This is a genomic window from Salipaludibacillus neizhouensis, from assembly GCF_002886185.1.
In the GTDB taxonomy this organism is placed as follows: Bacteria; Bacillota; Bacilli; order Bacillales; family Salisediminibacteriaceae; genus Salipaludibacillus; species Salipaludibacillus neizhouensis.
Window position 1 is genome coordinate 1,015,946 of sequence record NZ_KZ614146.1, and the last position, 85,508, is coordinate 1,101,453.

Here is an 85,508-nt window from a genome sequence, read left to right on the forward strand (position 1 = left end):
AAAGTAACCAAACCAGACGTGAATATTAAAACCGTAAAAACCTAATAAAAGCATTTTTTTGCGATCGATTAAAAAATACAAAGCCACTAATGGCCCTATGAAAAAGAGCAGTAAAATAACCCAAAATTGCCAAGTGGCCAAACCAGAATATAAATGCCAATACTCTGTTTCTAAGCCGGTTAGTTGCTCTTTTAAGGATTTTACTTCGTTATACGATTTAAGTTGCTCTTTATCCAATTAGGCTCACACCTCTCTAGTATTGTTGGTATAGATTCCCCAAATCTTTTAACAATATGTGTTTCGGAAGCTGGAGTCAAACGATGATTTAAAAAAACACAAAATATATGATATTAAATTACCGTATTGAGAGCACACTAATTTTTAAAGGGGTGCTTTCATTGTTTAATCATAAATTTGAAAAAAATCTTTTATCTGCTATTTTCATTATTAATTTAATCCTGTTAATACCGATTATTACGCGTAAGAAACCAATAAAAGTGTGGATACTTCTTTATATTTACAATGCTGCTACTAACGTATTGAAGGACAAGTTTGTTGTAAATCGTAAGATAGTTAAATATCCAGTACGTATATTTCCGAATGTATTTAAGATCCACGTCTTATTTGATTTATTCGTTTATCCAACGATCACGGTACTTTTTAACCAAATGACTATGAAAGATAAACCTCTGGGCATTTTAGTAAAGCTTTTTTCTTTTATTATTCCGATGATTGTCGTTGAATATTGGGCAGTAAGGAAAACCAATTTAATTACTTGGAGTAAAGGTTGGAAGTTATCTCATACTTTTCTTGGATTAACATTAGCCACCCTGCACTCAAGAGTGCTGTTAGGGTTCTTAAAGAGAAAATTATGGAGGAATGAAGAATGGGGATAATGATTTCATTTTGGTAAAAGATTCTACATAGTTTTGGGGTAAGACTTGTACATGTTCAAAAACAAAGTTGCAGTGCCAAGCGAGGTGACAAAGTAATCTATCTTGGAGATATTTTTTGGGTGTTTACGTAAACTAAAATCTTTTTTTGAAAAAAACATGAAGAAGGAATAGGTGGAGAGACTTCACCGGGAAAAAATAGATGAAGTCCTTTACCGAGTAAGCTGAAGAAGTGTCCTCGGAAAATAACCCTGCAGCAAATTCAAGCGCCTCCAAGTTCTAACTAAACAACAATTTTTTAGAAAACAGCCTATTTTTAAAATCTACAAAACGTTAATGATGTCATTTTCAAATGATTTTGGTTTGTCCTTTGGAGCATATCTCTTGATAAGAGAACCTTCTTTATCAACCAGAAACTTCGTAAAGTTCCATTTAATGTTCTTACCAAAAAAACCCTTACTATTTTCTGTTAAGTATCGAAATAATGGTTCCGCATCTTTGCCATTAACTTGGATCAAGTTGTGCATCGGAAAGGTAACACCGTAACTCATCCGGCACGACTGTTCAGCTTCTTCAGAATTATTAACTTCCTGTCCAAATTGGTCCGAGGGGAAGCCAAGAACAATAAATCCCTGGTCTTTATAACTCTTATACAATTCCTCCAGATCATCAAACTGATCTTTTAGACCACATTTCGAGGCAGTATTAACAATTAGCATTGTTTTCCCTTTATATTCATTTAATGAATAGGATTCTCCATTCGATTTTGTGACAGTAATGTCATAAATACTCATGTAAATATCACTCCTTTGCTTTGGTTATCTGTATCACAAGTCCATTGCTCGAAAAAATGAATTTAAACTCTTTAAATTTTTCATTAAAGTTACTGGACTCACATCCATGAAGTTGCAGTTCGTCAGTTTTTCAACAATGGCCTGTTCTATTAACCCGTGATCAGTTTTTGCTGATTCGGTTAATGAGATAACAGAGGCACGTTTGTCTTTTGTGGATTGCTCCTTTGTAAGTCGTCCATTTGCAATCATCCGGTTAATAATCGGATGGAGTGTTCCAATACCTAGACCAAGACGATCCCCAATATCTTTCATTACTAAATGATCTTCTTCCCATAAGACAACTAGCACTAAATATTGAGAAAACGTAAGATTGAAAGGACTAAGCACTCGTGAATACATTTTCGTGAAATTGCTAGAAGCTTTGTAAACTTCAAAGCAAAGTTGCTGATCTAATTTTAACGATTCATACATTTCATCACACCTAGGTTTGTTATATTACAACAATCTCTACGTCGATGGAGTCCTTGACCGCTTTGGAATAAGGGCAATGATGGTGAGCTTTTTCGACATATTGATGTTTTTGATCTTCATCAATTCCGTCGATACTAACTTCTAGTTTTACCACCAATTTTAAACCGCCATTGTCAGTGTCTCTAACGAGAGAAACTGTTGTTCTGACTTCGCTTTTTTCAATTTCAATCTTATCACCTTCCAACAGGGATTCCAATGCACTATTAAAGCATGCACCATATCCAGCAGCAAATAACTGCTCAGGATTGGTAGCGGTCGTAACTTTTCCTCCAAGAGCTTTTGGTTTTGCTACTTCCAATTGAAATTCTTGATCCTCTGAATATACAATACCTTCTCTTCCACCCGTGTTAATAATTGTCGTTTCGTATAAAGTTCTCATTGGTAGTATTCCTCCAGTCATTTATATCTTACACGATCTATGTTACGATATATCGTGAAAGATGTAAATTATAAGGCTCACTAAGAAAAACGGCATAGCCGTCTTTTATTACCTGAAACACCAGGTTAATGTGGCAATGCAGTTTCTTTGACCTATTTGTTTATGTAGTGTTACGCTTCTCAGCGAAAAGCAAAAAGAACAGATCCAAAAAGGAGGAATTTTTATGGAACCATTTACTCAAAAAGAAATTCACTTGGTCAATCGACCCGAAGGCATGCCTTCAAAAGAAGATTTTGAATTTAGAGAAAAAGAACTTTCTTCTCTTCAAGAAAATGAAGTTTTGTTGAAAACACTATACCTATCCGTTGACCCTTACATGCGAGGTCGCATGAAAGATGTAAAATCGTATATAGCTCCGTTCCAGTTAAATGAAGCAATTACAGGTGGGGTTCTTGCTGAAGTTATAGAATCTCGTTCTGCTTCTTTTAAACAAGGAGATATTGTTACTGCCAACCTTAATTGGGCGGAATATAATGTAGCAAATGAACATTCAGTTCGGAAAGTTGATCCCTCAGTTGCACCAATCACAACCACTTTAGGTATACTAGGTCTGACAGGCTTAACCGCTTATTTTGGTTTGCTCGATATTGGTCAACCTCAGCCAGGTGAAACCGTCGTCGTTTCCGGTGCAGCTGGAGCAGTCGGATCCGTGGTAGGTCAAATTGCGAAGATCAAGGGAACTAAAGTAGTCGGAATTGCAGGCTCTGATGAAAAAATAGATTATCTATTAAATGAACTCGGTTTTGATGCTGCAGTCAATTATAAAAAAGATAGCTTTAAGGAAGATTTAGAGAAAGCGTTACCGAACGGCGTCGATGTTTATTTTGACAATGTCGGAGGAGATGTATCTGATGCTGTTATTGAACAACTCAATAATCAAGCGAGAATTTCCTTGTGCGGAAGTATTTCCTCATATAATACAGAAGGGGAAGACATTGGTCCTCGCATGCAATGGAAATTCATCAAAACAAGCTCGATGATGAAAGGTTTTACACTTGGGGATTATGCTCAAGACTTCCCAACAGGTGCTGTACAGCTGGCTAAATGGCTGGCAGAAGGAAAATTGAAATATGAAGAGACAATCGTAGACGGTTTTGAAAATACACCTGAAGCGTTCTTTGGCTTGTTCAAAGGAACGAACATAGGCAAACAATTAGTAAAAGTAGCGGAACCTGAATTCGCAAAACTATAAATTTACGGTATGGATGGATGTGACAAAGGTCTTTTAGCCTTCTGTCGCATCTTTTTTGATGATTTTCTTACATGAGCAACTTGAGTGTTGAAACGCACTAAGTAAGGGAAATATATGAGCGAGAGGACGCATAAATGCGCGGATAGCGAAGAGAAATGCGTAAGTGGAAAAGCATGAACATTTCGTTTTATGAAAAATCTAGTATACTTGGTATACATTCACTTTTCCAAAACTAAACTTAGTATAGAAAAGGGGTAATCGGTATGTATGAGCTAAAAACGAAAGAAAACGATAAAAGTGTATTGGCGTTTATTGAAAAAGTCGACAGTAAAACGAAACAAGAAGATGCTTTCCGGCTGTTGGATATTTTTACGGAAGCAACAGGTTACCAAGCAAAGATGTGGGGAGAAAGTATTATTGGATTTGGAGCCTATCATTATAAATATAAATCGGGGCATGAAGGAGATGCCCCTTTAGTTGGTTTTTCACCTAGAAAAGCTAAAATTAGTTTATATTTTGCAACTGGAGATACACAACGAGAGGATTTATTAAAGGATTTTGGAAAACATACAACTGGGAAGGCGTGTGTTTATATTAATAAGGTTGCAGATATTGATGTTGATGTGTTAAAAGCTCTAATTACTCAATCTGTCACGTTTTTGAATGAAACCTATCCTAAAAATAAAGCTTAGAAAAGAAAGATTACATGTCTCAAGCAACTTGAAAGCCTTTTTTGAGAGTCTAAATCTATATTATTTGAGAGGAGTTTTTACATGAATGCTTTTAATTCAAGACAGGAAGTTCCGGAAAAGGAAAAGTGGAACTTAAACGATATTTATCCTTCACTTGAGGAATGGGAGCAGGACTACGATAAAATAGAAAAACTAACAGAAGAACTACATAAATTTGATGGGAAGATTGATGATGGCAATGATCTCTATGACTATTTGCACAAAGAGGAAATCGTCGAGTCATTGTTTGGGAAAGTATTTGTATTTGCAAAACTTAGCGGTGATATCGACACAAGGGAAACATTAGCGCAATCGTTAACGGAAAAAGCTAGTCAACTTGGTGTGAAAATCAGCGCGGCCACGTCCTTTTTTACTCCGTTCCTTTTAGGATTAGATAAGAGTACACTTGAAAGCTTTCTACGCGAAGATTCGCGCTTAGATTATTTTAAAGATGATTTGTACGATGCTTTTCGTTATAAAGAGCATGTTCTGAGCAAAGAAAAAGAAGAACTTTTATCTCAATTGGGGGAAACATTATCTTCTCCAAGTCGCACGTTCGGAATGATCAACAATGCGGATATTAAGTTTGGCGAAGTGACAGATGAAGATGGCAATAAAAAAGAGCTTACTCGCGGTATGTACTCCAAATTGATGGAGGATGAGGACCGCAGTAAGAGGGAAGAAGCTTACAAAGCTTATTATGTGCCTTATGTACAGCTCAAAAATTCCATCGCATCGACGCTTTCCTCGGCAATTAAAAATAACGTGACTCTGTCAAAAGTTAGAAGCTATCCTTCTGCTTTGGAGAAATCATTATTTGGAAAAAAGATACCGAAAGAAGTATACATGAACCTTATTCAGACAACAAAAGATAATCTGAAATCAATGTATCAGTATACGGAATTACGCAAAGAAACTTTAGGTGTCGAAGAGTTAAAACAATACGATTTAGGGGTACCGTTAGTAACCGGTGTTAAAGAAGACATTCCATACGAGGAAGCATATGAAACTATGTTAGATGCTCTTGCACCACTTGGAAAGGACTATATAGAAGTTTTGAAGGAAATGAAAAATGCCCGTTACATTGATGTCCGGGAAACTCCGGGTAAAAGGTCTGGAGCTTTTAACTTAGGGCTATACGGCATCCATCCATTTATATTATTAAATCACCAGGATGATATAAATAGCTTATTTACGTTAGCACATGAAATGGGTCACGCGATGCATAGTCATTATTCAAACAAACACCAACCTCAAATTACAGCAGGCTATACGATTTTTGTTGCAGAAGTTGCTTCAACAGTAAATGAAGTGCTGTTAATCAATTACTTATTAAAAAACGCAAAAAGTGAAGAGTACCGCAAATATTTATTAAATCACTTTATGGACCAGTTTAAAGGAACGTTTTTCACGCAAGTTATGTTCGCTGAATTTGAAATGAAAACTCACGAACGTGCGGAAAACGGAGAGTCTTTAAATGCGGAGGCATTCAGTGAATTGTATGAAAAACTGTTCCAGGAGTATAACGGTGATGCACTCGTTATGCAGGAGGAATCAAAATATGGCTGGGCAAGAATCCCACATTTTTACCGTCCTTTTTATGTGTATCAGTACGCAACTGGCTTCGCAGCAGCCATATCTATAGCGAATAAGATTCTGAGCGGCGATGAAGAAGTTCTTGAAAACTATCTTGCATTTTTAAAAAGCGGTAGTTCGGATTATCCAATCGAACTGTTGAAGAAAACTGGAGTCGACTTAACAAGTCCTGAACCTATCAAAGACGCACTCAGCCTTTTCGCTGAGTTAGTAGATGAATTTTCAAAATTATAAATGGTTATTGGCACCCTGTAGATTGGACACTTTCTACAGGGTGTTTTTATGTATCTAAGGATTTATCAGGCTAAAAGGTATGAAGTGGTTGAGTGATAGCTATAGAAATCAATAAAAAGGAATGCGAGGGAATTTCCTTCGCATTCCTTTTTACAAGATAAGAAATAATAAGTTGACAGCTATCTTTACGCCACACGCATCAAGGGAAGACGGCCTCCTTTCGAGTAGCACCTACACGCATTACGTAGGTGCTACTCGGGGTGGCTTTAAAGATCACGCTGTATTTAATAAAAGACGCTACGCGTTTTTCTTACATAATTGAAGATATTAGAAATCCGCCAAATGCTCCTGTTAAAACTATAACCCATGGTGGGAGTTTCCAAAACACAAGCATGCTGAATAATATGGCTGCAAAGGCAAAATCTATCGCAGACAAAATGGAACTCGTCCATATTGGTGAATAAAGGGTAGCAATTAATATTCCAACAACCGCTGCGTTCACACCCATTAAAGCAGCTTTGATTTTTGGGTTCTTTCGCAACGAATTCCAAAATGGTAAAGTACCTAAAATTAAGAGAAAAGCAGGTAAGAAAATAGCAATCGTAGCAAGTATGCCGCCTTTCCATCCGTTGATCATCGCACCAATATATGCTGCAAAAGTGAACAATGGCCCTGGCACAGCTTGAGCAACTCCATACCCCGCGAGGAATTCTTCTTCTGTTAGCCATCCGGTTGGAACGAATTCTCGTTCGAGTAGCGGCAAGACGACGTGCCCACCACCGAAAACAAGAGCACCAGAACGGTAAAAGCTATCAAACATCGCTATCCAATTGATGTTCGTCATTTCTCTAAGAATCGGTAATACAATTAGAAAACCAAAGAATAACGTTAAGGAAATGAAAGCGAAACGATGGGATATAGGGAAATGAACGTCATCTTTTTTGTCATCAATGGGCTGATTTTTATACATAAGATACCCTAGTAATCCAGCTAGTAAAATAACACCCACTTGTGTAAAGGCAGTTTGCCACAATAAGGTTACTACGATGGCAAAAAGTGCGATTGTTTTCCGTTTAACGTCCGGTGTTAGGTTTTTCGCCATCCCTAAAATGGCATGTGCAACAACAACGACTGCGACAATTTTTAATCCTTGAATCAATCCTGCATCTGTAAATCCTAAACTGTGAAGTAGAAGAGCAAAAATGATTAGTGCAACGACGGAAGGAAGCGTAAAACCTAGAAATGAGACGATTCCGCCTAACACGCCTGCTCTCATGACTCCTATTCCAATGCCCACTTGACTGCTAGCTGGGCCAGGGAGGAATTGACATAAGGCCACTAAATCTGCGTAACTCTTTTCGTCCATCCATTTTCTTCGACGAACGTATTCTTCATGGAAATAACCTAAATGAGCAATTGGACCACCAAACGATGTGAACCCGAGTCTAGTGGATATCATAAGTATTTCTAATAGTGATTTCAGCTTAATCTCTAGTTTATCTGGCACAGATTCACCTACTTTTGTTTTGCTGTTCTTTTTTTAATAGATAAGATTTATAAAATAATAAAAGACGGCTATGCCGTTTTTTTTATATCATACAAAAGTTTTATTCCTGACTTCAACATAAAATGATATATTCTATAGCAATGTCTTGGAGCAAAATACCAATGGACAGGAATGGTCATTTTAACAGTATCAGAGTCACTGAGTTCAAACAACGATAATTTAAACAATAAATATAAAGTTTCTGTAAAGAGAGGAAAAGGGGTCAGACCCCCCATATATTGGATGATGTGTGGGAGGGTCCAGGATTCTCAAGGTACTAGAATTTAGAATTTGCTTTGACGTAAGGTTGTGGAACAAATATGATAAAAGAAAAAGTACTGGTTGAGAATTGAAACCAAGGTAGGGTGTTAGAATGAAAATTTTATTGGTAGAAGATGACAAAACGATTGCGTCTGGATTAGAATATTCTCTGAAGCAGGACAATTATGAAACGTTGCTTTGTCCGAATGCTACATCTGCGAAAAAAGTAATCAGTGAACAATTGGCAGAGATTGATTTATGTTTATTTGATTTGTCGTTACCAGATGGCAGTGGTTATGACTTGTGTGCGTTAGTCAAAAAGCAGTGTGACATACCGGTCATTTTTTTAACGGCATTCGATGATGAAGTAAATGTGGTGATGGGGCTTGATATGGGAGCGGATGATTACATTACGAAGCCTTTCCGAATAAGAGAGTTACTATCACGGATGAAGTCGGTGTTACGTCGCTACAACAAGCAAATACACGCTCAACCTAAAACAATCATTGATATAGATAATATTCAAATTAACACGCTCGAGGGAAAAGTCTATAAACATGGTGAGGAAGTGTTGATGACAGCATTGGAATATCGACTTTTACTCATTTTTGCGAATCATATTGGACAAGTTCTTACAAGAAACCAACTTTTAGAACGAATTTGGGATGTTGCCGGAGACTTTGTCAACGATAATACACTTACTGTCTATATCAAACGGTTACGGGATAAACTTGAAGATCATCCGCAAACCCCGACCCTTATAAAAACAGTGCGTGGGATGGGTTACAAGGTAGGTGATTAATATGTTACGTAATAGAGAAATTCAACGGCTTATTCTTATCCTGCTAGTGATCAGTTTGCTAGCAACGATTTTAGCAACGATAATTGTATCAATACCAGCAGCTGTTACCGTCTTAATCACGTCTATTCTTCTAATCACCTGCTGCCTTTGTTTCACAAGCTGGCGCTATCGTGAAATAGAGAAACTATCCAGTTATTTACACCGCATTAGTAATGGTGAATACAGCCTGGATATTCGTGATAATCAAGAGGGTGAACTTAGCATTTTAAAAAATGATATATATAAGGTGACATTGAGGCTTTCGGAACTAGGATCGAAATTAGAAGAGGATAAAATAAAGTTAACAAACGCCATCTCCAATATTTCACATCAGCTAAAAACACCACTGACATCGATGATGATGATGGCGGATTTATTAAGTGATCCAAATCTCCAAGAAGCAAAGAGAGAAGAGTTCACACATAACATTCGTCTCCAATTGGAAAGGATAGAATGGCTGGTGTCATCTTTATTGAAGCTGTCAAAAATAGATGCAGGAACTGCTCCATTTAAAAAAGAAAACGTTTCCGTCCAAACGCTGATTGAAAAAGCTATTGAACCTGTGTTAATCCCGATGGATATCAAGCAACAAACATTGGATGTCGATCAAGACGAGACGATTTTCTTCGTTGGAGATCTAAAATGGACGACAGAGGCAGTGATTAATATATTAAAAAATTGTGTCGAGCACAGCCAAGAAGGCGGAACGATTAAACTTTCATTTTCAGAAAATGCACTATTCACAGAAATAATCATTGAAGACAATGGGATTGGTATACCAAAGGAAGATCTTCCTTATATTTTTAAACGGTTTTACAAAGGGAAAAATGCAGGAGATGATAGTGTTGGAATCGGACTTGCGATGGCTTACAGCATTATCACACGTCAACAGGGAGACATTGAAGTTACTAGTGAGAAAGGTAGAGGGACTCGATTTAAAATTAAATTTTATAAACAAATCATTTAATAATTTTCCGCGGAAAATTGGCGCATAGAACAATCGACTCTCTCTTTGAAGTAAAACAACAGCTTTTACAAAGGCCTCTGAAACAAATTGTAGTGTAATTTAGGTTAAGTGACTAAACTGTCACAATCGAGTCACGTGAAAGTCACTTTAGGCAGATAAACTAGCAGTAAGATCTAACTAGGAGGTTTTACAAATGGATATTTTACAAATTAAAAATCTGTCTAAAGTTTATGGTAAAGGTGAAACAGCAGTTAAAGCATTAGATGACGTATCGTTTTCTGTTAAAAAAGGAGAATTTGTTGTAATCATTGGACCATCGGGTTCTGGAAAATCTACCTTATTACACTTACTAGGTGGTGTCGATCGACCTTCTAGTGGAAAGATTCTAGTTGATGACACAGATATTTATGAACTAGATGAAACACAGTTAGCTATTTTCAGACGACGTCAAATCGGGTTAATCTATCAGTTTTATAACCTCATACCTATTTTAACAGTAGAAGAAAATATTACCCTTCCTGTCTTGCTAGATCAACACAAAGTAGACAGCAAGCATCTTCAGAATATCGTTGCACGTTTAGGGTTGGAGAATCGTCTTTCCCATTTACCGAACCAACTATCAGGAGGACAGCAACAACGTGTGTCGATCGGACGTGCGTTAATTAGTAACCCGGCGGTCATGCTGGCGGATGAGCCGACTGGAAATTTGGATAGTAAAAATAGCAGTGAAATCATGGAGCTATTAAAAATGTTCAATAAAACGTATAATCAAACACTTATTGTAATTACCCATGATGAACGAATTGCTACTCAAGCAGACCGCGTGATTTCAATTGAAGATGGAAGGATTGCCAAAAATGAGGTGATCCGTCCGTGAACATCATAAACAAGCTTACAGTAAGACATTTAAAAGAAAATAAACGACGAACGCTCGTAACGATCATTGGCGTTATCATCTCTGTAGCTATGTTAACAGGGGTTACTACACTTGGAGTATCATTCCTGGATTTAATGAAAAAAGAAATGATTGCCACAGATGGCGAATGGCATGTGCAATATAAAAATGTGAATCAAGAGCAATTAAAAGCAATTGAAAATGATGAATCAACCAAAGAACTAATTATTTCCAACGACCGTGGATATGCCCAGTTAGAAGGCTCAGAAAATGGAAGCAAGCCGTATCTCTTTATTAAAGATTACAATCAACAAGGTTTAGAGCAGTTTCCGATTGCATTAAAGGAAGGACGACTTCCTCAAGCAGAAAATGAAGTAGTCATTTCTGAGGCGATTAGGGATAATGCAAACGTAACGTTTGAAATTGGTGATCAGCTCCCATTATCAGTGGGTGACAGATATTTAGAAGGCGAAGAGATGATTCTATCTCAGAAAGATCCATTTCAAACTGGTGAACTTAAGGAATCATTGCAAATTGAGTCCGAAGAAACGTTTACAGTTGTTGGTACAATCGAACGTCCGACATGGGAACCACCCTCGTCACCAGGATATACTGTGATCAGTTATATGAACGAAAGCATGGTAAATTCAACGAACACCGTGGATGTGGTCGTTGTTTTAAACAAAGTGGAGCGATCTCTTTTTAAGCATTCTGAAGAATTAGCGCACCAACACCATATTGAAGTCGTTCGTTATAACGATGATTTACTTCGTTTATATGGAGTAACTGATAATAGTGATTTGTTATGGACGATGTATAAATTAGTAGCTATTATCATGTCTGTCATTATTATTGGATCCGTTTCATTAATATATAACGCCTTTGCAATTAGTGTGTCGGAGCGCTCAAGACACTTGGGGATGTTGTCAAGTGTAGGGGCTACGAAAAAACAGAAACGAAACTCTGTGTTTTTTGAAGGAGCAATTATTGCAGCAATCAGTATTCCAGTTGGCATTATTGCTGGTTTTGCAGGGATAGCGATTACGTTTTCATTTATTAACTCATTTATTGCAGAAGCATTGAATGCAACGAATGACCTTGAAGTAGTTGTTACACCGGGATTGATTTTAGTAGCAAGTGGCGTTTCATTGCTGACAATTTTCATTTCAACATACCTTCCGGCTCGCAAAGCATCAAAGGTTTCAGCTATTGATGCAATACGTCAATCCGAGGACGTGAAATTATCCGGTAAAAAAGTAAAAACTTCCAAGCTGGTTCGCAGTATTTTTGGAATGGAAGCAGAGATAGGCTTGAAAAACTTAAAAAGAAACAAAAGAAGATATCAAATTACTGTCTTTTCGCTTGTTGTGAGTATTGTCCTTTTCTTATCTGTCTCTTTTTTCACTTCGAATTTGGAAAAATCAGTGGAACTTTCCCAAGAAACGACCAATTATGATATTCTAGTTTATGGCGAGAAATCCGACGAAGATGAGTTAGAACCATTAACGATGCTTGACTATGTCACGGAATCTAGTATCGTTCAAGACATTCAAATGAGAACTTGGATCGATCAAACAAATCTTCCTGAAATATTGCAAGAAAATGTAAAAGAAGATGAAAGTATATTAGAAGATGGAAAATATCCTTATAATATCTATTTACATGGGCTTGAGGAAGAAAATTTTCAAACGTATGCTGAATTAGTAGGGTTAGATTTGGAGAAATTAAAAAATCAAGAAAATCTGTCTGCAATCGTAATAAATGAGATCTCCTTTCGTGATCCTGTCTCAGGAAGGTTTGTTGAGACAGATGCGATTAAAGCCGAACAAGGTACGATGATTGATTTATTTTCCTTCGATTACGAAAGTGAGGAAACGGAGTTTATAAATGATATAGAAATTATGACCTTAACCGACCAGACGCCAATGGGTATTCGTGCAACAGGTATAGGTACTTTAGATATTGTTGTTTCTCAAAAAACAATCGATGAATTGCTTAGTAATAACGAAGATTATTCTATGAATAGATATTTGTATATGAATAGCTCAGATCCAATGGCAACGCAGGAAGCATTGGAAGAAGTAATACAGTCAGATATGTATGTGTATAATGTTTTTCAGTCTCAGCAGCGCGGGGAACAGATGATATTGCTGGTATCTGTGTTTACCTATGGTTTCATAGCGTTAATTTCAGCGATATCAGTTGCAAATATATTTAATACAATTTCGACAAGTATTTCCTTAAGAAAGCGTGAATTTGCAATGCTTAAGTCGGTAGGTATGACGCCTAAAGGCTTTAATAAAATGATAAATTATGAAAGCATTTTTTATGGAGTCAAGGCGTTACTTTATGGCTTACCTATTAGTGGTGTTGTGATGTTTTTAATCTATAAATCGCTACAGGCAACATTTGACTATCGTTTTGTTTTCCCATGGATGAGTATTATTATCGTTATAGTAGCGCTCTTTATCATCGTAAGTTCAGCAATGCTGTATTCGATAAGTAAAATTAAGAAAGAAAATATCATAGATGGATTAAAACAAGAGAATATATAAATCTTGGTTTGGAGGATAGAGAGTTTCTATCTTCCATTTATCTATTTTATGGATAATTATGTTAAAATAAAGTGTGAGCACTTTCATTTCAAAGGGGGCCTATACGGCGATGAACAGACTGAAAGACTTTGGATGGATAAAGGGAACGTTTATTATTTTTGGTTCCGTTATAGGATTCATAGGATTAACGATGACACTTATTTTTTTCTTATTACTTTGGATGGATAAATATGATAACCGATACATTGATTCAGAGGAAGCGGAGGTTGAAAAAATAAAACATGAAGAAATTACTCAGCGTTAAAAAATGAGGCTTAGGAGATTTAGTGATGACCAGTTTAAAGGATATAAGATTTGAAATGGTGGAAAGAGGGCAAAGGTCCTTATATCTAGATTACTTATTTTTAGCGGATGAAAGTGAAGTAGCAGTGAACAAATACATAAATGATGGTGAAATGTTTTCCATCTATTATCGTAATGACATCGTGGGTGTCGTATTATATGTTTTTCATGCTCAAGAAGTTGTCGAACTAAAAAATATTGCTTTAACGCCTGAGTATCAGGGCAGTGGCATAGGTAGTTTAGTTCTAACAGATGCGTTTGAACGTTATAAAAGAAACGGTATGATTAAAATAATTGTTGGGACAGCAAACTCAAGCATCGGAAATTTGGCATTATATCAAAAGGCTGGTTTTAGAATTTCGGAAATAAAAAAGGATTTTTTTAAAGAATATCCAACACCTATCTATGAATATGGCATTCGGGCTTTGGATATGGTGATGTTAGAAAAAGAACTCATAGAATGATTCTTAATCTTTGAGATTCTTTGGAATTAGTTAAGAGGAGGGGTATTCGTTTAGTGGACATAATTAATGTTAATAGTGTCGGAATATTACTATTGGGTATGTATATTGGGATTGATTTAATTAAAAATAATACGGAGAATATGTTGAAAAGAATCATTTTTTACAGTTTTATTTTCTATTTGATTGTGATTGGTCAGCTGACAACTGGAGGTATTAACGTTACTCCTAAAAGCACTGCAAATGAGGTGAGCCTTACTCATTTTATACACGTTATCCCTTTTTATTTTAGCTATGATTTGTGGACTTCTCTCCGAAACAATGGGCTAGATTGGTTTTTTATGAATACAATTAAATTTTATTTTTATAATTTGATTATGTTAGTTCCGTTAGGCGTTTATTTGGCATTGTTATTCAGATTAAAATCGCTTAAAAAAGCTGTTATTATTGTATTTCTGACCAGTTTGACCATAGAAACATATCAACTTCTCCTTGGGCTTTTTGGTTTGGTATGGGGAAGAGCATTTAGTGTTGATGATTTAATTTTGAATACATTGGGAGGCGCCGTCGGGTACATTGTGATAATATTCTTAATCGAAAAATTTGAGTACAGTGTTGCAAAAGGCTCTGAAACTTCATTTGGTAAACAGTAAAGTTTCTAAAACTGGCCTGCCTTTATTAAAGGCAAGCCTGTAATTAGTTTTTGACGTCTATTAGTGCAACTATTCTTTCACAAATTTCATGTGTTAGTAACGAATCATCTATCGACGGCTCAGGTGACATTTGATGTTCAACTGAATCAAGAAAAGAATCAATAATTTGATAAAAACCACGCTTTTGTAATGTAGGCTCCCAATCATCGATCTTAGATGTACGGATTTCCTTATGATGAAAGTGCGTTGTTTCTACAAGGTTGTTGACGACGTATTTATGTTGTCCTGTCGAGTATTCAATGATTTCTTCGGTTACTCCTTCATTTCTATTCATGATTCCTATCGCGGTACATCCTTTACCTTTAAGATGCAAAACTAAATGATCCATTTTATGATCATTTATTACGTAATCAACTGTTACCTCCTCAACTTCTGAAGGCATCAGAAACCTAAGTGTATCAACCACGTGGATAAAATCCTCTACAACAAATCTTCTGACATGATCGGGAGAAGCAAATCTGTTTTTTTGAATAAGGATAAAATTTGCTTTGCCATGATTCTTTAACTCTTTAATTTTTGGTATAAACCTTCGATTAAACCCTACCATGGCAATTTTGTTAGATTTTTTTGCGAGTCGTACAATCTTCTCTGTTTCTTTAAAATTCATTGAAATCGGTTTATCTATATAGGTATGTACACCATGTATTAGTAATTTTTCGGCTATTTCAGCATGAGCCTCTGTAGCAGTACTCACAAAAGCTGCATCGATGTTTTTTGCAATAAGCTCATCGACAGTATGAACGATTTCTTGTATTCGATACTTTTTTGACAAATGATAAAGGGTATCTTTATTTCTCGTACAAAGCACTAACTCAATGCCTTCCTTTTCCGAAAGAACAGTAGGCTTTTTTAGCAATATCACCTAATCCAATGACTCCTACTCTCATTCTAATCATCCTTTACTATTTCGAGGTAAATTACATGGTGCAACAAACTGATATTCGGAGCTAGTTCTAGGATACCACGTTAGGAATATATAATTTAAATAAATGCTATTTATCTGTAAGGTATTTTCATCTGCCTGACTGGAGTCCAAACCTTATGCTTCTTCAAGTTCTTTTTACGACAAGGTGATTTCCCTCACAGACTTATATATAAACTACTAAGTTAAGGTGAATAAAAGGTAATTTACTAAAATTTCAGGTGATTGTTCTCATTTACAGTAGAAGACAGGAAGGAGAGTTATACGATGAAAAAGACGGATTTCCCTTTGGTGTATTCATGCTCAGGGTGTTCTTCGGCCGCTCAAACCGCTAATATGATTGCGATTAAAATGGACCGGGAAAAAATTGCTGAAATGTTTTGTATCGCAGGTGTTGGAGGGGATGTCAAACCGTTAGTGAAAACCGCAAAATCAGGTCGTAATATCATTGCAATAGACGGTTGTCCCTTAGCATGTTGTAAAAGTTCACTCGCGAGACATGACGTACAACCAAAACATTACTTTGTACTTTCCGATTTTGATGTACCAAAGAAAATTGGGGAAGACCCTGATCCGACTCTTTTTACGAATGCATATAAACAGGTTATAAATGGAGCGGATCTCATTCATTTGGAATAGTGATTAAACTATGAGGAGTTTAAAGGAAAACCCACCCCGAGTAGCACCTACGCAAGCAATACGTAGGTGCTACTCGGGGTGGCTAAATCTCACGCTGTATGTAATAAAAAACGGCTATACGTTTTTCTTGAAAAAAGAAAGTCGACGTAGATAGATTTTCTAAAAGGTCATTGGTTACTTTTTCATCCCTTTTGTCAGAAACAATAACGGTTATGTAAACTCCCCCTATAAAAATTGTTGTTTTGAAAAATCTGCGAGACTCGCGGATCATCCACGGAAAGCGAGCAGTAATTTTTCAGAACAACCTTCCATGCTAACTAAGCAACAAAATAAATACAAAGACGCTAAGAGTTATTCTTAATTTGAGTTGTCACTCGTCAAGTAGTAAGTAATATTTCACTTGATTAATCGGGTATGTCTCATAAGGCACATATTTGGTATAGTCAATAAGTTTAAGTTTTTCAACGTAAGCGGGAGTCCGTTCCTCGAGCAAAATTTCTATCTTCTGTACCGTGTTATAAACAACTTTTGAATCTAAGTTAAATGCAACGGCAGCTTCTAAAATTGGAGAGTGTACTTGCAAGAGTTGAAAAAAGTCTTGTTCCGTTTGAGCTTGATCAATTAGAATTAGTTCTTTCAATTCTACATAGTTATATAAATTTCGCTCGAAAGAGAGCAACAGACTAATACATTTTTTTCGTGCATATTCATAACGACAATCATTCATTACCATACCTCCACTAATCAAATCGAAATCGTTACGTTTTATAATAAGGTTAACGAAACGAAATGTAAAGAAAAAACGAAGAAAAAGTTTAAATTAAAAGGCGACATGCATTTTGACAATATAAAAAAGATGAGATATGCTTAGGGGGCAAATCGTAACCATTACGTTTTGAAAGTATAAAAAACTCCAGGAGGTAAGTGATGGCTAAAAAATCAATGGTTGCTAGACAAAAGAAACGCGAACGAATCGTCGCTCAATATGCAGAGAAAAGGAAAGAACTAAAAGAAAAAGGTGATTATGTTGCATTAGCAAATCTACCACGAGATTCTTCACCTAGTCGGTTAAATAACAGATGCAAAGTCACCGGAAGACCACGTGGGTATTTGCGTAAATTTGAATTATCCAGAATTAAATTTCGGGAGCTTGCACACAAAGGTCAAATTCCAGGGGTTCGAAAAGCTAGCTGGTAATCATACGAAAATCATCCCTTAAGGTTCACATATTCTTGAAAGTGGAAGAATCAGCAAATAAATCAGAATACTTCCGTTTTAAAAATAGTATAATTAAGGGGCAGGGACGTGAGCTCGAACGGAGGGGAAGAGTTATGACTAAAATTCCAGTATTTATATTAAGCGGGTTCTTAGGAAGTGGGAAAACGACGCTATTAAAAAGTTTTCTAAAGAAATGTGCTCAAAAGCGATTAAAACCGGCAATTTTAATGAATGAAATAGGAAAAGCGGATATGGACGGGGAAATTCTACTCCAACGAAATAAGAACGAGATCGTGGAGAAGCTTTTGGATGGTTGTATGTGTTGCAGTCAAAAGAGCGAAGTGACAGAAACCATGTTGAAATTACTTCATCAACAACCTGATGTTATTTTCATTGAATTGACAGGAGTAGCGAATCCAGAAGAAGTAGTAGACTCATTGACTGATCCAGAATTAATTGATTCTCTCTATTTGGAAAAGGTAGTAACTTTACTAGATGGAGAAAATATACTCGAATATAACAGTATTTTTGAAGCTGATAAAGAATTAGTTCAAACGACGAGACGCCAAATTGAAGTTGCGGACCTGTTAGTTGTAAATAAGCTTGATTTAATTACAAGCTCTTTTAAAGAAAAAATTACAAAGGCAATCCGTAAACGGAACTCAGTATCCCCATTACTTTTTACGACGTATTCGGAAATTGATGTAAACGGTTTGCTTGAAGGAATTACAGAAGTGAATAAAGAGAAATTTTATGCAAATAGGCGAACTCCATACCCTCATATACATGGAAATAGTGTCTCTTTTTCACGCATTAATACACTAACTCTTTCTGTAAACGAACCTATGAAGTCATCAATAGTAGCAAAATTTCTAAAAAGATGGCACCCGAATTTATTACGAGCAAAAGGATATCTATTTGTAAATGAAAATTGTTATTTATTACAGCATGTCATGAAAAGAAGCTACTGGGAGCCGTCTGATTATAGGGGAAGAAACTATCTGGTACTGATTGGTATTGATCTAAATATCGACGAAATTCAAAAAGAGTGGGCTAAACTAAGTTTAAAAGTAGGTTCGTAAAAGTAGATGATTGTTTAGTAGCAGTGATAGAGAAAATAGAATTATTTTTAAGGTCAACAGTACCATTATCTAATAAATAAAAAGAGTAGGACCGCGTTTTTTTCTAATAGAAGGGGTCGAAAGTAGCTACGCATTTTTCTTAATAAGACACTACGCATTCCTATAAATCGTAATTATTTTGATTTATCTGCATGTTACTAATCTTGTCCACATATATTTTCCTGTAAATAGATATATGTGGAGGCATTTATGATGAAACGTGTAAAACAAAATCTTGCGGAAGTAGCCGGAATTCTTGTGCTTGTCTTCGTTTTTTATTTTATGATATTAAATGAACGATTGATGATGGAAAGTCTTTTGTTTCCTACATCACTGCTAGCTTTTAACACTATTTTTCTCAGTATTTTAATTGAAGCCTTGCCTTTTGTATTAGTAGGTGTTTTTATAGCGGGCATCATCCAGTTTTTTGTTTCTGAAGAGCAGTTGAAAAGGTTCATTCCTAGAAATCGAGTGATGGCGATCTTGATGAGTTGTTTGGTAGGGGCATTGTTTCCAGCGTGTGAGTGTGGCATTGTCCCGATTGTTAGAAGATTAGTATCTAAAGGAGTCCCTATTTTTGCAGGTGTCGGATTTCTCCTTACTGGGCCATTAATAAATCCAATTGTCATTTTTTCTACATATGTAGCTTTTGGTCAGGATCTAAAAATGGCTTTACAGCGAATGATTTTAGGGTTTATTATCGCATTATTTATTACAGCAATTGTAAGTCTCATTTTTAAACGAAACCAACTTAAAAAATCTGCAAATTCAAATCAGTTAGGCTATTCTTCATCTTCACTTAACCTCTCCTTGCGATTGAAAGCTATGCTGTTCCACTCGGTCGATGAGTTTTTTGATGTTGCAAAATTTTTAATTATCGGTGCCCTGTTAGCGGCATTCGTTCAGACTTTTATTTCAACGCAAGCAATGGTAGATCTCGGGGAGGGAGTTGTATACTCTACCGCAATCATGATGGGACTTGCCTATTTATTGTCATTATGTTCGGAGGCAGATGCCTTCATTGGTGCTTCATTTCGTCATTTGTTTCCAGAAACATCAATACTTGGATTTTTGATTTATGGACCTATGTTAGATTTGAAAAATACGATTATGATGCTAGCTGTATTTAAGTTTCGTTTTGTTATTGTCCTAATGCTTATCATCACTGTGAGTGTGTTCGGTATATTATTAGGTGTTCATCCTTTTCTATGAGGGGGAATAAAAAGTGATCTTTCATCCACAGCAAGCATTAAAAGCATTGATATTAGCCTTATTTTCAGGATTTATTATTAGATTGCACCACACAGGGGAAATTAATAGTTTTATCAACCCTCAGTATGCAGCTTTTAGTCAAGTAGCCTCGATCATTTTTTTAGTTCTCTTTTTTATCCAAGTTACGAGAATATTTTTAACGGAAGAACAAGCTGTTGACCATCAATACTGTAATATTTTGGGGTGTAGTCACGATATAGAAGATACGAAGCCCCTGAAAAATAGAATTGGATATGTGATGATATGTCTGCCTCTAGTCACGGGATTTTTTCTCCCGTATAGCGAGTTAGGTGCTGCCGAGGCCATGAACCGGGCTATTTGTTATTCGAGTAGCGAGACAAATACAGGACACTCTCACGAAACTTTGGGTACTAAATCAGACGATATCATGAAAGAAATGATCGATCAGCCAATCCTGTCCCTTGATCATTCAAATTTTATTGATTATACGAATGCCATTCAAACATCGCCAGAGCTTTTTGTTGGAAAACGAATTAATATGGAAGGTTTTATATTTAGTGATAAAGCTGTTGCCAATGGTCATCCAATGTTGGCAAGATTTATTGTGACACATTGTGTGGCAGATGCACATGTCACTGGGGTGGTATTGTCGAGTAGTGATAAGAGTTTGGAAAGGGAAAAGGGTTGGATAAGCGTGCGCGGGATAATTGATGTACATCAATTGGAAGGACAATTAGTTCCGTTTATACATGTGCAACAATGGAACAGTATCGATGAGCCAACAGAACCCTATGTATATCCATGATTAATTAAGGATAAATTTTGAAATAATAACACTAATTGTAATCATTTAGAGTTTAACTAGGAGGTCTGTTTTATGTATGAATGGGCAATTATTGGTGGAGGAATTCACGGATGTACAGTTGCTAACTTTTTGCTAGCCAAAGGCTTAACGACAACTAGTAAGTTATCAGTCATAGATCCGCATTCTGAACCATTACACATGTGGAAACGAAATACAGAGTTGATTGGTATGGAATATCTTCGTTCCCCATCTGTTCATCATATTGATTTGGACCCTTTCAGTCTTCAGAAATATCAAGAAAATAATCATGACAGGAAAGAACTTTATGGCAACTACAAGAGACCATCCTTAAATTTATTTAACGACCATGCGGATAAAACATTGGAAAATGTCAATATCCATCGTTCTTGGCACCAAGGAAAAGTTAGTCATGCATCAAGGAAAGGAGACGGATGGAGAATTATTACGGAATTAGGGAGTGAAATTTCCACTAAAAACATAGTGATCGCTATAAGCATCAATCATCAGCTAAAAATACCTGAGTGGGTAGCTTCATTAAAATCTGCAAGAGATAATATCTATCATGTGTATGATAAGAGTTTGACGAGCCTAGAAAATGTTTCAGGACCAGTAACGGTTATTGGTGGAGGAATTACAGCCGCCCACGTAGCAATTAGATTAACGTTTCTTTATCCAGGTCAAGTCACATTATTAAAAAGACATCCCTTTCGTATTCATTCTTTCGATAGTGATCCTGGCTGGTTAGGACCAAAGAACTTGATCTCTTTTCACAGAGAGAGAGACTATAGCAAACGTCGAAGTCTAATAAATGAAGCTAGACATAAAGGTTCTTTGCCTCGAGAACTGTATAACAAACTAGCTAAATTAGAGAAAGAAAAGAAACTTTGTATAAAAAATGGCGAAGTGGTGGTTGGAGAAAGAATCGATGACAAAGAAACAGTATTACACTTGAAAGATGGAAAAATCCTGGAAACGAATTCAGTTATATTAGCAACTGGTTTCACCCCTTCGCTACCAAATGAAGCGTGGCTAACTAATTTAATAAATTCGGAGGGACTGCAATGTGCAAAGTGTGGCTATCCCATCGTTCAATCCTCCCTAGAATGGTGTGAACATTTATATGTTGCAGGACCATTAAGTGAATTGGAATTGGGGCCAACTGCCAGAAATATTTCAGGAGCTAGGAAAGCAGCGGAGCGGATTTTGTTAAGTGCAACTTAAACATATCGAAAAAGGACAGTGAAATACTTTTCTCGTCCTTTTTCGATGTGTTTTGTTAGATTGCCCATCGGTCTACCACAATTGCAACTAAATGCCAATCATTTTCATGCTCTTCAAAAGCAAGAATGAGATTTGCCCAATTCATTCCGATTTCATCATCAGGTGACACAAAATATTCAATAAAGTGTGCCTCTGGATAAGCTTCTTCTACGTTTACAATCGTATTTCCCCGTGATTCAGTCTCATTATAATTCACGAGGCCGATCTCGAGAAATCTCGAATATAAATATACTCTTCATAGTATTCGGCTGGAGTGAGTTCTATGGGGTGACCGCTCCCGTCTTCTGATCCCCAATTATATTCTTCGCTGTCCTCCATAAAATTCCGCAATTCTTCTTTTGTGAATGTTAGATGATCATTTTTATCCACGTAACCGTATGGAGAGAACTGGACACCTTTTTCTGGATGAGCATGAATCGCAACTGTGCCAAAGTCTTCGTTTTCCAAGTCAATGACCACGGAATCGGCTTTCTCCTGGATAACTTCGTAATCGGAGTTGCCATTGGCGGACTCATTGGTATCTTCCTCGGTTCCGCTTTCTAATTGATTACTTTTCTCTTCAATTTCCTCTTCGATATTACTGAGTTCATTTTCTACTTTTTGAAGTTCAGCCACTTTAGTCTTTATTTCTTCTTGAAGATCATTAAGTTCCTCTTCTTTTTCTTCTAGTTGTTCAGAATTATTTTCTTCAATATTGACCGTGTTATTCTGCTCATTACTCTCTGCAGTGTTATCCTCTGAAGATATATTATTCTGAGTATTATTACCTGCTGAACAGCCAACTAATAAGAACAAGATTAAAAGACTGCTTAAAAGTATAGTTTGTTTATTTATAAGATTAATGATCATAAAAACTTCCTTAAACACCTATGAAATTTTTATTATTTCCACTCTTATCATTTATATAGATCTTTTTCTCTATAAACGCTCAGTGAAACTGGGATTTAAAAGAGGCAGGAAGAGACTGTTGTATTAAAACTAGTCTTATTTATAACTACTAGAATAATATATTCATAAGAGGGGGTTATTTTGTGATTACAGTTAATACTGCTTTCATTCCAGGTTTTGAAGTGATGGAGGTATTGGGCATTGCTCAAGGAAATGTTGTGCAATCGAAACATGTTGGTAGAGATATCATGGCTGGCTTAAAAACGATTGTAGGCGGAGAAATTAAAGGGTACACAGAAATGCTGACAGAGGCGAGAGATATTGCCTATAATCGGATGGTCAAACAAGCTGAAGAGATGGGAGCAGACGCCATTTTTAACGTAAGATATACCACATCTCAAGTGATGCAGGGGAGTTCAGAACTCCTAGCCTATGGAACTGCTGTTAAAACGGTGAAAGTTTAAATCATAGTTGATTTGATGCTGTTCAGATCAAAAGAAAGGCAAGGGCTTCTCAGCTCTACTTGCCTTTCTTAATTATATATTTTTTAGTTTAGTTAGTAGGTTTTCAAGTATAATAGCTTTTAGTCATTTCTTCCATCACCCAATTGGTTCGTGAACCTGTTTCACCAGTGCTTGGGCACTCTCCGTCATTGCGTAATTCATTGACAATAGTTTGAATGAGAGGCTGTTGAATATGTGTTGGACGCTCAAATTCCCATTCTTGTTTACCTGAACCCGTAATCAATTGAACCGGTTCGTGACCAAACGTGGAAAATACAAGTTTTCCCTTAGTACCAACGATCTCATTCACATCCTCTTTTTCATAAGCTGAAAAGCACCATGTTCCCACACCATGCACACCAGATTCGAATAAATAAGTTCCTGTGACAATATCCTCTGCTTTATAAGCATTCGTTTGGTTTGATGCGAATCCTTTCGCTTCCTCGATAGATCCTAGCAGAAAGTCAAGAATATCAAGTGTATGGCTAGCTACATCAAAAAACAGTCCGCCTCCAGCAATCTCAGGATTTACGCGCCAAGGTTCTTTGTTATCTTTCATTTCTATTGATTTTTGAAATTGTGTTGTTTTCACAAAACAAGGCTTACCAATAGCGCCTTGGTCGATTAATTCTTTAATTTTTAAAAACTTCGGCAGAGCTCTTCGATAGTAAGCTACAAATAGAGGTGTTTCCGTTTCTTTACATACTTTGACCATTTCAACGCATTCCAGATGATTCATCGCCATTGGCTTTTCTACGTACACGGGCTTTTTGTATTTCGCAGCTAGTAACGTATATTCTTTATGGAATGCTGGAGGAGTAGCGATATAAATCGCATCGACGTCAGAATCAGCAACTAATTGTTCTGCATCGCTGTACCATTTAGGGACACCGTGACGGGATGCATAATCCTTGGCTAATTCACCATTTCTTCTCATTACAGCAGTGAGATTTGAGTGACTAATTTTTTGAAAAGCAGGTCCACTTTTCACTTCGGTCACGTCTCCGCAACCGATAATTCCCCAATGAATGTCTTTTTGCACGTTAATCACCCTTTCTGTTTCTATTCTACCAAAAAGTGAGTATTCCGTCGCTAAACGTTGATATTTATTGGATGTAAATTTCACAAAATAATATAATTAAATTAAAGATTCTTCGTATTTAACAATTGATAGAAAAACGCTTTTGGAAATACATGTTAAAATAAAACAGATTCACTATAGGATGTGATGAAATCACTCGGAATATAATGTTTAAGAACCCATTAATCAAAGGAATATAAGAGATAGTAATTTTGAAAACAAAAGGAGGGTGTTTAGAATGTCGGTATCGATAACGATCGTATTGCTATTTATAGGTTATATTATTTTCGCAATTGATAAAAAGCAAGAGGATTTGCCTGTACCACCAATTCTAGTGATAATAGGTATCGGACTATTTTTCGTTCCCTTTTTCTCGGAAGTCGAAGTAACGAAAGAGATGATTTATCATGTTTTTTTACCAGCATTATTGTTTATTTCAGCGTATCAATTTCCCTTTGCAGATTTGAAAAAGCATGCTGGTATTATTACATTCTTGGCTACAGCAGGGACGTTGCTAATGGTCGTTATATTAGGGGGAATTATTTATGCAGTCAGTTTACCATTTATTTCTCTATCATTTGTCGGTGCGATGTTAATTGCCTCGATTCTGACACCGTCTGATCCAGTCTCCGTTGTGAGTGTGTTGAAAAAATCGGCTAAAGACAATCTTATTGCGGATGTCGTTGAAGGCGAGTCCCTTTTAAATGACGGAACTAGTATTGTCATTTTTACATGTATATTGGGGATATTTATGCAAACCCAAAGCTTGTCACCAGTCGCATTTGTTGGTGATTTTTTATACGTTTCACTAGGCGGAGTAGCAATTGGTCTAGTCTTTGGTTGGTTATTTAGTCAGGCAATTCACTTTACACATCATAAGGAATATCAAGTCATGCTCAGTATTATCTTGGCATATGGTTCCTTTCATATTGCTGAACATTTTGGAGTATCAGGTGTGCTCGCTACCGTATTCGCTGGCATTGTGCTCTCTTTTGAGTTTGGAAATCTAATTAAAGAAAAACATTTTCGGGAAGCGTTGGACGGATTTTGGGGTATCGTTGAAATATCGATTTTATCTATCTTGTTTTTAGTCATTGGTATCGTTTCTGCTGATTATCTTTTCTTCGACTATTGGGGACTTGCCATTATCATTTTCATCGCTTCCCTACTTGTAAGATTTCTTATAATCACAGGTTCAACGCAACTTATTCCTGCTTGGAATAAGAAAGTCAGTCTCAAAGAATCAGTTCTTATTAGCTGGTCTGGCTTAAAAGGTTCCGTCTCGATTTTCTTAATCTTGTCCCTGCAAGTTGGAAGTAGTCAAGAAATAGATGTAATTATTTCGATCACATTTGCCGTTGTGCTTATGTCGTTAATTATTCAAAGTATTGGCGTTCATCCTCTCGCTAAAAAACTGCTTTAATATAAGATTTTATGTCTAGACAAAAAATGATATAAAGGCTTAAAATCGGGCAAATCTATGGCTTTTTCGTCGATTAATGAAATAAGAATTCTATACACTTACCTTTCTATAATATAAAATTACTAGTAACCGTTTGTTTGGAAGAAGGGTGTGTATAAAGATGACTATTTTGTTAAGCGACCTTCAAATATTTTTATTAGAAACTTTAAGCATCATTGTTTTTTATTTTATTGTTAGCAGGTTTATTAAAAGGAATCTTCATCCTTTAATAAATGAAGGTTTAATTACACTAGTAGCAGGTACTTCGATCATTTTATGTATGACATTTTCAGTTAATCTAACGGAAGGGCATATCTTTGATTTGCGTCAAATACCTTTTATTCTTGGAGCTTTGTATGGTGGCCGAAGAGTAGCGGTTGTGTTATTTGTTATTTTGATTTCTTATCGTTTTTTTATCGATGGTTCAGGATTTTATGGAGCCTTTATCGTTAATTTTTTATTACTGTTTTCCTTATGGTTTATCATTCCAAAATTTTATCAGACCTTTAAGATAGAACGTAAAGTCAAACTTGCCACCGTAGCTGCTTTATTAGGTGTGATGTTTATGGCTCTTTTGGTCTCTCTTTTATTTAGTGAATTAATCGATAGGAGATATATCATATTTATAAGTCTCTTTTCAATAGCACAACCTATTGGTGTTATTATGTTTGTCAGTTTTATAGAAAAAGCGAAACAAGATATTATCCTAGCCGGTGAATTAAGGCGGCTTGAAAAACTGCAGGCTGTCAGTGATATTGCTGCCAGCATATCTCATGAAGTACGTAACCCATTAACAGTCACAAAAGGGTTTTTGCAATTATTAAGAGAACCAAATCTAACAGAGGAAAAAAGGAGCACATACATTAAGTATTCTTTGGAAGAGTTGGATCGTGCCGAACAAATTATTACTGATTATTTAACCTTTGCTAAACCATCACTTGAAAATATTGAGGTGTTGGAACTTGATAAAGAATTGGACTATATTTTAAAAGTCGTCAATCCATACGCTACTATGAATAATGTTCTTATTGAAGTGAATATAATAAACAATGGGTATGTTACAGGAGAAGCCGAGAAGCTCCATCAATGTTTATTAAATATTATAAAAAATGCCATTGAATCGATCGAACTGGAAGGACAAATAACTATTACAGTGGATGCACGTGATGGAATGGCAAAAATTTTGATTGATGATACAGGTACAGGAATGAGCGAAGAACAAATTAATAAATTGGGGACACCTTATTTTTCAACAAAGGATAAAGGCACAGGTCTTGGCACCATGGTTGTCTTTAGCATCATTAAAGCAATGAATGGAGAAATAAAGGTAGAAAGTGAAGTGGGAGAGGGTACGCGTTTTATAGTAACGTTACCGACTACGAATCACAACAGTAAATAAAAAGAAAGTGATTACATAGATTATTATGAATAGTATTATAGAAGAAGATATCAGCTATCTTTACGCCACAAGTATCAAGGGGAAACCCACCCTTGATACTTAAGTGATGGTGGCTTTAAAGATCACGCTGTATTTAATAAAAGACGGCTATGCCGTTTTTCTTATAAAACTTATGGTAGACTTGAAAATAAAACAGTGAGGACGTTTTGCGATGTTTGATCCAACAATTTTTGATAATTTGAAAGTGGCATTTGAGAATCATGTGTATGATTTAGATAACTTAAATCGGGAGATTGACATTACGAACAGACAGGACCTTCTTGATCTCTCCTTAATGTCCAGAGAATTTGTCATAGAATTTGAATTAGTGGATCAACAGGAAGTGAAGGCAGAGATTGTCCTAGAAGCAACGTTAAAAGATTTGGCATCTGAAATATTAGAGACATCCGGTGAATCTCCCGGCTGCACACTATCTGTGCGTTTTCATATGGTGGTCGAGGATATCGAGGACGAGTGTGAACTTATTGATGAAATTTTAGAAAACATTTGGAAGCCAGACCATCGTCCCGCCCAAACGTTACGTTTCACCTATGGAAACGCTCATAATGAATATAGGAATACCGTAGAAGTGCCTTTTAATCATAAAATTAATGAGGATCATATGGATCAAATTCCAGAATTCATTGATCACGTAGTACAGACACTCCATGAATTAAATGAGCTATAAAAACGAATTTTGAAAATGATCCAGCGATTTAATAGTTAGTTAAAGGCATAGGGCGTGAATCCTATATTTTTTTATTTGTTATAAAATGTTTTTGATAAGATAGAGTCACTCACTGAGACTATCTTATCTCAAGGGCACTATTCGCTTTCCATATTAACATTGGTAACCTCCGTTAGATCTGAATGGCTCTAAACAACATATTCAGCGACACTCAGGATAGGACTTTTCACCTCAAGGTCTCTAAACCCCATCGAAATAAACTCAAGAATCGTCCAAATACTTCCTTTTATTAAAAGGAGTTTTGTTATGCCGGAACGAAATATATAGACAGTGAATGATTATTACAAAGGAGAGGGTAAAATGAATAATCACGAAATTGATTTTAAGTTGTATGGAGACGACATGCAGTTTGTTGAGGTGGAATTAGATCCTGATGAAACGGTAATCGCCGAGGCTGGAAGCTTAATGATGATGGAAGAAAACATCAAAATGGAAACACTATTTGGTGACGGTTCCTCTGAAAAAGGTGGATTAATGGGCAAGTTGCTTGGTGCAGGTAAACGAGTGATCACAGGAGAAAGTTTGTTCATGACGACATTCACCAACGAAGGACAAGGCAAAAAACACGTCTCCTTTGCTTCTCCATACCCAGGTAAAATCATCCCAATGGATTTGAGTGAACTGGATGGAAAACTGATTTGTCAAAAAGATGCTTTCCTCGCTGCTGCAAAAGGAGTGTCTATTGGAATTGAGTTTCAGAAGAAAATGGGCGTTGGTTTCTTCGGTGGAGAAGGGTTCATTATGCAAAAACTTGAGGGAGATGGAATGACGTTCATTCATGCTGGGGGAACAATGCACAAAAAAGAGCTTGTACCCGGTGAGAAATTGCGTGTTGATACGGGGTGCCTGGTTGCTATGACAGGAAATATTGATTATAACATTGAATATATTGGCGGCATTAAAACAGCCATGTTTGGTGGGGAAGGTCTGTTCTTTGCTACATTAACAGGTCCAGGAACTGTGTGGATTCAATCTCTGCCATTTAGTCGTCTAGCCAGCCGCATTTTTGCTGCTGCACCGGAAAGAGGCGGAAACAAAGGTGAGGGAAGTGTGGCAGGAGGTCTGTTTGATATTTTAGGTGGGGATAGAAAGTAAGTTACTTAATCGCATGGAGTGTGATACTTGATCGGAAGCATCACTTGAATTCCCAGGCCAGGCGGATGCTATCCGTGGGTAACACTTTTGCCACATCTATAAAAAAGCAAAAACAACTAACTATAATAGGTAGTTTGTTGTTTTTACTTTATTTGTTAAAAAGGCATTTTCTAAAAAGATTTTAACGATACGAAATTGGAAACCCTTCAAAACTTACGATTTGGGATACTCGGATATGAACCGCCTTGTCATCGGAAAGATTAAGTTGGATATGATCCACGGCAACCCCAGTCAAAACACCCTCAATTTTTCCTGCAGTTGTAGTTACAATTATTTGTTCATTTTCATGCCTACTCAAATGGTCAACGAAAACAGGATCGAGTGGGGTTACATACTGAGTTGGCTGAGGCACGGATGGAACAGGAAATATAGGTATAGGCAGCAGGCATTTGATTCACATAAGCAGGTTGAACAATTGGATGCAGAGAAACAGGTATATTTTGGGCTTGCACGGATTTTTCAGCTTTGTTTAGCATAGAATTTGAATAATTATTGTCATTCATCAGGAACACTTCCCTCTCCAAAGCCGATTTCACTTATACTTATGATTGAAATCACTTAATATTCTCAAGGGACAAACATATTCCGGAGAGGGCATGCTTTTTAACGAAAGGTTTCTCAAATTCGCTTTTTCAAGCCTTTTATCAGAAATAATAGTAGTTACGTAAACTGATTCTATAAAAAGTGTTGTTTGGAAGAATCCGCGAGACTCCTATGGAAGAATGATCCAAGCGAGACCCCTCAGAGCGTCAGTTTGCTCGAGGAGGCTCTCGGATCATTCACGGAAAGGGAGCGGTAATTCTTCCAAACAAGCTTCCGTGATTATAAAGCAACAAAATAGAAAAAAAGATAAAGACACTTAACTGAACCCTTACGACTTGTAATACTCTGCTAAAGTAGTGTCTAGTTTGACAAGTCCTTCTGAAAGCATCTTAGCAATTTGATCGGCACCATATTCTTGGAAATGTGTATCATCTGTTTTTCCTTCTGGAAACGCAGAGTAAGTCCCCTCATCTACGTGCAAAAACACAGAGCGTGTTCCCTCAGGCCCAAGTTCATCATAATACTCACGACTCGACGTGTTTAAATCTACGAGTAATACATCTAAATCCTTCGAAATTTCTTCCATAGCTTGTTTATATTCAAGAAAACTAGTATTGAATTTTTCTGTTTCTGGATCAAAATCTCGTCGTCCAACAGGAGTAATTAAAATTGGTATTCCCGCTCGTTGGCGAACGCCAGTGACATACGTTTTCATGTACTCTTTAAAATCTGCGACTGGTGTATAACGCTCGGGAACGAAACTAGTTGCATCATTGTGACCGAACTGAATCAGCACAAAATCTCGTGGTTTCAACTCACGTAAAATATTATCTAACCGACCTTCTGTATAGAATGTTCTTGAGCTCCTTCCCCCGATTGCATGATTTGCGATCGTTAATTTTTTATTGAAATAACTAGGAAGCATTTGTCCCCAGCCAGCTTGTGGTTTCAAATCACGCTTGTAAGTTTGTGCAGTAGAGTCACTGGCTACATATACTGTTGGATGTTTAGCAGCTTGTCGATTTGGCAACTTTGTAATGACAATAGCATTAATTTTGGGCTGATCACCAGTTAATTCAATCGATAACTGCCCATCAATTACTGCAATTTCAAAATCCGATTCTGTAATTTGTCCAGCATGAAGAGAGGTGTTTTCTACTTTTTGAATCGACTCCGCCCTTATGCCAAATTCAGTGGGTTCGTGGATGTCACCCGAAACAACAGACACCGTGTAATCGCCATTTGGGAGATCAACGAGAAAGGCGGTGTTAGAGTATGAGATGAAATCTCGTTCTATGCCATGCGCTTCCTCTTGATATATAGCCATTACATTTGCGATGTCAGAAAAACCATAACCTGTTTCTTTACTATAAATACTTTCTTCTGTAACTTTTAGGTAATCTGCTACAACTGAACTGTCAGACGGCCCGAAATCATACCGCTTTTGTAAAGGTACTTCTAAAGAATTAACTCTTGTTGCAGAAATAGTTAAAACGGATGCGGCTGTAACAGAAGCAAGTGCGATTGCTAAGCCTGTTTTGATAAGTCTTTTTCTTCGTGTCATTTTTACACCTTCACTCTCGTAGGTTTATGTATAGATTTATGAAAAGCATTTTACTAGGGGAGGGACAGGGAATTTCAAAAAAGCAAATCTTGGTTAGGAATTGTTAGAAGTATGAGCAACAGTCTAGAATACTAATTTACGTTGAAAACCCTTTCACAATCTTATCATAAACTTTTTTTCATTTGAATATCAAATATGCGGTATATATAATCAAGGTAATGGTAGAGTTTGCATTATATTAAAAAGTTGGTGAATATATATGAGAAATGATTCCGCAGATAAGTTGTGGGAAGACTATTTAAAAACGAACCCAGACACACCAAAGAAATATGAAGCTTGGGCATTCGGTGATTCCAAGGAAATGGCTGATGAATTAGCCAAGCTGGTTTTAGAAGGGACGAAAACAGCGACTGCTTCTAACTACGTGCTATATAAGTTAGATGACGAACCACTACCGCATGTTGGTCTGCATAATATCATTCTTGATGGCGAAGGAAAGGCCGTAGCTATCGTAGAAACGACATCGGTAGAAGTTGTCCCATTCGACGAAGTTACGCCGGAATTTGCCTTTTTGGAAGGAGAAGGTGATCGTACCCTAAAGTATTGGCGAGATGTCCACAAAACTTTTTTTACTAAAGAATTCAAAAATATTAGACAAGAGTTTCAAGAGAACATGCTAGTTGTCTGTGAAAAATTTAGTTTAATATTCAAGAAATAAAATCAAAGGGATTCTTTTTACTGTGGAATCACGCATTTTAAATAGCACTTTATTCAACAGGGTCCACTTGCACAGCAGTCTGTTTCCCACTCGTTTGAACACCTGTCTTTTTTGTTCCTAAATGACTTAACTCTTGTAGTAAACTCTCCAGCATCTCTTTCGACTTTCCACTTTCGTTGCCTTTCACTACTAAATAGACGGAATCACCAGACTGGAGAATTTGTTCAGCCCGTCTTATTTTGGTTTCAAGATCATGCTCCTCAATAACGGGTGTCAGACGAATTTCCTTCACTTTAGGCTTACGTGCTTTTTTGTTGGCCTTTTGTTTTTCTTGTTTGGCCTTCCCAGAAGCGATTAATGTGCATGGGGGAGGATTAGATAGCATGGACGTACATACCAAATCCACCTTGTTTTCTTTTGCTATGGCCAGTGCCTCAGAAGTTTGAACGATGCCTAAATCTTCTCCGTCCAAGCCGGTCAGATGAACTTCCTCGGTCTTAATTTTATTATTTTTGATCATACGATACCCTCCGTTATTTAGATGAATGTAATATAATTATTATACTACGGTATCATAAGTCATCTCGTTATTCTGAATAATATGGAGGAACAATCTTAAAAATGAAATGTAATTTATTCTTATTAAAAGAGCTCACTTAATAGGGAAGGGAATCGCGGCTGCTTCTAAAAACTTTCGTTTTCCTTATTAAGTACCTCAATCTAGCTTAAATTTGCGGGTTATGTTTTGATAGGTATCTTTACTGCAAATAACATATAGCTCTGCGTCATCTGGCAGCGGTTCATTCAGTTTTTTTAATATTTGAAAATCATATTGGTCAGAGATAAAGTTAGCCTCTAATGATTTTAGTTCTTCAAATGCGTCATTATATGTTTTCCAAAGACCCCGATTGAAAAGTTTCCATATATCGACACCACTTTTTCTACTTAGCAGTTTCATCACTATTTTACTAGAACCTTTGTGTACAGCAGACTTAGCCATTAAATCTGAAAGAGCCTCGTCAGCGATAACAAATTCATCGACATTTGCATGTTTAAAATTAGGAATGTGTTTTTCTTTTAATATTTCTACGATGGTATATATATCTATCCCTAAATCCACAGCATATCCCTCAACAGAGGAAACAATAATGAGCGATTTACCATCAGCTGAAACTGGATCAATTTCATTTTCCTCTGTGAAAATTAAAACGGCATGTGCCTCCTGGACGTTAGCTTGTTCTAAAGTCTGCTTGTCGGTTGGATCTCCTTGGATATAAAAAAGGTTAACACTTTCAATGGGGGTACTAGGAAGAGAATCGATTAATACAATTTTTACATCTTCGCCAATTTCAATTATTTCATTCATCGTATGTTTTGCTTTATTTGACCAACCGATGATTACGTAATGACCCTTGCCCCTAAATCGCAATTTACCTTCCTCCTTTAGTGTTTGAAACATCCCATATCCCTCAACAATTTTACCAATGACAATACCAATTAAACCGATTCCAAATATGTATAAAAATAATCCGTATAGTTTACCGATTGTTGTTTCCGGAACGAAATCACCGTAACCGGTTGTCGTAACAGTCGTCATCACATACCAGAATCCAATAAATGGAGTTACAAACATATCTGGTTCTAACCAATGAACAACAAAAGAACTTAATGTGATAAAAACGATGGTTATAACTATAATAGGTAACTTTTTTGTCTTAACTGCTATCTGCATTAATTCAAATATCATTAACATGTCATCATATCCTCCATCATTAAAAGCATTACCACTATTATCCTGAAATATGATGGTAACTCTTAAAAGCTTTTTTTTAGGACGGATTGAAACTAGTGAGAATAGTGATCGTTTTTTTGTACAAAATTCTAGGAGCAAGGAAAGAAAAATAAGTCCTCAAAATAATTCGTTGACATTTTTATTTTAAAGGAGTAAATTACGTTTATAATCATTTAATATCAACCTTTAACCGCTGAATTTGTTTTAGTGCAAAACGGAGGAACCAATTTTTTGATAAATATGAATAGTATTTATCTTGGGGTGAATCTTAGTAGAAGGGATACTCTCAGTCACTAACCCGACAGTTAACTTCGTAAGCGTATAATAAGAGGGAAAGGTCTATGGAAACGACCCTTCTTTAAGAATGGTCTTTTTTTGTGTGTAAAAGGAGATGGAATTGATGGGCAAGCATAAGAAAAAACAGTTTGTTGTCATCGGACTTGGGCGCTTCGGTGGAAGTATATGTGAAGAACTAATCGCGCAAGGAAATGAAGTACTCGCTCTGGATAAAGATGAAAACAAGGTAAGAGAATTCTCAAAGATTGCTACTCACACGCTGGTCGCCGATTCAACGGACGAAGCTACACTTCGGTCATTAGGTGTTCGAAACTTTTAAACAGTATTTGTAGCGATTGGAGATGATATTCAATCAAGTATTTTAACCACTCTTTTACTAAAAAAATTAGGAATAAAAAACATTTGCGTCAAAGCAAAAAATATATATCACCATAAAGTTTTAGAAAAAATCGGTGCAGATAATATTGTTCATCCAGAAAAAGATATGGGAAAAAGAATTGCCCAGCATTATTCTGATGAGAATGTCATTGATTTTATTGAATTATCGGAGGATTACAGCATTGTAGAATTAGTAGCTACATCAAAGCTTGACGGAAACACTCTAGCAGAATTAGATATTAGAGCGAATTATGGTATAACCATTTTAGCCATAAAAAATGAAGGAGACATCAATGTGTCACCTGAACCGGATTACCAACTAACGAAGGGAGAACTACTAATTGTCATAGGTCATAAAAATGAAATAAAAAGATTTGAAGTAAAGGCCATGTAGTTCTACATTGGCAATATAATGACAGCAACGAGAGGGATATTTATGAGGAAACACCAAAAAGCTCAATCAATTAAATTATCATCTGTACAGATGATCGTGATCTTTTATTTTGCTACAGTTTTTCTATCAACGATACTAATAAGCTTACCAATCGCCTTAAAGCCTGGGGTAGAATGGTCGGTTATTGATGCTTTATTTACAGCTATTAGCGCAGTAAGTGTGACTGGTCTGACTGTAGTTTCCACTGCTGAGACCTTTAGTACTCCAGGTGTGTTTATTCTAGCATTTATTCTCCAATTTGGTGGACTCGGTATTATGACTTTAGGTACATTTATTTGGGTGGTTTTCAAAAGGAAAATTGGTTTCAGGGAAAGACAACTTATTATGACAGATCATAATAGGGATACATTCTCGGGTTTAGTTGCACTGATGTTACAAATTTTGAAGTTGTTTTTAATCATAGAAGCAATTGGTACTATTCTCCTTGGGGTTTATTTCTTAAATTATTTCCCAACTTGGCAAGAGGCATTCCTCCAAGGATTTTTCGGATCAGTTAGTGCTGCTACAAATGCAGGGTTTGATATTACAGGGGAATCACTGGTTCCATTTGCAAATGATTATTTTGTTCAAACGGTAAATCTCTTTTTGTTGATTTTTGGAGCCATCGGTTTTCCTGTATTGTTAGAATTGAAAGATATGTTTTATCACAAAAAAGAGAATGGTAAGTTTCGATTTTCATTGTTTGCGAAGATCACAACAGTATCATTCTTTGCATTAGCGATTCTAGGAACGTTATTAATCTATTATTTTGATAAAGATCATTTTTTTGTTGATAAAACGTGGCATGAATCGCTTTTTTATGCCTTGTTTCAATCTGTCACTACGAGAAATGGTGGATTAGCTACGATGGATGTCAGTGAATTTACTGAATCTACACAAATGGTGCAAAGTGCATTAATGTTCATAGGGGCCTCACCGAGCAGTGTGGGGGGAGGAATACGAACAACAACTTTTGCTATCGCTATATTAGGTATATTGTCTTTTGCTAGGGGGAAACAATCGGTGAAGATTTTTCGCAGAGAAATTGACCCTGAGGATATTACAAAATCATTTGTTGTCATTTCGGTTGCGATTATGATTTGCTTTTCCGCTATTATTCTATTAGCAAGTATTGAACCATTTCCACTTATGGCTATTATCTATGAGGTTACTTCTGCCTTTGGAACAACAGGTTTGTCGATGGGGATTACTCCGGAACTTAGCACACCTGGTAAAATAATTATCATGTTTTTGATGTTCGTTGGAAGGATTGGTATTTTTTCTTTCTTATTTTTAATTCGTGGCAAAACAACGTCCGAACCATATCATTACCCGCGAGAGAAAGTAATCATTGGTTAATGGGACGTTTTAATCATAGTATTTGTGAAGACCTATATTCTAGAGCGAGGACTTATTTGATGTCTTCGCTTTTTTTTATGTTCAAATGACTAGATTCATAGGAAAGGAAGCAGAGAACCGTCCCCTTGAACCGTTTGGAATGATTTGTCCCACTTTTGAATAGCATGGAGTAAGGAGTGCTTGGATGTTTTTTATGAGGGGGAAATCTAATGGTAGAAGCAATTTTAGAATTAGTGATGAGTGAGCCGCAAGCGCAAACCATGTTATCAAATCAGCTGATAGAATTGATTTTTATGATGTTATTTATAACATTTGCACTAGCGTTTCTCGTTCATTTCATGATGTATTTCAGGCTAAAGAAAATACGCCATTTTTTAGAAGCTACGGATTCAGTGGATGTAGATCCGTTACGGACATTTAAAGAGGAGTTTGATAAAAAACAACAAGAGGATTCCGTAAAAGTGGAGACATTTGTGCAACAGAAATTCTCCAGTTGGCGGATGTTTCATATTCCCGTAGTGAGTCTTATGAAAATGATTCAAATGACTGTGTCTGTCTTTATTTTAGTTGGTGTATTAGGAACATTTATTGGACTGACGATGTCGCTAGGAAGTATTGATTCCACGGGGGATCAGCTTGTTGAAAATGTGGCAAGCGTACTTGCCGGGATAGATGTCGCATTTTACACGAGTATTGTCGGAATGGGTTTATCCTTAGTGATGACCGTCATCATTCGGGTGGCGAATACGGAATATTTGCTGACAGATATTATGTTGAAAATGGAGTCTCATTTAGAGGGAAATGAACAGAACCCGATAGATCGGCTAATTGAAGTGTCGGAAACGATAAATTCTTCTATTATTGACCTTCGGGAGACAAACCAAGAATCGTTGCAAAACATTGAAAAATCCTTTAAAGGGTTTCAGGAATATACGATTGGACTCCAGAAAGCTGCAGAGGATCTAAGTAAGTTTAACGAGGGACTGTCCAATAACATTCAGGATTTCACCGTTCTTTTCACGAACATGAAAATAGTAACGAGTGGGTTTGATAAAGCAGCAACAAAGCTAAATGATCATTTTAACGACTTGTTTACCTATTTTGATAAAATGGATAAACGAAACGATCGAATGTCACAAGCATTTCAATATACTTCTAAAAAAATCGAGGAACTCACGGCCTCTCAAGTGAAAACGTTACATCAGTTTGAAGATTCCATGGAGGATTGGAAAGAGTATCTCTCTTCGATGGCTGAAAGGCAAGAGTCTTCACATGGCGCTTTTAAGAGAATGAATGCACAGTGCGATGATTTAGTAAAATTAATGAAGGAAAACAACAAGCAGTTTAAAGGGGTTTTTGGGGAAGATGTTAGTTCTAAACTGTCAGGGATACATTCATCTTTAAAGGATATGTCGAGTGATTTTGATAGACTTGGAAGCTCGATTGTTCAATTACCAGAAGCTCTAGAAACCATTTCTAAAACGCAATCAGAATACAAGCATTTGATATCGGATCGATTTGACGATTTAAAAGAATTCAATAAAGAATTTAATCAGCATTTAAAAGCACATTCCGCTGAATCGAATGCCTTTGAAAGGCAATTACGTGATGCATCGAGCTCTTATGAACAAATAAACATCAAAAATAATCAACTGATCAACGAGATAAATCGCACCATGCATGAAATAACGGATTCGTTTTCACAAAGAGAAAAGCAAATTGACTCCAGTGTTGAAGTGCTTAAAGATACGCTATCTCGCTATGTGACCTCGCTAGATGGAACATTGGGCGACAAGCTTGATAAGGTAGGAAGAAATATTGGTGATTACGTTATGGATATGAATGGCGCGATTAAAAAGGAATTCAAACAGATTGGTGAAATCACCGATCAAAATCAACAAAAAAACATTCGTTTATCCCAGCAAATGATTTATGACCTGAATCAAGAATTTCAAGAATTGAATCGTCAGCTTCGTACCGTGAAACCGGAGGAAGTAAGACATTTTAATCGCATAAAGGTTGGAAGCAACCATGATCAATAAATACCAGCGGCTTTTAAAAAATGACCAGGATGATGGACACTTTTGGCCATCATTCACGGATTTATTAACGGCAGTTTTACTTTGTTTTGTGTTGATCTTTATTATTATGATGGTCATAAAATCGTTCCAAATAGAAGAGATGGAGAAAACAATTGACCAAATAATGGGGGTCAGAGTTAATTTAATTGAAGATTTACAAGAGGAGTTTGACGAATCAACGGTAGGGGTGGAGGTTGACGAGGATACAGGTGCGCTCATCTTTAACACCGATATTTTGTATGAATTTGATGAGGCAAATTTAAAACAAGAAGGGTTTGCGTTTTTAGATGAGTTCGTGCCAACGTATTTAGAGGTGTTACTGGAGGGTGGTTATGAAGAATACATTTCAGAAATCATCGTGGAAGGTCATGCTGATCGAGAAGGTGGCTATTTGTACAATTTAGAGCTTTCACAGGAACGGGCATTCAGTGTGGCCGAACACATTCTGAGTGAAAGATTTCCGGAACAAGATGTCCAACAGCCTTTAATAGACAAGTTAACCGTAAATGGAAGGTCGAATACCGATGAGCGAACAGATGAAGCAGGAAATTATAATGCAAAGGATTCGCGGAGAGTAGAATTCAAATTCAGGTTGAAAGATGAAGAGATATTGGAGCAAACAAGAGGACTGCTTGGAGGGAACTGAACTTTAGTTCCTTCTTTTTTGTAGATAATTTATAGTATTATCGGTTTTTTAAAAATTGTTTTTTTCGTTGATCAGAGAGGCGCGAATCCGCTCTAGGCTGACGCTTTCCGCGGGCAATGCTTCAACGTCTTCGTACAAACGTGTCTCTTCCTCTGCCAGAAACTCTCCGAAAAGACATCCATCTAGACAACTTTCAGTATTCCTTTAAGTTCATCATCCCGTGTAGTATTTAGTCCGCCTTCTTCAAAAGCAATGGATTTCTTTGCGATAGAGTAGTATAACCAGGAATAAGATACCTCGATGATGTTTAATGGTGGTTTTGGTTCGTCATCAACGATGGAATTAAATGCATGCTGGATTGATTCTAGTATATTTGGCATGTTTCAACCCTCCTTTTCCATACTAAAATTTGCAATAAAAAGGGAATTTATGAATATGAGGTTAAATTTATGTTTTTGTTACCTTTATTTTTATTAAATCTGATTAAAGCCAATCACGTAATGCTAAAACAACTAAGTGTAACTAAACGGTTATTAACGTTACATTTACGATGAATAGTGCGTTGCGAAGGTAACGATACTTGCTCTTTAGCGAAACTGAGTGGGCGGATTTCTTGTGAAGGTCGATCTTTCACCTCTTTGCAGCTGTAAATACAAAATTAGTGGAATAAATTAATCTATTCCTATGCTACTTATAAAATCTGAATAATCTTCTTTTTTAGGTACAAAAAAAGGGAATTAATGTTAATATTATTTCAACAGATACCAACTCACAATAAAGTGATGATGTGCAATGGTTGGAAGGGTAGTGTGAATGTATGGGATTATTTTTTAAGCGAATGACTGATAAGGAATCAAATAACTGGGATAAAGGATGCATAGTTGGTTTTTATGTGTTTTTGATTCTATTATTTATTGATCACATGTACAGTTATATTTCCAACAACGGAGTCTTTTCTAACGGTGTAATTTTTTGGGCTGGATTGATATCAGCTTTTGCAGTCGGGTTTATATTAGACATGAAAGATAAAAAGATATCCAAAGTTTTGTAAGCAGATTTTAAGGGAGGGTTAGTTTGGATGAAACTCACTAGAGAAACACAATACATAAAAGAAGTTAGTTTAAAAAGGGAGCTTATATCTTCGTACCGAGACTTTCCATTAAATCTGTCAGTAATACGAAACTTTCATACGTTGACTTTACATCCCAATGTGACATATATCATTGGGGAAAACGGTATGGGAAAGTCAACTCTGCTGGAAGGAATTGCGATTGCGTTAGGCTTTAATCCAGAAGGTGGATCGTTAAATTTATTTTTCGAATTATGATTCCCACTCTAACTTAGATGAATTTCTTCGGTTAGTGAAAGGAGTTAATAAAGCGAAGGATAACTTTTTCTTCCGAGCGGAAACGTTTTATAATGTAGCGACAAAAATAGAGGATCTGGATAAAGAACCATGCGGCGGCAGAAAACTCATTGATTCTTATGGGGGAAATCGTTACACGAACAATCGCACGGAGAATCATTTTTTGCATTATTTATGGAGCGTTTTCAAGGAAAAGGATTATATATTTTGGATGAGCCAGAAGCAGCTTTGTCTCCGATAAGACAATTGTCTATGTTGGCAAGAATGAACGAGCTTCTTGAACAGGGCTCTCAATTTATCATATCTACGCATTCACCCCTGATTATGGCACATCCGAATGCAAAAATTATGAAGCTTACGGAATCGGGAATGACAGAAGTAAAGTTGGAAGATACGGATCATTACTCTATTATGAGACAGTTTTTTGAAGATAAAGATCAGTTATTGCATCATCTTTTCCAATAGATGTAAGTACCAGCTTCAAATAGGAGGTACGAATTTGAATGAATATTTAATGATATTTATATTTTTTGCGGTAATGATTTATAAAGTTATGAAAAACAGAAAAATAATGAAAGAACTAAAAATAATTCAAATTTTAGGTATAATAGTTTCCTATACTATTGTAATCCTTGTAGCGAGTGTCATCATAATATATCCTGGAAATTGGATCGCAGGATTTTCTCCAAATAATATTGGCAGAGTTTTTATTCAAGTAATTATAATTTGCATCACACTATATATAAGCAGAAGTCTTCTGAAAATAGCATTACTTCAAATAACTAATGGAGTCGTACCGAAAAACTCGGATTAAATTTGGACAAAAAAGGAGGAACTAACATGAAAGCGATTGGACTTATAGGTGGGATGAGTTGGGAATCATCGGTAGAATATTATCGAATAATAAATGAAGAAGTGAGGAAGCAATTAGGGGGACTTCATTCGGCAAAGTGTCTGTTATATAGCGTTGACTTCGAAGAAATTGAGCGTTATCAAAGGGATGACGAATGGAACAAAGCAGGAGAACTATTAGGAGATCTTGCACGGTCATTAGAAAAAGCAGGTGCTGACTTCATTGTTATTTGCAGTAACACGATGCACAAAGTAGTGGAAGACATTAGCCGTAAAACGAAGGTACCTATTTTACATATTGCAGATGCTACAGCACAGCACATTCAAGAATCTAGAGTTAATAGGGTTGGATTACTCGGAACGAAGTATACAATGGAACAAGATTTTTACACATCACGACTAGAGTCTCATGACATAAAAGTGCTTACGCCCGGAAAACAGGATAGAGACCTTATAAACAAAGTAATCTTTGAAGAACTGTGCGTTGGCAAATTGAGGCCATCATCAAAAGAGTACTTTAAAAAAGTGATAAATAGTTTGGTAGAGGATGGAGCAGAAGCAATTATATTAGGCTGTACGGAGATCGGTTTACTAGTAAAACCAGAAGACGTAGACGTTCAGCTATTTGATACAACCTATATTCATGCTGTTGAAGCAGTCAGGATGGTTTTAGAAAATTAGAGCTATTCTAAAGTACAAGTGTCTGAGTATGACGGCCTATGGAGATGAAAGTGTTTTTAATTGGGAGTCAAAGGTATTTTTGTCAATTATGTTATAATAAAGGTATATAAAAATTGTCTCATTGAAAGAAAAGAAGTAATCATACATGGATTTGAAAGACTTATTTTCAATAAAGAAAGGATTGGTGATATTGTATGTCAACAGGTATGTGGATATTCCTAGGTTTCATTGCACTATTGTCCACTCCAATCTTGATTATGGTCATTCGCGACGTTTTTGGTTTAAACAGTAACAGGTTTTATGGGGTTGAAGCGAATAAGAAAAAAAGAAGTAAGGTAGAAGAAGCTTATGATAACAAATCTACTCACTCAAAACCTATGCCTAAAAGTCATATAGGGAATGGAATGGGTAGTGGTCCGAGTGACCACGGAGTAAATTAATAAGGACTATTAACGGCCAGGAGGTTTAAGCTCTTGGCCTGATTTTTCGTTATTTCACATGTTAATTTATGCTATAATCAAACAATCAGAATCGAAAGAGAGAGGGATTCATTCGTGCGCAAATACATAGGAACGTTAGGTATTTTTTTGGGTGTCATTTTTTTTAGTGGGTATAGCTCGAATGTAAAAGCTGCGAGTGATTTTTTTGACGAGGGTGAGTTTGATTTCGAATTTGAATTGTATGAGAGTGACATTCAAAATGAACGCTGGAATAATATAAATGGACAGAATAGCCTTAATTCGAGTTCTTCAGGACAAACGAATGCTCAGGATCAGAATATCTTTAGTGCAGGAAACGATGTGCCGACTTCTGTTCAGGAATCAGGCCAACTGAATCCAACTGGCGGTATGTTGAATGGTCTTCAAGGAAGTCAGGATGATTTAAGTGGATTAATGTTAGAAGGAGTGTCTTCAGGACTTGGAATCGATTCTCTGATGAGTCAACTGAATCCGCTTAGTGGGCTTGGCTTAGGCGAGCTTCAACAAAATCTGGGTACGATGAATGAAGACGTAAATGAAGTGGATGAGAATGACGAAACAGAAGAATATAAGTATTATAAGGCGAATGATGTCGAGGATCTAATGGGAGTCATGAGTGGTCAGCTACCCGAGCCATTTTCATCACCAGTTTCGATAGAAGAGCTTTTAAGCGGATATTTGGATGAGGCTGTCGATAATACTGAATCCGAGATCGACTTCGCAATGGAAGATAATTTTGAAAAGGCTTTGGAGGAAGAATTTGCTTTAACACCCTTTGAATGGCGGGTAGATTTCACCGGAATACTTATGTCTTACGAGGATATTCTTGAAGCTGGTGATGGTGAAGATCCTTGGAATGGCGTCATTCGTGAAGAAGGACTGGTCGACTTTTGGGCGTTTATAAGGATGTCGAATAAGTTAGGAACCTATAATGAGACAGAAAAGGTTCTTAGTACGTTACGATCACATTATGGAGAGTATCAAGATGATGTGGAAGAGAGAATTGCAGAGCTGGAGGAGAAAGATGTGGCCAGTGGAATTAGCGCAGATTGACAAGTGTCTTGGATAAATTGATATGATACACGATTGAGTTCTCATGCATCTTTTGGAAGCAGAGAACAGTCCCCTGCATTCTAAATCGAGTATTTTTTAGGAGAGTTTATATGATTACTATTAAGGAAATTGCTAAACTAGCTAATGTATCTGGTGCGACAGTTTCACGTGTAATAAATAATTCGGGTTATGTAAGCGATGGAGTAAGGCAAAAAGTGATGAAAATTGTCGACGAAAATAAATACGTTCCGAGTGAACATGCGAAGGCATTAAGGACAAAGCACTCTAAAGTAATCGGAGTAATATTACCTCGGATCAGTACGGAGACTGCTAGTAGAATTGTCAATGGCATAAATGAAGTATTAGCCCCAGAAGGGTACCAAATTATTCTTGCTTCCAGTGACTTAGAATTACGAAATGAAATTAAATATTTAAAATTGTTCAAAAGCCGTCAGGTGGAAGGAATCATTTTGAATGCAACGAATACGAGTAAAGAATTAATGGAAGAAGTGGACGACCTAACCATTCCATTTGTTGCAATCGGCCAAGAATTAAAAGGGGAATCTTATGTTAGTTATAACAATTACGAAGTTGCAAAAGGTCTGACCAATTACTTGATTAAAAAAGGCCATAAAAAAATTGCCTTTATTGGTGTAGATGAAAAAGACACTGCAGTTGGTTATGACAGAAAAAAAGGTTACCTTGATACGATGAAAGATCATTCTCTTTCCATCGATGAAAATTGGATAAAAACGGGCTCATTTGCTATGACATTTGGTGAGGAATCCATGGAATCGATCATGAATAACTCTTTAACGACACCATCTGCAGTTTTCGCGGTAACAGATAGATTAGCTATCGGAGCAATGAAATACTTGAAAAAACATCTGTACAAAATACCAGACGATATAGCTGTTGTTGGGATAGGTGCTTCTGAACTAGCTGAATTTGTTGAACCTGGTTTAACGACTGTGGATTTTAATAATGAAAAGGCAGGACGGGAAGCAGCACAATTAATATTAAACAAAATTCAAGATAAGGAATATAAGAACAAAGAAATAATTTTAAACTATAGACTAATAGAAAGAGATAGTGTAAGATAACACTGTAACCGATTACAGATGAAAATAAAGCTTAAATGCCTTTATTTTTTTAGTTTATGTGTAATCGATTCCACACTAAAAAGGTTGTTTTTAAAGTATTGTTAAATTTATTGTATGTATTCGATTACACAAATGGAAAGGTGGAGTTAAAGTTGTCAGTAAACTCTCAAATCGCTAAGGAACTCATTGAAGCAGTTGGTGGTGAATCTAATATTAGTTCCGTTGCACATTGTGCTACGAGACTAAGAATAATGGTCAATGATAAAGAAAAAATTAATCAGGAACAAGTAGAGAATATTGAAAAAGTGAAAGGTGCGTTTTATAACTCTGGACAATACCAGGTTATTTTCGGTACCGGAACAGTAAATAAAATTTTTGCCGAGGTTGTAGATCAAGGTGTCTCGGAATCATCCAGAGATGAACAAAAAGCAGATGTAAAAAAACAAGGAAACTTGTTTCAAAGGATTATTCGCACGTTTGGAGACGTCTTTGTACCTATCATCCCGGTATTAGTAGCAACCGGTCTATTTATGGGATTAAGAGGTCTGGTTATGCAAGAAACTGTTCTAGCTTTTTTTGGAATGGCTCCGGAGGATATCTCGGATAACTTTCTTTTATTTACCGAAGTTTTAACAGATACAGCATTTGTCTTTTTACCTGCTTTGGTTGCCTGGTCGGCTTTCCGGGTTTTTGGTGGGAGTCCAGTCATCGGACTAGTTTTGGGTTTAATGCTCGTAAGTCCAGCTTTACCTAATGCTTGGGCAGTTGCAGCAGGTGATGCAGAACCGTTAATGTTTTTCGGAGTGCTGCCTGTTCTAGGGTATCAAGGCTCTGTTCTACCTGCTTTTATCGCAGGGCTAGTAGGGGCAAAAATGGAGAAGTGGATTAGAAATAAAGTTCCAGAATCGTTGGATCTAATTGTCACGCCATTTCTAACATTGTTAATCATGATTTCTCTTGCGCTTTTCGTATTAGGTCCCGTTTTGCATTCTGTGGAAGAAATTATTCTATCAGCCACTGTAGCAGTACTTGACTGGCCGTTAGGTATAGCCGGTTTGTTAATAGGGTTTTCTAATCAAATTATTGTTATTACAGGTGTTCACCACGTTTTTAACATGATGGAAATAGGTTTATTGGAATCGTTAGGGTTTAACCCTTACAATGCGATTATTACAGCATCTGTTGCGGCCCAGGGTGGTGCTGCTTTAGCAGTAGGACTAAAAACAAAGTCCAAAAAATTAAAAGCTTTAGCTCTTCCTTCTTCCTTGTCAGCATTCCTAGGTATTACTGAACCGGCGATATTCGGTGTGAACCTTCGTTATGGAAAGCCGTTTATAATGGGGCTAATTGGAGGAGGAGTCGGTGGATTCTTCGCTTCCATCATGAACCTTCAAGGAACTGGTATGTCGATTACAGTTATACCGGGAACTCTACTTTATTTGAATGAACAACTATTTTTGTACATTCTAGTAAACTTGATTGCAATAGGAGTTGCTTTCTCCCTCACATGGGTATTCGGTTATTCAGATTTAGATAAAGTAAAAGAGAACAAATAGAAAAAACAGGTGGAATCAAGCATTGTCAAAGGCTTGATTCCACTTAATAGTTTCAAACGGAAAGGGTTTTAATATGAATATAGATCTTGAAAAACCGATGACACATTTAACTGAAAATAAAGAAGATCGATATAGGCCGAAATATCACATGACTCCGCCTGTAGGACTATTAAATGACCCAAATGGGTTTATTTACTTTAAAGGCAAGTACCATGTTTTTTATCAATGGAATCCCTTTAAGACAGACCATAGTACAAAATATTGGGGACATTTCACATCGGGAAATCTGTATGAATGGCACCATGAAACTTCGGTATTAGCACCTGAAGATTGGTTTGATCACAGTGGTTGCTATTCTGGCAGTGCCATCGAAAACAAGGGGAACTTAATTGCCTTCTACACAGGAAATGTTAAAAATGAAAAGGGCGAACGAGAAACGTATCAATGTATGGCGACATCAAAAGATGGCATGTCATTGGATAAAAAAGGACCGATTCTCCATCTTCCCGATAACTATACTGCGCATTTTAGAGATCCTAAAGTTTGGAAAAAAGGAAGTACTTGGTACATGATCGTCGGTACTCAAACGAAAGAGGAAGAGGGTATGGTTGCTTTCTTTAGTTCGGAAAATCTAACTGACTGGGAACATCATGGACCGATAGCAGGTTCCTACATGAACGGCTTAGATTATTTTGGCTATATGTGGGAATGCCCGGATTTATTTTCACTTAGTGGTCAAGATATTTTAATTGTCTCTCCACAAGGGCTTGAAGCCAAAGGGGATAAATATAACAATTTATTCCAATCTGGTTATTTTATTGGAGAAATGAATTATGAGGATCAAACGTTTAGTCATGGTACGTTTACAGAGTTGGACAGAGGTTTTGACTTCTATGCTCCTCAGACAACTATTGGGTCAAACGGGAAAAGATTATTAGTTGCCTGGATGGGTATGCCTGACGAGGACGAAAAAAACCATCCTACGATAGACAATTGCTGGATACATGGAATGACTATCCCTAGAGAATTGTCGATAATGGAAGATAAACTATATCAAAAACCAGTAGAGGAAATGACGTGTCTAAGAACGAAAGAAGTCAGGCATAATAAAGTATCCATTTCTACTGATTTTCATGAGTTTGATGGTATTTCAGGAAACTCGATCGAAATGGTAATAGATATTTTAAGCAAAGATTACGAAGTGTTTAATATGAGAGTGTCGGATGCTATTCAGGTATCCTATGATTCATCAACAAACATATTTTCGTTAACAAGGAGAAAATACCATTCTGAAATAGATGAGGTTCGTGAATGTATTTTAGAAGACCTTTCTTCTTTAAATATTTTTATAGACGTGTCCACAATAGAAATATTTATTAATGGTGGTCAAGAGGTATTTAGCGCCAGGTATTTTACGGATAACAAGGATAGCTCAGTTTTGTTTAGTTGTGAAGGGGAACTCTCTCTTAAGATAACGAAGTGGGATATGAAAAACAGCATAATATTTTAAAAAATGGTCCCAGTAGATTGTATTCTATTGGGAACTTTTTTCGATTAATATCAGATGGATAGTTGAGAATCTTAATAAATGAATGAGTACTCGGTCTAGGTGTCATAATAATCATTGTTTGGTGACATTGGGAAAAGTGGTTTGGATGTGATTGTCGCTAACTAGTGCCGATAGCGACGGTCAGATGGAGGAACTATATCAGAGTGGCTGTAAATGGTGTGGATAGAGCTATTCACGAAATGTACTCGATGCGATTGTAACAAAAAGACTTGATTCCATAGGTATTTGGTGAATGTGTTGTTCCGTTAATAAGCTTGAGTTGCGTACAGCAAAGTTAGGAAGCAGAGAACCGTCCCTATGAACCCATGAGAGGAGGTGTTGGGATGTTGGCACAGATTTCGATGGTGGTTTTGTTGTTTATGGCTCAGCCGATTGAGCAGCCTGATAGTTTAACGGTTACCCACGAGGGACATACGATAGCCATTGTGAACCGGGAAGATTTTTCGATCCCTTATCTCGGTACACCGTTGATTGATAATGAAAAGTACCTGGAGTTTATCGATAAACTGGATAAGCAAATTTATCGGGCTCCTGTTAATGCAAAGATTAATGAACAGGAAATTATCGTTCCTGAACAGGTGGGTTACCGACTTTATCGAGAGGAGTTTATGGAGCAGTTTTGGACGTATTTTATTGGTGATGGACCTTCGGAAGTCGAAGTGACAGAGATAGAGATATATCCGGAAGTGGACAGCGAGTTACTTGCTGGTATTCGTGTGCAGCAGATTGGGGAGTATGTCACTTATTTTAATGCGAACAATAAAAACCGCTCGCACAATATCTCCCTTTCTTCAGATGCTTTAAATGATTATGTCGTTTTTCCTAATAAGGTGTTTTCGTTTAATGAAGCCGTCGGAGAAAGAACGGTTGAAAAAGGATACAAACGTGCTCCTGTTATCGTTAAGGGAGAATTATTTGAAGGAGTTGGAGGCGGGATTTGTCAGTTGTCCTCAACATTGTTTAATGCGGTGGATGAAGCCGGATTAAAAATCGTGCAACGGTATTCCCATAGTAGGAGTGTGCCTTATGTTCCACCGGGGCGTGATGCTACAGTAAGCTGGTACGGACCAGACTTTCGTTTTGAAAACAATTATAACCAACCTGTATTGATTCGAACGAAACAAAATGGAGGTAGTATCTCTGTTTCTCTTCATTCATCTGATGTGATTAATTATGAACCGCGAAAAGTTCCGGCTGCTTCAGATCATTTACCTAAAGAAATAAATATCCATGACTAATGTGTTAATAAAATAAGAGGCGGTATAAAAGGAGGAATTTATCCTTTTACACCGCCTAAGAGAAGCTTAGAATTTGCTGACAGCACGAGATACTAGATCAATTTCGTCCATATCTTCTTTTGATAAGGAGAATTGTAAAGTGCCGATGTTTTCCTGGGCATGATGGAGCTTAGAAGCACCTGGAATCGCAACAACGGTATCTCCATGGAAATGGATTAACCAGTTCAATGCTATTTGAGTCTGGCTAACACCATGTTTTTCGGCAAACTTTTCAAGTAAATCAATCAAAGGTCTCGTTTTTTCAAGTCCTGATTTTTTAAATAGATTGCTATATTTCCTCGGTCCGCTAATGTTCTTGATCATTTCAGGGTTTTTGTGGAATTTGCCGGAAAGAATTCCTTGTTCTAATGGAGAATAGGCGATAATCGTAATGCCTAATTCCTTTGCCGCATCTAGTACTCCGTTCGTTTCAATTCTGCGATCTAACAAGCTATATTTCACTTGGTTTGATGCAAGGGAATACCCCGCTGATTTAAGAACTTGATCAGCTTCTCTCATTTTAGCTTCATTAAAATTACTGACACCGACATTTTTAATTTTATTATTTTCCAACAGTTCATTCATCGCATCCATCTCTGCTTTGACTCCGGAAAACGAAAACGGTTGATGAATTTGGTATAAGTCTATCGTTTTTCCTTGTAATGCTTTGATTCGTTTATCTATCGTAATCGTTATCGATCCAGCTCCACGTAATAATGGCCACCACTTCGTTGCGATTAACGCTTTTTCTTCTTCGACCTCCAGATTATTTAATGCTTCTGCCAAAGCCGTTTCGGATTCCCCTTTACCATATGCCTCGGCGGTATCAAACCAATTGATCCCACCTTCAAGACTTAGCTTAACGATGGCATCAATGTCTTCCTGTTTCATTTCCGGCCAAAAGCCGCCAACTAAGCCTTTGCCTTTGCTAAATTGCCAACAGCCTAACCCTAAAGCTGAAATCTTTAAATTTGAATGACCTAATTTTCTTAATGGTAGACTTGTATCTGTCATTATTTAATTTCCTCCTCTGATTCTTTTCTGGATATTTATGTTATAGCAAGTATAACGCGGAGGAAGAAACAAGTCTTGTTTCGTGATTTGTGAAACGTATTGCATTTAATAACGTTCAGGTTGCCCTCACAAACAATTGCAGGCCTATGTAGGGTTTACCTTTATAAATTATCCGTCCCATGGGAGTGATAGTAGGAAAATCAGTTTAAGAAATTACATGTTTGTTATTAAAACATTGTAAAGGATGTTCATAGTCCACACTGTGATAATTTTCCATCTTTGAGGTATTTTTTGCATTCATATAGTTTCAACTGCTAAAAGAAAAAGGAAGCAGAGAACCGTCCCTATTGTTTGGCTAATTTTTTTCGGTCTTCTGTCAATGGGGGTTGTTCTATCCATTTATTTTCGATCATTATTTTGAGTCCGTCTGCAGAATATAATCCCATTTCGGATAAGAGTCTGGAGTAATGTATGGACAAATCTCCGCGCTGACATGTCCCAATAGCCGTGCCGTAAAAACCAATAGTCGTTGAACCAAAAAGTAATTTATGAAACATCATTAGCCGGTCAGAAAACGGTGAAGTGATTGAATTGGTAATTTCGGCGTCATCTGATTTCGCTGTGGGAAGATCCTCCATGGCTAAAATTGATTCAAAAATTTCAATATGTTTTTTGTACATTTCTGACCCGCGCCACAAAAACTTCTTCACTTTATCTGCTTGAGCAACTTGAGCAAATGCCATTGAAACCGCTCTGCTTAATTGGATTTTTTTCAAATCCCAAAAAATATGGCTGATTTCAATACAGCTTAATGGTCTTTCCGATCCCAAAAATCCTTTAATGAATGCTTTCTTTTCGATAAACTCAATGGAGGTGGGAGGACTAATGATTGGAGGTCGGGACACAATGCCTTTTTCCAATAGCAAGTCCAAAGATTTATTGAACAGTTCCATCGTTTGATTCTGACATTGAGTATAATAATCTCTAATATCTCTTCGTATATTCGTCGTAATAGCTGCTGCATATCCAGCCAAACCGTTAACACTCATAATGTAAGTGTAGGTTAAGCATATAGTGTCTGAGAATAATCGCGGTGCCGCCAAATTCAAATCTACCTCGTTAAATCCTTGAGGGATCGGGAATTTTTCTTCTTTTAAAAACTTTTCGATGACAGTAATATGTCCTTCAGCTATCTTTATAGCTGACTTCAAAATGATAAGAATAGATTCATCTTCTACAAATTTAATCATGTGTTTGTAAATACAGATTGCCATCGAGTCATTCTGATACTGCGTCCAAAGGTTAGATATTTCAGGCGCAGTAAGCTTTGTATGATGAGGTGTTTCTTTTGGTTCATTTGAAATGTTATCCATCTTTTCACCCTCCAAATATCATGTTTTTTTATTATGTGCGATTTCACAGATTTCTATTATAAGACTGATATTGATAAAGAATGAAATTTTTTAATCAGCCAGCTTTATGGAACACGAGTGAATAATACCAAAACTAACCACTACAGTTTTATGACAAAACATGCAGTTTTACGGAAACTTTACAATCCAAACAAACTGCCTTAATAAATATGATTTATGATGTAAATGTACACCAAGTACAAGTTCCATTTTCTTCATGTAGTGATTACCCCCCCTTATCATTACATAGATTCGATTTCCAGGTCATTAGTGGCCTGGTTTTTTTAAAAGGTAGATATCTAGAAGTAAGGGAACAACTTACCATGCTCGATCATTGTTAAACTAAACAATATAAGGAGGAAAACGACATGAAATTCTTAATATCTTTTTTTCTTATCTCACTCATGATGATCCTTCCAGCTTGTGGGGCAGATAATGTAGAAGAACAAGTGTTAGAAAATTCTGCTTCTGTTAATGAAATAACAGAAGAAAACGAAACTTCGGAAGAAATCGAAACTACAGAGGAAATTAGTGTAAATACAGGAGAACCCGAAGAAATTAGTGGGACTCTTTCTTTTTACACATCCCAACCTGATGCAGACGCGGTAGCCCTTGCTGATGGGTTTAAAGCAAAATACGAAAATGTGGATGTAGAAATCTTCCGCTCCGGCACGGAAGAAGTGATAAGTAAATTGCTTGCTGAGGAAGAGGCAGGAGCAGTTCAAGCAGATGTTCTATTAGTTGCGGATGCGGTAACCTTTGAAGGTTTAAAAGAAAAAGGTCTGCTTCTATCTTATGAATCACCTGAACTGAATGCTATTCCTGATGAATTTGTTGATGTTGACAATATGTACTCAGGAACTAAAATCATGTCAACGATTATGGCTGTAAATACGAACATGGTCGATGAAATGCCAACATCCTGGTCAGCTCTTACTTCGGAAGAGGCTTTAAACGAAGTAATTATGCCAAGTCCACTTTATTCAGGTGCGGCAGCTTATAATGCTGGAGTTTTTAGCAGAACGAAAGACTTTGGTTGGGAATTTTATGAAGACCTTCATGACAATGAAGCGACTGTTGTCCAAGGAAATGGTGCAGTTTTAAAAAGTGTCGCAGGTGGCGAAAAGGCCTATGGAATGGTAGTCGACTTCATTGTTGCGAGTTCAAAATTGGAAGGTGCGCCTGTGGAATTAATTTATCCTGATGAAGGTGTGCCGGTAATCACTGAGCCGGTGGGGATATTGGGAAATACAGATAACGAAGCAGCGGCAAAAGCATTTGTCGATTTTATTCTTTCTGAAGAGGGACAAAAACTAAGTATTGGCGTTGGTTACACACCGATTAGGGAAGGACTTGCCCCACCAGAAGAACTTAAAGGTGTGGATGAGTTAACAGTATTATCGAATGACTTGACAGACCTATTGAAAACACGCGAAGAAGATAAAGAACAATTCCGTAGCATCTTTGGAGATGAGTAAGAGATTGTTATGAATAATTTACAGCTTAAAAGGGAATTTTCTCCCCTTTCTATGGGGAAAAAAACGCGCCAACGCCTAACTACATACATACTTATTGGAGTCATCATCTTTTTCTTTGTAATTCCAATCATTCGCTTGTTTATCCTTAGTTTGATCCAAGATGGGCAAGTCACACTAGCTACCTATGTCGATGTATTAGGTGAAGGGCGTACTTGGTACATGTTAGAAAATACGGTATGGATGGTTCTCGGTTCAACAGCGATTTCTGTGGCTCTCGGTATGATGTTTGCATGGATAATCGCATACAGTGACATTAGAGGAAAGCTCTTGATGCAACTTTTCATACTGATTCCGTTTATCGTTCCATCCTATATTGTGACATTATCATGGACACAATTGATGAGTCGGAACGGTCCAGTTGCTTCGATACTAGACTGGATGCCTTTTCAATTTGAACCGATCAACATGTATTCTATGGGAGGAATGATATTTGTACTTGGGCTTTCTCACTTTCCTCTTGTCTATCTGTTCACGGTTGGAGTTTTGCGAAGAATACCAAGAGACCTCGAGTGGATAGCACGGTCAAGTGGAGCAAAACGCAGGCAGGTTTTCCTGCGAATTACAATGCCGCTTGCTCTTCCGGGGCTTGCTAGTGGAGGTTTGATTGCGTTTATTGCAAATCTGGATAACTTTGGAATTCCCGCTTTTCTTGGTATTCCTGCTAATATACCTGTCCTTAGCACAGCTATCTATCAAGAGGTGGTTGGTTTCGGCCCCTCTGCTTTTTCTAGAGCAGCAACTTTGTCTGTGATATTAGGTCTAATAGCACTAGGCGGGACTTTGATACAATGGCTTTTTGTTCGAAAATCTAAACGATTAGAAACAGTACAAGAAGATCATTCACCCCGCTACTCTTTAGGACGCTTTAAAACAGTGTTGGAAATCAGTTTATGGAGTTTTTTACTGTTTGTCACAATCGTCCCAGTCATTTCAATGATGAGGTCATCGCTGATAAAAACGTATGGTTTACCATTTAAATTAGAGCATTTAACGTTTTCTCATTATTCGTTTGTTCTTTTTGAAAATGATCGCGTACTAGGGGCGATCCTGAATAGTTTTGTACTCGCTACTGTGACCGCCATTGTTTGCATCATTGTCGGTACGACTTTCGCTTATATGAGAACGCGGAAACCAAATAATTTGACACGGATACTAGAAATTTTTATCGGATTGCCGTATGCATTGCCAGGAATGGTTTTAGCCTTAGCGATGATCTTCATGTGGTTACAGCCGATTCCCGGTTGGAATCCAGGAATCTATGGAACAATTTTTATATTATTAATTGCCTACATCACTAGATTCATGATTTTGCAAGTGAGGGGTAGTATCACAGCGATGAGTCAGATCGATCCATCTATGGAAGAGGCAGCTCAAGTTTTTGGGGCAAAGGCTACAAGTAAGTGGAAGCGAATTTTACTTCCACTTATGCTACCAAGCTTATTAAGTGGAGCTTTATTAGTTTTTTTAACCTCTCTGACAGAGCTAACAGTGTCCTCACTTCTATGGTCGAGTGGCTCTGAAACAATTGGGGTGGTTATTTTTAATTTTGAACAGGCTGGGTACACAACTTATTCCACAGCGTTTTCAACAGTGATTGTATTAGGAATACTATTAGGGATGGCGGTATTTTATATCTTTCAACAAATGTGGAAAAAGAGGGTGACGGAACCATGACAACCAAGGTTGAGAACGTGAGAAAAGTCTTCGGGGATTTTGAGGCACTGAAATCTGTTTCTGTGTCAATTGAAGAAGGAGAATTTATTGCTATTCTAGGTCCATCAGGGTGCGGTAAAACGACATTATTACGACTGATTGCGGGGTTCGAAGAACCAACAGCGGGAAGTATTTATATTGATAATAATCTTGTTGGCAATGAGAATCATGTGAAACCACCAGAACTAAGAAATATTGGCATGGTTTTTCAATCCTTTGCACTCTGGCCTCATATGAAGATATATGATCAAGTGGAATTTCCAATTATCCACCATTCATCTACACCAGATAGGATTAAAAGTAATCGTAAAAAGCGCATGGAAACGGTTCTCAAGCTTGTCGGTCTTAGTGATCTTAGTGAACGGAGGCCGAACGAACTTTCTGGTGGACAAAAACAGCGAGTGGCTCTCGCCCGAGCCATTGCTCACGAACCTTCTCTGTTATTAATGGATGAGCCTTTAAGTAGTTTGGATGCGGAACTTAGGGAAGAAATGCGAAAGGAGATTCAAATTTTACATCGAAAAACAAAAAGTACGATTTTATATGTGACTCACGATCAGGGTGAGGCATTAGCCATGGCTGATAGAATGGTGATTATGAAAGATGGAGCTATTGAGCAAATCGGAACGCCGGAGGACATTTATCTAAGACCTAATACGAGTTTTGTCGCAAGTTTTGTTAGCAAGGCAATACTTATACCAGGTAGCTGGGAGGGATCAGTATTTTATCCTGATGCAGCACCAGATAATGAATGGGATGGAAAATGTATAGCATCAGCTTTTAAGGAAAACGGAACGTATCCGGTGCGTCCTGATGAATGGATCATGAGTAAAAAATTTAGTGGCATTCAAGTTGTGATTAATAACGCACTTTATCAAGGAAGAGAAATTCATTATTCGGCTACGGATCAAACCGGTCTGACGGTGAATATGATCACTCCCATATCCGAGCGATATGAAATTGGTGATAAAGTATCTATACAAAAAACAGGAACCAAAGTTGTTTCGGTCACATCAACAACTGCCCGGTAGGTAAAATATGTGAACGATTGGTTAGCTTTGATTTACCTGAAGATTTAACCTTTATAAAGAATAATTCCGCATGGTTTTTCATGTACGACACATGAAGAGTTTGGTGGATTTTTCGATAATTTATATTACTTTAAGCCTCCAGAATCAGAAGACTAACTGACTCTGAGGGGCTTTTTATTAGATTTGCTGGTTTTTGAAGAAGAACTTTTATTCAAAGCCAAAATCAATATCATTCCTATAATGCAAGCTGTGCCTATCCATTGGATGGTTCCAAATGGTTCTCTTAACCAGAAGACTGTAGTTAAAACAGCTGCTAGGGGCTCTAAACTGCCTAAAAGGCTTGTTTCTTTAGGCGAAAGACTTTGTAAACTTTCAATATAAAACCAGAATGCAATCATCGTTCCAAAGACGATAACAAATAGAATGTATAAAGAGGCTTCTACGGTTAGGTTCGTAATGTCCACTTGCCACGGTTGGTGGATAAAACTCAAGGCAAAACCTCCAATGACCATCGCCCAGCCAACGATGACCAGGGAATCATATTGTTTTAGAAGCGGCAAGGCATATAACGTATAAAATGCTAATGCTACTGCAGATAAAATACCCCAAACGATTGCGGGCGCCGGGACAGATAATTGAGATAGCGACCCATTTGTTAACAAGAAAAAACAACCTAATAAAGCTAGAGAAACCGTTACGACATCCAGTCTTGTTAACATAGTTTGTTTGCGTAAAAGTAAATATACAATCAGCATTGCAGGTGCCAAATATTGCAGCAATGTTGCAACGGCAGCATTACCATGATTAATGGAAGCCATATAAGTGTACTGTACTGCGAGCATGCCAAATATCCCGAAAATAACTAATTGCATCGCTACCTTCCAGTTTTTCCAGACACCGAGTACTTGAGAACGGTCTTTTTTAAAAAATTGTATGGTTAAAAGTAACAATCCAGCAATGAGTAATCGTGTTGTCACCAGCCAATTGACATCGATGGCGTATTCCTGAAAAAGTTTTTGTGCAACTGTGCCACCCACTCCCCAAAATGAAGCTCCCGTGATCACGAGAAAAAAGCCAGTTTTTCTATTTGGTATATTCATAGTTATCCGCCCTTTAATATAGCAATAGTCTTATAATAAGTGAAAAATCAATTTATGGAAAGCAGGGGACGGTTCTCTGCTTCCTTTTTTGCTTCTCGGGGTATTTCATCTATAATAGGAATAATTAATGATAAAATGAGAGGAATGTTTTCTTTGAAAAAAATTGGAGTGTTAACGTCTGGTGGAGATTCACAAGGTATGAATAGTGCGATCCGCTCGATTGTCAGAACTGGAATTGCCAGTGGATTTGAAATGGTTGGGATTAGAAGAGGGTACGATGGCCTTATGGAGAAAGACTTTACGATACTGGAATCCAAAGATGTGGGGGATATCCTTTATCGCGGCGGTACGTTTCTCCGTTCTGCTCGTTCGGAGGAATTTAGAACAGAAGAGGGACAAACGAAAGCTGTAAATAATTTAAAAGAAGCGGGTATCGAATACCTTGTCGTAATTGGCGGGGATGGCAGTTATCGTGGTGCAGCTGAGCTTAATAAGCAAGGTATTAAAACATATGGTCTGCCCGGAACCATTGATAATGATATCCCATTAACGGACTATACCATTGGATTCGATACGACATTAAATGTAGTCACAGAGGCCATTGGGAATTTAAGAGATACAATGAGTAGTCATGAACGTGTAAGTGTTATTGAAGTCATGGGAAGAGACTGCGGAGATATCGCTCTTCATGCTGGGATCGCTAGTGGTGTGGATGCGATTTTAGTTCCTGAAATACCAGCTGATATTCAGAAAATATCTGCAAAACTAAAAGATGGCTTTGAACGCGGCAAAACGCATAGTATTGTGATGGTGGCAGAAGGTGTTGGCAAGGCTGAGGATATTGCTCATCAAATAAATGAATATAGTGGATTGGATACAAGGGCTACGGTGTTAGGACACATCCAGAGAGGTGGAACACCATCAGCTTTTGACCGTGTATTTACTAGTCGTATGGGGCATAAAGTGATTGAACTAGTTGAAAAAGACATCTACGGTGTAGCGTTAGGAATAGAAAAAAACGAGATCACCTATCATTCCTTTGAAGAAATCTTTGCAAGTGAAGACGAGTTAAATCAAAATTTGTACAAAGTATTTGAAGACCTGGTTTGATCAAAACATGGGGAAGGTTCTCTGCTTCCTCTTAGGAAGCAGAGAACCTTCCCCTGCTTTAGGAGGAAAATACTTGAATATTAGATTATTAGGTTCAGGAGACGCTGAGGATTATTTGATGTTAAGGGTTGGAGGCTCTGCAACAAAGTCCGGAAGCATTCGGATCTAGTTTTGAAGAGGAGAAAGATCAAACCGCAGCAAAGTATAAAGAGAGATTTGATTCGTCACTAGATGCTGTTACGTTTGGGGCATTTGTAGATTCTCAACTCGTCGGTGTAGTTACGTTAGTTAAGGAAAAATTAGTGAAAATGAGACATCGAGCGAATGTTGTAGCGATGTACGTAACTCCACAAAAACGAGGTAGCGGCATAGGTAAAGCATTGCTCTCAAAAGTTATTGAACAGGCAAAGGAATTACCGGAAATCGAACAAATTTATTTATCGGTTGTTACAACAAATGAATCAGCAATAAAACTATATTCAGTTAAAGGATTTAACGTGTTTGGTACAGAAGAAAGAGCCTTGAAATTTGATAATACATATTTTGATGAACACCATATGGTTCGGTATCTATAGGAAACAGTGGGACGGTTCTCTGCTTCCAGATGAATAGAGTCTATAGAAGAAACTTTTAACAGAAGGGTAATTTATTTTATTGATTTTATTGTCACAGACTCAGGCTCTTTCTTTGGGGAAGGGTCTGTTTTAGTGTCTTTTTTTTAAAGCTCTGCACAGGTAGATACTAGTTTTGAAGCAGAGAACCGTCCCCATGTTTTTCTAATAACGTATTGTGGAATAATATAAGTGAGCAGCATTTTAAATTAAGTAGAAAGGCGGTTGAACGAAAATGATGAAAGGAACCAATTTAAAAAAGCTAGCGGTGGGAATCATCAGTGCAGCTGTCGTACTTTTAATTATAATCCTTTATTCAAACAATACGGATATAAATACAGATAATAACTCGGCAGATTCAACAACCGATTCCAATGAAGTATCAAATGAACATGAGCAAAATGATGATCTTCCTGAATCAGAGGAAGAGAGTCAAGCCAAGGATGGATCAGTCGAAAATAACGAAACTACGGATATAGGGGAAAAGGAAGCAGAGAATGAAAACAGTGAAAATAAAGGAAGTTTAGAAGAAGAGGATAGTGTGTCCGAACCGAATGCTGAAGAAGTAATGGCTGAATATAAGGAAACCTTTTTAGAGATACAAAATCAAGCGAAAGAGAATGAAGGGAACCTGCCTGATTTCGAATCAAAACAAGCGTTAACTAGTCACTTCAAAACGATCATGTCTGATGATTTAGCGAACTGGTATACAGATGCTTATTTTAAGGAAGAGGATGGCAATGTATCTCTCCTCCCGCAGGATGGGCCTACATGGCTTAAGGAAACAGAACCATATGAACTAGAAAAAGTGAACGACGAAGAATATCATGTGATTCAAGAGTGGGACAACGAATTATTAGGACATAGGTTTATGATTTACGTACTAACTTACAACGGAGAAAAGTGGATTGTAGAGGAAATTCAGAGTGAAATAGTGGAAGAAGAGTAAGGGAGAATATGAAATAGGTCAAAAAAGTATGGAGCGCTACTTTTTGGAAGGTGATGTCGTGTAAACATGGAAAGTGACTATCTCTTAATCTAAGTAGATCCCATTTTATGAGAAAACATACAATAAACATACTAAGTTGCAAACCAAATTCGATATTGATTTGGTTTGAGAAGATCATTTAAATTACGGTTTTTACCAGACCTTTTGATTGAGGCCTTCTCTTATGCAACTCTCAAAATCTCACCGTAGTATGATTAGGTTTTTGATACGCCGAAATAAGTATTTTCTTAACTTGTTTAATAAACGATGAATTCTTTCCTAACAGTTTCGTGTGGTATACCCTTCACACACGAGAGGAAAACTAAAACAAAGTAAGAACTCTCGGTTAAAACTGAAACGAATCATAAATAACAGTCATCTCAACACCAACACGTTGATGATGGCTGTTTTTATGTTTTTAGAGCTGTTCCATTCTGCTAATTTGGAAGTAGAGAGCTATCCACCCTTGTTTACCCTTTTTTTCCTGTATTTAGAAGGTATTATACTTTGATTTGTCGAATTAGAAGAAAATTGGATTGGATTAGAGAGGGGTTTTGGTTTAATGATTCTGGTTAGCTCCTGTTTAGCAGGATTACAAATTAGAAATAACGGTACTCATAGTTTAAATAACACAATTAAAGAATTAGTGGAAGCAAATAAAGCTGTTACTATATGCCCTGAATTACTTGGTGGTTTTTCCACTCCCAGAGAACCCGCTGAAATAATAGGTGGAGAAGGTGATGATGTTTTAGCTGGTAAGGGAAGGGTGATCGATCGGTCAGGAAACGATGTATCGGATCTATACATTAAGGGGGCTTATGCCACATTAGAAAAAGCGAAAGAAATAAACGCAGAAATTGTTGTCCTCAAGGAAAATAGTCCATCCTGTGGGAGTTCAACGATTTATAATGGAGAATTTGCAGGGAAGAAGATTGTTGGAAATGGGGTTACTTCTGCGCTACTTAAAAGAAACGGTATTCAGGTAATCTCTGAAGAGGAGTTTTCTGAAGGTACACCTTTTAGAAAGGAACGCTTATGTATGCAGGTCAAAACTATAGCTGAGAGCACGTTCGAAGACCTAGAATCGGGATAGATTGTATCAGTGATCGATTACAATTATTTTACAGTAAGCTACTTTAGATTTTAATCAAGCGGGAGGAACGATGATGAATAATTATATTTGTGAAACTTGTGGTGTTCAATATGAAGGCTCAGTTACTACACCAGAGTATTGTACGATTTGTACGGAAGCAAGACAATATGTAAGTCCAAATGGGACATCCATGGACGACTTTGAAAAAAATGATAGATGCTGGTTTCAAAAATCAAATCCAATTTGAAGAGGATCGGTTATACAGTTTTAAAACGGAACCTAAATTTGGAATTGGCCAAACAGCTTATTTTATTCAAACGGAAGGGTTTAATATCGTTTGGGATTGTATTGCTTTAATAGATGACCATAGCTTTAAGGAGATAAATGAGTTGGGAGGGATTGATGCTATTGCTATATCTCATCCTCATTATTATGCAAGTCAAGTTGAATGGGCCGAGAAATTTAATGTTCCGGTCTACATTCATGAGGATGACAAAGAATGGGTAATGAGGCCAAGTGATCAGATTGTTTATTGGTCAGGAGAATCCCTTGAACTACAAAACGAGATTGTACTTCATCGTTTAGGTGGACATTTTAAAGGTGGTTCTGTCTTAGAATGGAAAGACGGTAATGACAATAAAGGGGTTTTACTAACAGGAGATGTGATTCAAGTAGTTGCTGATCACAACTGGGTTAGTTTTATGTATAGCTATCCTAATCTCATACCATTACCTGCATCAAAAGTAGAAGAAATTGCTCAGTCAGTTGAAAAAATGAAATTTGATCGATTATACAATGCCTTTCATAATATTGTTAGGGATGATGCGCATAACTCCGTACAAAAATCTGCCAAGAGGTATATGGAAGCCTTAAACGGAACGCTATTTAATACTTAGCATTTTACAAATATTATCCAAAACATTTGTTATTACTAACAGTTAAGTAAAATATTAAAAGGGAAGCAGAGAACCGTCCCTTTGTTTGGATTGGAGTGCTATCATGGGGGAAACTATTTATAAAAGTGAAAAAGGAAAACAAATAATCATCCAACACTATGAAGAGTACTTAAAATCATTGGAGTTTGATATTGAACGAGTTTATGTGGATACAAGCTTTGGAAAAACGCATGTTCTTGTAGCGGGTCCAACAGATGGAAAACCTATTTTTATCTTCCAAGGTGGCAATTGTATCAATCCAATGACGTTATCATGGTTTTCACTTTTAGCAGAAAAATTTAGGATTTATGCACCTGATACGATTGGTCACCCGGGATTTAGCGACGAAAATAGAATTTCTGCAAAGGATGAAAGTTTTGCTCAATGGATAAAAGAATTAATGAACTATTTTAATATTGAACACAGTGCATGCATAGGTCCATCTTACGGTGCTGGAATTATCTTACGGTTGGCAGCCTTTATGCCAGAAAAAATTGATTGCGCAGTTTTAGTATCTCCAGCAGGAATAAAGTTAGGTTCTAAAATTAAAATGATGAAAGACATTCTACTACCTTTGGTCATATATAGAATCACTTCATCAGAAAAACATTTGAATAAACTCGCCGGCAATATGTCGGATCATAGCATGAAAGAATTGGATAAACAAATTATTGGTGATATCTTCAAATTCATAAAACTTGAACAAGAAATGCCCAAATTAACTGAGATGAGTGAGTTAACCAATTTTAAATCACCTACTTTAATCATAGCAGGGAAAAAAGATATTTTCTTTCCTGAAAATAAAGTGAAGAAAGCTGCTGAAGAAATTATCCCTAATTTAACGGCTTTTAAAAGCTACGATATAGGACATTTCCCATCTGAAGAATCCTTAACAAAAATTAATAATGAGATTATGGAATTTTTTAAAATCAATTACTAAAATATGAAGTTTTGATCACAAACGAGCGATCGCATAAACAGCGGTTGTGAAGATACTAGGAGAGTTTAGTTAATCTCTGGCGTTGTTATAGATTCTGTAATCTTATAGGGAAATATAGAGGAGGCAAAAATTGAAGAATAAATCTAAAAGGAGATGGTTATTCCTTTTCATGGGGATTGTTTTATCCATTTTTTTTTTTATTTTCAAAACAATGCCATTGTTACAACTGAATACAGTATTAGTTCTGATACACTTCCACAAAGCTTTAATGATTATAAAATAGTTCAATTATCTGATCTGCACAGCAAGTCTTTTGGAAATGATCAAAGTGATTTAGTTAACAGAGTGAAGAAAGTATCGCCAAATTTGATCGTATGTACGGGTGATTTAGTTGACGCAGACAGATATGATGAGGAACCTAGTTTTTTGTTAATGGATAAATTAGTTCAAATTGCTCCAGTTTATTATGTGACAGGAAATCATGAATGGTGGTCGGGGGAATTCAATTCATTAGAAGATAAGCTTAACGACATAGGTGTACATGTCATGAGAAACACAGCAAAGATAATTACCAATGGCACTGATAATATACACCTTGTAGGAATAGATGACCCAGCTGAAGTGGTAAATTCCGATGGAGAACGAACCATATTGAAAGAAAATATTGAGGATGCAATAGAAGAAGTTGAAAAAGGAAATAATTTTGAAATTCTTTTATCACACAGACCTGAAATGTTCTCCATTTATTGAGAATATGAATTTGATGTTGTTTTCTCAGGTCATGTACATGGTGGACAAGTTAGAATGCCATTCGTGGGTGGCTTAGTTGCTCCAAACCAAGGCTTTTTTCCAACGTACACTTCTGGGAAATACAATGCAGATGATACGACTATGATTGTAAATAGAGGACTCGGAAATAGCATTATTCCGTTAAGGATTTTTAATCGGCCAGAAATTGTTGCAGTGACTTTGAATGCTGTTAAATAATTCGTTTAAATGTGTTATTCAGAAATTCTATGAATCTATTGAGCCCAACCCTTGGACTACCAAATTTGATGGTAAATATATAGATGGATTTATGCAGGGATATAGTAGGATTTGAAATTTTAATCACTAAGGTGGAGGGGAAATGGTATGGCAGATTACACAAGAGATATAAGAAATATTGTAGGCAATAGACCACTTATTTTAGTTGGTTCAACAATTATTGTTTTAAATGAAAAGAAAGAGATTTTACTTCAACATAGGTCGGATACAAAAGAATGGGGGTTACCAGGTGGAGCGATGGAACTTGGTGAAAGTTTAGAACAAACTGCTGAACGAGAACTGTTTGAGGAAACAGGATTGAAAGCAATTGGATTTGAGTTTATGGATACATTGTCAGGTGAAGAATTGTATTTTAAATATCCTAATGGCGATGAAGTATTTAACGTAATTTGTGTTTACTATGCGAAAAATACATATGGGGAATTAAGCATGGATGGCGAAAGTATAGAATTAAAATATTTTTCTTTGAGTGAATTACCTTCTATCTTAGATAAAAGAGCAAAATTAATTATTGGCAAACATTTAATACAAAGAAATAAACATAGATGGTAATCGTGGGTTTTATGTTTGCAATCAATCATTTTCTAAGCAAGAATCACAGAAAAGGGGGGATGAAATGTCGTTAAATATATTATTACCACTACTCATTGCAGCAATTGTCGGAGGCATTGGATATGTCCTGTATAGATTATTTAAGTCTAAGTGTGGAAGAACATGATGCTTAAATAATATCTTAATAACTAAAAGAGGAATTTAGAGTTAAAAAGGAAGCAGAGAACCGTCCCGGTGTACTGTTATGACCTGAAGGAGAGTGGGTAATATGATTAAGGCTGTTGTATTCGATTTAGATGGAACTTTGCTAAACAGAGATGCGTCTGTAAGGGTTTTTATTGATAAACAATATGAGCGACTTAATAAATGGTTAAAACATATCCCAAAAAATAAATACATAAATAGGTTCATAGAACTTGATCATAGAGGTTATGTCTGGAAGGATAAGGTCTACAAACATTTAGTCGATGAATTTAATATTGTAGGGATGACTTGGGAAGAATTCCTTCAAGACTATATTAATCAATTTCAACATAGTTGTGTCCCTTTTTCTAATCTCGTGAGCATGATTAAAGAATTGAAAAATAAACACCTTAGCCTCGGAATGATTACCAATGGAAAAGGACAGTTTCAAATGGACAATATTAAAGCTTTAGGTATCGAAAAATACTTTGACACAATTCTTATATCGGAATGGGAAGGTATGAAAAAGCCTGAACCTCAAATTTTTAATAAGGTACTAAGTCAACTTAAGGTCCGGCCTAAAGAATCTGTTTATATTGGTGATCACCCGATAAATGATGTAAAAGCTGCTCGAAATGCTGGTATGAAAAGCATATGGAAACAAAGTGATCAATGGGATAATGTTAAAGCAGATTTTATAGTGAGTGATTTAAAGGATATCCCCTTTATTGTAAGTAGATTAAGTAGTCAAAATGTGGAGTAATAACTACCATGATAGTTACATAATTAATACATCAAATAAACAAGACAGGACACAATAAGTGAATCAATTATCCTGAATTGTATTGGAGGGGAAATTCACATGGCGAAAGAAGAAAAACTAAACGAAGAAGCTGCATTAAATAATAATTTGCCTTCTTCTACTTTACAAATGAATCAAGATATCATCAAACTTCATGAAAAACCGAAGTTAGATAATCCAGATAGACATAAAAAGGATAACGAAAAATAAGTGGGAACAATCACATAAATGTAAAGGCAGAGAACAATGGTTCTTTGCCTTTATAATGTTCTATTACTATTGTTAAAATACCTCATTTACTTCCCAAGATTCTACTGTCAGGTAAGCGGTTTGGGGATCATAGCCTTTTCCTATTAAATAACTGATGGCAGCCACTTCCCTCATGGCATGGAGATGTGATGTAACTTGAGCTTCTTGAAGGCCGTATTGAACAAAAGGTTCTACCATGGACAAAGTATGTTGTTTTAACTGTTGTATTTGCTGGGCGGGGTATGGCTGTGGATTGTGATAAGAATGTTGTACTAGATTTCCATAGTGTGGGTTAGGTGAAGATGGATAATTATTATAATGATGCATAAAACCAGCTCCTTTTTTCGTAAATACACATTAACCTATGTTTGAATTTACTACGTAGTGTGCCTAATTAATTTACGTAACACCCCCAATTCTAGTTTTATAAGATAGGATGATATAACGTACCTTCTCGGAGCATAGGCATATGATGTTTTTAGAAACGATGAAGGGAATGATGAGAACATGAATTATGGCCATAACTCGTATCCATATCCTTATTACGTTAATCCGCCAAATTATAACTCAGACGATATGTTAAGAAATAGTCAAGGATTAAATGAAAAAGTAACGGAAGCAATTCTTGCTGGGGTAAAAAGAGAAGCTAATGCTTTTGATTTCTATACACGATTAGTAAATACGGCACCAAATCAAATGCACAGGAATGAGATTCTTCAAGCGTTAGATTTGAAAAAAGTTCATGTGGCCCAACTTACTAATCTTTATACGAATGTTACTGGAAGGCAGCCCGAGTATCAGGTTGAAAATATTCCATTTCATAGTTATGAAGATGGTTTACGAAAGGCTTATGAAGCAGAATTAGAGGGGTTTGATGACTATCAGAAAAGCAGTTTACTAACGCAGAATCCTCACGTTCAAAATGTATTTTTAGGGGTATTGCATGGGGAAGAAGCGAATGCGACGCGGATGATGTCTTTAAATGATGAAGCGGCAGATCGATTAAATGATTATGGTACAGAACCACTTGTCATTGACATAGAAGAGGTTACAACGCAGAACAACACTTTCCGCACTGCTTTATGGACGGGGGATCATTTGCAAGTAACCTTAATGAGTATCGATGTTGGCGATGACATTGGTTTAGAACTTCATCCAAACCTCGATCAATTTATCCGGATCCAGGAAGGGCAAGGAATCGTACAAATGGGGGATAGCCAAGACCAGTTGGATTTTCAAGAAAGAGCCTATGCAGACTACGCGATTATGGTACCTGCTGGAAAATGGCACAACCTAACGAATACGGGTAATCAACCAATTAAACTTTACTCGATTTATGCGCCTCCTGAACATCCACATGGAACGGTTCATGAAACGAAAGCTGATGCCATGGCTGCGGAAGAAAGCCAGGATCATTAATTGATCCAGATAAAAAACAAGGTGAGGATAGGAAAAAGTTGAAGCTAACTAACTTTTCCCTATCCTTATTTATTTACCTGAAAAACGAGAAGGAACATTTTTTCATAGGAAGGAAATTACTCTCAACGACAATATTATGCGAACACGAGCTGTGAAATACAGGTCGTTTTTTTCTGTCTGAGAGCCAAAGTGATGGAAGAATATGTTAAAATAAAAAGAACTTGTGCTTTATCGTTTCGTTTCTAATAGAATACCAGAATGGTGAGGTGAAAGAATGAACGATATCAAAGAAAGATTAAGAAAACTAAAAGCAAAGCGGGAAAACCTTGCTAGTGAGTTTGATGTTGTTGTTAAAGAATATGAATCCAGTGATGTCCTTTCAGAAAATGAAAAATTACGGACTGCACTGCATGATCAAATACTAGATGAAAAAACAAATATTTTAAAAGTCTCAAAGGAAAAATTACATACGTATTTCGGTACGAAGATAGAACCTACGCGTGATCAATTATCCGATTTTGAAAAGGTATCAAAAACAGAAATTGAAAAGTTAAAAGAACGCATCACAAAGTTGCTTCGCGATGACGAAGAATCAATGAAGCTAAAATTACAGGACTTATCAAACGAAGTTGAAGACATGATTCTAAAGGAACAGGCCTTGCTTGCCAAAGAAGAGCAGAATTTATTGCATTCTTTTTCAGGTACTTATGAACAGTTGGGTAAAGAAGACGTGTCGGAGGATGTCATTCAAAAGCGAATGAAGCAAAACCGCCTTGAAATGAAAATAGGGTTAAACGTAATCAATAAGCTAGGCATACTTTTAATTATTTTTGGTGTGGCGGCGGCCTTCAGGTATTCCTATACCACCTGGTTCAATGATTACCTAAAAGGTGGCATGTTTTCCGTTCTCGGTATCCTTATGCTCATTGGCGGAGAAAGCTTGTATCGAAAGGACAGACAGACTTTTTCGCTCGGTGTTATCGGAGGAGGGATAGCCGTATTATATGGATCCGTTTTCTTTAGTTATTTTTTATTAGAGATTATTGGACTCACAGTTGCTTTGTTAATCTCGATGTTAATTACGGTTACTGCTGTGATTCTTTCGCTTCGTTATGAATCGAAAACAATTTGTACATTTGGATTAGTAGGCGGATATATTCCGTTTTACTCGTACTTGTTTTCTTTCGGTTTAGAAGGATATGCGGTAACGGCAGCGATGGCTTATTTGCTTATACTGAGCGGATCAATTTTATGGATCTCCTTTCAAAAACAGTGGAACCTCGTACACTATATTAGCTTTCTATTAAACATTCCATCATTTTTCATTTTGATTGCACTTTCCGCAAACAGTGGAATTAGTATGGTTTATACAATTTTAACGTTCCTGCTCTATTTAGTATTAACGATTGGGTATCCGTTGACATATAAAGTTTCATTAAAATGGATCGATGTGACAGTGTTAGCTTTTAACACTGCGATAAGTTGTACAGTCATTTATCATCTTTTTAATGGCTTAGGCTGGGATGATTTCAGAGGACTATTGGCCATTGGTTTCGGCGTTATTTACTTTGGATTAGGGAGATTTGTTGAACAAAGGATGGCGAACGAAAAGCAAACAAGGGTACTATTTTACGGTACATCGATAACGTTTGCTGTTTTAGTAGTTCCTTTTCAGTTCGGGATTGAATGGTTAGCGATCGGATGGTTAATCGAAGGTATTGTAATCATGCTTTACGCTAATCGTTACAAGCTAGTATTACTTGAAAAAGCAGGCTGGGCTGTTTTTGGATTGACGGTCGCAACGTTTTCACTTGAAATTCTTCAATACATGAATGTTCTTCATGTTCAAAGAATTGACTTCTTTCATGTTAGGTATTTTGCTATCATGACTGGTTTAATCATTGTGATGGTTTATTATGTGCTAGATCAGATGAAAAAAGAGAGTACGAAACTCTTTAATAGATTTGCCCGTTTTATTAGAGGTTTAAAATATTTTACGCTTGTGAACCTATGGGTATACGTTATTTATGAAAGTACGTATGTTTTTAACCAGAACGTACCTGATTATTATGAGCACTTTTCTTTTTATCAATGGCTATTATTTTCGTTTATTTCGGTTGGATTTGGCTATGCTCTCAAGAAAATTCCTCTTTTGTACGATCGAATGGTAAGTTATTTCTGTTTGTTTTTATACGTGATTGGAAGTTTGGTTGGGCTACTTGTGACGTTGACAATCCCAGCTTTAGGTGGCGATCAGAATACGTTTACCGATTACATCGCGTTGGTGATCTTAATTGGATTTAACTTTTTGATTTATGCGACAGGTCGTGATCTTTTAATGGCTTATATCCGTGGACAATATAAAAATGCAGAGTTGTATCCACTAATTCTATCCATCTATTTTATTGCGGTTTTAGCGGCATTTCTTAATGTTCAATTCCAGTTAGGTGATGTTAGTTTTGTGATAAGTTTGATATTCCTAGCAGTTGCTGTTGGTTATATTTTATACGGTTTTAAAAGAAAATATGTGTATGTTCGTCGTATCGGGCTTGGGTTAACACTGTTCTCAACGGGGAAGTTATTTCTCTTTGACCTCGGATTTTTGACGGAAACGAGTAAAATTCAGGCTTATTTCTGCTTCGGTTTAGTATTGCTAGGAATATCATATATTTATCAAAAAGTATCGAGTTCACAAAATGAACAAGCCCAAAGGAAAAATGAAACGACTTAAAATATAGTGAAGAAACAAAGCAATACACAGGAGGCATGATGGATAAAGTGAAGCAGGTAATTAAAAAGCCTTGGTTTCTTGGGATGCTTATTTGTATATTTGTTGCCGTCGTCTTATGGAATTCCCGATTGAGAAGAGAAAGTACGGACTCTCTCAGAGTAATTTAACAACGGACTATACCGGTCTTCTTCCCAAAAGAGTGGAAAGGGTCGTTAAAGCAGAAAATTCGGCGGCTCTCCAACGGATTGTTAGAGAAGCAAACGAAAGTGGACAACAGATTTCGGTCGCGGGGTTACAGCATTCACAAGGTGGTCATACCTATTACGAAGATGGTGTTGTGCTTGATATGCGTACATTTAATGACGTAATAAACATCGACGAGCAGGCGAAAACGATACGTATAGAAGCTGGAGCAACTTGGGAGGATGTCCAAGAAGAAGTATTGCCATATGGATTAGCCTTGAAAGTGGCCCAATCACAATCAATTTTTACAATCGGTGGTTCCCTTTCTGTCAATGCACACGGGCGAGATATCCGTTTTGGTCCCATGGCTGGAACTGTAAAGGAATTGACGCTTTTAACGCCGACCGGTGAAATCAAGACGGTCACCCGTGATAACTCGGCAAGTTGGATGAAGTACGTGTTAGGCGGATATGGTTTGTTTGGGGTTATTTTAGATGCAACATTAGAATTAACGGAAAATGATGTTTACACTATTCATACGGAAGAATTAAAAACAGAAGACTATGAATCCTATTTTTCGAATCTGTTAGATAATGAAAATACGGTGATGCACTATGCAAGAGTAAGTGTTGCGCCAAGTAGTTTTCTAGATGAAATGTATGTGATTGATTACGCCGAAACAGGTAACCAGGATAATGAAACGCCACTTAAAGGCGAACAAGGTGTTCGACTAAGTAAATTCGCACTCGATATCGGTCGAACAGGGGGTATCTTGGAGGATCTATTCTGGGAAACACAAAAACGATATATTAATTCCATTGATGGAAACTCAATTACTCGAAACAACGCGATGCGATCGGAATCTACGTTCATGGAATTTACGAAACCTGGCAAAGTGGAAGTGTTACAAGAATTTTTTGTACCGCTCAATTCCTATGAAGAATACATCGGTGATTTAAAGCAACTACTCCCGCGTGACGACAAGGACGATGATTTTAAAATACATAATATTACGTTGCGGTATGCAGCTGAAGACCTCACACAAGTTTAAATTATGCGACTGAAGATATGATAGGTCTGGTTGTATTAATCCAGCACGGTTTAGATAAAGAAGACATTGCGAAGGCAGAAACAATTATTCAAGACTGGACCACCTTAACCAATGAATATGGTGGGACCTATTATTTACCTTATTATCGATATCAAACGAAGGAACAATTCAAGGAGTCCTATCCCAATTGGCAAGACTTCAAAGAAGAAAAAGTAAAACGAGATCCAAATGATATTTTTCAAAATTTATTTTATAACCATTACATTATAATGAAGGAGTTTGTTATGAAAACTAGGAGAGTGTGGCATATCCCTCTTGTTGTCACTGTGGGTCAGGTCGCCATTTTTCCATACTATATCATTTGGTTAAAAGAGGTCTCCATGAATTTCACCTTGTTTGCGTGGATGTTTGCGGTATTTTCTTTTTCTGCCGCATGGGGGTATCGAGTGTTTCAGTCGAAAAAGAAGAAAACCACTTTCGGAATCTCATTTATTTATATTAGCATGGGTCTTGTCTATATACTTGTAGGATCTTTGAAAAATTCATTTGAATTACTTCCATACATTGTTGTTTTTCTACAGGTTTTCCTAGGTTTTTTACAGGGCTACTTTCGTGCATGGCATATCGAACAGAAGACCTATAAACTACACGCTGTGAATCACTATTTAATAGTGGGAGTCACTATGATAGGTCTATCTTTCGTTCAAATTGTTTCTCCCGTTATTTTTATTATGGCATTTGGTGCCCTTTTGTGTGGTTGTGGTGTGTGGGATTTCAGTAGTAAAAAGAACATAAATGTTAACAAGAAGGAAGCAGAGAACCGTCCCTAGCTTTCAATAACCTCTATCAAAAGTTTTTCGAATTTAGACCTGTCTTCTTGGGTGAATGCCTTTGGACCTTTCGTTCGCTGGCCGCTTTTTCTTGCCATGGCACTCAGATATCGAGTATCAAGCAACTGTTCAATATTTTCATTTGTGTAGGCGAATCCTTTATGATGAAGGACTTTGCATCCTTTTGCCATGCCTAGTGATGCTAGACCGTAATCCTGAGTAATAATAATGTCATCTTTTCGTGTTAGTTGCATAATTTTATAATCCGCAGCCTCAGCTCCAGTGTCGACGTAAACGGTCTCCACACCTTCAGGCTCTTCATTATTGGAAAAATGAGCATAGCTTTTTACAAGAACGACAGGAATCTCAGCCCTCTTTGCAACCGCTATGGCGATATTTTTAACGGGACTTGCATCTGCATCGACGTATATTTTCATAACAATACCCCCCCAATATGGCTTACTATAGATTTATGTATCAAGTGTTACTACCATTGTATTTGATTTTAATCTTTATATCAAAGCGGAGGTTTATTATGCGTAATCGAATATAGGCTGGATGTAAGGAAGTAGATTACTCTTCTTTGTATTCATTTAATGGAGGGAATGCAATTTCTTATAAAACCGCAATGGAATAATAGATGTTAAATAACAGCGATCAATGAAAACTAGAATACTCAGGCTTTATTAAAATAGAGGGTGATTATGAATCCCAACACCTACTATTATATAGAGTGAAAATCATCTCTTTGTCTTTAAAATAAGCAAGTTACTTCTATTATAATGGCACGTAAAAAATAGGGTGATGACAAAACAAGTGTTATAGTTACGTATCAGAAGTGCTAGTAGTTATATGTTGTTGGGTTTGACACCTTAAAAAGGTTTGTAAATTAAAATGAAATAATAGTAGACTATAAGGAAAGGATGTGATATGATTTTAGTCCGTCGTTAAGAAATAGTTTTTTAACACGGTTCATATCATTATTAAAAAACATCTTGCAAAGATGGTATTATTCTGGTATAGTTAATATCTTGCTTCGGATAACAAGCGAAACGAGTTAAATAAGTTGTTGACTTTCAATTGATATATTGATATAATATAAAGATTGACTCGAAAACAACGATCAACACATTGACCTTTGAAAACTAAACAAAAAGCCAAGCAAAGTGGGATATTTTAAAATATCCCGTCAAATGAAACAAATCGTTGAATGGTAACATTCGACAAACGCCAGACGAAAGTTTGGTTTTGATGTCTAGGACATCAAGCTTGATGATAAGTCATCATACTTTATCGGAGAGTTTGATCCTGGCTCAGGACGAACGCTGGCGGCGTGCCTAATACATGCAAGTCGAGCGCAGGAAACAAGCTGATCCCTTCGGGGTGACGCTTGTGGAATGAGCGGCGGACGGGTGAGTAACACGTGGGCAACCTGCCTTGTAGACTGGGATAACTCCGGGAAACCGGAGCTAATACCGGATGACCAACGGAATCGCATGATTCTGTTGTAAAAGTGGGGATTTATCCTCACACTACGAGATGGGCCCGCGGCGCATTAGCTAGTTGGTAAGGTAATGGCTTACCAAGGCAACGATGCGTAGCCGACCTGAGAGGGTGATCGGCCACACTGGAACTGAGACACGGTCCAGACTCCTACGGGAGGCAGCAGTAGGGAATCATCCGCAATGGGCGAAAGCCTGACGGTGCAACGCCGCGTGAACGATGAAGGTTTTCGGATCGTAAAGTTCTGTTATGAGGGAAGAACAAGTGCCGTTCGAATAGGGCGGCACCTTGACGGTACCTCACGAGAAAGCCCCGGCTAACTACGTGCCAGCAGCCGCGGTAATACGTAGGGGGCAAGCGTTGTCCGGAATTATTGGGCGTAAAGCGCGCGCAGGCGGTCTCTTAAGTCTGATGTGAAAGCCCACGGCTCAACCGTGGAGGGTCATTGGAAACTGGGGGACTTGAGTGTAGGAGAGGAAAGTGGAATTCCACGTGTAGCGGTGAAATGCGTAGATATGTGGAGGAACACCAGTGGCGAAGGCGACTTTCTGGCCTATAACTGACGCTGAGGTGCGAAAGCGTGGGGAGCAAACAGGATTAGATACCCTGGTAGTCCACGCCGTAAACGATGAGTGCTAGGTGTTAGGGGTTTCGATGCCCTTAGTGCCGAAGTTAACACATTAAGCACTCCGCCTGGGGAGTACGACCGCAAGGTTGAAACTCAAAGGAATTGACGGGGGCCCGCACAAGCAGTGGAGCATGTGGTTTAATTCGAAGCAACGCGAAGAACCTTACCAGGTCTTGACATCCTCTGACCACCCAAGAGATTGGGATTTCCCCTTCGGGGGACAGAGTGACAGGTGGTGCATGGTTGTCGTCAGCTCGTGTCGTGAGATGTTGGGTTAAGTCCCGCAACGAGCGCAACCCTTGATCTTAGTTGCCAGCATTCAGTTGGGCACTCTAAGGTGACTGCCGGTGATAAACCGGAGGAAGGTGGGGATGACGTCAAATCATCATGCCCCTTATGACCTGGGCTACACACGTGCTACAATGGATGGTACAAAGGGCTGCAAGACCGCGAGGTCAAGCGAATCCCATAAAGCCATTCTCAGTTCGGATTGCAGGCTGCAACTCGCCTGCATGAAGCCGGAATTGCTAGTAATCGCGGATCAGCATGCCGCGGTGAATACGTTCCCGGGCCTTGTACACACCGCCCGTCACACCACGAGAGTTTGTAACACCCGAAGTCGGTGAGGTAACCTTTTTGGAGCCAGCCGCCGAAGGTGGGACAGATGATTGGGGTGAAGTCGTAACAAGGTATCCCTACCGGAAGGTGGGGATGGATCACCTCCTTTCTAAGGAGCATTTAAGCTCAACTTATTGAATCGAACTTTGTCTTGGACTTTTTGTTTAGTTTTGAGAGGTTAGTCTCTCAAAGCTTCTTTTCTTTGAAAGAAGCCTTTGTCCTTTGAAAACTGGATAACGAAATGACTGAAAAGAATCACCGGTTATACCCTTTGAATACGTTCAAAGAAAGTGAACCGAGTGTCTTAGATGTAGGCTAAGAAAGACGCCACCAATTGTGAGTGGAAATTATCCGAAGAATTTTATATTCGAAGATAATTTTTGCAAGGAGAACCAAGGAGATCGAGGAAGCAAATGACGAATCCCCGGAGCGTACAACCGTACGTGAGGAGATGAGGAGTGCAGCTGACGATGAGATCTGCCGGTAATCCGCAACAAAAAATGGTTAAGTTAGAAAGGGCGCACGGTGAATGCCTTGGCACTAGGAGCCGAAGAAGGACGGGACGAACACCGATATGCTTCGGGGAGCTGTAAGTAAGCTTTGATCCGGAGATTTCCGAATGGGGGAACCCCTTATCCGTAATGGGATAAGATCCACACTTGAATACATAGAGTGTGAGAAGGCAGACCTGGGGAACTGAAACATCTTAGTACCCAGAGGAAGAGAAAGCAAATGCGATTTCCTGAGTAGCGGCGAGCGAAACGGAAACAGCCCAAACCAAGAGGCTTGCCTCTTGGGGTTGTAGGACATTCCATATGGAGTTACAAAGAGTCTGTGTAGATGAAGCGACCTGGAAAGGTCCGCGAGACAAGGTAAAAGCCCTGTAGTCGAAATGCAGACTCCTCCGGAGTGTATCCTGAGTACGGCGGGACACGTGAAACCCCGTTGGAAACTGGGAGGACCATCTCCCAAGGCTAAATACTACCTAGTGACCGATAGTGAACCAGTACCGTGAGGGAAAGGTGAAAAGCACCCCGGAAGGGGAGTGAAATAGATCTTGAAACCGTGTGCCTACAAGTAGTTGGAGCCCGTTAATGGGTGACAGCGTGCCTTTTGTAGAATGAACCGGCGAGTTACGATCCCATGCAAGGTTAAGCTGAAAAGGCGGAGCCGCAGCGAAAGCGAGTCTGAATAGGGCGAATGAGTATGTGGTTGTAGACCCGAAACCGGGTGATCTACCCATGTCCAGGGTGAAGTCCAGGTAACACTGGATGGAGGCCCGAACCCACGCACGTTGAAAAGTGCGGGGATGAGGTGTGGGTAGGGGTGAAATGCCAATCGAACTCGGAAATAGCTGGTTCTCCCCGAAATAGCTTTAGGGCTAGCCTCGAGGGAAGAGTTTTGGAGGTAGAGCACTGATTGGACGAGGGGTCCCCACAGGATTACCGAATTCAGTCAAACTCCGAATGCCAAAAACTTATCCTCGGGAGTCAGACTGCGAGTGCTAAGATCCGTAGTCAAGAGGGAAACAGCCCAGACCATCAGCTAAGGTCCCAAAGTATACGTTAAGTGGAAAAGGATGTGGAGTTGCTTAGACAACCAGGATGTTGGCTTAGAAGCAGCCATCATTGAAAGAGTGCGTAATAGCTCACTGGTCGAGTGACTCTGCGCCGAAAATGTACCGGGGCTAAACGTATCACCGAAGCTATGGACAGACACCTTCGGGTGTCCTGTGGTAGGGGAGCGTTCCAAGGGCGTCGAAGCATGACCGGAAGGACATGTGGAGCGCTTGGAAGTGAGAATGCCGGTATGAGTAGCGAAAAGAGGGGTGAGAATCCCCTCCGTCGAAAGCCTAAGGTTTCCTGAGGAAGGCTCGTCCGCTCAGGGTAAGTCGGGACCTAAGCCGAGGCCGAAAGGCGTAGGCGATGGAAAACAGGTTGAAATTCCTGTACCACCACGTTTCCGTTTGAGTAATGGGGGGACGCAGTAAGGTAGGGTAAGCGCACCGTTGGTTGTGTGCGTCGAAGCAATTAGGCTGACAAGTAGGTAAATCCGCTTGTCGTGAAGGCTGAGTTGTGATCGCGAGGGAAATTTAGTACCGAAGTTCCCAATCCTACACTGCCAAGAAAAGCCTCTAGCGAGGAAGCTGGTGCCCGTACCGCAAACCGACACAGGTAGGCGGGATGAGAATTCTAAGACGCGCGGGAGAACTCTCGTTAAGGAACTCGGCAAAATGACTCCGTAACTTCGGGAGAAGGAGTGCTCTATTAGGGTGCAAGCCCGAGAGAGCCGCAGTGAATAGGCCCAAACGACTGTTTATCAAAAACACAGGTCTCTGCCAAGCCGCAAGGCGATGTATAGGGGCTGACACCTGCCCGGTGCTGGAAGGTTAAGAGGAGGGGTTATCCCGTAAGGGAGAAGCTCTGAATTGAAGCCCCAGTAAACGGCGGCCGTAACTATAACGGTCCTAAGGTAGCGAAATTCCTTGTCGGGTAAGTTCCGACCCGCACGAAAGGTGCAACGATTTGGGCACTGTCTCAACGAGAGACCCGGTGAAATTATATTACCAGTGAAGATGCTGGTTACCCGCGACAGGACGGAAAGACCCCATGGAGCTTTACTGTAGCTTGATATTGGATGTTGGAACAGCTTGTACAGGATAGGTAGGAGCCTTGGAAACCGGAGCGCTAGCTTCGGTGGAGGCATTGGTGGGATACTACCCTGGCTGTTTTGACATTCTAACCTCGGACCGTGATCCGGTTCAGGAACAGTGTCAGGTGGGCAGTTTGACTGGGGCGGTCGCCTCCTAAAGAGTAACGGAGGCGCCCAAAGGTTCCCTCAGAATGGTTGGAAATCATTCGTAGAGTGCAAAGGCATAAGGGAGCTTGACTGCGAGACATACAGGTCGAGCAGGGACGAAAGTCGGGCTTAGTGATCCGGCGGCACCGTATGGAAGGGCCGTCGCTCAACGGATAAAAGCTACCCTGGGGATAACAGGCTAATCTCCCCCAAGAGTCCACATCGACGGGGAGGTTTGGCACCTCGATGTCGGCTCGTCGCATCCTGGGGCTGAAGTAGGTCCCAAGGGTTGGGCTGTTCGCCCATTAAAGCGGCACGCGAGCTGGGTTCAGAACGTCGTGAGACAGTTCGGTCCCTATCCGTCGCGGGCGCAGGAAATTTGAGAGGAGCTGTCCTTAGTACGAGAGGACCGGGATGGACACACCGCTGGTGTACCAGTTGTTCCGCCAGGAGCATCGCTGGGTAGCTACGTGTGGAAGGGATAAGTGCTGAAAGCATCTAAGCATGAAGCCCCCCTCGAGATGAGATTTCCCATCACGTAAGTGAGTAAGATCCCTCAGAGAAGATGAGGTAGATAGGTCTCGTGTGGAAGCATGGCGACATGCGGAGCTGAGAGATACTAATCGATCGAGGACTTAACCAAATGTTTTACTCTAAGCAACGATTCTTTTCAGTCCATCACGTTATCCAGTTTTGAGAGGTCAACGACCACTCACTATGTCCAGTGACGATCGCGGAGAGGTCACACCCGTTCCCATGCCGAACACGGAAGTTAAGCTCTCCAGCGCCGATGATAGTTGGGGGTTTCCCCCTGTGAAAGTAGGACGCCGCTGGGCAATTATGAAAAGACATTCTCTTTGGAGAGTGTCTTTTTTGTGGTTTTAAAGGGTTGTGCGGCTATAATATTGGAGGTAGGTAGAAACCAAGAGCATGAGTGAGAATAAGTGAGTTTGAAAAGTCCTTTTCGAGGTAGGTGCTACGGTGGTAGCACCTACAAACGTAGCAGGTAGAAACCAAGAGTATGAGCGAGAATAAGCGAGTTTGAAAAGTCCTTTTCGAGGTAGGTACTACGGCGGTAGCACCTACAAACGTAGCAGGTAGAAACCGGGAGGATGAGCGAGAATAAGGTAATTTGAAAAGGTGCTTCTACTATTAGTGACATTCAAAGCGACGAAGAAGTGAAGATAGTAGATATGCTTGACGTTTTCCGTCAGTGGGTGCGAATGTTTCAGCCTGAGAGTAATTAACCAAGTAATTTAGAGACATTCAATACCGGTTTTTCATTTTAACATTACTATAGCTAAAATAGTTACCTTAAAAGCTTTCTTGGTAACGGAGTGTACGTACTATACGGTTCTTGAAAGTAATCTCTTGATAGACATGATACGATCCATGTAAATCACAGGCTTTACATTCTATATTAAAACTGAAGCGCAGAACCGTCCCCTTGTTTTATTATTTGTTAAAATAAAACTTAAAATATAGAATTAACCCATATTACACTGTATAATTTATAATTCGTACCGAAGTACAGAGAACTGCCCCCCAAATCTTCTTCTTTGTACAAAATCAAAATAGCATTTATACTGGTATAGTAATGAAAAAGGTTTAATTATTTTTTGTGCCAATGCATAAAGTAAATGAAAAACCAAAGTTTAGAGGAGGAAATGACTATGGACCCACGAGAATTTAGAAATGCTTTAGGTTACTTTTCTACAGGTGTTACTGTCATTACAGGAAAAGTAGACGATAAACTAATAGGATTAACTGCAAATGCTTTTTCATCACTATCATTAGATCCACCTTTGATATTGGTTTGTATTGATAAGAAAGCGAGTAGCATGGCTGCTTTTAACAAACAAAGTCCTTTCGCAGTAAATATTCTTCAAGAAGGACAAGAAGATGAATGTTGGAGATTTGCCAAACGAGCAGAGGACAAATATGAGGGAGCTTCGTATACTTTTTCCAAAGATGGAGTACCAATTTTAAATGATAATCTTGCTACGCTTGAATGTACAGTAGAAGAAGTACTCGAAGGTGGGGACCACTATATTGTAACCGGCCGTGTGCAGAGCGCATCACGAAATGAACAATTAAAACCACTTTTATTTTTTGGTGGAAAAACAGGCCACTTAGCAGAATAAAACGTAAATGGTTGTTTACAGAAATTAACAAAGACTCTTTCTTTTGTGGAAAGGGTCTTTGTTGATAAGAATGTAATAGCTCTGTTTACGGCACGCTTTTCAAGAAGAACTAGCCCTTAGCACTTAAATTGATGGTTGCGAAAGCTTACAATGTGGGTATTCCATTCAGAAGTAATGAAGCAAAGAACCGTCCCCTGCTTCGGGTTTAGGAAGCTGATTTCCTGGTAAGTGATTGTTGTTCAGGTTTTTCGTTCTTTAGCCGGTAGGGGCTAATTATCCAATATAAACATCCTACGAAAAAGGCTCCTCCAACAATGTTTCCCAGTGTGACAGGGACTAGATTGCTAAAATAACCGGCGATCGTAACTGTTTCAGGACTTGGATGAATAAGAGCTAGTCCTAGGATAGCCATATTTGCAATACTATGTTCATAGCCTGAAACGATAAAAGTAGTTAGGATCCAAAGAATCATCATCATTTTTGCTGCATCATTTTTAGTTCTCAATGAACACCAAATCGCTAGACACACGAGCCAGTTACATAATACTCCACGAACGAATAATTCTGTTGTGCTCAAACTCATTTTAGTTGACGCGATCTTCATTAAAAAATGATCGCCTGTAATGCCTGAGAAAATTCCAGAGTATAAAATGAGTACGCAGAATAGCGTTGCTCCCAAGAAATTACCTAAGTAACACCATCCCCAATTTTGAAGCATCTGTTTAGGTGTGGTTACTCCAGACAACGTACTTACGGAGAAAAACATATTATTGCCGGTGAAAAGTTCTGATCCCGCAAACAGAATTAATACTAAAGCAACTCCAAATGATAAAGCAAAGAGTAGTGATGCTACTGGAGATGATATCTCTGCAAACGAACTGCCAATCGAAACGCTTAACACAACTGCCAGTCCAATATAGGCGCCTGATAAACAGGCTGACACTAAATATCTTCCTAAACTTGTATTTAACAGCTTCACTTTAGCCAGGGCCATACTATTCAATGTTTGTATCGTATCTTTATACAACTTGTCCATCTCCTAACCATAATTTCAATGTAAGTATAGTGCGATATTTTAATCATAAGTAACATCCTATAGCAACGGTTTAGTAAAATGTTGATGATTGTTATATTTACTTACATACATTTTGAACAATCCCTGAGATGATGTTGTTAATAGTGTACAGAAGAGAGTGACATGTGGAAATCACTTTTTTCTTCTGTTTTTTGAAAACAAAAAAGAAGCAGCCACCTAAGGCAACTTCCAGAGTTAATCTAAGATGTGAAGATTTATTGATCTGTATTACTCAAGCGAATTATTTTCATTTTGCTGTCTTAGTTCTTTTTCGGCTAAACCAAGGTTCACTTCGCGAAGTTCTGTGTATTCATCGACGGAGTCGCCAGGAATTTGACGAGCATCGGAAGAAACGGTGATTTTTTCTTTTTTAGGTGCATTAGTTAGTGTAGGTTTTTTTCTGAGAAATGATTTATCAGTGCTCATATGTTTCCCTCTCCTTTGGTTATCGTATATATTCAGCGTTGTAACTATTTTCTCCAGCATATACAGTCAGTAATGTATCTGAGTAACCGACTAAACGATTAATAATTTCATCTATGATCGCAAATAATAAGGGATGAGATTCATATTCGTGCAAGATGGGGTCTTGGACGACAATGGTCGTTTTCATAAATACATCTCGGTTGCCTTGTAATTCATAGTGAATAATGACCGTAGCCGCCGCACCGCCTGTTGTTGGTTCACTTAATTCTTTAAAAAACACGTACCATTCTTCGGACGTAGCGGAGCGAAAGTTTTTTGTGAATGTCATGCCTTCTATTACTTCCTGTATGTTCAGGCCAAACGTTGGTTGTTGAAAATTGTTGATGTTATTTCCCATGAAAATTCACCGCCTAATTCTAGTTTGACCAGATGATTACGATAGATGTGCGTTAATTTTTTCCTGGATGAACATAATAATTCAGGAAAAAGTCTAATGGTGAGGCCGATTTCCTCTACCTCATATTAGAGGCTATTATAAGCAAAACATTAATGTTAATATAAAAGCTGTCGTGTAGAAGTAGTTGAAAATATTATTTTAATAAAAGGGAAGGTAAGATAAATCCCTGGGAGAGTGAAGAATGTGAAACAAAATCAATGGACAGCTTTAGGGTTGATTGGAACGGCTGTACTTTTTTCCTTAAGTCTGTGGTTTAGCGCGACAGTTATAGGACCAAATCTCAAACTAGTCTGGGGTCTGACCCCAACAACCGAGGCATGGCTTTCAGCGTCAGTTCCTCTTGGATTTGTCATTGGTGCATTGATTAGTGCTTATTTCGGATTGCCTGATCGATTCAATACCAGAAAACTATTTGCGATTTCTGCATTTATTGGAGCAATTTTAAATTTACTATTAATTTTTGTGAATATCGCAAGTATAGGTATACTTATCCGTGTTCTTACTGGACTCACTCTGGCAGGTGTATATCCGCCGGCAGTGAAGTTGATCGCACAATGGTTTCCAAAGCAACGCGGCTTGGCAACTGGTACATTAATTGCTGCGTTAACACTTGGATCTTCATTACCACATTTAATATCTTTGATCGTGGTAGTTGAGGAAGCGTTTCTAGTATTGTTCATTAGTTCAACCTTAGCATTGATTTCAGCCTTTATTGTAGGCATGGTATTAGTGGATGCACCAACGCCCTCGACAAAAACGCATTTTTCAATGAAGACCATGAAACGAGTCCTGAATAACAAACCAGTCATGTTAGCCAATTACGGATACTTTGGACACATGTGGGAGCTCTATGCAATGTGGACTTGGCTTCCTGCATTTTTAACAGCCAGCTTTTTAACTTATTCTTCCTCTTTGGATCTTGGATTGAGTGTGTTCGTCTCTTTTCTAGCCATTGGTATTGCTGGGGGGCTTGGTTCTATTATAGGAGGGATTTTAGCTGATAAAATTGGTCGGTCTAATTTAACGATCATCTCATTGTCCGTGAGTTCGGTTTGCGCGCTATTAATAGGATTCACTTTTGGGAGCAATATATGGTTAACGATCACTTTAGCTCTCATATGGGGATTTTTTGTGATTGCCGATTCGGCCCAGTTTTCTGTAGCAGTTTCCGAGTTTGCAGAGGTTGAATATCTAGGAACAGCTTTAACCTTTCAAATGTGTATTGGATTCTTAATTACAATTATTACGATTAATCTTATTCCGTGGCTTCAAATGTGGGTAGGTTGGGAATGGGCATTTGTTGTGTTAAGCATTGGACCAATTTTAGGCATTGTAGCGATGGTTAAGTTTAAAGTCTATGAAAAAACACAAGAAAGCCAATTAGACTATTCGGGTTATTCATCCTAATCAAGCTACTTACGGCGTTGCTAATTTTTTATGTCCGTGCCTCTTTCTGCTTATCACTAAAAAGGAGAAGTTTTTGATATACTTCGTCTGAGTAACTGCAACAGGAAAACTAATTTATGCAAAGTCCCGGAAAAGAGAAGGATTAAGCTCGTCATAGAAAACTAAGCTAGTTTCTTCTATAGCTTATAAGATTAAATGTCATAGATGAAAGATTGATGTCTTATAGGTACTTACTAAGAAGGAGTTAACATTAGTAGTTTATCAGCAGAGGATAAATAATAGTAGACTATTAGAATATGCTGTGTTATGATATTAGTCCGTCGTTAAGAAATAGTTTTTATTAAAAAACATCTTGCAAAGATGGTGTTATTCTGGTATAGTTAATATCTCGCTTCGGATAACAAGCGAAACGAGTTAAATAAATAGTTGTTGACATTCAATTGATATATTGATATAATATAAAAGTTGACTCGAAAATAACGATCAACACATTGACCTTTGAAAACTAAACAAAAAGCCAAGCAAAGTGGGATATTTTAAAATATCCCGTCAAATGAAACAAATCGTTGAATGGTAACATTCGACAAACGCCAGACGAAAGTTTGGTTTTGATGTCTAGGACATCAAGCTTGATGATAAGTCATCATACTTTATCGGAGAGTTTGATCCTGGCTCAGGACGAACGCTGGCGGCGTGCCTAATACATGCAAGTCGAGCGCAGGAAACAAGCTGATCCCTTCGGGGTGACGCTTGTGGAATGAGCGGCGGACGGGTGAGTAACACGTGGGCAACCTGCCTTGTAGACTGGGATAACTCCGGGAAACCGGAGCTAATACCGGATGACCAACGGAATCGCATGATTCTGTTGTAAAAGTGGGGATTTATCCTCACACTACGAGATGGGCCCGCGGCGCATTAGCTAGTTGGTAAGGTAATGGCTTACCAAGGCAACGATGCGTAGCCGACCTGAGAGGGTGATCGGCCACACTGGAACTGAGACACGGTCCAGACTCCTACGGGAGGCAGCAGTAGGGAATCATCCGCAATGGGCGAAAGCCTGACGGTGCAACGCCGCGTGAACGATGAAGGTTTTCGGATCGTAAAGTTCTGTTATGAGGGAAGAACAAGTGCCGTTCGAATAGGGCGGCACCTTGACGGTACCTCACGAGAAAGCCCCGGCTAACTACGTGCCAGCAGCCGCGGTAATACGTAGGGGGCAAGCGTTGTCCGGAATTATTGGGCGTAAAGCGCGCGCAGGCGGTCTCTTAAGTCTGATGTGAAAGCCCACGGCTCAACCGTGGAGGGTCATTGGAAACTGGGGGACTTGAGTGTAGGAGAGGAAAGTGGAATTCCACGTGTAGCGGTGAAATGCGTAGATATGTGGAGGAACACCAGTGGCGAAGGCGACTTTCTGGCCTATAACTGACGCTGAGGTGCGAAAGCGTGGGGAGCAAACAGGATTAGATACCCTGGTAGTCCACGCCGTAAACGATGAGTGCTAGGTGTTAGGGGTTTCGATGCCCTTAGTGCCGAAGTTAACACATTAAGCACTCCGCCTGGGGAGTACGACCGCAAGGTTGAAACTCAAAGGAATTGACGGGGGCCCGCACAAGCAGTGGAGCATGTGGTTTAATTCGAAGCAACGCGAAGAACCTTACCAGGTCTTGACATCCTCTGACCACCCAAGAGATTGGGATTTCCCCTTCGGGGGACAGAGTGACAGGTGGTGCATGGTTGTCGTCAGCTCGTGTCGTGAGATGTTGGGTTAAGTCCCGCAACGAGCGCAACCCTTGATCTTAGTTGCCAGCATTCAGTTGGGCACTCTAAGGTGACTGCCGGTGATAAACCGGAGGAAGGTGGGGATGACGTCAAATCATCATGCCCCTTATGACCTGGGCTACACACGTGCTACAATGGATGGTACAAAGGGCTGCAAGACCGCGAGGTCAAGCGAATCCCATAAAGCCATTCTCAGTTCGGATTGCAGGCTGCAACTCGCCTGCATGAAGCCGGAATTGCTAGTAATCGCGGATCAGCATGCCGCGGTGAATACGTTCCCGGGCCTTGTACACACCGCCCGTCACACCACGAGAGTTTGTAACACCCGAAGTCGGTGAGGTAACCTTTTTGGAGCCAGCCGCCGAAGGTGGGACAGATGATTGGGGTGAAGTCGTAACAAGGTATCCCTACCGGAAGGTGGGGATGGATCACCTCCTTTCTAAGGAGCATTTAAGCTCAACTTATTGAATCGAACTTTGTCTTGGACTTTTTGTTTAGTTTTGAGAGGTTAGTCTCTCAAAGCTTCTTTTCTTTGAAAGAAGCCTTTGTCCTTTGAAAACTGGATAACGAAATGACTGAAAAGAATCACCGGTTATACCCTTTGAATACGTTCAAAGAAAGTGAACCGAGTGTCTTAGATGTAGGCTAAGAAAGACGCCACCAATTGTGAGCCTCTTCGGAGGTATTGGCAAGCAGGACCTGGAAGTTCGCGGAAGCAAGCGATGAGTCACCGGAGCGTACTTAGGTACGTGAGGATGATGAAGAGTGCAGCTGACAAAGACATTCAAAGGTCATGTGCAGCCAAACGCAAAAAATGGTTAAGTTAGAAAGGGCGCACGGTGAATGCCTTGGCACTAGGAGCCGAAGAAGGACGGGACGAACACCG

75 protein-coding genes, 4 rRNA genes, 4 pseudogenes and 1 riboswitch (1 of these 84 cut by a window edge) are annotated in these 85,508 nt (G+C 38.1%); of the genes and pseudogenes, 60 read left to right on the plus strand and 23 right to left on the minus strand.

The genetic code is table 11. From position 1 onward, the window contains the following. A protein-coding gene (locus CEF18_RS04760; protein WP_110935441.1) for a CBO0543 family protein crosses the window boundary here: on the minus strand, positions 1-237 show its 5' portion. 327 nt of this gene lie to the left of the window's left edge; the window shows 237 of its 564 coding nt (coding positions 1-237); it begins with the start codon at positions 235-237; its stop codon lies beyond the left edge, outside the window. A 161-nt stretch (positions 238-398) separates the two neighbouring features. Between CEF18_RS04760 and CEF18_RS04765 the strand changes: the two genes are divergently transcribed. Then, a complete protein-coding gene (locus CEF18_RS04765) occupies positions 399-896 on the plus strand; it encodes a CBO0543 family protein (RefSeq protein WP_110935442.1) in 498 nt (165 codons plus the stop codon). Positions 897-1,216: 320 nt separating this feature from the next. On the opposite strand, the gene CEF18_RS04770 is transcribed toward CEF18_RS04765, so the two are convergent. Genes CEF18_RS04770 through CEF18_RS04780 form a run of 3 tightly spaced genes read right to left on the minus strand, consistent with a single transcriptional unit; the run spans position 1,217 to position 2,597 of the window. Continuing rightward, on the minus strand, positions 1,217-1,687 hold the full coding sequence (locus tag CEF18_RS04770; RefSeq protein WP_110935443.1) for a glutathione peroxidase: 471 nt from the start codon (positions 1,685-1,687) through the stop codon (positions 1,217-1,219). A gap of 33 nt (positions 1,688-1,720) precedes the next feature. Next, positions 1,721-2,158 (minus strand): MarR family winged helix-turn-helix transcriptional regulator, encoded by a 438-nt coding sequence (locus tag CEF18_RS04775; protein WP_110935444.1) that lies wholly within the window; start codon positions 2,156-2,158, stop codon positions 1,721-1,723. A 19-nt stretch (positions 2,159-2,177) separates the two neighbouring features. Next, a complete protein-coding gene (locus CEF18_RS04780; protein WP_110935445.1) occupies positions 2,178-2,597 on the minus strand; it encodes an Ohr family peroxiredoxin in 420 nt (139 codons plus the stop codon). 223 nt (positions 2,598-2,820) lie between these two features. On the opposite strand from CEF18_RS04780, the gene CEF18_RS04785 reads away from it, so the two are divergent. From CEF18_RS04785 to pepF, 3 genes are all read left to right on the plus strand, one after another. Further along, positions 2,821-3,849 carry an NADP-dependent oxidoreductase gene (locus CEF18_RS04785; protein ID WP_110935446.1) on the plus strand — a complete coding sequence of 343 codons (1,029 nt, stop codon included), beginning with the start codon at positions 2,821-2,823 and terminating at the stop codon, positions 3,847-3,849. Positions 3,850-4,112: 263 nt separating this feature from the next. Continuing rightward, positions 4,113-4,541 carry a DUF1801 domain-containing protein gene (locus CEF18_RS04790; RefSeq protein ID WP_110935447.1) on the plus strand — a complete coding sequence of 143 codons (429 nt, stop codon included), beginning with the start codon at positions 4,113-4,115 and terminating at the stop codon, positions 4,539-4,541. 81 nt (positions 4,542-4,622) lie between these two features. After that, on the plus strand, positions 4,623-6,410 hold the full coding sequence (gene pepF / locus CEF18_RS04795; RefSeq protein ID WP_110935448.1) for an oligoendopeptidase F: 1,788 nt from the start codon (positions 4,623-4,625) through the stop codon (positions 6,408-6,410). 310 nt (positions 6,411-6,720) lie between these two features. Here the strand turns inward: pepF and CEF18_RS04800 are convergent, their stop codons facing one another. Next, entirely contained in the window at positions 6,721-7,869 is a 1,149-nt protein-coding gene (locus tag CEF18_RS04800) for a chromate transporter (RefSeq protein ID WP_110937588.1), read from the minus strand. Positions 7,870-8,329: 460 nt separating this feature from the next. Between CEF18_RS04800 and CEF18_RS04805 the strand changes: the two genes are divergently transcribed. From CEF18_RS04805 to CEF18_RS04835, 7 genes are all read left to right on the plus strand, one after another. Next, positions 8,330-9,019: a response regulator transcription factor gene (locus CEF18_RS04805; protein WP_110935449.1), complete on the plus strand. Its 690-nt coding sequence runs from the start codon at positions 8,330-8,332 to the stop codon at positions 9,017-9,019. Between the two features lies 1 nt (position 9,020). After that, the gene (locus CEF18_RS04810) at positions 9,021-10,025 is read left to right on the plus strand and encodes a sensor histidine kinase (protein ID WP_110935450.1); all 1,005 of its coding nucleotides are present in this window, start codon (positions 9,021-9,023) and stop codon (positions 10,023-10,025) included. Positions 10,026-10,218: 193 nt separating this feature from the next. Then, positions 10,219-10,902, plus strand: a complete 684-nt coding sequence (locus CEF18_RS04815) for an ABC transporter ATP-binding protein (RefSeq protein WP_110935451.1) — start codon at positions 10,219-10,221, stop codon at positions 10,900-10,902. Further along, positions 10,899-13,475, plus strand: coding sequence for an ABC transporter permease (locus CEF18_RS04820; protein ID WP_110935452.1), 2,577 nt, complete (start codon positions 10,899-10,901; stop codon positions 13,473-13,475). Before CEF18_RS04815 ends, CEF18_RS04820 begins: the two co-directional genes overlap by 4 nt. Before the next feature lie 109 nt (positions 13,476-13,584). After that, positions 13,585-13,779, plus strand: coding sequence for a hypothetical protein (locus CEF18_RS04825; RefSeq protein ID WP_110935453.1), 195 nt, complete (start codon positions 13,585-13,587; stop codon positions 13,777-13,779). A gap of 25 nt (positions 13,780-13,804) precedes the next feature. Next, positions 13,805-14,281 carry a GNAT family N-acetyltransferase gene (locus CEF18_RS04830; RefSeq protein ID WP_223292233.1) on the plus strand — a complete coding sequence of 159 codons (477 nt, stop codon included), beginning with the start codon at positions 13,805-13,807 and terminating at the stop codon, positions 14,279-14,281. A 53-nt stretch (positions 14,282-14,334) separates the two neighbouring features. After that, positions 14,335-14,931, plus strand: coding sequence for a VanZ family protein (locus tag CEF18_RS04835; protein ID WP_223292234.1), 597 nt, complete (start codon positions 14,335-14,337; stop codon positions 14,929-14,931). A gap of 43 nt (positions 14,932-14,974) precedes the next feature. Here CEF18_RS04835 and CEF18_RS04840 read toward each other — a convergent pair whose 3' ends face one another. Then, entirely contained in the window at positions 14,975-15,853 is an 879-nt protein-coding gene (locus CEF18_RS04840) for a Gfo/Idh/MocA family protein (protein WP_223292235.1), read from the minus strand. Between the two features lie 327 nt (positions 15,854-16,180). On the opposite strand from CEF18_RS04840, the gene CEF18_RS04845 reads away from it, so the two are divergent. Next, positions 16,181-16,552 carry a putative zinc-binding protein gene (locus tag CEF18_RS04845; RefSeq protein ID WP_110935454.1) on the plus strand — a complete coding sequence of 124 codons (372 nt, stop codon included), beginning with the start codon at positions 16,181-16,183 and terminating at the stop codon, positions 16,550-16,552. A gap of 370 nt (positions 16,553-16,922) precedes the next feature. Here the strand turns inward: CEF18_RS04845 and CEF18_RS04850 are convergent, their stop codons facing one another. Further along, positions 16,923-17,279, minus strand: a complete 357-nt coding sequence (locus tag CEF18_RS04850; RefSeq protein ID WP_110935455.1) for a hypothetical protein — start codon at positions 17,277-17,279, stop codon at positions 16,923-16,925. A gap of 200 nt (positions 17,280-17,479) precedes the next feature. Here CEF18_RS04850 and rpsN point away from each other — a divergent pair, with 200 nt between their 5' ends. The 5 genes from rpsN to CEF18_RS04875 all read left to right on the plus strand — a co-directional run bounded on the left by rpsN (position 17,480) and on the right by CEF18_RS04875 (position 22,171). After that, positions 17,480-17,749 (plus strand): 30S ribosomal protein S14, encoded by a 270-nt coding sequence (rpsN, locus tag CEF18_RS04855; RefSeq protein ID WP_110935456.1) that lies wholly within the window; start codon positions 17,480-17,482, stop codon positions 17,747-17,749. 134 nt (positions 17,750-17,883) lie between these two features. After that, positions 17,884-18,852: a CobW family GTP-binding protein gene (locus tag CEF18_RS04860; protein WP_110935457.1), complete on the plus strand. Its 969-nt coding sequence runs from the start codon at positions 17,884-17,886 to the stop codon at positions 18,850-18,852. A gap of 249 nt (positions 18,853-19,101) precedes the next feature. Next, entirely contained in the window at positions 19,102-20,103 is a 1,002-nt protein-coding gene (locus CEF18_RS04865) for a permease (protein WP_110935458.1), read from the plus strand. A gap of 13 nt (positions 20,104-20,116) precedes the next feature. After that, on the plus strand, positions 20,117-20,929 hold the full coding sequence (locus CEF18_RS04870) for a TIGR03943 family putative permease subunit (protein ID WP_110935459.1): 813 nt from the start codon (positions 20,117-20,119) through the stop codon (positions 20,927-20,929). A 72-nt stretch (positions 20,930-21,001) separates the two neighbouring features. Then, positions 21,002-22,171: an FAD/NAD(P)-binding protein gene (locus CEF18_RS04875; protein WP_110935460.1), complete on the plus strand. Its 1,170-nt coding sequence runs from the start codon at positions 21,002-21,004 to the stop codon at positions 22,169-22,171. Between the two features lie 55 nt (positions 22,172-22,226). On the opposite strand, the gene CEF18_RS04880 is transcribed toward CEF18_RS04875, so the two are convergent. Continuing rightward, positions 22,227-22,427: a hypothetical protein gene (locus CEF18_RS04880; RefSeq protein WP_110935461.1), complete on the minus strand. Its 201-nt coding sequence runs from the start codon at positions 22,425-22,427 to the stop codon at positions 22,227-22,229. Beyond that, positions 22,424-23,080, minus strand: a complete 657-nt coding sequence (locus CEF18_RS04885) for a hypothetical protein (RefSeq protein WP_110935462.1) — start codon at positions 23,078-23,080, stop codon at positions 22,424-22,426. The genes CEF18_RS04880 and CEF18_RS04885 overlap by 4 nt, the downstream gene beginning before the upstream one ends. Before the next feature lie 182 nt (positions 23,081-23,262). Between CEF18_RS04885 and CEF18_RS04890 the strand changes: the two genes are divergently transcribed. Beyond that, positions 23,263-23,583, plus strand: coding sequence for a YbjQ family protein (locus CEF18_RS04890; protein WP_110935463.1), 321 nt, complete (start codon positions 23,263-23,265; stop codon positions 23,581-23,583). 103 nt (positions 23,584-23,686) lie between these two features. Here the strand turns inward: CEF18_RS04890 and CEF18_RS04895 are convergent, their stop codons facing one another. Then, positions 23,687-24,664 carry a Gfo/Idh/MocA family protein gene (locus CEF18_RS04895; protein ID WP_220693817.1) on the minus strand — a complete coding sequence of 326 codons (978 nt, stop codon included), beginning with the start codon at positions 24,662-24,664 and terminating at the stop codon, positions 23,687-23,689. Between the two features lie 277 nt (positions 24,665-24,941). Here CEF18_RS04895 and CEF18_RS04900 point away from each other — a divergent pair, with 277 nt between their 5' ends. The 4 genes from CEF18_RS04900 (at position 24,942) to CEF18_RS04915 (ending at position 29,446) form a co-directional block, all read left to right on the plus strand. Continuing rightward, positions 24,942-26,126 carry a cation:proton antiporter gene (locus CEF18_RS04900; RefSeq protein WP_110935464.1) on the plus strand — a complete coding sequence of 395 codons (1,185 nt, stop codon included), beginning with the start codon at positions 24,942-24,944 and terminating at the stop codon, positions 26,124-26,126. Between the two features lie 160 nt (positions 26,127-26,286). Next, on the plus strand, positions 26,287-27,564 hold the full coding sequence (locus CEF18_RS04905) for a sensor histidine kinase (protein ID WP_110935465.1): 1,278 nt from the start codon (positions 26,287-26,289) through the stop codon (positions 27,562-27,564). Positions 27,565-27,775: 211 nt separating this feature from the next. Then, positions 27,776-28,291: a hypothetical protein gene (locus tag CEF18_RS04910; protein WP_110935466.1), complete on the plus strand. Its 516-nt coding sequence runs from the start codon at positions 27,776-27,778 to the stop codon at positions 28,289-28,291. A 360-nt stretch (positions 28,292-28,651) separates the two neighbouring features. Next, on the plus strand, positions 28,652-29,446 hold the full coding sequence (locus CEF18_RS04915) for a TIGR00266 family protein (protein ID WP_110935467.1): 795 nt from the start codon (positions 28,652-28,654) through the stop codon (positions 29,444-29,446). Positions 29,447-29,627: 181 nt separating this feature from the next. Here CEF18_RS04915 and CEF18_RS04920 read toward each other — a convergent pair whose 3' ends face one another. Next, positions 29,628-29,858, minus strand: coding sequence for a DUF2642 domain-containing protein (locus CEF18_RS04920; protein ID WP_223292236.1), 231 nt, complete (start codon positions 29,856-29,858; stop codon positions 29,628-29,630). 519 nt (positions 29,859-30,377) lie between these two features. After that, positions 30,378-31,613: a rhamnogalacturonan acetylesterase gene (locus CEF18_RS04925; protein WP_110935468.1), complete on the minus strand. Its 1,236-nt coding sequence runs from the start codon at positions 31,611-31,613 to the stop codon at positions 30,378-30,380. 259 nt (positions 31,614-31,872) lie between these two features. Between CEF18_RS04925 and CEF18_RS04930 the strand changes: the two genes are divergently transcribed. Beyond that, entirely contained in the window at positions 31,873-32,331 is a 459-nt protein-coding gene (locus tag CEF18_RS04930; RefSeq protein WP_110935469.1) for an ASCH domain-containing protein, read from the plus strand. Positions 32,332-32,380: 49 nt separating this feature from the next. Here CEF18_RS04930 and infC read toward each other — a convergent pair whose 3' ends face one another. Together infC and CEF18_RS04940 are read right to left on the minus strand one after the other, a co-directional pair. After that, on the minus strand, positions 32,381-32,851 hold the full coding sequence (gene infC, locus CEF18_RS04935) for a translation initiation factor IF-3 (RefSeq protein WP_110935470.1): 471 nt from the start codon (positions 32,849-32,851) through the stop codon (positions 32,381-32,383). 195 nt (positions 32,852-33,046) lie between these two features. Then, entirely contained in the window at positions 33,047-34,084 is a 1,038-nt protein-coding gene (locus CEF18_RS04940; protein WP_110935471.1) for an ion channel, read from the minus strand. 220 nt (positions 34,085-34,304) lie between these two features. Further along, positions 34,305-34,459: riboswitch (cyclic di-AMP (ydaO/yuaA leader) on the plus strand. 64 nt (positions 34,460-34,523) lie between these two features. Between CEF18_RS04940 and CEF18_RS04945 the strand changes: the two are divergent. The 4 genes and pseudogenes from CEF18_RS04945 to CEF18_RS04960 all read left to right on the plus strand — a co-directional run bounded on the left by CEF18_RS04945 (position 34,524) and on the right by CEF18_RS04960 (position 39,317). Continuing rightward, positions 34,524-35,192: pseudogene (locus CEF18_RS04945) on the plus strand (potassium channel family protein). Between the two features lie 42 nt (positions 35,193-35,234). Further along, positions 35,235-36,590, plus strand: a complete 1,356-nt coding sequence (locus tag CEF18_RS04950) for a TrkH family potassium uptake protein (protein WP_110935472.1) — start codon at positions 35,235-35,237, stop codon at positions 36,588-36,590. Positions 36,591-36,799: 209 nt separating this feature from the next. After that, positions 36,800-38,632: a MotA/TolQ/ExbB proton channel family protein gene (locus CEF18_RS04955; RefSeq protein ID WP_110935473.1), complete on the plus strand. Its 1,833-nt coding sequence runs from the start codon at positions 36,800-36,802 to the stop codon at positions 38,630-38,632. Next, positions 38,622-39,317 (plus strand): OmpA family protein, encoded by a 696-nt coding sequence (locus CEF18_RS04960; RefSeq protein WP_110935474.1) that lies wholly within the window; start codon positions 38,622-38,624, stop codon positions 39,315-39,317. Before CEF18_RS04955 ends, CEF18_RS04960 begins: the two co-directional genes overlap by 11 nt. 182 nt (positions 39,318-39,499) lie before the next feature. Here CEF18_RS04960 and CEF18_RS04965 read toward each other — a convergent pair whose 3' ends face one another. Next, positions 39,500-39,697, minus strand: a complete 198-nt coding sequence (locus CEF18_RS04965; protein ID WP_110935475.1) for a hypothetical protein — start codon at positions 39,695-39,697, stop codon at positions 39,500-39,502. 437 nt (positions 39,698-40,134) lie between these two features. Between CEF18_RS04965 and CEF18_RS04970 the strand changes: the two genes are divergently transcribed. The 10 genes and pseudogenes from CEF18_RS04970 to CEF18_RS05015 all read left to right on the plus strand — a co-directional run bounded on the left by CEF18_RS04970 (position 40,135) and on the right by CEF18_RS05015 (position 49,215). Beyond that, complete coding sequence (locus CEF18_RS04970; RefSeq protein WP_110935476.1) at positions 40,135-40,368, plus strand: hypothetical protein; 234 nt, start codon at positions 40,135-40,137, stop codon at positions 40,366-40,368. 27 nt (positions 40,369-40,395) lie between these two features. Beyond that, positions 40,396-41,148 (plus strand): annotated as a pseudogene (locus tag CEF18_RS04975) (AAA family ATPase). A gap of 34 nt (positions 41,149-41,182) precedes the next feature. After that, positions 41,183-41,497: a hypothetical protein gene (locus CEF18_RS04980; RefSeq protein WP_110935477.1), complete on the plus strand. Its 315-nt coding sequence runs from the start codon at positions 41,183-41,185 to the stop codon at positions 41,495-41,497. A gap of 26 nt (positions 41,498-41,523) precedes the next feature. Next, positions 41,524-42,216, plus strand: coding sequence for an aspartate/glutamate racemase family protein (locus tag CEF18_RS04985; RefSeq protein WP_110935478.1), 693 nt, complete (start codon positions 41,524-41,526; stop codon positions 42,214-42,216). Between the two features lie 194 nt (positions 42,217-42,410). Continuing rightward, on the plus strand, positions 42,411-42,656 hold the full coding sequence (locus CEF18_RS04990) for a hypothetical protein (protein ID WP_110935479.1): 246 nt from the start codon (positions 42,411-42,413) through the stop codon (positions 42,654-42,656). 114 nt (positions 42,657-42,770) lie between these two features. Beyond that, on the plus strand, positions 42,771-43,748 hold the full coding sequence (locus CEF18_RS04995) for a hypothetical protein (protein WP_110935480.1): 978 nt from the start codon (positions 42,771-42,773) through the stop codon (positions 43,746-43,748). Positions 43,749-43,858: 110 nt separating this feature from the next. Then, entirely contained in the window at positions 43,859-44,851 is a 993-nt protein-coding gene (locus tag CEF18_RS05000) for a LacI family DNA-binding transcriptional regulator (RefSeq protein ID WP_110935481.1), read from the plus strand. 152 nt (positions 44,852-45,003) lie between these two features. Continuing rightward, positions 45,004-46,407 carry a sucrose-specific PTS transporter subunit IIBC gene (locus CEF18_RS05005; RefSeq protein ID WP_110935482.1) on the plus strand — a complete coding sequence of 468 codons (1,404 nt, stop codon included), beginning with the start codon at positions 45,004-45,006 and terminating at the stop codon, positions 46,405-46,407. Positions 46,408-46,480: 73 nt separating this feature from the next. Continuing rightward, positions 46,481-47,917 carry a glycoside hydrolase family 32 protein gene (locus CEF18_RS05010; protein ID WP_110935483.1) on the plus strand — a complete coding sequence of 479 codons (1,437 nt, stop codon included), beginning with the start codon at positions 46,481-46,483 and terminating at the stop codon, positions 47,915-47,917. 383 nt (positions 47,918-48,300) lie between these two features. Then, complete coding sequence (locus tag CEF18_RS05015) at positions 48,301-49,215, plus strand: VanW family protein (RefSeq protein WP_223292237.1); 915 nt, start codon at positions 48,301-48,303, stop codon at positions 49,213-49,215. 66 nt (positions 49,216-49,281) lie between these two features. On the opposite strand, the gene CEF18_RS05020 is transcribed toward CEF18_RS05015, so the two are convergent. Together CEF18_RS05020 and CEF18_RS05025 are read right to left on the minus strand one after the other, a co-directional pair. After that, positions 49,282-50,268 carry an aldo/keto reductase gene (locus CEF18_RS05020; RefSeq protein ID WP_110935484.1) on the minus strand — a complete coding sequence of 329 codons (987 nt, stop codon included), beginning with the start codon at positions 50,266-50,268 and terminating at the stop codon, positions 49,282-49,284. A gap of 344 nt (positions 50,269-50,612) precedes the next feature. Beyond that, positions 50,613-51,641 (minus strand): DUF3231 family protein, encoded by a 1,029-nt coding sequence (locus CEF18_RS05025; RefSeq protein ID WP_110935485.1) that lies wholly within the window; start codon positions 51,639-51,641, stop codon positions 50,613-50,615. A gap of 407 nt (positions 51,642-52,048) precedes the next feature. Here CEF18_RS05025 and CEF18_RS05030 point away from each other — a divergent pair, with 407 nt between their 5' ends. The 3 genes from CEF18_RS05030 to CEF18_RS05040 are packed head-to-tail and all read left to right on the plus strand — an operon-like array spanning position 52,049 to position 55,962. Then, entirely contained in the window at positions 52,049-53,158 is a 1,110-nt protein-coding gene (locus CEF18_RS05030; RefSeq protein ID WP_223292238.1) for an ABC transporter substrate-binding protein, read from the plus strand. A gap of 9 nt (positions 53,159-53,167) precedes the next feature. Next, on the plus strand, positions 53,168-54,892 hold the full coding sequence (locus tag CEF18_RS05035) for an ABC transporter permease (protein WP_223292239.1): 1,725 nt from the start codon (positions 53,168-53,170) through the stop codon (positions 54,890-54,892). After that, the gene (locus tag CEF18_RS05040) at positions 54,889-55,962 is read left to right on the plus strand and encodes an ABC transporter ATP-binding protein (RefSeq protein ID WP_110935486.1); all 1,074 of its coding nucleotides are present in this window, start codon (positions 54,889-54,891) and stop codon (positions 55,960-55,962) included. The genes CEF18_RS05035 and CEF18_RS05040 overlap by 4 nt, the downstream gene beginning before the upstream one ends. A gap of 152 nt (positions 55,963-56,114) precedes the next feature. Here CEF18_RS05040 and CEF18_RS05045 read toward each other — a convergent pair whose 3' ends face one another. After that, on the minus strand, positions 56,115-57,062 hold the full coding sequence (locus CEF18_RS05045) for an EamA family transporter (RefSeq protein ID WP_110935487.1): 948 nt from the start codon (positions 57,060-57,062) through the stop codon (positions 56,115-56,117). Between the two features lie 144 nt (positions 57,063-57,206). Between CEF18_RS05045 and pfkA the strand changes: the two genes are divergently transcribed. The 10 genes and pseudogenes from pfkA to CEF18_RS25750 all read left to right on the plus strand — a co-directional run bounded on the left by pfkA (position 57,207) and on the right by CEF18_RS25750 (position 65,533). Further along, positions 57,207-58,172 carry a 6-phosphofructokinase gene (gene pfkA / locus CEF18_RS05050; protein WP_220693816.1) on the plus strand — a complete coding sequence of 322 codons (966 nt, stop codon included), beginning with the start codon at positions 57,207-57,209 and terminating at the stop codon, positions 58,170-58,172. A gap of 128 nt (positions 58,173-58,300) precedes the next feature. Then, positions 58,301-58,747 (plus strand): GNAT family N-acetyltransferase, encoded by a 447-nt coding sequence (locus tag CEF18_RS05055; protein WP_223292240.1) that lies wholly within the window; start codon positions 58,301-58,303, stop codon positions 58,745-58,747. Positions 58,748-59,018: 271 nt separating this feature from the next. Next, positions 59,019-59,732 (plus strand): hypothetical protein, encoded by a 714-nt coding sequence (locus CEF18_RS05060; RefSeq protein WP_110935488.1) that lies wholly within the window; start codon positions 59,019-59,021, stop codon positions 59,730-59,732. Positions 59,733-60,333: 601 nt separating this feature from the next. After that, a complete protein-coding gene (locus CEF18_RS05065) occupies positions 60,334-60,864 on the plus strand; it encodes a 2-thiouracil desulfurase family protein (protein ID WP_110935489.1) in 531 nt (176 codons plus the stop codon). Between the two features lie 73 nt (positions 60,865-60,937). Then, positions 60,938-61,760, plus strand: a pseudogene (locus CEF18_RS05070) (hypothetical protein). Between the two features lie 103 nt (positions 61,761-61,863). Next, entirely contained in the window at positions 61,864-62,739 is an 876-nt protein-coding gene (locus CEF18_RS05075) for an alpha/beta fold hydrolase (RefSeq protein WP_110935490.1), read from the plus strand. Between the two features lie 153 nt (positions 62,740-62,892). Next, positions 62,893-63,726 (plus strand): annotated as a pseudogene (locus tag CEF18_RS05080) (metallophosphoesterase). Positions 63,727-63,873: 147 nt separating this feature from the next. Continuing rightward, complete coding sequence (locus tag CEF18_RS05085) at positions 63,874-64,338, plus strand: NUDIX hydrolase (RefSeq protein ID WP_110935491.1); 465 nt, start codon at positions 63,874-63,876, stop codon at positions 64,336-64,338. Positions 64,339-64,606: 268 nt separating this feature from the next. Beyond that, positions 64,607-65,284: an HAD family hydrolase gene (locus tag CEF18_RS05090; protein WP_110935492.1), complete on the plus strand. Its 678-nt coding sequence runs from the start codon at positions 64,607-64,609 to the stop codon at positions 65,282-65,284. Positions 65,285-65,383: 99 nt separating this feature from the next. Then, positions 65,384-65,533 carry a hypothetical protein gene (locus CEF18_RS25750; protein ID WP_183041014.1) on the plus strand — a complete coding sequence of 50 codons (150 nt, stop codon included), beginning with the start codon at positions 65,384-65,386 and terminating at the stop codon, positions 65,531-65,533. 72 nt (positions 65,534-65,605) lie between these two features. Here the strand turns inward: CEF18_RS25750 and CEF18_RS05095 are convergent, their stop codons facing one another. Then, positions 65,606-65,899: a hypothetical protein gene (locus CEF18_RS05095; RefSeq protein ID WP_223292241.1), complete on the minus strand. Its 294-nt coding sequence runs from the start codon at positions 65,897-65,899 to the stop codon at positions 65,606-65,608. A 180-nt stretch (positions 65,900-66,079) separates the two neighbouring features. Here CEF18_RS05095 and CEF18_RS05100 point away from each other — a divergent pair, with 180 nt between their 5' ends. From CEF18_RS05100 to CEF18_RS26300, 4 genes are all read left to right on the plus strand, one after another. Continuing rightward, positions 66,080-66,991, plus strand: coding sequence for a cupin domain-containing protein (locus CEF18_RS05100; protein WP_110935493.1), 912 nt, complete (start codon positions 66,080-66,082; stop codon positions 66,989-66,991). Between the two features lie 274 nt (positions 66,992-67,265). After that, positions 67,266-69,722 carry a DUF2339 domain-containing protein gene (locus tag CEF18_RS05105; RefSeq protein ID WP_223292242.1) on the plus strand — a complete coding sequence of 819 codons (2,457 nt, stop codon included), beginning with the start codon at positions 67,266-67,268 and terminating at the stop codon, positions 69,720-69,722. A 70-nt stretch (positions 69,723-69,792) separates the two neighbouring features. Next, on the plus strand, positions 69,793-70,956 hold the full coding sequence (locus CEF18_RS26295; RefSeq protein ID WP_223292243.1) for an FAD-binding oxidoreductase: 1,164 nt from the start codon (positions 69,793-69,795) through the stop codon (positions 70,954-70,956). A 17-nt stretch (positions 70,957-70,973) separates the two neighbouring features. Further along, positions 70,974-71,786 (plus strand): hypothetical protein, encoded by an 813-nt coding sequence (locus CEF18_RS26300; RefSeq protein WP_223292244.1) that lies wholly within the window; start codon positions 70,974-70,976, stop codon positions 71,784-71,786. Here the strand turns inward: CEF18_RS26300 and CEF18_RS05115 are convergent. Next, entirely contained in the window at positions 71,783-72,223 is a 441-nt protein-coding gene (locus CEF18_RS05115) for a YaiI/YqxD family protein (protein ID WP_110935494.1), read from the minus strand. The two genes, CEF18_RS26300 and CEF18_RS05115, sit on opposite strands and share 4 nt — an antisense overlap. Before the next feature lie 853 nt (positions 72,224-73,076). Here CEF18_RS05115 and CEF18_RS05120 point away from each other — a divergent pair. The 4 genes from CEF18_RS05120 (at position 73,077) to CEF18_RS05135 (ending at position 79,478) form a co-directional block, all read left to right on the plus strand. After that, positions 73,077-74,644: ribosomal RNA gene (locus CEF18_RS05120) — 16S ribosomal RNA — on the plus strand. A 393-nt stretch (positions 74,645-75,037) separates the two neighbouring features. Beyond that, a 23S ribosomal RNA gene (locus CEF18_RS05125) occupies positions 75,038-77,977 on the plus strand. A gap of 77 nt (positions 77,978-78,054) precedes the next feature. Beyond that, positions 78,055-78,170, plus strand: a 5S ribosomal RNA gene (gene rrf / locus CEF18_RS05130). Together the 16S, 23S and 5S rRNA genes form the textbook arrangement of a ribosomal RNA operon. 837 nt (positions 78,171-79,007) lie before the next feature. Further along, a complete protein-coding gene (locus CEF18_RS05135; RefSeq protein WP_110935495.1) occupies positions 79,008-79,478 on the plus strand; it encodes a flavin reductase family protein in 471 nt (156 codons plus the stop codon). Positions 79,479-79,683: 205 nt separating this feature from the next. Here the strand turns inward: CEF18_RS05135 and CEF18_RS05140 are convergent, their stop codons facing one another. From CEF18_RS05140 to CEF18_RS05150, 3 genes are all read right to left on the minus strand, one after another. Then, positions 79,684-80,505 (minus strand): formate/nitrite transporter family protein, encoded by an 822-nt coding sequence (locus tag CEF18_RS05140; protein ID WP_110935496.1) that lies wholly within the window; start codon positions 80,503-80,505, stop codon positions 79,684-79,686. A gap of 276 nt (positions 80,506-80,781) precedes the next feature. Further along, on the minus strand, positions 80,782-80,979 hold the full coding sequence (locus CEF18_RS05145; RefSeq protein ID WP_110935497.1) for a hypothetical protein: 198 nt from the start codon (positions 80,977-80,979) through the stop codon (positions 80,782-80,784). Positions 80,980-80,998: 19 nt separating this feature from the next. After that, positions 80,999-81,376: a hypothetical protein gene (locus CEF18_RS05150; protein WP_110935498.1), complete on the minus strand. Its 378-nt coding sequence runs from the start codon at positions 81,374-81,376 to the stop codon at positions 80,999-81,001. Between the two features lie 243 nt (positions 81,377-81,619). Here CEF18_RS05150 and CEF18_RS05155 point away from each other — a divergent pair, with 243 nt between their 5' ends. Both CEF18_RS05155 and CEF18_RS05160 read left to right on the plus strand, forming a co-directional pair. Beyond that, a complete protein-coding gene (locus tag CEF18_RS05155) occupies positions 81,620-82,843 on the plus strand; it encodes an MFS transporter (protein ID WP_110935499.1) in 1,224 nt (407 codons plus the stop codon). Between the two features lie 650 nt (positions 82,844-83,493). Next, a 16S ribosomal RNA gene (locus tag CEF18_RS05160) occupies positions 83,494-85,061 on the plus strand. The last annotated feature ends 447 nt before the right edge of the window (positions 85,062-85,508 follow it).

Coding starts and splice junctions, on each gene's coding strand:
- CEF18_RS04770 (WP_110935443.1), bottom strand. CDS start 1,687: ATGAGTATTTATGACATTACTGTCACAAAATCGAATGGAGAATCCTAT.
- CEF18_RS04775 (WP_110935444.1), bottom strand. CDS start 2,158: ATGTATGAATCGTTAAAATTAGATCAGCAACTTTGCTTTGAAGTTTAC.
- CEF18_RS04780 (WP_110935445.1), bottom strand. CDS start 2,597: ATGAGAACTTTATACGAAACGACAATTATTAACACGGGTGGAAGAGAA.
- CEF18_RS04785 (WP_110935446.1), top strand. CDS start 2,821: ATGGAACCATTTACTCAAAAAGAAATTCACTTGGTCAATCGACCCGAA.
- CEF18_RS04790 (WP_110935447.1), top strand. CDS start 4,113: ATGTATGAGCTAAAAACGAAAGAAAACGATAAAAGTGTATTGGCGTTT.
- pepF (WP_110935448.1), top strand. CDS start 4,623: ATGAATGCTTTTAATTCAAGACAGGAAGTTCCGGAAAAGGAAAAGTGG.
- CEF18_RS04800 (WP_110937588.1), bottom strand. CDS start 7,869: ATGATATCCACTAGACTCGGGTTCACATCGTTTGGTGGTCCAATTGCT.
- CEF18_RS04805 (WP_110935449.1), top strand. CDS start 8,330: ATGAAAATTTTATTGGTAGAAGATGACAAAACGATTGCGTCTGGATTA.
- CEF18_RS04810 (WP_110935450.1), top strand. CDS start 9,021: ATGTTACGTAATAGAGAAATTCAACGGCTTATTCTTATCCTGCTAGTG.
- CEF18_RS04815 (WP_110935451.1), top strand. CDS start 10,219: ATGGATATTTTACAAATTAAAAATCTGTCTAAAGTTTATGGTAAAGGT.
- CEF18_RS04825 (WP_110935453.1), top strand. CDS start 13,585: ATGAACAGACTGAAAGACTTTGGATGGATAAAGGGAACGTTTATTATT.
- CEF18_RS04830 (WP_223292233.1), top strand. CDS start 13,805: ATGACCAGTTTAAAGGATATAAGATTTGAAATGGTGGAAAGAGGGCAA.
- CEF18_RS04845 (WP_110935454.1), top strand. CDS start 16,181: ATGAAAAAGACGGATTTCCCTTTGGTGTATTCATGCTCAGGGTGTTCT.
- CEF18_RS04850 (WP_110935455.1), bottom strand. CDS start 17,279: ATGAATGATTGTCGTTATGAATATGCACGAAAAAAATGTATTAGTCTG.
- rpsN (WP_110935456.1), top strand. CDS start 17,480: ATGGCTAAAAAATCAATGGTTGCTAGACAAAAGAAACGCGAACGAATC.
- CEF18_RS04860 (WP_110935457.1), top strand. CDS start 17,884: ATGACTAAAATTCCAGTATTTATATTAAGCGGGTTCTTAGGAAGTGGG.
- CEF18_RS04865 (WP_110935458.1), top strand. CDS start 19,102: ATGATGAAACGTGTAAAACAAAATCTTGCGGAAGTAGCCGGAATTCTT.
- CEF18_RS04875 (WP_110935460.1), top strand. CDS start 21,002: ATGTATGAATGGGCAATTATTGGTGGAGGAATTCACGGATGTACAGTT.
- CEF18_RS04885 (WP_110935462.1), bottom strand. CDS start 23,080: ATGATCATTAATCTTATAAATAAACAAACTATACTTTTAAGCAGTCTT.
- CEF18_RS04900 (WP_110935464.1), top strand. CDS start 24,942: ATGTCGGTATCGATAACGATCGTATTGCTATTTATAGGTTATATTATT.
- CEF18_RS04905 (WP_110935465.1), top strand. CDS start 26,287: ATGACTATTTTGTTAAGCGACCTTCAAATATTTTTATTAGAAACTTTA.
- CEF18_RS04910 (WP_110935466.1), top strand. CDS start 27,776: ATGTTTGATCCAACAATTTTTGATAATTTGAAAGTGGCATTTGAGAAT.
- CEF18_RS04915 (WP_110935467.1), top strand. CDS start 28,652: ATGAATAATCACGAAATTGATTTTAAGTTGTATGGAGACGACATGCAG.
- CEF18_RS04925 (WP_110935468.1), bottom strand. CDS start 31,613: ATGACACGAAGAAAAAGACTTATCAAAACAGGCTTAGCAATCGCACTT.
- CEF18_RS04930 (WP_110935469.1), top strand. CDS start 31,873: ATGAGAAATGATTCCGCAGATAAGTTGTGGGAAGACTATTTAAAAACG.
- infC (WP_110935470.1), bottom strand. CDS start 32,851: ATGATCAAAAATAATAAAATTAAGACCGAGGAAGTTCATCTGACCGGC.
- CEF18_RS04940 (WP_110935471.1), bottom strand. CDS start 34,084: ATGTTAATGATATTTGAATTAATGCAGATAGCAGTTAAGACAAAAAAG.
- CEF18_RS04950 (WP_110935472.1), top strand. CDS start 35,235: ATGAGGAAACACCAAAAAGCTCAATCAATTAAATTATCATCTGTACAG.
- CEF18_RS04955 (WP_110935473.1), top strand. CDS start 36,800: ATGGTAGAAGCAATTTTAGAATTAGTGATGAGTGAGCCGCAAGCGCAA.
- CEF18_RS04960 (WP_110935474.1), top strand. CDS start 38,622: ATGATCAATAAATACCAGCGGCTTTTAAAAAATGACCAGGATGATGGA.
- CEF18_RS04965 (WP_110935475.1), bottom strand. CDS start 39,697: ATGCCAAATATACTAGAATCAATCCAGCATGCATTTAATTCCATCGTT.
- CEF18_RS04970 (WP_110935476.1), top strand. CDS start 40,135: ATGGGATTATTTTTTAAGCGAATGACTGATAAGGAATCAAATAACTGG.
- CEF18_RS04985 (WP_110935478.1), top strand. CDS start 41,524: ATGAAAGCGATTGGACTTATAGGTGGGATGAGTTGGGAATCATCGGTA.
- CEF18_RS04990 (WP_110935479.1), top strand. CDS start 42,411: ATGTCAACAGGTATGTGGATATTCCTAGGTTTCATTGCACTATTGTCC.
- CEF18_RS05000 (WP_110935481.1), top strand. CDS start 43,859: ATGATTACTATTAAGGAAATTGCTAAACTAGCTAATGTATCTGGTGCG.
- CEF18_RS05010 (WP_110935483.1), top strand. CDS start 46,481: ATGAATATAGATCTTGAAAAACCGATGACACATTTAACTGAAAATAAA.
- CEF18_RS05015 (WP_223292237.1), top strand. CDS start 48,301: ATGTTGGCACAGATTTCGATGGTGGTTTTGTTGTTTATGGCTCAGCCG.
- CEF18_RS05020 (WP_110935484.1), bottom strand. CDS start 50,268: ATGACAGATACAAGTCTACCATTAAGAAAATTAGGTCATTCAAATTTA.
- CEF18_RS05025 (WP_110935485.1), bottom strand. CDS start 51,641: ATGGATAACATTTCAAATGAACCAAAAGAAACACCTCATCATACAAAG.
- CEF18_RS05030 (WP_223292238.1), top strand. CDS start 52,049: ATGAAATTCTTAATATCTTTTTTTCTTATCTCACTCATGATGATCCTT.
- CEF18_RS05035 (WP_223292239.1), top strand. CDS start 53,168: ATGAATAATTTACAGCTTAAAAGGGAATTTTCTCCCCTTTCTATGGGG.
- CEF18_RS05040 (WP_110935486.1), top strand. CDS start 54,889: ATGACAACCAAGGTTGAGAACGTGAGAAAAGTCTTCGGGGATTTTGAG.
- CEF18_RS05045 (WP_110935487.1), bottom strand. CDS start 57,062: ATGAATATACCAAATAGAAAAACTGGCTTTTTTCTCGTGATCACGGGA.
- pfkA (WP_220693816.1), top strand. CDS start 57,207: ATGTTTTCTTTGAAAAAAATTGGAGTGTTAACGTCTGGTGGAGATTCA.
- CEF18_RS05060 (WP_110935488.1), top strand. CDS start 59,019: ATGATGAAAGGAACCAATTTAAAAAAGCTAGCGGTGGGAATCATCAGT.
- CEF18_RS05065 (WP_110935489.1), top strand. CDS start 60,334: ATGATTCTGGTTAGCTCCTGTTTAGCAGGATTACAAATTAGAAATAAC.
- CEF18_RS05075 (WP_110935490.1), top strand. CDS start 61,864: ATGGGGGAAACTATTTATAAAAGTGAAAAAGGAAAACAAATAATCATC.
- CEF18_RS05085 (WP_110935491.1), top strand. CDS start 63,874: ATGGCAGATTACACAAGAGATATAAGAAATATTGTAGGCAATAGACCA.
- CEF18_RS05090 (WP_110935492.1), top strand. CDS start 64,607: ATGATTAAGGCTGTTGTATTCGATTTAGATGGAACTTTGCTAAACAGA.
- CEF18_RS25750 (WP_183041014.1), top strand. CDS start 65,384: ATGGCGAAAGAAGAAAAACTAAACGAAGAAGCTGCATTAAATAATAAT.
- CEF18_RS05095 (WP_223292241.1), bottom strand. CDS start 65,899: ATGCATCATTATAATAATTATCCATCTTCACCTAACCCACACTATGGA.
- CEF18_RS05100 (WP_110935493.1), top strand. CDS start 66,080: ATGAATTATGGCCATAACTCGTATCCATATCCTTATTACGTTAATCCG.
- CEF18_RS05105 (WP_223292242.1), top strand. CDS start 67,266: ATGAACGATATCAAAGAAAGATTAAGAAAACTAAAAGCAAAGCGGGAA.
- CEF18_RS26300 (WP_223292244.1), top strand. CDS start 70,974: ATGATAGGTCTGGTTGTATTAATCCAGCACGGTTTAGATAAAGAAGAC.
- CEF18_RS05115 (WP_110935494.1), bottom strand. CDS start 72,223: ATGAAAATATACGTCGATGCAGATGCAAGTCCCGTTAAAAATATCGCC.
- CEF18_RS05135 (WP_110935495.1), top strand. CDS start 79,008: ATGGACCCACGAGAATTTAGAAATGCTTTAGGTTACTTTTCTACAGGT.
- CEF18_RS05145 (WP_110935497.1), bottom strand. CDS start 80,979: ATGAGCACTGATAAATCATTTCTCAGAAAAAAACCTACACTAACTAAT.
- CEF18_RS05150 (WP_110935498.1), bottom strand. CDS start 81,376: ATGGGAAATAACATCAACAATTTTCAACAACCAACGTTTGGCCTGAAC.